This is a genomic window from Syntrophales bacterium (assembly GCA_035363115.1).
GTDB lineage: Bacteria > Desulfobacterota > Syntrophia > Syntrophales > PHBD01 > PHBD01.
Map to the genome: position 1 here is coordinate 515,534 of DAOSEM010000001.1, position 115,343 is coordinate 630,876.

Here is a 115,343-nt window from a genome sequence, read left to right on the forward strand (position 1 = left end):
TCCTGCCGGGGGAAATCGCCTGGCGGCGCAACAAGTTCGGCTTCGAGGCGCCCGCCGATTTGTGGCTGAAACGGCATCAGGCAATCATGCAGGCCGAGATCGATCGCTCAAGCTTGCTCAACAGAGTTTGCAAACAGATTCCCGACCTCGGAACTTTAAATACTGAAATGCAGTGGCGTCTTTATAACATCGCCATCTGGGAGAAGATGTTCGATGTCTTATCGCAGGATTGATCAGAGGCTCTCTCAATTCGCCCGCAGCCCATTCATTATAGGCACCGAACAAATGATCGCATAGATGGAATGAGGATGACCAATTCATTGAAAAGTATGCGTGCCTATACAGCAAAGACGTTCTTTTCCTTTGAATTCGTTTTCCTGTTATTTCTGTTTGCAGGTTGCTACAAGGCCCGTCCCTGGCTGCACTGGGTTCCTGTCGATTTGACGGCGCTTTTCTTTGCCATGAGTGTTGCCGTGGGGATGTTCATCCTGGCGAGGAAAAAGGCTCGTTTTGCCGGGGATGCTTTAATCGTGGTCGGCATTGGCGGTTTCTTGTTTCTCTATGCCACCGTGAGTTTGACCTGGTCTCCAGGTGTGCTCTATGCCGGGAAGAAAGCTCTGTATCTCTGTACTCTTACATTTTGGCCTCTGATTGCCGCAGCTTTGATTGTCGCTGACCGTGCTGAGCGGGTCCGATATTTCCTGGGAGGCCTTTTCTTCTTTGCCCTGTGGTTTGCCGTGGAATCTCTCTTTTCGTTTTTCCAATCCTCAGACCAGAGGCTTTGGGCGATCGGCGTTGCCGTAGACGGCGCCGACTACATTTCAATCGGAAGGATCATCAGTCTGGGTGCAATCTCCATATATGGCTACTATATGCTGAATGCCGAATCGGGTCTATCCATGTTCTTGTCATTGGCTCTTCTATGTTGTTTTGTTTTCGTATTGATGATTCTGGGAGGCCGAGGACCTCTTCTGGGGATGATCGTTTCATTTGCCCTGATCCCGATTGCAGGATGGAAAAAGAGCTCTCCGTTCCATCTATGGAACAGAAAGCATGTCTTCCTGATGTGTATTGCGATTCTGGCTGTCGCTATCCTGGCTGGCTATATGGTGTCACACAGTTCACTCATGCCAACCATCAGAAGGACATATTATCTGTTTGTCGGCATAGGGGAAAGTCCGCTGCTTCGGCTGGATTATTATTGGAGAGCGTTAAGACTTTGGGTGGAGGCACCAATCCTGGGACATGGACTCGGTAGCTGGCCCTTGCTGGTTGGTTTTGGGGACATCAAAGAGTATCCTCACAACGTCATTTTAGAACTGCTGGTTGAACTCGGTCTGGTGGGTTTTCTTCTGTTTCTGGCCATTCCCTTGAGGGCGCTGTATCAAAACAGGTTTTTGAAGGCCACGCAATGCGTCCCGACATTGTTGATTATATTGATGATATTTGTTGATCTGTTTGTGAACGCCCTTTGCTCGGGCGACCTTTCGGATAACAGGCTTCTGTTTGCTGCTGCGGGCATGCTTGTGATGAGAGACGGCAATCACACGGATCCGACCGGTGCTCCAGGATAGAACAAGGAGACGGCGTCACATATGAGATGAGAAAAACAAAATGAAGCTGTCCGATTTTGTCCATCATGTTTTCACGGTTGGTTTGGGAAGTGTCGGTGCCTTTTTATTGAATATTGCGGTGATCCCGCTTATTACACGCCTCTATGCACCAGAGGCTTACGCGGGATGGGCACTGATGATGAGTACCGCAATTCTGTTCAGTTCCATTGCAACGTTGCGCTTTGAACTTGCCCTGGTTCTTCCCAGGTCAGACGAGGAGGCTTCGAATCTTTTCGTTATCTGTCTGGCTGTTTCGTTACTCGTTGCGGTGGCATCCGGTCTGTTGCTGCCGTTGTTCCAGGATGATCTGATTGGCAGAGGGTTCCGCCAGGAACTGAAGCATTGGTTATTGTACATATCCTATCTTGTCGCAGTAACGGGATTTTACCAAGCATGTGTGCACTGGTGTGTGAGAATGAAGGAATTTCAATGGTACGCGATGATGCAGTTACTCTTGCCTCTGATGGTGTGCCTGGTGCAAATCATAATGGCCACAGTTGGCCGGAAAGATTCCTCGGGTCTGATCATCGGGACTTTGGCCGGCCAGTCCATTGTGATTATTCTCATGCTCGCATTGATACTGGCTAAATACGGACGTGCTATTGCCCACGGTGTCTCAATGGAGGAAATTTTACGTTTGTTTTCTCGCTACCGTGTATATCTGACTCACATGACGCCTTACACCCTGATAGGGACTTTTCGCGAGCGGGTTCCGTATTTTTTGCTTGCTGGTTTTGCCAGCAAGGAAAGCCTTGGTTTTTATGGATTGTCTTCACGTGTGATCAATGTGCCAAATAGCCTTCTCAGCAGTGCCATACGGCCTGTCTTTTTCCAGAGCGGAGCAACCGCGGGCTTGGAAGTTCTTGAGGGGAGATTGAAAACACTTCTATATGCAATCTCGATTTGCGCCGTTCCCTTCTGGGTTCTCTTTCTTTTTCACGCCGAGACTCTGTTTGCGTTATTTTTTGGCGAGGCTTGGCGTGAGGCAGGTATCTACGCCGCCGTTCTTTCAGCTCCCATCATTCCAAAACTCCTTAGTAATTGGATGGATCGGTCATTTGACGTTCTTGGCCGTCAGCGCCTCCTGTTCAAGCTGGATTTTGTCTCATCCGTCATTGTCATCGGGTTGTTCACGCTGGTGATGGTTTTACTGGAGAACATACTTCTGGCGATTGTTCTGCAATCGTTAACATTAACAATTTACCATTTCTATCTTCTCCATGTCATTTTCAGCGAGGCTGATTTCAAGAAACTGAAGCTGATGGGCCTGCTGAAGCTCCTTGCCGGTTTGGTTGCTGTTTCAGGAGCACTCAGCTGCATCTGTATGATATTACTTCATCCGTTTGCAGCAATTGTTGTGAACGGTACGGTCATCATTCTTTGTATGGTTGTTCACATATCCTGCTCCGGCTTGTTTGCAGAAGGGGTGTAGCGTGATCATTATCGTCGACTATGGGGTGGGGAATCTCGGATCACTCCGGAACATGCTGAAGAAGATCGGCCGGGAGGCCATGATTTCCCAGGATCCCCAGGTCGTCGGGCAGGCGGACAAAATCATCCTGCCGGGAGTGGGTTCCTTCGATCATGCGATCGAGAACCTCCGCTCGACGGGGCTCATGCCCGTCCTGAATGAGAGCGTCCTGAGCCGGAAAATTCCGGTCCTCGGGGTCTGCCTGGGGATGCAGCTCATGACCGGCCGGAGCGAGGAAGGGGTTCTGCCGGGACTTGGCTGGATCGACGCCGAGACCGTGCGCTTCCGGTTTGACGAGTCCCGTCGGCACCTGAAAGTGCCCCACATGGGGTGGAATACGATCCGGGTGCGGGGCGCGAACCCGCTTTTCGAGGAGATGGCGGAGGGCAGCCGGTTCTATTTCGTCCACTCCTATCACGTGCAATGCCGCGCCGGGGCGGATGTGCTGGCGACGACGGATTACGGAGGAGATTTCGTGTCCGCGTTTGCGAGGGACAACATCATCGGAGTTCAGTTCCATCCGGAGAAAAGCCACCGGTTCGGTATGCGCCTCCTGAAGAACTTCGCGGAAAAATGCTGATTACGAGAGTGATTCCCTGCCTGCTGCTCAAGGGCCGGGGCCTGGTCAAGACCGTCCGGTTCAAGGATCCGACGTACGTCGGAGACCCCATCAACGCCATCAAGATCTTCAACGACAAAGAGGTGGACGAACTCGCCTTTCTCGACATAACGGCGACGATCGAGAAAAGGCCTCCGCCCTATCAGGTGATTTCGGAGATAGCCAGCGAGTGCTTCATGCCGCTGGCATATGGCGGCGGAATCCGGAGCCTCCAGGAGATCGAGAAGATCTTCAGCCTGGGGGTCGAAAAGGTCTGCCTCAACTCCGCGGCGGTTGAAGATCCCGACCTGGTTCGGAATGCGGCGAAGGCCTTCGGGAGCCAGAGCATCGTCGTTTCCGTGGATGTAAAGAAGAGCCTCTTCGGGAAGTATGAGATTTTTACGCACGGAGGGCGCCGGAACGCGCGGAAGGACATCCTGGCCCATGTCCGCCACATGGAGGAGATGGGGGCCGGGGAGCTTCTGCTCACCTCGATCGATCGGGACGGTACGCAGCAGGGTTACGACCTGGAACTGGTCGGACGGGTGGCGGAGGCGGTCGGGATTCCGGTGATCGCCTGCGGAGGCGCCGGCGGCCTTTCGGACATTACAGCGGCGGTGAAGCGCGGGGCCGCCGCAGCCGCTGCGGGCAGCCTGTTCGTGTTTCACGGGCGCCACCGGGCGGTTCTCATCAGCTATCCGTCCAGGGAAGAACTGGACGCGGCCTTTCCGGCCGCTCCGGACAGGGAGACGTAAATGGAAAGACCTTACCGGATCTGCACATACTGCATCATGGACACGTCGGACCCGGACATTTCGTTCGACGGGCAGGGGCGCTGCAACCATTGCCGGAATTACGAGGTCCGGGCGGCCTCGGAGGTGTTCCGGGGAGAAGAAGGAAGGCAAAGGCTCGAGGCCATGGTCGAGCGGATCCGGGAACGGGGCCGGGGGAAGGACTATGACTGCATCATCGGGGTGAGCGGCGGGGTCGACAGCACGATGGTGGCCTACACGGTCCGGAAACTGGGGCTGAGACCCCTGGCCATTCATTTCGACAATGGATGGGACACCGAACTGGCGGTGGACAATATCAAGAAGACGCTCGACCGGCTGGGCATCGATCTGCAGACCCACGTGGTGGACTGGGAGGAATTCAAGGATCTCCAGCTGTCCTTCCTGAAAGCCTCCGTGGCCAACTGCGAGATTCCAACCGATCACGCCATCACGGCCCTCCTGTTCAATGCCGCGGCGAAACACAACATCCATTACATCTTCGGGGGAGGAAACGTCGCCACGGAGGGCATTCTCCCGTTCAGCTGGGGATATTACAACCAGGACCGGAAGCACCTGGAAGCGGTGCACCGGATCTACGGCACGATTCCCCTGAGGACAACGCCCAGGATCAGCCTGACGCGATTCCTGTACCTCGTCTTCGCCCGGGGAATCCGGCTCATACCCATTCTCAACTACGTGGACTACAACAAGGCCCGGGCCATGAAAATTATCCAGGAGGAACTGTGCTGGCGCTACTACGGCGGAAAGCACTACGAATCCATCTACACCCGCTTTTTCCAGGGCTACATCCTTCCCCGCAAGTTCGGGTTCGACAAGCGCCGGGCCCACCTGTCCACGCTCGTCTGTTCCGGTGAAATGAGCCGGGAGGAGGCTCTCAAGGAGATGGAAAAGGATCCGTACGCGAACAACGATCTCCGGGAGGACCGGGAATTCGTCATCAAGAAATTCGGCCTGACCGAGGAGGCTTTCGAGGAACTGATGAACCGGCCCGTCAAGTCCTATCGGGATTATCCCAATCACTCCTTCTTTTTTCATACCATGGGAAACCTGCGGGCCCGCTTCAAGAAGATCGCCACGTCCGCCTGAGACCGCCCGTGTCCCTGAACGTTCATATCTATCCCACCCCGTTCCGGAACGAGAGCCGGATTCTCAAGATCACGAGAAGCCTGAAGGAGGCGAACGTGTTCGACCGGATCCGGATCATGGCCACCTGGGAGGAAGGGCTGGCGGAAGAAGAGGACCTGGACGAGACGCGAAGGGTCGTCCGCATCCGGAGGCGGATCGGGGAAGAAAGGAGCGGTACCTTCTGGAAAGCCGTCCGGGTCGGGGAATGGTCCTGGCGGGTGATGCAGTCTCTCCGGGGAGAGCGCATCGATTGCATAAACGCCCACAGCCTGTCGGTTCTTCCGCTTTGTGTGCTCCTGAAACGGCTCAAGGGATCGAAGCTGATCTACGATACCCACGAACTGGAAACGGAGACCGCCGGTTCCACCGGCATCCGCAGGGTGCTGGCCCGACGGGTCGAACGGATCCTGATCCGCGAGGCGGACGCGGTCATCGCCGTCAACGACTCCATCGCCTCCTGGTACCGGCGGACCTACGGTCTGAAGCGGGTCTGGGTCGTGAAGAACGTTCCCTACCGTCCGGATTCCGTTCCCGCGAAAACCTCCATGCTGCGCGACGCCTGCGGCGTCGGCGGGGAGGAGATCCTTTTCCTGTACCAGGGAGCCATGGCGAAGGATCGGGGCATCCGGCGCCTGCTGGATGTCTTCTCCCGGCTCGATGAAAACCGGCATCTTGTCTGCATGGGATTCGGGGAAGACGTCGATCTGGTGAAGCGCTTCGCCGGTGCGCATCCGAACATCCATTACCATCCCGCCGTTCCGCCGTCCGAGGTCTTCCGCTATACCTCCGGTGCCGACGTGGGTGTTCACCTGATCGAAAACACGTGTCTCAATCACTATTACTGCCTTCCCAACAAGATCTGGGAATACCTGAATGCGGCCCTCCCCGTCGTCGTCAGCGATCTGCCGGAGATGGCGCAGGTGGTTGACCGCTTCGGGTGCGGCTGGAAATGCGATCCGTCCGACGACGGGGCGTTGAGGCTCATCGGGGGGATCTCGATGCCGGATGTGGACGGGAAGAGGGAACGGGCACTGGAGGCCCGGGAAGGATTCGGATGGCACGTGGAGGAAAAAGAAATGCTCGATGCCTATCAGGAAATAGGATTTGTCAGTCGTTAAGAATCCAGACAGGCTCCTCCGGGTGATGGACTGAACCATGCTGAGACTCTTGGACCGGTTTTTCCACCGTATGAGGCGAAAGTCCTTTTTTGCCCATACGGTGACTATGATGGGAGGGACGGCCGTGGCACAGGGGATCGCCCTTCTCGGCACCCTGGTGCTCGCCCGGTTTTATCTCCCCTCTCATTTCGGCGTGTTTTCCATGTTTGCCGGCGTGGTTTCCCTGATCGGTATCCTCTCGGCTTTCCGGTACGAAGTCGCCATACCTCTGCCGGAAGATGAAGAGGACGCAGCGGTACTCGCAAGATTCTCCCTGTTGATTTTAGGGAGTGTCAGCCTGGTGATCCTGGTGCTTGTGTTTTCCACCTATGTGTGGCTGTCTCCATGGTTCCGCGTCCGCGCCACCGAGCTGCGTCCCTGGCTCCCCCTGCTCCCCCTGTGCATTCTGCTGGTCGGAGCTTCCAATACGCTTTACAACTGGTGCTTGAGAGGTCGGCGCTTTCGCGGCATCGTTCTATTCCGGGTGGCGAAGTCCGTTGCCACGGTCCTGGGGCAGTTGATCGCGTATCCGTTTGTCGCATTGCCGGGAGGAGGCCTGATTTTTGGTTATGTAATCGGCCTCGCGGCCGGACTTGTTCCCTTGTTGAGGAGGACCAGAATCATATTCACGGAAGCCGTCGATCGGTCACGCATGGTCGCCGTCGCTTCCCGGTACGCGGACTTTCCCAAGAAGGCAGGCATTGGTGCCTTCCTGGATGCAGCAGCCGTGCAGATTCCGCTGATCGCGCTGCCGGTCCTCTTTTCCCCACATATCGGCGGCTCCTTTGCCGTTGCCGACAGGCTTCTCAGGGGCGCGGTGGACTTTTTCAGCGTGACGCTCGGCCAGGTGTTCTACCAGCGGGTTGCCCGTTTCCGGCGTGATCGGGAAGAGGCGACGTCCCTGCTGATCAGGACGTGGAAACTTCTTTTTGTCTGCTCCGTCGGTCCCATCGTGCTCCTGGTCCTCTTCGGCCAGGAGATTTTCACGTTTCTACTCGGGACCAAATGGGGTGAGGCGGGGGAATACGCTGCAATCCTCGCCGTCGGGTTCCTCTCGCAGCTCGTGGTCTCGCCGACGAGCCTCGGACTCATGGCCTTCGAGAAGCTCAACCTCCTGCTCGGCTGGCAGATCCTTTCGTTCCTGGCGATGGCGACCGCTCTGATCCTGGCCTTTCTGTTCTGGAGAAACGACATCAAGTCTTTTCTGTGGTTCTGGTCCTGCAAGGAGATATTTCTGTATCTGCTGTACGGAGGGATCCTATACCGGATCCACGCGGGCCATGAGAAGTCCCTTTCCGCATAAACAACCCTCGACAAGGAGCATATCATGATTCAAGTCGCCCAGATCGGCGTGGGATACTGGGGTCCCAACCTGCTTCGCAACCTGGTGGCCAACCGGCGCTGCCGGGTGAAGGCCGTGGCGGAGCTGTCGGCGGAGCGCCGGAATTACGTCCAGTCCCTGTACCCTTCCGTTGCAGTGACGGACCGGGTGGAGGACGTTTTCAAAGACCCGGAGGTGGACGCGGTCATCGTCGCCACCCCCGTGGCGAGCCATCACGATCTCTCCATGACTGCCCTGGGTGCGGGAAAGCACATCCTGGTGGAGAAACCCCTGGCCCGGAGCGTGGCGGAGGTGGAGTCCATCGGCCGGCTGGCGGAGGAGCGAAAGAAGGTGGCCATGGTGGGCCACACATTCCTCTACAACGCCGCGGTCCGCTTCGTGAAAAAGCTGATCGATTCCGGAGAGATCGGCGATATCCGCTACATTTACAGCCAGCGGCTCAACCTGGGGCGCATCCGCTCCGACGTCGACGCCCTCTGGAACTTCGCTCCCCACGACGTCAGCATCATCCAGTACTGGCTGGGCGACCCCGAGCCGGTGTCGGTGGTGAAGCGGGGAGTGGACTTCATCCAGCCGGGGATCGCCGACGTGGTCTTCATGAACATCCAGTACCCCGGGAAGATCATGGCCAACATCCACGTGAGCTGGCTGGACCCCGGCAAGATCCGCTGCATGACCGTCGTGGGCTCCCGGAAGATGGTCGTCTACGACGACGTGGCGGACAATAAGATCGCCGTCTACGACAAGGGGATCGACCGCAGGGCCGTCCTGGGGGAGAACATGGACTACGACGGGCCGTCCTATCCGACCTTCAGCCTCCGTTCCGGCGACATACTGATCCCGAAGATCGACTTCCAGGAGCCCCTGAAGGTGGAGATCGACCACTTCTTCGACTGCATCGAAAAGGGGACACCCTGCCTGACGGGCATCGACCATGCCCGGAAGGTCGTGGAGATCCTGGCCTCGTGAACGCTCCCGGAGCGGGCTCATCCGGATCACCCCGGTTCCGGCCCGGAACGCGGGGACGGTGAATCTTGAAGGTCTGGATCGTCTTCATCGGCGAGGAGCTGCCCATCGACGGGGCCGTCCGCCCCTGGCGTTACGGAATCCTCTCGGACATCCTGGCGGACCGGGGACACGAGGTGATCCGATGGCAGCCCAGCTTCTATCTCCACAAGTTTCAGCGCTGCGAGGCCGACACGACGATCCGCTGGCGGGACAACTACACGATCCGCCTGATCCACGTACCGCCGTACCGGCGGCACATCGGCTTCCAGCGGATCCGGCACTATGAGATCCTGGCCCGCCGCTTCGCCGCCCTTGCCCGGGAGGAAGAGCCCCCGGACATTCTCCTCTGCGGCATGCCCTCGCCCAGCATGTGCGCCGCCTCCGCCGACTATGCCGCACAGCGGAGGATTCCCCTGCTCATCGACGTCCGGGACCTCTGGCCGGACATCTTCCTCGACGTCGTCCCGCCGCTCCTCAGGCCCCTCGGACGCCTTGCCCTGTGGTTCGAGTTCCGGCGGAACCGGCGCGTCTTCCGTCAGGCCACTGGGATTCTCGGGATCCGCGACGATTTCGTCCAATGGGGGCGGGATTACGGGAGGCGGGCCCCGGGGGCCTTCGACGGGACCTTTTCCCATGCCTACCGGGAGCGGACGTTGAGCGCCGGGGAGAGGAGCCGGGAGGAAGAACTCCTCCGCCGGGCGGGCGTCCGCTTCGAGCACCCCCTGGCCTGCTTCTTCGGGTCTTTCGAAGAATCCTACGACCTTGAGACGGTCGTGGAAGCGGCCCGGGAACTGGCAGCAGGCCCTCACCGGGACCTCCAGTTCGTTCTCTGCGGCGACGGCAAGAAGCTGCCGGCCCTGCGTACGCGGGCGGAAGGGCTTCCCAACGTCGTCCTACCGGGACGGGTGAGCCCGGAGGCCATCGCCCGACTCATGGAGTCGGCCGACTTCGGCCTTGCCAGCTTCATCCGGGGCGCGACGCACACGGTGTCCAACAAGGTGGTGGAATACTTCTGCGGCGGCCTGGCCGTGGTGGCCAGCGAGAGCGAGGGCATCCGGCGGGTCCTGGAGGCGAACCGCTGCGGCGTGACCTATGATCCCGAAAATGCGGGAGGCCTGGCGGCAGCCCTGGCGGATCTGCTGGAGAATGACGGGAAGCGGGAGGAAATGAAGCGGAATGCCCGGGCGCTCTATGAGCGCTCCTACACCGCCGGAGCCGTCTACGGCGCCATGGCGGACCACCTGGAGAAGACGGCCCGGTCCTTCCGGGCCGGCGGGGAAAGGGCGGCTCCGTGACATTTCAGGTCTACCGTTTTCTCTGTGGCCGGAACGCGGCACCGGAACGCAGTGCGGCCGGCGGCCGGGACTGGATGCTCTGGCGGCCGTCCATCCTGCGGCCGGTTCCGCCGGGCCTGCCGCTCCTGCCGTATGCCGTCTGGTGGCTCTTTCGCTATGCCCGGATCTTCGAAAATCCCGATTACCGGATCCTGCTGCTTTATGATAAAGGGGTTCCCCTGCACCGTTCCGTGGTGACCCCGCCGTTCTTCCGGTTTCCCTTCCTGGGTCGGGGGGACCTCCAGGTCGGCGACACGTGGACGGCGCCGGAGCTCCGGGGCCGCGGCATCGCCTCGGAGGCTCTGGTTCGGATTACGGAGCGCCTGGGGGAGCCGGGGCGGAGTTTCTGGTATGTGGTTGAGGAGGGCAACGAACCCTCGATCTCCGCTGTTCGGAAGGCGGGATTCGAACGACACGGAACGGCGGTCCGGACGAGTCGTTTCGGCCTGCGGCTCCTGGGGGCCTATGAACTGATGAAGGACGCGGCGAAGCAATGAAGCGCCTCTTCGATTTCCTGGTGTCGTTTTGCGGCCTGGTCCTCCTGAGCCCCGTTCTGGCCGGGGTCGCCCTGGCGATCCGGCGGGAGGACGGAGGACCCGTCTTCTACCGGGGCGAGCGGACAGGGAGGAACGGACGTCCCTTCCGCATTTTCAAGTTCCGGACCATGGTCGTCGACGCCGAGAAGATGGGCGCCTCCTCCACCGCCGACGACGATCCCCGGATCACGAGGGTGGGGCGCCGTTTGCGCAAGTTCAAACTGGACGAGCTTCCCCAGTTGATCAATGTCCTGACCGGTGATATGAGCCTGGTGGGTCCCCGGCCGGAAGTCAAGCGCTATACCGACCTGTACACGGAGGAGGAGAAGGCGGTCCTGACCGTCCGTCCCGGCATCACCGACTGGGCGTCCATCTGGAACTCCGACGAGGGGGCTCTCCTGGCCGGGCAGGCGGACCCGGACCGGTACTACGAGGAGCACATCCGCCCGGAGAAGATCCGGCTGCAGTTGAAGTACGTCCGGGAGCGGTCATTCCGGACGGATCTCGCGATCATCCTGGAGACGCTGCGCGTCATCCTGGGCCGGTGAGGCCGGCGGCGGAGAGAGGTGTCCATGACGGAATATCCGAAGGAAGAACTGCTGTCCCTGTATCGGATGATGCTGAGGATCCGCCTCTGCGAGGAGAGCCTCGTCGAGCCGATCCTGAGCGGGGAAGTCCGGTGCCCCTGCCATCTCTATCCGGGGCAGGAGGCCGTCGCGGCCGGCCTCTGCTCGTGTCTGGAGACAGAGGATGCCGTCTTCGGCAACCACCGCTCCCACGGCCATTACCTCGCCAAGGGCGGGTCGATGGACGCCATGGTGGCGGAGATCTACGGCTGTGAAACGGGATGCTGCCGCGGCCGCGGCGGGTCCATGCACCTCATCGACCCGGAGAACGGAGTCCTGGGCGTAGTCCCCGTCGTGGCGGGAACGATGTCGCTGGCCCTGGGGGCGTCCCTGGCCTCGGCGATCCGGGGCGACGGCCGGGTGGTGGTCTCCTTCTTCGGCGACGGCGCCACCGGTGAAGGCGTGCTCTACGAATGCATGAACTTTGCCGCCCTGAAAAAACTTCCCCTGATCTTTGCCTGCGAGAACAACTTCTATGCCACCCACATGCCCGTCCGGGACTGCCGGGCCGACCGCCCCATCTTCCACATCGCCCGGCCCTTCGGAATCGATGCACGGCAGGTGGACGGAAACGACGTTCTGGCGGTCCGCGAGGCGGGCCGGGAGGCCGTGGCGGCCTGCCGGCGCGGGGACGGACCCGTGTTCCTCGAGTTTTTGACCTACCGGTTCCGCGGGCACGTGGGTCCTGACGACAACATCCAGGGAGACCACACGGACATTCGTCCTCCGGAGGAAGTGAAAGCCTGGCTGGAGAAGGATCCCATCGGGCGATTCGAGGCCGTCCTCATGGAACGGTTCGCCGTCGAGAAGGAATCCCTGGAAGAGATCCACCGGAACGCCCTGGACGAGGTCCAACGCGCCCACGAATTCGCCCGGAGGAGCCCCATGCCGGCGGGAAAGGACCTGCAGAAGTATGTCTTCGCCTCGTAGCCTGTCCTACAGCCTGGCCATCAACGAAGCCCTGCACCAGGCGATGGCCGCCGATCCCTCGGTGTTCCTGATCGGGCAGGGAGTGAAGAGTCCCTGGTACGTCGGCAACACCGCCCAGGGTCTTCTCGACCGCTTCGGCCCGTCCCGTGTGATCGACACGCCCGTTTCGGAGAACGCCATGACCGGCGCGGCGGTGGGGGCGGCCCTGGCGGGAATGCGGCCCGTGGTGGTCCATCCGCGGATGGATTTCATGTTCTACGCCTTCGACCCCATCATCAACGAGGCGGCCAACTGGTCGTACATGAACGGCGGGCGAGCCTCCGTCCCGGTCGTCTTCTGGGGGATCATCAACCGGGGAGGGGAGCAGGCGGCCCAGCATTCCCAGGCCCTGCACGCCCTGTTTGCCCATGCGCCGGGGCTGAAGGTCGTCATGCCCGCCTCGCCCACCGACGCCAAGGGGTTGATGATGGCGGCCATCCGGGACCCGAACCCGGTGGTGTTCATTGACGACCGCTGGCTTTATGGACTGGAGGAAGCGGTCCCGGAGGAGCCTTACGAGACTCCCATCGGGAAAGCGGTCCGGCGCCGGGAGGGATCCGACGCCACCGTCGTCGCCCTGTCCTACCTGGTCCCGGAGGCGGAGAAGGCAGCGGACGAGCTTGCCCGCGAGGGGATCCGGGTGGAGATGCTCGACCTGCGGACAGCCAAGCCGCTGGACCGGGAAGCGATCCTGGCCTCCGTCCGGAAGACGGGCCGCCTCGTCGTGGCCGATCCCGGGTGGCTGACCGGAGGCATTTCGTCCGAAGTCGCGGCCATGGCGGCGGGAGAAGGATTCTCTTATCTTAAGGCGCCGGTCCGGCGCGTGGCGCTTCCCGACTGCCCCGCCCCGGCCAGCAGGGACCTGGAGGCTGCCTATTACCCGCGATGGGACAGGATCGCTGCGGCGGTCCGGGAAGTGATTGCATGATGCAGGCGACTTCGAGCGGGAAGGAGCGCGAGTGACATGACGAGGAAGGTACGATTCGTCGAGCCGGCAAAGGTGTACCGGATGATCCGGGACGAGCTCGATGCCGCCTATTTCGAGGTGATGAGCAAGGGAGACCTGATCGACCGGGGCCAGCTCAGGAGCTTCGAGGACAACCTGGCGGCCTTCGTGGGGACGAAGTACGCCGTGGGCCTCAACAGCGGCTACGACGCCCTCCACATGTCGCTGAGAGCCGCGGGAATCGGTCCCGGCGACGAGGTGATCGTCCCGGCTCACACCTTTGTGGCGACCGCGTCCGCCGTGGTGAACGTGGGGGCCCGCCCGGTCCTGGTGGACGTGGGGAAGGACTTCAACATCGACTGCGACCGGATCGAGGAGGCCGTAACGGAGCGGACCCGGGGCATCATCCCGGTCCACCTGAGCGGCTGGATGGCGGACATGCCCCGGGTCATGGAGATCGCGGAGCGCCACCGCCTGGCCGTCGTGGAGGACGCCTGCCAGAGCCTGGGATCGAGCATGCTCGGGAAGCGGGCGGGATCCTGGGGGCTCACGGGCTGCTGGAGCTTCTATCCCTTCAAGATCCTTGGCGGTTACGGAGACGGAGGCGCCATCACCACCGACGATCCCGACATCGCCCTGTTTGCGCGCCGGATGCGCTACAACGGGGAGGACCGGGAAACCGGGGAGTACCACGGCCACGGGTTCACGTGCCTGCTGGACAACCTCCAGGCAGCCTTTCTCGACGTCAAGCTGCGCCACCTGCCGGCATGGATCGTCCGCCGGAAGGAGATCGCCGCCCGATACCGGGAGGCCCTCTCGGACCTGCCGGACCTCCTGCTTCCCCACTATGACGATCCCCGGCGGGACCACGTGTACCAGAACTACACGGTGCGTTCGAAGCAGGGGAACGGGTTTTCCGAGTTTCTCAGGGCCAACGGCATCGAGGTGTTGACCCAGTTCCGCAAGCCCTATTACCGGCACGAGGCGCTGAAGCTGGAGGACCGGGGCTTCCCGGAGACGGAGGCCCTGAGCCGGGAGGTCTGCTCCCTGCCCATGAACGTGGAAATCGAAGACGACGAGATCGCCTGCGTGATCTCCGTGGTCCGGCGATTCTATGGAAAGTAGGAACCTGGCCCCGGAGAGCCGGATCGGCCGTCCGCCGGACGGGAAGGTCTGGATCGTGCTGTACTGGACCGTTCCGGTCCTCCTGGGGATCTACGTTTTTCTGAATCCCTTTCCCCGGAAGACGGCCGTCGAGCTGATCTGCTTCTACGGGGCCACGATCCTTGCCCTGGCTCTGGCCGTGACCCGCCGCGTCCGCTTCTCCTTTCGGACGCCGCTGGCGGTTCCCTTCCTGCTCTTCCTGGCCTGGAGCGTCCTCGGCCTCTTCACGGCGCTGAAGCCGGACAACAGCATTCACGACGTGTACGCCCATCTGGTCCAGTACCTCGTCCTGTTCTATCTCCTCATCCATTTTTTCCGAACGCCCCGCCGGTTCATGATCCTGTGCTGGATCCTCGCCCTGTCCGGTTTTCTGCTGGCCTTCGGAGTCATGAGCTATTTCTACCTGTTCGCAGGGAATCCCGTCAGCGAGCGGATGGGGATCATGCTCCCCTTCATGGAATTCATTCCGGGATACCTGAGCTATACCTCGCTGCTGGCGGTCTTCGTGATGCTCCACCTGATCGGAACGGTCCGGGAAAGGGGATTCCGGATCCTGCTCGGCTTCTGCATCGTCGGGACGGCTCTGGCGACCGCCCTGACCCAGTCCCGGGCCACCTTCCTGGCCGTCCTCGCGTCCGTCTTCGTTTTTACCCTGAAGAGCAGGAGGAACTGGCTCCTCTGGGGGATCATCGCCCTCGTCATTGCCGCCATGATCCCCAGCATGAAAGAGCGCATGAGCGGCTCCGAGCTTCTGAGGGACGGGCGGATCAAGATCGCCATGATCACCCTGGAGGTGATCAAGGATTATCCCCTCCTGGGGATCGGCTACGGCATGCTCACGTATGGCGACCCGGCCTCCCTGGACCTGGCGAAATACAACATCCGGCTCCCGGAGGAGTACCGGCAGCACCATCCAGGAGGCGTGTTCTGGGGATCCCCCCACAATACGTACCTCGATATCGCCGTCCGGACCGGGATCCCGGGCCTTGTCCTGTGGCTTTTGATCCTCTTCACGGCGGGCCGCCTGGCCTGGCAGACCATGAAGAAGGACCCCGGGGGCGGGATTACCGGCGCCGGCACGTGCCTCCTGGCCGCCCTCGTCGGAATCGCCGTTCAGGACGTTTTCATGGACGGCATGCTGGGGCCACAGATTGTATTGCACTACATCCTGTTTGCCCTGATCACCATCCTGTGGCAGATCCGGTTCCGGGGATCAGAGAACGGATCGCCGGCTGCAGGCCGAGGCGGAACAACGGTATGAATCTGAAACTGAGCAGGCGCCACGAATGGGTTCTCCAGTCGGAGATCCGCAACATGTCCATCGAGTGCGACCGGATCGGCGGGATCAACCTGTCCCAGGGGGTCTGCGACATGGAGGTACCGTCCTGCGTTCGCGAGGGGGCCCGCGAGGCCATGGAGGCGGGGCTGAATACGTACACCCGGTACGACGGGATCCCGGAGTTGCGCGTGGCCATCGCCGCCAAGCAGCGGCGTTTCACCGGCATGGACCCGGACCCGGAGAGGGAGATCATTGTCAGCGCCGGCGCGACGGGCGCCCTCTACTGTGCCTGCCTGGCCCTCTTGAATCCGGGGGACGAGGTCATCCTGTTCGAGCCCTACTACGGCTACCACGTCAGCACCCTGGTCGCCACCGAGGCCGTTCCGGTCTACGTGAACCTGAATCCTCCCGACTGGACCTTCCGGCGGGAGGACCTGGAGAAGGCGGTAACGGGCCGGACCCGGGGCATCCTGATCAATACGCCGGCCAATCCTTCCGGGAAGGTCTTTACCCGGGAAGAGCTCCTGATGCTGGCCGATTTCGCCAGCGCCCACGATCTGTTTGTCTTCACCGACGAGATCTACGAGCACTTCATTTATGACGGCTGGAGCCACACGGCACCGGCGACGCTCCCGGGGATGCGGGAGCGGACCGTCACGATTTCCGGGCTTTCGAAGACGTTCAGCATCACCGGGTGGCGCATCGGCTACTGCATCGCCGACGAGCGGTGGAGCCGGGCCATCGGCTACTTCAACGACCTGGTCTACGTCTGCGCCCCGTCCCCGCTCCAGATGGGGGTGGCCCGGGGGCTGATGGAACTGGATGCGGCGTATTATGCAAACCTGTCGGTTGAATTCACGGTCAAAAGGGACCTGATCTGCAATGCCCTGGCCCGGGCCGGGCTCAGGCCCCACGTCCCCCGGGGGGCTTATTACGTATTGGCGGACATCTCGTCCGTGCCCGGGCAAGGCAGCAAGGAGAAGGCGATGAACCTGCTCGGCAAAACCGGCGTCGCCTGCGTGCCCGGGGAGGCCTTCTTTTCCGGAACGGACGGGGAGTCTCTGGCACGCTTCTGCTTCGCCAAGGAAACCCCCGTTCTGGAGGAGGCCTGCAACCGGCTTCTGTCTTTCCGGGAGGGCCGCTGACGGTCGGACCGATGCTCGCGAAACCGCATCAACTCCGGAACCCGAGATTCTACGCCAAGATTCTCATCGATGCGGGCCTGTTCGTTGCGGCCCATGCCCTGGCCTATTGGTTCCGGTTCGAGTTTTCCCCCGACGCCTCCCGGATCGCCCAGTTCGCGGTCGTTCTTCCCTGGCTCGTATCGCTCAAGGTCGCCATTTTCTATACCCTGGGCCTCTACCACGGCATGTGGCGGTACACCAGCGTCCGCGATTTCTGGAGGCTGGCCCTTGCCTGTGTTCTGGGGGTCCTCCTGAGCATGGCCGTCATTTTCCTCTTCTTCCGGGAGGAGAATTTTTCCCGTGCGGTCTTCCTGATGGACGGAGGCCTGACCTTCCTGATGGCGGGTGCCCACCGTCTCGTTGTCCGGTCCTACTACATGTACCAGGCGCGAACTGCGAACGGCCGGGCGGAGGCTGTCCTGGCCGCGAGACCCCCGCGGAGGGTCCTGATCGTCGGGGCCGGCGACGCGGGAGAGAAAATCCTGAGAGAAATCGGCGATAATGAGCAGATTCATTACCAGGTAGTAGGGTTCGTCGACGACCATCCCCACAAACAGGGCCGTTCCATCCATGGGGTCACGATCCTGGGCAAGGTCGGCGAGATCCCCGTCCTGGTGAAGCGCCACGACATCGAGGAGATCCTCATCGCCGTTCCGTCCGCCTCTGGAGAGCAGATGAGGCGGATCGTGGACGTCTGTAAGGAGTGCAGCGTCACCTACAAGACCCTCCCGGGCATCGGGGAGATCATCGATGGGAGGGTCAGCGTCAAGATCCTGCGGGACGTGAGCTACGAGGACCTGCTGGGCCGGCCCCCGGTCCATCTCGATGTGACGGGAATCCGGAATTACCTGGCAGGCCGGACGATCCTCGTCACCGGTTGCGGCGGCTCGATCGGCTCGGAGCTCTGCCGCCAGCTGGTCCGGTTCGAACCGGGACTGATCGTCCTCCTGGACGCCTCGGAGGCGAACCTCTTCCAGATCCAGATGGAGATGGAGAACGAGCTGTCCTTCCGGCGATACGAGCCGGTTCTGGGGCAGGTGCAGGACGAGTCCCTCATGCGCTCCGTCCTGGAAAAGTACCATCCCCAGGTCGTCTTCCACGCCGCCGCCTACAAGCACGTCCCCATGCTGGAGCGGAATCCCTGGGAGGCCGTCTTCAACAACATCCAGGGCAGCCGGACGATCATGGAGACGGCGGCCGCCTTCGGCGTCGAGCGGTTCGTCCTGGTCTCCACGGACAAGGCCGTCCGACCCACGAACGTCATGGGGGCCAGCAAGCGGGTCACAGAACTGATTCTCCAGGCCCACCAGGGAACGGGCACCCGGTTCCTCTCCGTCCGCTTCGGCAACGTCGTGGGATCCTCCGGATCGGTGATTCCGCTTTTCCGGCGCCAGATCGAGCATGGAGGGCCCGTGACGGTGACGGACCCTGACGTAACCCGTTTCTTCATGACGATCCCCGAGGCGGCCCAACTGATCATCCAGGCCGGCGCCATGGGGCAGGGCGGGGAGATCTACATCCTCAAAATGGGCACCCCTGTCCGGATCGTCGAGATGGCCCGGGACCTGATCCGCCTCTCGGGAAAGGAGCCCGATCGGGACGTCAAGATTGTCTTCACGGGCCTCCGGGAGGGCGAAAAGCTGCACGAGGAGCTGATCACCGAGGGAGAAGGCATTGTGCCCACGGGTCACGACAAGATCCTGGTCCTCCGGCCCGACCCGGACCCGGAGCGGGAAGGGGATCCCGAGGCGTTCCGCCGGATGCTCTATGAAGAGATTGAACGGCTATGCGACGCCGCTTCTCGCCACGATGCCCCGGAGATCCGGCGCCTTCTCCGGGAAATCGTTCCCGAATACGTTCCCCAGGACTCAAGGAGCGTTCTTTGAGGGACTGCTTCTCTGTCGCCGTCATCGGTGCCGGAGTCGTCGGCCTCGCCGTGGCGGAGCGGCTGTCCCGGGAATACCGGGACGTCCTGCTTCTGGAGCGTCATGAATCCTGCGGTCGTGAAACCAGCAGCCGCAGCAGCGAGGTCATCCATGCCGGCATCTATTACCCGACGGGTCTCCTGAAAGCGGTTCTCTGCCGCGAAGGGAGCCGTATGCTTTATGAGGCTTGTACCCAGTGGCGGGTGCCGCACCGGCGGCTGGGAAAGATGATCGTGGCCGGCGGGGACGAGGACGGGCAGGAGCTCCATCGGCTTCGCGCACAGGCAGAGCGTAACGGCGTCCGGGATCTGCGTTTTCTCACGCCGCGGGAGATCCGGCGCCTGGAACCGGCCATCCAGGTCCGGGAGGCCCTGTTTTCACCCTCCACGGGAATCATCGATTCCCACCGGTTCATGCAGGCGCTCCTGTACCGCCTGGAGGCGGCGGGGGCCACCACGGCATTCCGGTCGGATGTGACGGCGATACGGCCGGATGGAGACGGTTTCGACGTGGAGATCAACGGCGGCGAATACCGGTTCCGGACGAAGGTTCTGGTCAACTCCGCCGGCCTGGCGTCCGACCGGCTGGCCGCCATGGCCGGCATCGACGTGGACGCCGCGGACTACCGCCTCAAATTCTGCAAGGGGAACTATTTCTCCGCTTCTTCCGCTCCCCGGCTCAAACATCTGGTCTACCCCGCTCCGGAACGCGGGAATGAGGGGCTGGGCATTCATGCCACCGTGGACCTGGCGGGCAGGGTCCGCTTCGGGCCCGACGTCGAATACGTCGACCGGATCGACTATGCGGTCGACGAGGGGCGCCGCGGCCGGTTCCACGATGCCGTCCGGCGCTACCTGCCCGGGATCCCGGCGGAGGCCCTGCAGCCGGACATGTGCGGCATCCGGCCCAAGCTGCAGGGGCCCGGCGAGGCATACCGGGATTTTATCATCAGCGAGGAGAGCGACCGCGGCCTTCCGGGCCTGATCAGCCTGGTGGGCATCGAGTCCCCGGGCCTGACGACCTCCCTGGCCATCGGCCGCCGGGTGGCCGCCCTGGCGGAACCGTTTCTCGACGGGTTCCGATCAAAGTGAAGGACGGGATGGAGGGCCGCGCCCCGCTGCTTTTGTTTCGTCCTTGGCGCGGGGGCTGTCATGGGGATTCCCGCCGTCGCGGAAGCGTTTCCCCGTTTTGGCGTTAGCGAACCGGTACGCCGGGTGTTGGAAACGCTTCCCAATTGCTCCTCTGGGAACCCCCGGCCGCGCCCCCGCGTACGTCGGCGAGAAGTCCATCTCCTGAAGGAAGCGGGGTCCGATTTCCAATCGGTCCCCCTCATGGGTCATGCTGATTCATCCACATCATGAAATTCCTGGCAATCCCCGCCGCATTCTCGTCATCCAGTTGGGTGACATCGGCGACATCGTGTGGACCTGGCCGGCGCTGGCCGCCATCCACGACCGGTTCCCCGAAGCGGCGATCACCCTCCTGGCGAGAAAGGGACGTGGCGGACTCCTGGAGGCGAATCCCTTCCTGCAGGAAATCGTCGAGGTGATTCAGCCTCAGGGGGGCGGTCTTGTATCCTTGTCCGCCCAGGCCGGCTTCCTGGCGGGTCTCCGGCGCCGCCGCTTTGATCTGGCGGTGGACCTGCGGGGGGACGAGCGGGGTGCCTTCCTGGCCTGGAGCACCGGGGCGCCGCTGCGGATCGCCCTCGCTTACGGCCGCAACGACGTGCCTTTCTGGCGAAACCGGCTGTTCACGCATCTGGCGGCGGCGCCTCTCCCCGGGAAAGGACCGTTCCGGGGGCCTGCGGAACAGTCCCTCGCCGTACTCCGGCCTTTCGGCATCGATATCGTGGGGGACTTGCCGCCCTTTCCCGTTCCCCCGGTCATCGCGGAGAGGGTGGACCGCCTCTTCAAGGATGAGGGAATGGACATGGCGATTCCCTGGGTGACCATCAGTCCCTATTCGCGCTGGACCTACAAGGAATGGGGCACGGAAAAGTGGATATCCGTCATGCGGTGGCTCTGGGATTGCCGGGGCGTCGCGTCCGCCGTCGTCGGCTCCATGGATGATCGCAGCAAGGCGGACGAATTCGTCCGGAGTGGAGGCGATCATGTCCACAATCTGGCGGGGAAAACGACGCTGGCCGAGCTGGCGGGAGTCATTGCGCGAAGCGTCCTGCACGTCGGGGTCGACACGGGAGGACCTCACCTGGCCGCGGCCCTGGGCCTGCCGACCGTAACGATATACGGTCCCTCTTTCGGAGAGGCCTGGGCGCATCCGGGACCGCGGCACCGGGTCGTCTTTCCGGACCGGGACTGCGTTCCCTGCCGGAAGCTCGGCTGTGACAACTCGCACCGCAGCGAATGCCTGGAGGAGCTTGAACCGGTGAAGGTAAGGCAGGCCCTGGAGGAATTGCTGAACGGACTTGGATATACGGCCCGCACCTGAGCGGGCACGCGGAAGGAAAGAGGGAAGAAGCCCCTGCCGGGAAACCGGCAGGGGCTTCTTTCATGGTGCCTGTTTTTTCAGGTTGTCGGCAATCCTCTCGTGGATCATCCGGGTTCCCAGGGTGTCGCCGATCAGGCCGACCAGGACCCAGACGGAGGTCCGCTCCCTGGAGACGTAATCGATCATGATCATGACCTCGTCGCCGCCGACCTTGCCCTTGATCGAGCCGGAGGCAATGCCCCGGTCCGGTACGATGTCCGTGGCCCTGATCTGGGCCATGGTCTTCTCCGCGGCTTTCCAGACCTGCTCGTACGGGTACGGGTAGTCGGAGCCGAGCTTTCCGTCGATCACGACAAACCGGCCGGAGCGGACGCCCACGATCCGGTCCTTCACCTCGACGGTGGAGGCCGTATAGCAGCCGCTCACGGTCAGGACGGCCATGACGCTGCACAGGAAGACGAGTGTTCGGCGGTACGGGATCATCGTTTTTCTCCTGTTTTTGCGGCGGAGAGGGAATTCTCTCTACGTCTGCACCGCATCCCCGATGGCAGGGCGGTTCGGTCCAGCTGCGGACATCCGGATGCAATTGCATCTTATCGAAAGGCGGCGGGGCTGTCAATTCAGGGTGCGGGACCGGGCGGGTGCCCTTCATCCCAGGTGCAGGACGGCGGCGGCTGCGCCCAACAAGGCGTAGAGCAGCGTGAGGGCGGTGGCTCCCGCCAGGGTGGCCCCCAGCATGCGATGCGCAGCCGTCTCGGGGCCCCGGTCCCGGTGGCCCGCCAGGAAGGCGGCGCCGATTCCGGCCAGGAGTCCGCCGCCGTGGGCCCAGTTGTTGATGCCCGGCAGGAGGAGGCCGAAGACGGCCAGCCCCACGATCCAGCCCATGGCCTGCCGGGAAATCATGTCGCCCAGGAAGCCGCCCCGGCTCTTTCCGTAGTAGAAGATGGCTCCGATGAGGCCGCAGAGGCCGGCGGAGGCGCCGATGGTAAACGATACGCCCGCCAGGAGGGACAGGAGGAATCCGCCGACACCGCTTGCCAGGTAGATGATCCAGAAGCGCCAGAAGCCGAATTGGCGCCATACAAAGGGACCCAGTTGGGTCAGGGCGGCCATGTTGAAGAAGATGTGGAGGAGCCCGCCGTGCAGGAAGGATGCCGTGAGGAGGGTCCACCAGCGCCCGTACCCCAGGATCGGGACCGTTCCGGTGGCTCCCAGGTAGAACAGGCTGGCGTCGGAGGGGGACAGGAAGGAGAGGGGATTCAGGGAAAATCCGAGGGAGGACGGATTCAGCAGCAGGGACAGCAGAAACAGCGCCACGTTGGAAAACAGGACGATCTGAACGGGATTCAGGGCTCCCGACCCGATCCGGCCCAAGAGGGCGGCTACCCGGCGCGTGCCGGGCCGGGAGAGGCCGCAATGCGGACAAACCGGCTCGTCCCGGCTGATGAGACGCCTGCACTGGGGGCAGAGAATCGCCTTTTTCTCCTCTTCCGTCATCGCTGCATCCTCATAACGGCTGAAAGATGAACTTCATCACCACCGGAATGGCGACAAAGGTCCCGATGGAGGTGGTCAGGTTCACGAACGCCACCAGGATCAAGAGTCGGGTGATCTTGTTGTGGAAAAATCCCCGGAAGGAGGTGATGTCGTCCTTGAGGTCCAGGAAATCCCTCACCTGCGGCTTCCGCAGGGTCGCCTCCACGAGGCCCGCCACCCAGCCCGTGGCGATGAGGGGATGGAGCGTCGCGATCGGGGCGGAAAGGGCGGAGGCCAGGATCGTCAGGGGGTGGGAGAGCATCAGCAGGGCGCCGGCGCTGGCGCACGCAGCGGTGATGCCCGACCACCAGAGGATCATGGCCAGGCTGGTCCGTCCTCCGGACGTGAAAAAACCGCCGACGAACAGGGCCAGGATGGCAAGGGGAAACAGCCAGCCGGCCGAGCGGGCCAGCCATCCCTGCGGGGGAATCGTTTCCAGCTCGGCCCGATCCACCGGCCGGTCGATGTTCTCGATGATTCCCGGGACATGGCCGGCCCCGACGACGGCGACAACGCGCTCTCCCTCGGCTTCTCGGATCCGGGAGGCCAGGTAGCGGTCCCGCTCGTCGATCAGGATGGTCTTTACCTGCGGGAGCTTTTCGCTGATGGCCTGGAGTGCAACCTCCAGCATGTCCCGCTCTTTCAGTTTCTCGATCTCTTCCTCGGTGATCTCTTCCGTATAGAAAAGGGAGGCGAGGACTTCCGACATCAGGCCCGCCTTCTTCCAGAGTCCCATGCTGCGCCAGGTCCGCATCAGGGTGACGCGGACCTCGCGGTCCGCCAGGACGACCCGGGCGCCCGTTTCCTCCGCTTTTGCGACGGCCCGGATCATCTCTTCGCCGGGCTGGATGTTGAAGCGCTGGGCGATCTTTTTCTGGAAGGAGGCCAAAAGGAGCTGCGAGAGGAGGAGCGACGTCCGCTTCTCCCGAATGACCTTGACGATGTCCATTTCCTGCCACTTGTCCCTCTGCTTCAGGGCTTCGAATCGGGGCTGGCAGAGCTCGACGCATACCGTGTCGGGTTTCACCTCGCTTATGACCTGCTCCACCAGGTCGGCGCTTTCCCGCGACACGTGGGCCGTCCCGACGAGGAGGATTTCCCTTCCGTCATGCTGCAGGCGGTGGACATGGGGGTGCTCGAGAAGATTCATGATTTTCTGGTCACTGATTGAGGGAAACCACGAGGGATCCCAAAGGCGACTGTCATTATCAGCAATCGTAAGGGATGTAAAGGGACTTGCATCGGGCTGCAAAAGATGCCGAATCTGTAATTTTTTTGACACGGAGGCCGGGGCGCGGGGGCTGTCACGGGGGCTTCCGTCGTCGCGGAAGCGTATCAGCGGGAAGGCGTTCAGAATCAGGGACGGCGCCGGAGAGGGAAAGCTTCCCGAATGCTCCTCTGGAAACCCCCGGCCGCGTCCCCGTGGCCATTCGGGAGAGGGTTTCCCGAGCAAGGGATTGGATCCATTTCCACCATCGTGAAAAGGGTCGGATCCCTTTCGTGGCGGCCTTGTGTTTCCGTACGAATCCTGACATGAGGAAACGGGAAACGTGAGCGGATAATGGAGAAAGGTGCAAAGATCAAGGAACAAATCCGGATGACCATCGAAGCCGTAGCCTTCGGCGGAGATGGAGTCGGGCGCCCCGGCGGCCTGGTGACATTCGTCCCGTTTACGGTGGACGGCGATGAGGTCGTGGTGGAAATCACGGAACGGAGGAGCCGTTATGCCCGGGCCGTCCTTCGGGAGATCCTTTCCCCGTCGCCCCACCGCATCGAGGCTCCGTGCCCGTATTACGGCCGCTGCGGAGGCTGCTGCCTTCAGCATGTCCGATATGACCACCAGCTGGTCCTCAAGGAAAGCCAGGTGGCGGACTCCTTCACCCGGATCGGCCGTTTTCACACGCCTCCCCTTCGCCCGATGATCCCCTCCCCGCGGATCTTTTCCTGCCGCGGCCGGGCAGAGGTGCACCTGGTTTACGGCGGCGGACGCCGGGCGAAGGCGGGATTCATGGAGAGGGGCAGCCATGTCCTGCTCGACGTGGAGCGGTGCATGCTGATGGCGGATAGCATCAACGACGCGCTGTCGGGACTTCGCCGTTCCCTGGCGGAGAGAAGGGACGGGCCGGTCCGCAGGGAGGAGAGGCTTCTCTGGTCGTCCCTTCCCGATGAGCGGACAACGGGCCTGGAGAAGGCCGCAGCGCCTCCGGAAGGCCGAATTCTCCGCTCGGTCAAGGGATGCATGATGTCCGTTCCGGCCATCGGGTTCTTCCAGGCCAACGAGTACCTTGTGGACACGCTGGTGGACGTGGTTCTGGATCTGGCCTCCCCGTCCCCTGAAGATTCGGTGCTGGATGCCTACTGCGGTTCGGGCCTGTTTTCCCGGTTCCTGGCGGAACGGGCCGGCTCCGTTTCCGGAATCGAGCAGGACCGGGAGGCCGTTGCCTGTGCCCGGGATAACCTCTCGCGGGCCGGCTTTTGCAATGCCTCTTTCCATGGGGGAGACGTGGTTGATGGATTGCGGGATCTTACAAACCGCCGGCTGCGGATCGACGTGGCGGTCCTGGATCCGCCCCGGACCGGCTGCGGAAGCGGGGTCCTGGACGTCCTTGCGGAGCTGGCTCCGCGACGGATCGTCTATGTCTCCTGCGATCCGGCGACCCAGGCCCGGGATGCACGCTGCCTGGCGGACCGGGGCTACTCCCTGACAGCCCTCCAGCCGCTGGACATGTTTCCCCAGACGTCGCATCTTGAGGTGGTGGCGGTCCTCGAAAAGAGCTGACGGAATTTCGCGGTGAAGGTCCGGTTCAGAGGGAGATGCACGTGTCGTCCCGGGCGGCGATGGTCTCCGGGAAAATGAGGCGGGCCGCGGCTTCCGATTCCTCCCGTTCCCGGAAGGTCGGATACGTCCGGGCCTCAAAGTGAACCAGAACCAGCCTGCGAACCCCCGCCTCCAGGGCGATCCGGGCCGCCGTTTCGGGATTCAGGTGGGGCCAGTCCTCGTTTCCCTGACCGCTCCGGTAGGCGCATTCGGCGATGAGGAGGTCGGCACCGCGGGCCAGGGACAGGGCATTTTCGCAGTAGCCGGTATCGGGGCAATAGGCCACGGTCAACCCCTCCGCCTCGATGCGGAACCCCAGGGTGATCCCGGCGTGTCGCAGGGGAAGGGCCAGAAGCGGAAAGGGAATCCTGGCCAGGTCGTCCGGCAGTTCCAGGACATCCACCGGATAGGGAAGCTCCGCCATGGGAATGGTGAACGGTGCATTCACGAGGACGTCCAGGGTTTTCCGGGACCCCTCCGGACCGGCAATGAGCAGGCCCTTGGGAAACCGGAACTTGGCGAGGGTGTGGAGGCCCGCCACGTGGTCAAGATGGAAATGGCTGAGGAGGAGGACCGCAGGACCGGCCGGGTCCGTCGCGAGGTGGCGGTCGGCCTTGGCGATGCCGTATCCCGCATCGAGGAGAATGTCCCACCCATCCGTGCGGATCAGGGTGCAGATCGTATTTCCCGTTTCCGTGTCGTACCAGCCGTTCGTTCCGAGGAAATGAACGTCCATCGGATCTCCGGTCACGAATCTCCCAGGATCGCCTTTCGGGCTTCCTGGAGAACATCGAAGCGGAACGCCGGATAGCCCGGAATCGTCTGGTTCAGATATTTATGAAGGTACTGGGTGTCGAAGAGAATCATCCGCTCGTATTCGGCGACTTTCCCGATCGGTTCGAGCTGGCGGTGGACCGCTTCATGATAGAACGCCTCGATGCGGGCGGCATAATCGTCCACCAGTTTCCGGACCGATGCATCGTCCAGGTCCCGCAGCTTCTTGCGGGCCTTCAGATCTTCAACCCACTGTTCCGCCGTGTCCTTGAACATGCCGCTTCCTTTCCGCTCCCGGGGTTCCGCCGGTCAGGCCGGGCCTGAAGCGTGCCGTGTTCCTTTCTTCCGGTCCGCTTCATGAATGTCTTCGAAGAAGGGAAGCGGCATCTGCCGCCACAGTAGAAGGCAGCGGCGGCAGCGGGGCCTTTTCATCGCCCGGGCCTGGCAGGCCTCGACAGCAATGAAGTACCCGCGGCTCTCGCACCAGCGGCTGGTTTCAGAGGTCTGCAGTTGTTCCATGCACGCTCCGCTCTGTCACTCCGTCCCGATGGAAGTTAATTTCTTTTTCAACAGCCTGTCAGAAATTACCTTCCAAGGCTGTTCAAAAATGTCCGCATGCAAGGCCCCCGAAGTCCCGAGACATGAGGCGTACTCCTGGTACGTCGATTGTCGAGGGGCGAGGGAAACGCAGCAGGCGGGCGTTTTTCAACAGCCTGTCAGAAAAAAAGCCCCGCTTGGTTCATATCCGTTCCAGGCGGGGTCTTTCTTTTGTGATCGCTTCCGAGGTAATGAATGATTACTTCTTGCCCTTGGCGGCTGCTTTCTTGGCCGGTGCCTTCGGCGCTGCTGCCGCTTTTTTTGTGGCAGGCTTTTTTACGGCGGGTTTGGCAGCAGGTTTCGCGGTGGCCTTCTTGGCTGCGGCTTTCTTGGGGGCGGCCTTCTTTGCAGCGGGTGCGGCTTTGGCAGCGGCGGCCTTGGCGGCGGGTTTGGCAGCGGGCTTGGCCGCAACCTTCTTCGCGACCGCCTTTGCCTTGTTCATGGGTTTCCCCTGGCAGCATAGAATTTCCGCTGCTCCAGCCCTGCCGCACTCATCCACCACAACAATCAGGCCGCAAACGTCGCAACGGAATTTATCTCCCTTTTTTGCCTTTGCCATGCGTTTATCCCTCCTTCGTGGATATGGAATTGCCCTTCGTTACAGGGTATCCGCGATCACTGATTTTCTCTATACGGAAAACGACGAGGATTTCAAGATGTTTTCAATCCTAAATGCTCATGAATCATCATTCCGATTTCGTCGGGTCTCTCCATGGGGATCAGATGCCCGGCTCCTTCGACCAGCCGATAGGAGCCGCGGGGGAAATCCCCGGCGGCTTTCTTCAGATCGATAAAGGAGCGATTCTCGCTTCGCTCTCCCTCGATCACAAGCACGGGGCAGGAGACCTTTTCCAGAAACGGCCAGGGATTCAGGCGGTTTCCTCCCATGAACAGCGCCGCTTCCCGCCGGGGGGAGCAGGCCAGCTCGAGGCCGCCCGCATCGCTTTCCAGGAAACCGTACCGGACGTAGAGGTCCAGCATCTCCTCGTCCCATGTCTCGAACATTTTCCTGGAGCGGAGATATGCCTTCACCTCCGCCACGTCATGCCAGCCGTTCCGTCGCTTGATGGACTTGGAGGCCAGCGGGTGGTCTTCCACCCGCATGTTCATCCTGTAGATCTCGTCGGGAAGAAAGATCGGCTCGATCAGGACCAGCCCCCGAGGGGCGAGGTCGAACATGGCGGCGGTGATCGTTATGACCGTGGCGCCCATGGAGTGGCCGATCAGGTAAGGTCTTTCGAGGCCAAGCTGTTTTGAGAATGCGGCCAGATCCTCGGCAAGCGTTTCCCAGGAAAGTCCCCCTTCGTCGGGATCCGCCGGGCGATGGTCGCAGAAATAAGGCGCCAGGACGCGGCAGGCCGGTGCCAGTTTCCTGGCGATGGGGTGCCAGAGCCAGGGAAGGAATCCCGTTGCGTGAAGCAGGACCACGTCGGGCCCGCTCCCTTCATAATAGAGGTAATCAAGCCCCGCGCCTCCGACGGTTTCCCGGCGGACCTCCGGGAAGGGGGCGCGTTCTTCCTGCGTTTTCATGAACCGCTCACCCAGGTGACGATTTCTCCCAGCCCGGCCCGCTCCCGGGGGAACCGGTTCAGCGGCGCATCCTCGTCGGGCCAGCCGAGAGCCACGCCCATCACGATCCGCTGCTCCTCCTGCACGGGGAGGAGCCTGCGGATCAGATCCGGATAACTGACGGAGCAGGCCAGGATGCAGCTGCCCAGGCCGCGGTCCCTGGCGAGCAGGCAGATCGTCTGGAGAAGCAGGCCGCAGTCCAGCATGGAGTATCCCTCGGGCAGGCTGCGGTCGGAACAGAGGACCAGGAGGACCGGGGCGTCGAAGAGGGAAAACATGCGCACGGCGTAGTCGAGCCGCGCCTGCTTGTCCTCCCGGGCGATGGACTGGGCCTCCAGCACGACGCGTCCGGTGCCCGTGTATCGCTTTTTCAGGGCCTCCGGCCATTCCTGGGGCATGGGGGCCTCCGGTGCGGTGGGGATGCCCTGCAGAAGGCTCTCCCGGTTTGCGGTCCGGAAGGCTTCGAGAGCCTTTCCGGTGACCGCGAAGATCTCCCAGGGCTGTGTGTTTCCCCAGGACGGGGCGTAACGGGCGTCCTCAAGGATTTCCTCGATCAGATCCCGCGGAACCGCTTCTCTGCGAAACTGCCGGATGCTCCGTCTTTCCCGGACGGCGGTGCGAAGTTCCATCGCTTCTGTTTTCTCCTCCTATTTTGTTTTCTGATTTTTCAGGGTGACGAAGAAATTGCTGTCTCCGCGACGGAAGAGGAACAAGAGCGAATCTCCCTCCTTCACGCCCGCAGTCGCCTGATCATAATCCTTCATCGACCGGATCTCCGTCCGGTTCACCCGGAGAATAACGTCCTGCGCCTGAATTCCCGCATCCTCGGCAGGACTCCCCTCCGCCACCCGTGTCACCACGACGCCTGCCTTCTCGGCCATTCCGAAGTGGCGTGCCATTTCCGGGGTGATCTCCTGGACGGTCATTCCGAACCGCTCGGCTCCCTTGCCGAGGCGGGCGATTTCCCGGGCATCCTTGCGCTCGCCGACCATCGCTTCGACGGTCCGCTCCCGGCCGTCCCGGACGATCTTGACGGCCACTTTCCGGCCCACCTGGAGGGTCGCCACAATGCGCAGAAGATCGTGGGTGTTCTGGACGGCCTTTCCGCCGATCTCGACGATCAGGTCGCCCGTCTTGATGCCCGCCTTGTCCGCCGGCTCGCCCGGGAAGACGTCTCCCACCAGGGCTCCCTGTTTCCCGGCGATTTTCAGGCTGGCGGCCATTTCCTCCGTCAGATCCTGGACGGAGACACCGAGCCAGCCGCGGGTAACCTTGCCCTTCGTCTTCAGGTCGTTATAGATTTCCTTCGCCATGTTGACAGGGACGGCAAAGCCGATTCCCTGCCCCTGGGCGACGATGGCCGTGTTGATCCCCACGACTTCGCCCTTCAGGTTGAACAGCGGGCCGCCGGAATTGCCCGGATTGATGGAGGCGTCCGTCTGGATGAACTCGTCGTAGGGACCCGCGCCGATGGCGCGTGCCTTGGCGCTGACAATCCCCGCCGTCACGGTCTGTTCGAGTCCGAAGGGATTTCCGATGGCGAGGACCCAGTCACCGACTCTCAGCCTGTCGGAATCGCCCAGGACGGCCGTCGGCAGATCGCCGTTCGGTTTGATCTTGATGAGGGCGATGTCCGTGTTGGCGTCCCGGCCGACGATCTCCGCCGGATACTCCTTCCCGCCGGCCAGCTTCACCAGGATCTTATCCGCTCCGGCGACCACGTGGTTGTTGGTGAAGATATAGCCGTCCCGGGAGATGATGAATCCGGAGCCCAAGCCGCGCTGGCGGAATTCCCGGTTCGGCTGGTCGCCGAAGAAGCGGCGGTAGAAGTCGTCTCCGAAAAAGGGGCTTCGGGGCATGGTGCCGAATGGGCCGGCGCCGCCGCTTTTCACGGTTTTCGTCGTGCTGATGTTGACCACGGCAGGGCTGAGCCGCTCCGCCAGATCGGCAAAGCCTCCGGACACCGCTCCGGCGGGCGCCGAAGCCGCATCGACCGTTACGGCCGGAATGCCGGGTGCGAAGAGAATCGCTCCGGCCAGGAACAGGCAACACAGGAAACTCTTCTTGATGTGCATACCAAGCCTCCCTGGATTGTTTTTTCTTCCGCGACCGGTCCGGCCGCGACGGCTTCATTCCATATCATATTCCGGTCGGGAACCCAAAAAAAACAGCCTCCGCGGGGGATCCAGCCGATCCGATCCCCCGCGGAGGCCCCGTTCCGGGTAGCAGGTTCCTCTATCCTCCCGCGGTCTGCGGGAAGGCCGCGTTGGTGTAAAGGTACTCGACCTTTTCCTTGTGGCGCAACTCCTCTTTGGCCATCCGAATGAGCATGTCCTTCACGGCTCCGCCGGGGTGAATGGCCGCCAGTTCCTGATAGAGGTTGTGGGCCGCCAGCTCTTTCGCCGCCGCCACGAGGTATACGTCGCGCGTCGTCATTCCCTTGCGAATCTCCGGCCGGTCGGCATGCTCAACCACCTTGTAGTCGGCGATCCGGCTCGCATCGGACATGAGCTCATAGAAACCGCCCTCACGGTAGCGCACGAGGTAGGCCTTGTGCGCCTTTTCCTCTTCCGCCAGGAACTTCAGCGTATCGATCGCCTCCGGGTCTTCCACCAGTTCCTGGAGTTGCATATAGAATTGATAAGCCTCCTCCTCGTTTCGGATGGCTCTCTCCAGAACGGCATCCATCGCCCTGTTTGTCATCGCGCTCCGGTTCCTCCTTCATTCCAGCCCTTGCCTGTTTCCGGTCCCGCGCCCGGCGGGACTAGACTCCTCACGATCCTCCGTAGCCGATGTTTACCTTTCCACCCTCCACAATCACGGGCACCTTGCGGGCTCCTCCCGTCAGGGCGAGCATTTCGCGAAGCGCCTGGGGATCGGATTTCACATCCGCATAGACCGCTCGGTTTCCAAAGGCCTCCCTGGCCCGGTCCGTGTACGGTCACCCCGCCTTGCCGAAAATGCGCACGGGTTGCTCGGGCATGGTCCCGCTCCTTTCTTCATCAGTATTCGGAGAGATGGGAAAGCCCCCGCTCGCCGACGAGGATGATCCGTGTGTGGCTGAGACGGGACGACAGGACTTTGGCGATGGATTTCATCACTTTGTAGCCCATCGTGCAATCTTCCTCCATTGCTTCCCGCAGTTTCGGTGCGTCGATGGCGAGAAAGGACGATTCGTCGATGCACAGGGCTCCCAGGGTAAAGACGTACGGTTCCACCACAGCGGACCAGCCCATGGTCTCCCCTTTGGTGATGATGTCCAGCGTCACCTGGAGTGGCGGCTTGTGGGGGCCCATGTAGCTGTCCAAGACCAGGATGATCTTGCCTTTAGTCACAAGGTAGAGATAGGCCGCCGGATCCCCTTTTTTGTACATCTGCGCTCCTGCCTGATAGGTCTGCTCTTCGGCGATCGCCGCTACCTTTTCCAGCTCCGCATCGGTGAACTCCGAGAAGAAGTCGAACTGTTTCAACTGGCCGGCTGAAACCATCGCATGGTCCTCCTTTCCGTGGATTTGCTTCAATCATAGCAATGTTTTTTTTCGATTGCCATTCCTTTCAGAGCCTCACCCGTTGCCGGCTATTGTCGTGCGGTGGCCGATATGTTAAAAGCGTTCACCGTCCTTGGGGCCGAACCCGGGGCCAGGTGAGCCTGCGCGGAGCAGACCATGACCCCGATGAATCTCTGGATAGCCTGGATCTTTCTTCTGTCTTCCCTTTCCGCTCCCGTCGACTCGATCCCGGACATCCGAAATCTGAAGCAGGATCACACGGCCTATCTCCAGGCTGTCCGCGACGACGCGGACCTCGTTCCTCCTGAGGAGCAGCTGCGGCTGGACCGGCATTACAACGAGCGCTTCTTTTCGCCGTGGCACCGTTCGATTCCACGATACTCGCGGGAGGATGTGGAGGAGGAATTCCGAGAGGGATTCGGTAAGGCCGGGTTTGGAGAAAACAGGAGGCCCCACGACGCGGCCTGGGTGCGTCGGGTGTATTCCAATGCGCAGCTGGAGAGCTATCCGAATTTCGGCCGGCGGGCCATCACCATCGTCCACGTCCACATGCGGACCGTTCCCACCCTGAAGCCCCATTTTCGATCCTGCGGTCCCGTTGCCTGCGATTACCCTTTTGACCGGTTCCAGCAGACCCTGGTGGCCGCCAATACGCCCCTGTGGGTATCCCATGTCAGCGCCGACGGCGCCTGGCTCCTGGCAGAAACGGGATATACCTATGGCTGGATTCCCGCCCGGGAAGTCGCCTGGGTGGACGAGGCGTTCGTGAAGCGATGGGAAGCGGGACGCTATGTGACCATGCTGCATGACGAAACCCCGCTCTATGCCGTTGACGGCCGCTTTCTTTTCAAGGCGCACCTGGGCATGATGTTTCCGGAGGAGGGGCCCATCGGCGGTCCGCACCTCGTCCTGGCCGCCGTTGCGGACGAGAATGGACGGGCCGTGATCCGGCAGGCGGTGCTTCCCGAAGCGGAGGCCGCCGTCAAGCCCCTGCCCCTGACCCGCAGGAACATGGCCCGCATGGCCAACGTTCTGACCGGCCAGCCCTACGGCTGGGGTGGAATGTATGAGAATCGGGACTGCTCCGCCATGGTCCGGGACCTTTTTGCCCCTTTCGGGATCTGGCTTCCCCGGAACTCGAAGGACCAGGCCCGGGAAGGGGGGCGTTGGGTCGACCTGTCCATGCTCAGCCCGCCGGAGAAGGAACGGGTGATCCGGAGGGACGGCGTGCCCTACCTGACGCTGCTTTACCTGAAGGGGCACATTATGCTCTATATGGGCGTACATGACGATACGGTACTCGTGTTTCACAACTTCTGGAGCGTGCGGATGAAGGGAAAAGCGGGATTGAAGCGAAAGCGGATCGTCGGCCAGGCGGCGATCACCACGCTCCGGCCCGGTGTAGACCCTCGGGGAAAGGCGAAGGACGGGTACCTGCGGGGTCTCCTGGGCATGACCATCCTGGCCGGGCCGGAATCGGTCCCTGGAGAGGAGGGGAAGCCATGAGCCGGTCCGGGACTATCAAAAAGACCGCTTCGGGTGCGGAATCGCCGGTTGTGGTCCGATACCGCCTTACCATCGAGTATGACGGCACCGGCTACCGGGGCTGGCAGGTTCAGGAAAACGCCCGTACGGTTCAGGGAACCCTGCTTGCAGCGGCCCGGGAACTCTTCGGCGGGCCGGTGGAAATCCAGGGATCCGGACGAACCGATGCGGGGGTGCATGCCCTCGGACAGGCGGCTCACCTCGTCGCTCCCCGGAAGATGCCCCCGGACAGGGTGCGCCAGGGACTCAATGACCTCCTGCCTTCGGGGATCTGCGTTCTCAGGGTGGAGGAGGCGGACTCCCGGTTTCATGCCCGGAGGGACGCCGTATCCCGAACCTATCTCTACATCGTCTCGCGGGAACGCACGGCCTTCGGAAAGCGCTACGTCTGGTGGATCCGGGATCGCCTCGATGTAAAGGCCATGCAGTCCGCCGCCCGCGTTTTCGAGGGATTCCATGACTTCTCATCCTTTGCGGACCACAGGATGGACGGGAAGACGTCGACCCGGGTCAAGATCGAGAGCGTGGAGCTTCGCGACGAGGGGGACCTGATCCGGATCCGGATCAGGGGTTCCCACTTCCTCTGGAAAATGGTGCGTCGCATGGTGGGAACCCTGGTGGAGGTGGGCCGGGGAACCCTGGCCGAGGCGGATCTGAAAGGGATGCTGGACGAACGATCGGATCTCCCGGCGCGACTGACGGCCCCTCCGTCGGGCCTCTTCCTGGAGGAGGTTCTGTATGCCGGGGAGCGTTCGACAAGGGACGGGGAGTCTTCTCCGCCGCTTCCCGTCACACTGGGAACCCGGCCGCGCAAGGAGCGGGAAATCTCCCGCCGCCGGCAGGGGAAGCGCCGTTAGCGCAGGAGAGAAGAGCAGCGGAGGAAGGGATACCGGCCGTCGCCTTCCCCGGCGGTGATTCCGAACGGAGGCATCCCATGGGATCCATCCTGGCGGATGGAGTCGTTCTCCTTCACGGCGCTTTCATCCTGTTCGCCGTTTTCGGCGGCCTTCTTGCTCTCCATCGATCCTGGTGGCGCTGGATTCATCTGCCCGCCGTCGCATGGGCCGCCCTGGTGGAGTGGGCGGGCTGGCCGTGCCCCCTGACCTTCCTGGAGGATAACCTACGCGGGATGGGCGGGCGACCGCTTTCGCAGGATTTCATCGACCGCGTCATCGGCGGACTGATCTATCCGTCGGGACTGACCCGCCGGCACCAGATCCTGCTCGGGTTTGCCGTGGTGGGGTTCAATCTGGCCGTCTATGGATGGGTGGCCTGGAGGAAAAGAAGACGCTGAGTGGCCGCGAAGCCCGGTTTTTTCAACAGATGGTCTAGACTGGACTGCGGTGCTGAAACAGATATTGTGGCGATCCCCGAATACCCTCAGGTTTCCGGGGATCCGCCCGGTCCGTCCGATCCGTTCGTCAGCCCCCTTCCCATCCCTTGAACCCGGTCAGCGTTGCCGATGCCGGCCCCGGATGGTAGTAGACTTCATAGGTCTCCTTTGCGCCCGAGAGGATCTCGATCCGCTGGCGGATCTCCGTTCGGATCGCCGAGTTCACCCAGTTTTCCCAATCCTCCAGGCTCTGCCAGGTGCTGATGACGAGAAATTCGCCCGGTTCATCGATGCGCTGCAGGGTTTCCCCGGTGATGTATCCGGGCTGTCCTGTGGCCCTCGATCGGAGTTCCTTGATCAGGTTGATGATTTCATCCCGCATCACCGGGGGTAATTTCCGCTTGATGAGAACTTTCAGGGACATGGCTGGCCTCCTTTTCCTTCCCCGGTCCCGGGGCGTCCTTCCGGATTCCGGTCCCGAAGCATAACGGGGGTGTCTTGTCCCTGACGTACCGCCGCCCCGATGCGATCCGCCGGGGGCGTACCGGGACGGGGGCCGTCAGCTCTTTCTGCTGGTTTTGGCGGTGAAGAGGGAGATCATCTGCTTGACCTTCCTGCCCTTGCATTTGGGGCAGGCGACCTTGACGTTTCCATGATCCGAGATGCTCATGCTCAGGGTGAACTTCTTCCCGCAGTCCTGACATTGATAATCGTATGCCGGCATGACTCCACCTCCTTTCCGCTGCCATTTCTTCTGCCCGAAGAGGAAAACCGATGCTTGCCGACCCGATTCCCTCCATGGGAACTGCCTTTGGATTGGCATTGATGATACCCCATCGGACGAGTGGAATCAAGAGGAATTCAGGGTTGTTACAGGATTTCACCACAATATGGGGCGGGTTGCGCGAGCCCGGAACATAACTGCTTCCTGGATGCACCATGCTGCAGATTGCCCGGAAGTCATGGATACATGTCTTGTAAAGTTTGGCATCGTCTCTGCTGTTGTGTCAAATATGGCATATCTATCGCATGTTCCATGCATTTCGTCTTTACCGACCATTTCGGCCGTGCTAAATAAACGTTCCTTAACAAACGGGGTCACCAGCAAAAGATGCCCTTTTTCTGTTGCGAAAAGTCCATTTCTTTTTTCTTTTTCAACACATGCACCGGATGAATGTGGTGGCACATGGAGGGCGTTCCTGTGGCTTCTGCGGCAATGCGGTCGCTTGAATTCCGGTGCGGGAGGGTGTCCCGGCCTTTCCGGGAAGAAGATCTCAGCGAGAAAAATAAAAAAGGAGGTTACATGCATATGAGAAGCCATCATATTTTGCCCCGGGCAGCCTTGAGTCTGATGTTGCTGGCGGTCCTGGCACTGGCGGGCGGCTGTGTCTACACGGGCGGATCGGCCATGGACACCCATAAAAAAGGGATGAGCTCGATCACCGAAGAAGAGTATTTTGTCACGAAAAAGCCCGTGGACAAGGCCTTCATCGGGGCGGCCTGGTCCCGTCAATTCGGTCCCATCGAGGACCCTGCGACGGAGAACATCCGCACCAAGAAGGAGCGTTCCCTGAGTGGCATCCAGCAGGACTTTGCCTACAACCTGGGAATCGGTCTGGGCGGGCAGCTCGTGGCCGGACCGCAGGCCGAGGTCGGGGCCGGGGGCGGCAGCGCCGAGCGGGCCAGGTTGTCGGGTCTCGAAATCATCACGCCGGTGACGCTGGCCGACATTCCCTTCGAGCCGAAACTGTCCTACGTGACGGAGGCCCTCCGACTTGCCAACTTCCGGATCAGCGACGAGAAGAGTAACAAGGCGGGGATCAACGTGGGCGCCGGGACAGTGGTCGGCAGCGGCACCGCCACGGCGGAAGTAGGAACGGCGGCCCGTCGGGGCACGGAAGGAGACGGACTTGTCGTGGCCTACAAGCTCCACATGATCGATCCGAAAAGCTATGCAAAGCAGGACTCCGGCAGCGTACCTCTCGTTCTGGACGGCGTGGTGGATTTCCCCAAGGCCGGCATGATTGTCAAGACACGCTTGCAGCGGATCGATCCGGGAGCGGGCCGCTCCCTCCCCCGGAATATCCTGTGGGCCTGTCCCAGGGCCGACGCCAAGAGCCGTGACATGGTCGCCGCCTGGGTCGTGGAGATGCGGTCCACCGACCCGAGGCGCCGGACCATGAACATCGCCTTCCCGGCCTGGCCGGCCATTGAAGAGTGCCAGAACTACACCGGCGTCCTTCACTCTTTCATCGATCCCCTGACGGACAAGATCAACCGGCAGAAAATCAGCATCATGCTGATCGACGCGGAAGTCACGGACAATCTGCAGCCAAAGAAATGGGAAGCCCGCGTTTCTCTAATCGACGAGGCGTTCAATATCAAGATGGTCAGGCCTGCGGATCTGGAGTCGCCGCGGCAGTCTTCCGGGCAGATCAACTAACCCCGATATCCAAGGAGCGAAACCATGAAACGATACTCTGCGTTACGGTTGATCCCGCTGGTACTGGCTCTGCTGGTCCTCACCGGCTTTGATGCCTGGGCCAGGAAGCCGGAGGTGATCCGGCACGACGCCCAGTACCTGGATCGTCAGGTTTCCCTGAATATCGAGTGGCAGTCCACCGATCCGGTTGTCTCCATTCGCGTCGCCGCCGGCAGGGAGGTCAAGGTGATCAAGGTCGACGCTTACGACAACAAGAGGGTTCCGCAGGGCTATTCCGGAGAGGTGAGCGTGGCCCTGCAGGCGGATCCCCTCATCAACCAGGATTCGATTCCCTACACCATCCAACTGACCGATGACGTGGGTCAGAGAAGCACCCTGGTGACGGGCAAGGTGGCCGTTCCCTCCGCTTTTGCGGCTCCCCGCGTGGACGACTGGGGACGGGACCGCGTGGTCGGTGCGGGAATGCCCGCGGCCCAGCAGCCAGACATGATCGACAAGCTGCGGCAGGTTGCGCAGGTGCTCGACGCACCGCCGTTCCTGCACGACATCGTGGTGACCAATCCCAACACGGGGATCGTCACGTTCTCCACAAAGGCAACGGACAACCTGGGACTCAGGGAAATCAACTTCCGCATTTTCGACTCCACAAACAAGCAGGTAGACAGCCAGCAGATCTCTGCGACGGGGAAACTCTGGCAGGGCACGTCCAAAGACTTCAGCCTGCCTCCCGGCAATTACAAGGTGATCGGCCAGGCCATTGACTCCGGCGGCAGCACCTCACCGGAGAAGAGTGCCTGGTTCACTATCGGTACACCCCAGGCCGCAGGACCCCAGCCGCCGCAGCCTCCCGTTGAAGTGCCCACGGTGCTGACGGTGACGATCCTGCCCGCCGACGTCCTGGCGAAGGGCGCCCAGTGGCAGATCCCGGGCGGCGCCTGGCTGAACAGCGCCGACAGCGTCAAGGCAGGCCTCAAAGCGGGCTGGTACGATGTGACGTTCAAGGACGTGGCCGGCTGGAAGAAGCCCGACACGCTCAAGGTGAGCGTCGAGGCGGGAAAGACTGCAACGGCCACGGGCACATATACACTCGATACGAGCTTTTCGAAGACCTGGACCACCAGCACCGACTTCGAGACGGGAACGCTGGTGGGGGTCGAGGACAAGACCGTCCCCGACCAGCTCCAGCTGAGCAAGAGCATCTCCACGCTTCCCTTCATCTGGGTGCCCAACTCCAACGAGGGGACCATTTCCAAAGTGGACTCCAAGACGGGCACGGAGCTGGGCCGCTACCGCACAGGCCCCACCACGGGAGGCAGCCCCTCCCGCACCACCGTGGATCTGAAAGGAAACTGCTGGGTGGGGAACCGCAACACGGGAACGGTCGTCAAGGTCGGCCTCAACGAAAACGGCCAGTGCGTGGACCGCAACAAGAACGGGACGATCGAGACCTCCACGGGGGCAACGCCCCTGGCCTGGGGAGCGGATGAATGCGTGCTCCACGAGGTCGTCCTGATCGCCGGAAGCGAGGGGACGTACAATCCCGGGGAATACAAGGGCAGTTACAGCGGCACACCCGGTCCCCGCGGTATCGGTATCGACGCGAACAACAACCTCTGGGCCGGAACCTACGGTACGCACAAGTACTACCACGTGGACGGCGGAACCGGCAGGATTCTGAAGACGTATGACGTCCCGGGACACAATCCCTACGGTGCCGTCGTCGATCCCCGCGGCATTGTCTGGTCCGCCGACCTGTCAAACAGCTACGTCGGGCGGCTCGATCCCGCCAGCGGCGCGTTCACCACGATCAAGACAGGTCAGACATATGGCATGGGAATGGATAAGAACAACCACCTGTTCATCGCCGGCTGGTGCGCCAACACGCTGACGCGGGTCAACACCACCACCGGTGCCATCGAGTGGCAGAAGCCGACGGGGGACAGCTGCTCCCGCGGTGTCGCCCTGACGAACGATGGAGACGTCTGGGTGGCCAACTCCAGCTCCAACAATGTCTCCCGCTGGTCCAACGACGGGGTCAAGAAAACCACGATCAGCGGTTTCAATCATCCCACGGGCGTGGCGACCGACTCCGACGGCAAGGTCTGGGTGGTCAATTACGGCGATGCATTCATCAAGCGAATCGATCCGGCGACGAACCGGGTGGATCTTGAGAAGCAGGTGGCCGGGCCGCACTATGGCTACAGCGACATGACGGGCATCGTGGCCCGTTCCGTGACCACCATGATCGGCACCTGGACGGCCGGTTACGATGCAAAGTCCGACGCAGCAAAGTGGAAGGCCGTCGCCTGGACGGGCACCGAGCCGGCGGGGACCACCGTCAAGGTGAAAGTTCGGAGTTCCAAGGATGGGAAGACCTGGTCGGCCTGGGAGGATGCGGTGAAGGGAGCGGATCTCAAGGCCACGCCGCAGGGACGTTACGTCCAGGTTGAAGTGACGCTCCAGATCCAGTCGGGGACGACCTCTCCGGTTCTGAGTGACCTGACCGTCCAGGGCCTGTAAGGGAATCAATGGGTTGAGGGGCGAGTCCCGGCGGCCGAAGCCGCCGGGACGGGACCTCTCAGGAATGAGACAATAGGGAGGAGACGCAATGAAACGATTCTTCTATCCGGGACTGGTGATGCTGGTACTCCTGCTGGCCGCCGGGCCGGCCATGGCTCAGGGACTCTCCGCCGGCACGTATGTCATGAGCAGCGGAGGGATGCAGGTAATCATGGAAATCAATGCCCTGCCCGACGGAAAGTACTTCATCAATGCCAATGGAAGCGGAGGAGGGAAGAACTGCCGCATCGGGGACCTGGGAGAGCTGCGAGGCGGAAACCTCGTGCTGGGTGTCTGCGAGATGGGGATCCGTATCTCCGGGGACGGCTTTGATCTGCTGGACTCCAAGGGATGCGCACAGTGTGACGCCGGCGCTTCCGTGTCCGGGCATTACGTAAAGAAGTAACGGAACATACTGAAGAAACGGAGGTGGTCGATTCATGAAAAAAATCCTTTCAACCATCTGTCTGTCTTGCCTGGTTGTCATCTTCCTTTTCCCCGCGGACCTCATTGCCCAGAGTGCCGGAACCGGGGAGATCAACTGGGTGCAGGGATACATCAGTGTGACGGGGCAAGGTGCCGCCGTGCGGGGGAGCCTGGCGCAGGCCCGGCCCCTGGCAAGGAGAGCCGCCGTCAGTGATGCCCAGCGCAACCTCCTGGAAATTATAAAGGGAGTGAAAATCGACTCGACGACGACCGTGGAGAATTTCATCGTCGCCTCCGATGTGATCCGCTCCCACGTGAATGGGGTTGTCAAAGGTGCCCACGTGGTCAAGGGATCGGAAAAGTACGAGCCCCAACCCGACGGGTCCGTTCTGGTGACGCTGGAGATGAGGGTGTGCATCACCGGAAACTGCGGGGCTTCCCGCTCTTCCCTGGTGCAGGCCTTGGGGATCGATCGGATCAAGCCGCCGGCATACGTGCCGCCGCCGGCACCGCCTCTTCCTATCCCGGCACCGCCTGCTGCCGCGCCGCCGGCACCGCCGGCATCGGCTCCCCCGCCGAAACCTGCCTATACCTGTGACCTGACGAAGTCCGTGACGGGTCTGGTCATCAATCTCGAAGGACTCCCCTTCGAACGGGTGCTGCTTCCGGTAATCGTGGTGGAGGAGGGGCAGACCGGCCTGTTCACCGTTTATTCAGCCAAGAACGTGAAACCGGCGGTTGTCCGAACCTTCGGTGTCGTCCGTTATGCCGATTCGGTGGATCATGCCCTGAAGGGTAATCCGCAGATCGGCACCAATGTGCTGGTTGTTCCGGCATCGTCGATCACGAAGGAAAACATGATCGTCATCAAGAGCAATGATCGTCGCGTCATCTTTGAGACGACCTGCCACGGCAACGACTATCTGGCGGATGCCAAGGTCGTGATTGCCAACCAGTGACCGTTTCGGGTTATGGATGGAGGGACTCCCGACCGGAGTCCCTCCATTTTGTCATGCAATCCCGGTTGAAACAGCGGCTTTTCCTCTCCAATCTCCCCTTTTCGACACAATATATAGTGGTATCTCGCCCTGATAACCCTTCTAATAGTATTTTCACTTTACAAGCAGGGTTGCTTTTGTTAGATTCCGCCCACCGGGTATCCTCCCGGAGAGCGTAATGCTATGAGACTTCAACGACTTGAAATAACGGGTTTTAAGTCTTTCCGGGATCGGGTGGTCCTTGACTTCTCGGAGGGCATCAGCGGCGTGGTCGGGCCCAACGGGTGCGGCAAGAGCAACGTTGTCGATGCCGTCCGGTGGGTCATGGGCGAGCAGCGGGTAAAGTCCCTCCGGGGCCGGAAGATGGACGACGTGATCTTCAACGGGAGCGAGGACTCCGCCCCGGTCGGCCTCGCCGAGGTCACCATGGTTCTGGCCGACGACGGCCGCTGCTTTCCCGAGCCTTATGATGCCATGACGGAAGTCAGCATCACCCGGCGGCTCATCCGCGACGGCGACAGCGAGTATCTGATCAACAAGGTGCCCTGCCGTCTTCTGGACGTCCGGGAGTTCTTCCTTGGCACCGGGGTCGGTGTCCGGGGGTATTCCCTGGTGGAGCAGGGTAGCGTTTCCAGCCTTGTCGAGGCCAGGCCGGAAGAGCGGCGCCAGTTCATCGAGGAGGCGGCGGGCATCTCCAAGTTCAAGAGCCGCAAGGAGTCGGCCATCCGGAAGATGGAGACGACGCGGCAGAACCTGACCCGCATGAACGACATTATCCGGGAGGTGAAGACCCAGCTGAACGCCATCTCCCGGCAGGCAAAGCGGGCCGAACAGTACAAGGCCATCCGGAAGGAGGTCCGGGAGGGCGAAATCGTCCAGATGCTGCAGGCTTACGCGGACCTGACCACGCGGAGCGCGACCCTGGAGGCGGCCCGCGATACCGCCCGGGAGAAGGAAGAGGAGATCCGCGCGAAGCTCGGCGTGTCGGAGGCAGGCTGGGAGGCGGCCAAGACGGAGGCGGTCGCCCGGGAGGGAGACCTGAACCGCCTTCAGGAGACCTTGTACGAGCTCCGGAACGTCATCTCGTCGAAGGAACAGTCGGTCGCCTTCCAGCGCCAGCAGGTGGAAGAGCTGACGCGGCAGCGGGAGCGTGAGACGGAGGAGATCGGACAGCTCTCCGGCCGGGCGGAGGAGTTCCGGCGCGAAGCCGCCGCGGCGGAGGCCCTCGAACAGGAGCTGTCGGACGAGATTCTCAAGGCCGAAGCGGACCTGCGGGATCTGCAGGGCGCGCTGGAGGAATACCGGCAGCAGGACCGGTCGGCCCACCGGGAGCTGGAAGAGAAGAAGGTCCAGTTCATCGAACTGATCAAGGAAAAGACAACCGCCCGGAACCGCTTGACGGCCCTGCAGAAGAACCGCGAAGACCTGGAGCGGCGGGAGGCCCGGGACAGCCGGGAGCTGGAGGAGCAGACCCGCCGCCGGGAACAGCTCCGGGAAACCCTGGCGGGGCTTGCCACCGGACTCACCGAGGACGAAGGGAAACTGGACGACCTGATCATCCGGCGGGGGGATGCCTCCGACGAATTGAAGCGCACCCGCCGGGAACTGGAAGAAACGGACGAGCTCATCACGGAACACAAGCAAGAGCTGGGACGGCGGTCGTCCCGGCTCCAGTCGCTCCGGGAATTCTACGAGGGATACGAGTGGTGCGGCGAAGGGACACGGGCCCTGCTGGGAGGCCGGCAGGAGAAGGCGCCGGACGGTCTCCCGCGGGAATCCTTCCTCGGCCTCGTGGCGGATTACATCGATGTCCCCCGGGACTACGAGGCGGCCGTGGAGGCCGTGCTGGGTGAGAAGCTCCAGTATATTCTCGTGAAAAACCAGTTCGACGGCGTCAAGGCCATCGATTACCTCAAGAACGGCGCCTTCGGGCGGTGCAGTTTTGTCCCCGTCGAGGTCCGCAACTATGCCGACGGTGGAAGCGCGACGCCGGTTCACCTACAGGAGACCGTGCGGCTCCTCGACGTCGTCCGGGTCCGTGACGATTTCCAGGACGTAGCCTCCTGCCTGCTGGGAGACGTCCGGGTCATCTCCGACCTGTATCGCGGCGTGAACCTCTGGAGGCAGAACGGATTCCGCGGAACCTTCGTCACCCGGGACGGGGATCTGATCAGCCCGCACGGAGTCCTGACGGGGGGTGCCGCCTCGGGTGGAGAGCGGAGTCCCCTGCGGAACAAGCGGGAGATGACGGAGCTGGAGGCGGAGGTCCGGTCCCTGGAAGACGCGGTATCCGAGGCGATGGACCGGAAGAGGGAAGGCACATCGCTGATCGCCCAGTGGGAGGAGGAGCTTGTCCGGCTGCGGGGCGAGGTCCACCGGATGGAGATCCAGATCAACAGCTGGCGGAAGGACCTGGAGCGGTACGAAGATGAGTCCCGGCGCATCGATCAGCGGCTCCGTGTCCTGGGCTTCGAGCGGGAGCGCCTCCAGGCGGAGGAGCAGGAGCTCGTCCGGCAGATGCAGGAAGTGCAGGCCGAGGTCGTTTCCTGGGAAGCCCGCGAAAAATCCATGAGCGACGAGATGGCGGGCATTCAGGGCCGGTGGGACGGGATCCGGGCCGATCTCGAGGAGCGGGAATCCCTCCTGACGAACCGGAAGGTCGGCATGGCGGCCCTGCAGCAGCGCCGGGAGGCCAACGAGCGGACGCTGGAGAGGCTGAACCGTTCGCTCGACCAGACCGTCCGGGACCTGGAGGCCCGGCAGGCCGGCATCGAGACGGCCGGTCGGAAACTGGCGGAATTAGCAACCCGGATCGAGGAGGACAAAGCTGCCCTGAAGGCATCCTACGGGGAAATGGAGACCCTCGATGCGGACCTCGGAGCACGGAGGGAGATCCACCGGAAACAGGAAGAGGAGCTCAGGACCCTGGAGGAGGGCATGCGGGTCCTCAAGGGGCGGCTCGAGGAGGCGGCGCGGGAGACGGCCAACAGCGATCTGGCGTGCCGCGAGATTGCCTTCCAGGTGGAATCCCTGAAGCAGAACCTGCAGGCCCGCGACCAGGACGAAGTGGCTCGCCTGCTCGAATCGTTCCGGCCGCTGGAAGAGGAGGCTCTCCGCGATCTCCAGGAAAAGATGGAGCGGAACCGCCGGACCCTGGATGGGTTCGGGGAGGTGAACCTGCTGGCCGACGAAGAGTACGCCCAGTTGAAGGAGCGCTTCGACTTCCTGACCGCCCAGGCGGAGGACCTTCAGAAGTCGCTGGATATCCTCCAGCAGACCATCACGCGGATCAACCGTATCTCCCGGCAGCGGTTCGCCGAGACCTTCGAGGCCGTGAACGCCTGTTTCCGGAACGTCTTCTCCCGCCTCTTCCCGGGCGGCCGGGGAGAACTCCGCCTCACCGACGAGACGGACATGCTGGAGACGGGGGTGGACATCGACATCCAGGTCCCGGGGAAGCGGACCCAGAACATCACGCTCCTCTCGGGCGGGGAGAAGTCTCTTGCCGCCATCGGGCTCATCTTCGCCATCATCCTGCACCGGCCGTCCCCCTTTGTGATCCTCGACGAAGTGGACGCCGCCCTCGACGACGCCAACATCTCCCTCTTCAACCGCCTGGTCCAGGAGATCGCCGCATCTTCCCAGATCATCCTGGTGACCCACAACAAGCGGAGCATGGAAATCGCCGGAAGCCTCTACGGCGTGACCATGCAGAAGCAGGGGATATCCACCGTCGTCTCCGTCACCCTCCGGTAGGCTGCTGAAAAGAAGCCGTCTGCTGCGTTCCCCTTGTCCTTCGCCGTTCGACGTACCAAGGGGTACGCCTCACGGCTCATGACTGCGGGAGCCTTGCATCCAACCCCTTTTGAGCAGCCTGAGTAAATAGAACAGGTAGGCTGCTGAAAAGAAGCCGTCTGCTTCGTTTCTCTCATCCTTCACCATTCAGCGTACTTCCCAGTACGCCTCATGGTTCAGGATTTCGAGGGCCTCGCATCAGACATCTTTTGAGCAGCCTGGAAAGCTGTAACCGGTAGGCTGCTGAAACGGGGCCGTCTGCTGCGTTCCCCTTGTCCTTCGCCATCCAGCCATTCCATGCCGACAACCCGCCAAGGCAAACACTCATCAAAACCAGCACATTTTGGTTCTTCCTACCCCTCCGGCACCTAATCCTGCTTAAGCAATAAAACCGTAATTTCGAGGCATTGCATTCCGTCCGGGCATTGTTTATCCCGCCTTCCATCATGCGGGGACCGGTTTCGTTCCGTCGGGTCGGCGCATGAGCAAGTTCCCCACAGCCATTGCATTTTCCTGGATCCATAACGGCCTTTCAGGCCTGTTCCGCAAAATTTCCGAGAGGAGACGATCGCCGGGATGAAGAAAGCTGCTGCGAAGCACTGCCTTTCGCTTATTGCGTGCCTGTTCGCATGGCTGTTCTTTCTTTCCACCGCCTGGGGAGCCTGCAGCGGCGGCGAGCGAATCGGCTACGAGACGCAGCAGATGCAGGTGGGCGGGACGCAGACGCTCACGGTGACCGGTGCCAGGCCGGATGCCTCGTACCGCTGGCGGGTTGCCTCGGGCGGCGGGTCCCTCTCGGCGACGACAGGCGCATCCGTTGTGTACACGGCCCCCTCCTCGAACCCGAACTGCGAGAACAATCCCGTCATCACCCTCTCGTCGGACGGCGCCTCCTGCGACACGCTGCAGATCGCCGTGCACGGGGCCGGCACCAACGACTGGTATTACCCCGTCTCGAAGGTGGGAGCCGTGGAGGTCTGCCGGGAGCATGCGGACCATACGGCCCTGTGCAGGGCCTGGATCGGATGCGACGGCAACCCCAGTGAGAACTGCCGGCCTCTGGGGCCGAACTGCGGGATGACGTCTTTCTTTTGCAACTCCCATGGCTGGTTCCTGACCCGTCCCTGCAACTCCGAGTCGGCACCCTACAATATCCCTCCGGGGACCTACTGCTCCGGCTCCATGGGACCGACCTACAAGGACATCCGGACCCCCATGATGAAGGCCAACGGCTGCTGTCCCGCGGCGCTGCTTCCGGCGGAGCCTCCGCCCCCGGCCTGCGACGTGTCGGTGACGTCCTTCGGCGGGACCTCGACGGCCATCGACGTCCACAACGGGGGGCGGGTGGTCTTCACCGGGACGATCGCCTCCTCGGACCCGGTCTCCTGGAGGGTGACCGTGGCGGGGAAGAAGATCGGCGAGGGGACCGGCCTGGCCGTCTCGGTTCCCTGGGACGGAAGACTGGACGGCCAGGTCGCAGAGATCGGCCGGACCTGGCCGGTGAAGCTGGTCGTGGAGACCACCGACGGCCGGTGCGGCATCGAGGGGGAGACCACGGTCACCGTGACGGCCGCGGAGAAGGACTGCAAGATGCAGGTTCCGGTGGGCTCCTGGGCCCACCTGGCGGCGGGGAGCCTCTCCGAGTCCCTCCTTCTGTTCCGTCTCCCGGGCTCCCGGATGATGCCGGAGTTCGGCCTTACCTACGACAGCAACGACGGGAAGAGGGGCATACTCGGGACGGGCTGGACCCACGACTATATGGAGACCCTGACGGCCATCCCGGAGGAGGACCGGTACGTCTGGCGGGACAGCCGGGGCGGCCGGCTGGTCTTGTACCGGAACGGCGAGGTCCATACCCCGGAGCACTCCTCCTGGCCGGCCCTGGCGAAGAACGCCGACGGGACGTACGATCTCTTCTCCCGGGACCTGACCCACCGCCTCTTCAACGCCTCCGGCAGGCTCACGGCCATCCTGGACCCAAACGGCAACGCCGTCACCCTGACGTACGATGCGGGCAACAACCTGGTGGCCGTCACCGACCCGGCGGGCCGGAAGATCGCCTTTGCCTACGATGCCGCCGGCCTCCTCGGGACGGTCACCGATCCCAACGGCAACACCCACGCCTTCACCTACACGGGGAAGACCGTGGCGGGGGCCGTCCTGGGGCGGGTCGTCTCGCAGACCTCCGCAGGAGTAGAGACGTGGACCTTCACCTATGACGAAGCCTTCCGGATACTTTCGAAGACGGACCCCCGGGGCTACGAGACCCGATACACCTACGACGGGAACCGCCTCGCCGGGACGACGGATCCCGAGGGGAAGACCCGGGAGATCCGGTACGATCCGGAATCCTCTTGGTCCACCCTGACGGAGAAGGACGGGGGGACTTGGACCTTCCGGTACGACCCCGTTCTCGGCGTCCTCCTGGAGAGGACGGACCCCCTGGGCCACACGACCCGTTACGGCTATGACGGGAACCGGAACCTGGTCCGACAGACGGAGCCCGACGGGAGCGAGAGCGCCTACACCTACGACGGCTACGGCAACCTTTCCTCGGTCACGGATCCCCTGGGGAAGACCACGTGCTTCACCTATAACGGCCAAGGCCAGGTCACGTCGGTCACGGACCCCCTGGGACACACCGTCACCTACGGCTACGACGCCCGGGGAAACCTCCTCGCGATCACGGATGCCCAAGGGGCCGTCACCCGGTATGCCCATGACGACCGGGGCAATGTCACCGGCATCACCGACGCGTTGGGGAGGACGATGGTCCTGGCCTACGACGCCTCGGGCAACCTCGTCTCCGTCACGGACCCGGAGAAGAGCACCGCGACCCTGGGCTACGACAGCCTGGGCAACCGGGTCCGGATGAAGGACGCCCTGGGGAACGCCACCACGTTTGACTTCGACAGCCTGAACCGGCTCATCCGGATCACCGATCCCCTGGGTCATGCCACCCGCCTGACGCGGGATCCCGCCGGCAATCCGCTGACGGTGACCGACCCCAACGGCCACGCCACGGGCTACACCTACAACTACCAGGACCAGGTGACCCGGATCGTCGACGCGCTGGAGCATGTCACCACCCTGACCTACGGTGGGTCATCCTGCCCCTCCTGCGGGGCCGGGGCGGACCGGCTGACGGCGGTGACGGACGCGAAGGGACAGACCACGACCTTCGACTACGACTTGGCGGGGAGGATGACGAAAGAGACGGATCCCCTGGGGAACGCCACCTCCTATGGTTACGATGCCCGGGGAAACCTGGCCGCCCTGACCCGGCCCGACGGAAGGACCATTGCCTACCGGTATGACTGGAACGGAAGGCTCCTGGAAAAGGTCTTCTCCGACGGCTCGACCGCCGCCTTCCGGTATGACGATGCGGGGAACCTGGTCTATGCAGGGAATCAACACATCGCCTACCAGTTCACCTACGACGCAAACCGCCGGGTGACGGAGGTCGTCGATTCCGAGGGCCGGCGGATCCGCTACTCCTACGATGCCCTGGGGAACCGGACGGAGATGGTCACGCCGGAGGGGAAGGCCGTTTCCTACACGTACGACCTCAACGGCCGCCTCACCGGGATCGGGACGGCAAACGCAGAAGGGGACAGCCCGGAGAGCGGCAGCGGGAATGCAAGCAGCGGAACCTACAACTTTACCTACGACTCGGCGGGGAGGAGGACCCTGCTGGCCCGGCCGGGCGGGACGACCACAGCCTACAGCTACGATGCCGGGAGCCGTCTGCTGAAGATCCTCCACCGGGACAGGGACGGCCGGACCCTCGACACCGTCGGCTACACCCACGACAACACCGGCAACCGGGTCACCCGGGAGGAGAAGGACAGGACCGTCTCCTACGGCTATGATGCCGTGGACCGCCTGACGGAGGCATCCCCCAAGCCGAAATCCGCAAAGGGGATCCTGGGGAAGCTCCTCGAGGAGATTGCGAAGAAGCTGAAGGAAGGCTATGAGTACGACGCCGTGGGGAACCGGGTCCGGGGCCCCGGAAAGAACGACAGCCAGGCCCATGACGCGGGGAACCGGCTCCTGGAGGACCGGGATCACCGCTACGAGTACGATGCCAACGGCAACCTTGTCCGGAAGACCGGAACAGGCCCCCTTGGCGCCGTCACCACCTACCGCTACGATGACGAGAACAACCTGATCGGGGCGGAGATTGCCCTGGGTCCCCTCACCACGGAGATCGAGTACGCCTACGATCCCTTCGGGAGGCGGATCGCAAAAACAGTCAAACGGGAGATCGAGCTGGGGGACCGGGAGTTCAGCATCCCGGCACCCCGGACGATCCGGTACGTCTACGACAACGAGGACGTGATCCTGGAATACCTGAAGCACGGGGACAGGGAGGCGCGCACGGCCTCCTATCTCCACGGCCCCGGGATCGACGAGCCCCTGGCGGTGGAGAGGCGTCGGCCGCCGCTCTTCGGGAACGGCGGATTCGAGGTATTCGATTACCTGGCCGACGGCCTGGGCTCCGTCACCGGCCTGACCGACTCCAAGGGCCGCCTGGTCCAGCGCTACGAGTACGACTCTTTCGGGAACCCGCTGGCGATCAACCCGCTGATCGTCCAGCCCTATGCCTTCACCGGCCGGGAGTACGACCCCGAGACGGGGCTCTACTATTACCGGGCAAGATATTATGATCCCAAGGCAGGACGGTTCATCACGAAAGACCCCATCGGTTTCGCCGGGGGAGTGAATTCATATTCTTGTGTCCAAAATAATCCGGTGAATAAGATTGACCCACTTGGATTATTTGAATGGGTCAATCCAATTCCGTATTGGCGGGGCGTGTATAGAGGCACGAAAGATTTTCTAAGAAACTACCGTGATATGAGGGACGCCAACACCATCGGTGCAGATAAGTATTTTCATTGTATTGCTAATTGCCAGGCAACAAGAGAGGGTCAGGGTGGCAGAGACATATCAGAGATCATCGGTGAAGGTCGTGAGCTTACTGATGAATACATTAAAGGTGATACTCGCTCTGCGTGTGATGAAGACAGGGCTGCAAACAGACAGGGAAGAAATGGTGATCCTGGTGGCACTTGCAGCCAAGTGTGCAATCCATTACGACCTAAGGGACTTGACCCGAGGTATTGAAAATGAGCAAAAAGAAGAAAATTTTATTAGTTATAATATTGTTTTTACTGATAATTTTTTCCTATTGGTTTAAGGGTCAATTGGCTATAGACAAATGCTTAGATGGTGGCGGCCGCTGGAATTACGAAAAGGGCATATGCGAACATTAGCACCGCGTCGGAGCATTTAAAGATCGAATATCCGGACAAGGGATCCTGTCTACGAGTACGACTCCTTCGGGAACCCGGGGGCGATCCATCCGCTGATCAGCCAGCCCTATGCCTTCACCGGCCGGGAGTACGACCCCGAGACGGGGCTCTACTACTACCGGGCCAGATATTACGACCCCAGGGCCGGGCGCTTCATCACCAGGGATCCCATCGGCTTCGCCGGAGGGATAAACCAATACAATTATGTCCAAAATAACCCTGTGCGATATGTCGACCCACTTGGGCTAACAAAAATAAGAATCTTTATTGAAACAGGAGCCATGTGGATTGATCCTGAACAACCTGGTCGCATTCCATACATAATTCCAATTACTTCTGGCAAGGCTGAAAGTATGAACAGGCCAGAATGCAGTGGTAAAGAAAACGAAGGACCTATTCCAAAAGGTTCATACACCGTGGATGTTACTCAACTTTCAAATCCAAGCAAGATTCGCGATCTTTTTAACATGAGATATGGTGATTGGGGGGATTGGAATGTTCCATTGATTCCAGATCCGGAGACAGACACATACGGAAGAAGAAATTTTTATTTGCATGGCGGTTTATTCCCTGGATCCTCCGGATGTGTTGATTTCGGTGGTGGCATATTTGGCAATTCTATTACCGATCAATTATTAAATGACATGCTTGCCGATACTAGCCGCAAAATCAAAGTTATTGTCCGATAGGATAGATGGTTATGATGAAAGAACGATTGAAGAAAGGGTGCGTTGGTGGATTGATTCATTTTTCATCATTCTTGATAATCGAATTGCTTATAAATGGCTCACGGCAGTTTCCTCCTCAAGCCCATCCCATTGAGTATCTACCATGGTTAGTGGTGCTTTATATAGGCTATGCATTAAAAATAGGATTCGAAGCCCTTGGTCCATTAGCAGCTTACTGTTTTTTGTTTTTTGTGTTTGACAGTTATATGAATTGGAATATTGTGTATCACGACATGCCTCCTGTATTTTCGCCATATTTCATATTGGCTTTTCTCTTCTCATACTTGTTTCTCGTAAGTCCTATCTTTGTTAATTTGTTTGTGCGATGGTTAAAGAAAAGGTACAAAAAACTGTAGATGAAGATGGGTGTCAGAGACGAAGACCTTAACTTTTTTTCTGCCCCAGCCAAATCTTCGGGTTCTTCGCGCCGCCCGTGAACACTGGCGAGTCGGAATGGATCCATCGTTCAAATCTGTCCCCTTTTCCACTTTTGTGTGGTAAGCCACGCCTTACCGGCGGTTGCGCCGGCATCTTCTTTCGGTACAGGTATTCTATGGGATTGTTCGATCGCAAAAAAAACGGATTTTTCGACAAGCTGAAGTCGGGGCTGGAAAAGACAAAGAAGCTCCTCCTTACCGATGTGGACGACCTGATCCTCGGGGCGAAGGTCATCGACCAGAAGCTCTACGACGACATCGAAGAGGCTCTCATCATGGCCGACGTGGGACCCACCTTCGCCCACGAGCTGATCGAGCGGATGCAGGAGCAGGTGAAGCGCAAGCAACTGACCCAGCCGGAACTCCTCAAGAGGGTCCTCCGGGAGTCCATGGAGGAGATCCTCGTGTCCGGTACGGCGCCTCCCGTCTCCGCGCCTGCCGGCGGCTCCCTCGTCATCATGGTCATCGGGGTGAACGGGACCGGGAAGACGACCACCATCGGCAAGCTGGCGAGGGCCTACAAGGGCGAAGGAAAGGACGTGATCCTGGTGGCGGCCGACACGTTCCGGGCCGCCGCTATCGAGCAGCTCGAGGTCTGGGCGAACCGGACGGGATCTCCCCTGGTGAAGCAGCAGGCCGGGGCCGATCCCTCGGCGGTGGTCTTCGACGCCATGAAGGCGGCCTCGTCGGGCAAACAGCAGGTGGTCATCATCGACACGGCGGGACGGCTCCACACGAAGGTCAACCTCATGGAGGAGCTGAAGAAGATGAAGCGGATCATGAGCCGCGAGCTGCCCGGCGCGCCTCAAGAGACCTACCTCGTCCTGGACGCCACGACGGGGCAGAACGCCGTTTCGCAGGCCAAACTCTTTCATGAAGAGATCGGCGTCAGCGGGATCATCCTGACGAAACTCGACGGGACCGCCAAGGGCGGCGTGGTGATTCGCATCGCCCGGGAACTGAAGATTCCCATCCGGTATGTCGGGGTCGGCGAGGGGCTGGACGACCTGCGGCCCTTTGACGCTGCGGAATTCGTGGAGGCGCTGTTCGACTGAGATTCCCGGCCGGACAGGGATCAAGGCCGGGGAGGAACGGAGGCGAAGAGGGTGGAGCGCATCTTTGCCATCGGAGACATCCACGGCTGCCGCTCCCTCCTGGAGGAGCTCCTGGACAGGCTCGAACTGCGACCGGAGACGGACACCGTCGTTTTTATCGGGGATTACATTGACCGGGGGCCGGATTCCCGGGGAGTCGTCGAGACCGTACTGGCGCTCCGGCGGCGGATCCCGAAGGTCGTCTGCCTGATGGGGAACCACGAGCGGATGTTCCTGGACTACCTTGAAGATCCTGCTGCTGCGGCGATGTTCCTGGGAAACGGCGGGGTTGCGACGCTCCGCTCCTACGGGCTCTGGAAGGGGGAACCGGTGGGGATCGGCGATCTTCCGGAGGAGCACCGGCACTTCTTCTCCTCGCTGTCCCTCTGGCATGAGACGGAGCGGTATCTCTTCGTCCACGCGGGCCTGCGGCCGGGGATTCCCCTGGCGGAGCAGGATCCCTGGGATCTCGTCTGGATCCGGCGGGAGTTCATCCATTCGTCGGCGTCCTTCGGCAAGACGGTCGTCTTCGGCCACACCCCGTTGCCGGAACCTTACGTGGACGGGACCAAGATCGGCATCGACACCGGGGCGGTCTACGGCGGCCCGCTGACCTGCGTGGAACTGCCGGCGATGCGGTTCCACACGGCGCGAGGAGCATCGAATTGACCCAGCCATTGATCCTGGAGTGCATTCCCAATTTCAGTGAAGGACGGGACCGGCAGGCCATGGAGGCCGTGGCGGCCGCCCTGGACGACTTCCCGGGAATCCGGCGCCTGGACCTGTGCCTGGACCGGGACCATCACCGCAGCGTCCTCACGTTCCTGGGGGAGCCCGAGGCGATGGTACAGGGCGCCCTGGCTGTCTGCAGGCGTGCCCTGGAGCGGATCGACATGCGGGACCACCGGGGTGGCCACCCCCGGATCGGGGCGGTGGACGTGATTCCCTTTGTGCCCCTGGGTGGGGCCGGGATGGACGTTGCCGTGGAGGCGGCTCGACGTTTCGGGACCGCCTTTGGGGACGAGTGCGGGGTGCCCGTCTTCTTCTACGGCGAGGCGGCCCTCAAGCCGGAGCGGCGTTCGTTGCCGCAGTTGCGGCGGGGAGGCTACGAGGGACTGCGGGAACGGATGAAGGATCCGGCGTGGCGGCCCGATGCGGGGCCTGCGTCTTTCAACGAACGGTCCGGGGCCTCTGCGGTGGGCGCCCGGATGCCGCTGGTGGCCTTCAATGTAAACCTGGATTCGAATGACATGCACCTGGCCCGCCGGATCGCCGGCAGGATCCGGGAGTCCGGGGGCGGCCTGCCCGCCCTGCGGGCCATTGGGGTGTTTCTGGAGAGCCGGGGTATCGCCCAGGTGTCTATGAACCTGACGGACTGGCGGGTAACCCCCGTCCGCGCCGCCTTCGAGGCGGTGAAAGCGGCGGCGGTGGAAGCGGGCGTCGGCGTTCTGGAGTCGGAGCTGATCGGCCTTGCACCCCGGGGCGCCTTCGCGGGCGTTGATCCCGGAGAGATCAAGCTGGTGGAGTTCAGCGAGAAGCGTTTTCTCGAGTCGCACCTGCCCGGGTCCTGAGCCAGTCGATCCAGGCGTCGAGGCCCGCCCCGGTGCGGCAGGAGACCTCCAGGACCGGCGCCTTGGCGTTCAGCCGCGCCACCCGTTCCCGGAATGCCGGGACGTTGAAATCCGACCCTTCCAGATAGTCCGTCTTGTTCAGGATCACCACGTCACAGACGCTGAACATCAGGGGGTATTTCAGGGGCTTGTCGTCGCCCTCGGGGACGCTCAGGATCATGGCGTTCTTTGTGGCCCCGGTGTCCACCTCGGCGGGGCAGACGAGGTTTCCCACGTTCTCGATGACGATCAGGTCCAGGTTTGCCAGGTCCAGCTCATTCAGGGCCAGGCGGATCATGGAGGCGTCAAGATGGCAGAAGCCTCCCGTCCGGAGCTGGACCGCCGGGATTCCCTCCCGGGAGACCGTCTCGGCGTCCACGATGGAGTCGATGTCGCCCTCGATGACGGCGATCCGGAACTCCTCCCGGAGCCGGCGGAGGGTCTGGACGATCAGGCTCGTCTTGCCCGATCCCGGGGAGGACATCAGGTTCAGGAGGAACACCCCCCGCCGCTTCAGGTCCGCCCGGATCTCCTCCGCCAGGGCCGTGTTGTCCGCCAGGATTTCCTCCTTGATTTCGACCAGCCGGATCTCGGCCATCAGATCACCTCCATGTTCTCGATGAAATATTCCCGACCGGCGATGAGGGCGGGCCGGTCGGCGCCGCAGTCGGGGCAGCGGATCTCCGCCTCCTGGCGGATGTCCGCCCCGAATTCCACGCCGCAGCCGGAGCAGCGGAAGCGCACCGGTATCTTTTGAATCTTGAGCACCGCCCCCTCCGCCAGGGTCCCCTTGCTGACGTAGTCGAAGTAGCGCTGCATCCAGTCCTCGATCAGATCGCTCAGTTCCCCTACTTTCAGGTGAATGGCCACGATCTTCCGGACGCGGTTCCTCTCGGCGTGGCCGAGGACGATCTTCAGGACGCTTTCCATGACGGGGAGTTCGTGCATGACGGCCTCAACGGCTGGTGGTGATGGGGGCAGGAGTTCCTTCCGGGGCCTGTTTAGGCCGGGGACTCTGCTTCGCTGCTTCCGGAGCGGTTTCCGTCCCGGGTCTCATCCGGTATCAGAAAGGGTGCCGGAAGGGAAGGATGAAAATGGAGACGCAGGTTTGGCCTGACATTGACACGTAATCAATTAAAAATTCTTATCTTGCTTGACATGAAACATAATATTCGTTAATGTTCTTCCGTCAACAAATGAAGGAGCCCTTCCCATGACCAAAGAAGAACTCGCATCCCGCCTGAAAACAGCCCGTGAAGCGGCAGGCCTGTCGCTCAGCGAGGCCTCCAAACGACTGGGCTTTCCCAGCTATCAGACGTTGAGCAACATCGAAGGCGGACAGCGCGAAGTCAAAGTTTCCGAACTGGCCCGCTTTGCCCGAACGTATTTCTGTAATCTTGGAGATTTCCTCTCGGGTGAGCCGACAACAAAGGATTGCGCAGTTCTGTGGCGAAACCCGCCTGCGACAAGCGACAAGAAAAAGGAAGCGGAGAGGGAGATCTTTCATCTTTGCGAGCAGTACCATACGCTGGAGCGGTTGCTGCGAGTCAGGACTGAAAAGGGATTCGTGGAGGTGACGCGCGAGTCGGTTCGGAACAATGCCACGATCGGCCGTCTGGCCAAAGAAATCAGGGGCATGATGGGTCTCGGCAAGAGGCCGGCCTGTTCGCTCCATAAGGTCCTGGAACAGGAATACGGAGTCAAAATCATCTATTATCCACTTGCCTGCGGTTCCGCTGCATCCATGGTGCATCCGGACATGGGAAAAGCTGTTGTCATCAATGCGAACGAAGCCCCCTGGCGCCGGAATTATGACCTCGCCCATGAACTCTTTCACCTGATCTTGTGGAAGGCTTTCTCACCGGAGGAAATGAACGACGCCCTCTTTTTTGACGATGTAGAGAAAAAAGCGGACAAGTTCGCTTCCATGCTGCTCCTTCCGGAAGACGAGATCCGTCGGGTGATTGAGCAGATCATCGAAAACAACAAACAACTTACGTATTCTGACATCGTCGACGTGGCCGTCGAATTCGGAGTGTCGGCAAAGGCGCTTCTTTACCGCCTTGCTTTCATCAATCTCATCAAATGGGAAACGGCCGATTCCATCGCCAAGAACGAAGAACTGGCAGAGGTGAGCCGGGAAAAGCGCTCAAAGGATGTAAAGCCGATTCAATCCGAACGCTTCACCAATCTCGCCATCCGTTGCCTGCGGAAGGGGCTGATTTCAAGGGGGAAGTTCGCCGAACTGCTGAACATCGACCGCAGCGACATCGATGATTTCATAGAAAAATCGGGCCTGATGGAGTCGGAGGGGAAAACGATTGAAATTATGGCTACTTGATGCCGACATCCTCATTGATTTCCTGTCGCTCGACATTCTCGACAAACTGGTAAAGATACACGAGATTCATGCAGCATCATCGGTCATCGAGGAGGTCAAGTTTTTTAAGCGGGATGGCAAAAAATACGCCGTTTCGTTTCGTGAAACATATGTCAATACCGGTCTGATCAAGGAATTAAGCGCATCAACGGATGATGCAGCCGTTCTTCTGAGTAGGCTTTCCCAAACCAACCCCTTCAATATCCACCCCGGAGAGATCGAATCCCTGGCAATACTGATCAGGGAAGGCAGCCTCACTTTCTGCACCTGTGATGCCGCCGCGATAAGGACGCTGCCTCTCCTGGATCTTGCAGAACGTGGGATTTCTGCCGAAGAATTGCTCAGAAAGTCAGGGTTGTTGAAGCCAGGACTGAAAGAGAGGCATACTGAAAGTTTCTTTATGAACAATATTGCGATTGGGAGGGAACAGAATATATATAACTTTTAGTTTGTAAAATCGGAGCAATGAAGATTTTTATATTGTGTATTGCCGAAGATTGAAATGATATGGCTTAAGGATCGGAAGTAGAAAATGTTTACCGTTTCACATACAAATGTCCTTTCTACATATCTGTCTGATTGGATCATAAAGATCAGACTGTTGCATCAACATAGAAAACCTAAAATGATCGTTTCAAATTACCTTCATGTATTCCGGGCAATTGCTACATGCGAACGAGACATAAACACGCTTCTTCGCCTTATTGATGAAAGACTTTTTATCCTTGAAAAGCGATCCATTCCAACAATCGAAACAATCAATAAAATGAACTTTATTGTTGACGTAGAAACCGTTGTTCTGTTGAAAGCTTTGTATTATGAAATAAGAATTTATCTTGATGCTATTTCAGGGGTGATTAGATGTTTTCACTGTAAACAAAACCTTCCTAAGAGTTTCAGTAACCTTCTTAAAAAGCAAGCGACGCAGAAAATACCAGTTGACTTATCGCGGGTTTTATCTTCTGCGTCCAAGTGGTTCAATGATTTCAAGGAAACCCGTGACAATTTAGTTCACAATTATGAAGATTTCCTACTCTTATTCGAACAGAAGGGTGTCCATCATGCAAGAATATATAAAAATCAAGATAACAAAGCTTTTGATTATGGATTAATAAAACCTTGTATTGGTATATTGCTTAATAATATTCAGGTTATGATAGATAACCTCTTGGATTATTTCGATGGTAAATTTCTCGACTGGTTTGGATTTGTTCTATCACCCAATTCGCGAAATAGGACCATTTCTTCAAATGGATTTATTTTATATTGGGCTAATAAATATGGCGGATACAAGCATGCATCGCTTTATATTGATGGCGAGCACATCAATCAGTAAGGGGAATTAACTAAAAGTCATGATGTATAGTTTGTGTTTTATACATATTATCCTATCTGATATGGGTACAAATATAGATGACAACTTGATGAGTTCGAGGGGTGGAAAATGCATAATTATCAGAAGGATATAGCAGATCAGATCGACTTAATGCCTATTGATCAAGCACGTATGATGATTGCTTCTGGTCGATTTGGAAGTATAGGTAGTCCAGCTCATGCGTTTGCATCTTCATGGCTTTCTGCCAGAGAAGCCAATCTGCGAGATGCCAGAGAGAAAGATCTTGAAATCAAGTATCAAGCGGGAGAGCCGCTATTAACAGTAGATGCATGGAAAGCAATTGAGAAGGAATATGGTATAACAAAAAGGTCCTTTGCAAAGAAGATAAACTTCATTCAAGATCAATTCAAACGAATAGTAATTTTTCGTGATATAGCACAAGCTTATTTATTGGCTAATCATGGATTTAATAAACCTTCAGTTATTTTAGCTGGAGGCGTAATCGAAGAACTACTTAGGCTTTATCTTTCATGTAAGAACGTAAATCCGTCTAAGAACAAATTGGATGCCTACATAAAAGCTTGTGAGGATAATGGACTTCTTAAATCGGCTATTCATAAACTTGCAGATTCAGTAAGACAATTTCGTAATATAGTACATTTAGAAAGAGAATCTTCAGCAAAACACACTATTTCGAAAGCCACAGCAAAAGGAGCTCTTTCGTCGGTGTTTACAATAGCAAACGACTTAACATAGAGGAGCACGATCCTAATTAAATGTATCTAATTTGGAGAATAATTACGACGGGTGTAGACGATGGGTATGGGATATACGGAAGAAAATAATGGGCGAAGAAACAAGATAGAGTGTGATGATGGTTTTTTATGAAGACAATTGCAGAACTTGAACGAGAAATACGCAATTACATCAATAATCCTCGAAAGCAATACGCTTTGATTCAGAACAAGGCAGCATGGAATATGCTGTGCAGCTGTCTTGACCTAATCGATGATACAGAACTTGCTATTGAAGCATATGAATTGGCCCCAGAGCCTGATGATCAAAGAGGGAAATACCTTCTTACTTATGGAATATTACAGAGTTTATTCTTGCAGCAAGATGCAGTCTGTAATCTTTGTGAGGCTTTGAATATTGAATATTCACCAGATATGATCTTAAGGCAAATCAGAGAAATTAGAAATGATAGTATTGGACATCCCACGAAGCGAGGTGGAGGGCAAGGTAAAGCCTTCAATTTCATTTCAAGGACAAGCATGAGTAAGAAAAGTTTCCAATTAATGACAACTTATGCAAATGGTCAATCACCACTATTCCGAACTATTAATATATCATCTCTCATCAGGAAACAGCAAAAAATACTAATGCTGGTGCTGGTCAATGTCCTTAAAATGCTTGATAGAGAGGAGGCTGAGCATAAAGCCATGCTTAGAGAGGATTGTATAATAGATGCTTTCCCTTCTGTCCTGAATTATTATTTTGAAAAGTTATATGAAGCAGCACATGGGAGTATACCTGCAGAATTTGGTTCCATTCACATTAAGCTTATTTCGGAGGTTCTAGAGGAATTCAAAAGAAAGTTGGATAAAAGGGGAATACTCTATGCGTATGACTCAATAAAGTACAATCTAGACTTACTTGTATACCCGATTGCGCAACTAAAGGCATATTTTGCTGAGCCCAGTTCATCTGATCTAAATAATAAGAGCGCCCATATCTTTATATACTTTATAAAGTGTCATGTTGAGGAGATAAAGAAAATGGCAGAAGAATTGGACGGACAATATAACGATGAAGCATGAACAGATATGTATATATTTTATTTGCCAGAGTTTTCTAAAGTGTGTCTTTATTAATGTTATTTGTGATGGGAGTCAACCTTGAATATTATATACTTTTGTTAATAAGGAGTTCTATATGGTTATACGAAAAGAAACCGACTCAGACATCCAGGCCATCTTCGAACACGCGAAGGCAGCCTTCGAGATTCACCTGTACAGCACAGACATGGAACCGTTCATTGCCGGTACGCTGCGGGTTGCTAATGTCTTGACGATATCGCTGGTTGCGGAGGTTGATGGAAAGGTCCCGGGCCATGCGGTGTACTCACCCGTGACCATGTCGGACAGCAGTCCGGACTGGTATGGCTTTGGCCCCATTTCTGCGCTGCCGGGATTCCAGAAGCGCGGGATTGGAAAAGCCCTCATGAACGAGGGCCTGTCCCTGCTGAAAAACTTGGGTGCCGGGGGCTGCGTGCTCGTGGGCGATCCAGGTTACTACACAAGATTCGGCTTCCGAAGCGACCCGGGACTGGGCTGCGAGGGCGTGCCGCCGGAGAATGTCCTCTCCCTGCCCTCAGGGAAAGACGGCGTTCGAGACCACGTGTCGTTTCATCCCGGTTTCTATGGCAAAGGATGAGGATCCGGAGCGCGGCTGGGTTGTGAGATATGTTTAGCAAGGAGGACGGACCATGCCTGACGAGTATGCACGCATCGCAATTGTGACCGGGGCGACGTCCGGAATCGGCGAAGCCACGGCCAGAAAATTCGTCGCCGCCGGCTTCGGCGTGATCGGCAACGGACGCAACGGGAAAAAGCTTGCCGGTCTGGAAAAAGAACTGGGTCCCGCGTTCCACGGTATCGCCGGGGACGCAGCGGACGATGTTGTGCTGGAGAGGCTTTTTGCCGCGGCCGCCGGGCATTTCGGCAGGCCCGCGGACATTGTCGTCGCCAACGCGGGAAGGGGGCTGAGCGGTTCGGTCAAGGACGCGGATCTGTCGCAATTCGAAGACGTCTTCAGGATCAACGTGACGGGTGCCCTCCGGTTGTTGCAAAAAGCCGCGCAGAAGATGGTGGCGGGGCAGGGGGGCGTCTTTCCTAAGGCCGCGCTCGACATCGTTGTCGTCGGGTCCGTGGTGGGACGGCACATATCACCCTTTGGAGCGGTGTACGGAGCGACGAAATTTGCCGTTCATGCCTTGGCCGAGGGGCTCCGGCGTGAATTGGGACCGAAAGGGATTCGCGTATCCCTGGTCGAGCCGGGCGTGGTACTCAGCGGCTTTCAGGCCGTGGCGCGACACAGTGCGGAAACCGTAAAATTTTTCAAGGACACATTCGGTCCGCTCCTGACGGGAAACGACCTGGCCGAGGCGATCCACTTCGTGGTTACACAGCCGCCTCATGTCCACGTCAGCAACATCACGGTTCGGCCTACACGGCAGGATTACCCCTGACGGAGAGCGGGGGGCGCTGCGGCCTGAGGTTCGGGATCGCGGTGTTCCCGCAATGGGAAAGGGAGGAGACGACGATGGCCAGAGTCGAGTTGAACACCCCCGCGCCGGATTTCACGCTGCCTGACCTCAATGGGAAAACCATTTCGCTTTCGGACTATCGGAACCGGAAGAACGTCCTGGTGGTCTTCAACCGCGGATTCATCTGACCGTTCTGCCGCCGGCACATGGCGCAGTTGCGCCGCGACTATCAGCGCTTCGTGGAGCTGGACACGGAAATCCTCGTCGTCGGGCCGGAGGATGCCGGGTCTTTTCAGAAATACTGGGAGAAGGAAACCCTGCCGTTTGTCGGGCTGCCCGATCCCTCTCACACCGTCCTGAAGCTGTACGGCCAGGAGGTGAAGATTTTCAAGCTGGGCCGGATGCCCGCGCAGATGCTGATCGACCGGTCCGGCACGCTGCGGTATGTGCATTACGGCCATTCCATGGCCGATATCCCTCCCAATGAAGAGATCCTCGATCTGATCGGCCGTCAGAATCCGGACGTACTCTGATATTCCAGGGACGGCATTCCTGTGTCTGCCCGTGAGAGCGATTTGCAGCGTCGGGATCCGGGTGTTCAGCTCTTCACCAGGCCGCCGTCAGGCGGCTTTTTCACGGCTGCCCCGCCGGGGCTGCGAGGCTTGATTTTTTCGGGGATTCATGACATGGAAGTCCGCAACTTTCTATCCGAAAAAGGAAATTTGCCAATGCCGGCCGATCCTGTCCGCACCTCCGTCGCCGCCCTCCTCCAGGGAGACCTGCCCCTGACGGAACGGCCCTTCCGGGACGTGGCGAAGGCGGCCGGGACGACGGAAGAGAAGGTCCTGGAGGAACTCCGGGCCATGAAGTCGGAGGGGATTGTCCGGAAGTTCGGGGCGGTTCTGAGGCATCAGCGGGCCGGATATACCCGGAACTCCATGGTCGCCTGGGAAGTACCGGAGGAGCGGTGCGACGAGGCGGGCAAGATCTTCGCGTCCCGCCGGGAAGTGACCCATTGCTACCGCCGGGAGCCCTTGTTTCTCGGCCGCTACAGCCTCTTTACCATGGTTCACTTCCGGGAAGGCGAGGGGGCCGGTTTTCTGGAAGAGCTCGCCGTACAGGCGGGAGCCGCCGCCTACCTGGTTCTCACGAGTGTGGAAGAACTGAAGAAAACAAGCATGGAGTATTTCTGACATGGCGTGGACATCGGAAGACTGGTTTAACCTGGCCTGCGAGCTGATTCCCGGGGGGGTCAACAGCCCCGTCCGGGCTTACCGGTCCGTCGGCGGGATGCCGTTTTTCGTCGAGCAGGCCAAGGGTTCCCGGATCCGGGACGTGGAAGGGAAGGAGTACGTCGATTACGTCGGTTCCTGGGGGCCCATGATTCTGGGACATGCCCACCCGGCCGTCGCCGCCGCCATTGCCGAGGCCGCCGCCCGGGGAACGAGCTACGGAGCCCCGACGCCCGGGGAGGTGGAGATGGCCATGCTCCTGGTGGAGACCTTTCCGTCCATCGAGAAGGTGAGACTGGTTTCCTCCGGGACGGAGGCCGTCATGAGCGCCGTCCGCCTGGCCCGCGGATTCACGGGGAGGGAGAAGATCCTGAAGTTCGAGGGCTGCTACCACGGCCACGCCGATTCGCTTCTCGTCAAGGCGGGATCGGGCGTCGCCACCTTCGGGATTCCCGGAAGCCCCGGAGTGCCGAAGGAACTGGCGGCGCTGACGGTCACCGTGCCCTTCAACAACCCCGCTGCACTGGAGGCTGCGCTGGCCGCCCACGGCGATGAGATGGCCTGCGTGATTGTGGAGCCCGTGCCGGGAAACATGGGGGTTGTACTTCCGAAACCGGGGTTCCTGGAGACGTTGCGGGACCTCACCCGGGAGCGGGGGATTCTGCTCATTTTCGACGAGGTGATCAGCGGATTCCGCGTTGCCTGGGGCGGCTGGCAGACCGTCACCGACATTGCGCCGGACCTGACCTGCCTCGGGAAGATCATCGGAGGCGGCCTGCCCGTGGGCGCCTTCGGGGGCCGGGCCGACATCATGGACCATCTGGCTCCCGCCGGCCCGGTCTACCAGGCGGGCACCCTGTCGGGAAACCCCCTGGCCATGGCGGCGGGACTGGCGACGCTCCGGATTCTGAAAGAGAACGAGGCACATTACGAGTCGCTGGACCGGAAAACCTTCAGCCTCTGCTTCGACCTCCAGGCCCTCTTCGAGGAAAAGGGGATCCCCGTGACCATCAACCGCTCCGGTTCCCTGTTCACCGTCTTTTTCACTCCCGGTCCCGTGACGGATTATGCGACGGCCGCGAAGAGCGACACGGAGACTTTTGCCCGCTGGTTCCGGGGGATGCTGGAACGGGGAATCAGCCTGCCGCCGTCCCAGTTCGAGGCTTGTTTTGTGTCCTTTGCCCACATGGACGAGGACTTCGAGAGAACCCTGAGCGCGTGCCGGGAAACGCTGGCGGCGTGGTAAGAGAACGGATTCGGAAGATGCAGGACCAGACACCCATGATCGTTCCTCCGGCCGGTTCCCGGCCCCTGGCGGAATACGAGGCCGCCTTTGCCCGGCGGGAGGACCCGTTTCTCGTTCATTATACCCTCGGAGAGGGCGGAACCGGAACGTGGTCCTGGACGAGAGGGCAGTTCCGGGACCTCGCGGCCGGAGCTGCCGCGGCCCTGGCCCGGCTCGGGGCGGTCCAGGGATCCCGGGTGCTCCATATTTTCTCCTCCAACAGCCCCCGCGATCTGGCCTTTCGCCTGGCCTCGGTCATGGCGGGGACCGTTCCGGTGACGGTCAACTGGCAGGCCGACGACCTGGAGCGGATCGCCTATAAGGCCCGCGTGTCGGAGGCGCGCATCATCGTCCACGAGGGGCAGGATCCGGAGCGCCTGGCCTCTCTGTCTTCCCTTCTTCCGGACGCGGCCTTCCTCGATGCGGCGGATTTCGGCCGGGAGGATGGGGCGCCCGTATCGGCCGGGCCTTCCTGGGAGGACGAGCGGATCATCATCTTCACCTCCGGGACGACGGGGCTTCCCAAGGGCGTCCGCCTGTCCCACCGGAGCTACCGGACGAACCGCCTCACCTTCGAGGACTATTTCGGCCTGAAGGCGGAAGACCCGCTGGACCTTGTCCTTGTCAACCCACTCCACCACGCCAATTCCTCCGCCCTGTCCGACTGGGGACTCCGGAGGCCCGGGGCAGTCATCCACCTGGTATCGCGGTACGGAACGACCTTCTGGCGGATTCTCACGAAGGCCGCGGAGGCCCGGCGGGGGCTCCTGGTGACGGCCCTGGTGGCCCGGCACATCGATTTTCTGGAGGATATGGAGCGGGAAGGAACGCTTCCCGTGGAGAAGGATCGCCTGGAGAGGGCGCTGCGCAATACGGAGATCCTCATCGGCTCCGCCCCCGTGGGGCCGACGACGGTCCGGCGCATCCTGCGCTGGTGCGGCCGGCCGCCGCGGGTCCGCTTCGGCTCCACCGAGACGTGCCTCCAGGTGGCGGCGATTCCCGGAACGCTGGCTTCGGATTCCGTCGTCAAGGCCTTCGAGCGGGGATGGAACCATGAATATCGGGGAGAGCGGGCCGAGGGATACTACATCGGCCGGGACCATGCCCCTTTCACGGAGATGGATGTCGTCCGGGCGGTCGATCCGGACCGGGATGGATACCTCGTTCCCTGCGCAGCCGGCGAACCCGGATACCTGGTCACCCGCGGCGGAAACCTGATGACCGGATATGTCGGCGACGAGGAGGCGACCCGGGAGGTCTTCCGGGAAGGCTGGTACACGGGACTCCGGGACATCGGGTTCCGGCTGGAGGGAGACGGCGGCGGAAGGGATCTTTACTGGATGGCCCGGGACTCGGCGCTGCTGATCCGTGGCGGAGCCAATTACTCCTACGATCAGGTGGCGGCGGAGCTCTCGGCGGTTCTGACGGACCGGTTCGGACTGCCCGCTGATTCGTTCCGGCTGGCCGTGGTGGGACTCCGTCTCCAGAGCGAGCACGAAGACAACTGCTGCGTTACCATCGAGTTGAAGCCCGAAGCCGAGGGACGACGGGACGAACTGGCCCGGTCCTTCCGGGAGGTGGCGAAGAAGGCCGTGTCCAAGGGAAGCCGTCCGGACTTTGTCCGTTTCGCGCCCATCCCGTTGAACTTCAAGGGGGCGATCCTGGTGCCGGAGCTGAAGAAGGCCTTCTCGGATGCCTGGAAGGCCGGAGAGGTGGTATGAAGAAAATCCTTGTCACCGGCGCCGCCGGCTTCATCGGGTATCACGTGGCATCGCGGCTCCTGGAGCGGGGGGACCATGTCCTGGGCCTGGACAACCTGAACGACTACTACGACGTCTCCCTGAAGGAGGATCGGCTGGCCATGCTGAAGCCGTATCCGCGGTTCTCCTTTAGCCGGCTGGATATCGCCGATCGGACCGCCGTGGAGGAGCTGTTTCGAGCAGAGCGTCCGGAGATCGTGATCCACCTGGCCGCCCAGGCGGGGGTCCGATACTCCCTGGTCAATCCGCACGCCTACATAAGCGGGAACATCGTCGGATTCCTGAATATCCTGGAGGGGTGCCGCCATCACGGGGTGGAACACCTGGTCTTTGCCTCCTCCAGCTCCGTGTACGGGGCCAATACGGCGATGCCGTTTTCGGTCCACCAGAACGTGGACCACCCGGTGAGCCTCTACGCCGCCACGAAAAAGGCCAATGAGGGGATGGCCCACGCCTATGCCACGCTCTACGGGGTCCCCTGCACGGGGCTCCGTTTCTTCACCGTCTATGGTCCCTGGGGGCGGCCCGACATGTCCCTGTTTCTGTTCACCCGGGCGATCCTGGCAGGCGAGCCGATCGACGTGTTCAACCACGGGCGGATGAAGCGGGATTTCACATTCATCGACGACATCGTCGAGGGGGTCGTCCGTGTGGCCGACCGCATTTCCGCCCCCAATCCGAAATGGACGGGGAAGGCTCCCGACCCGGCGTCCAGTTTCGCCCCCTGGCGACTGTACAACATCGGAAACAACAATCCCGTGGAGCTGCTTCATTTCATCGGCGTGATCGAGAAGGCCCTGGGCCGGGAGGCCCGGAAAAACTTCCTGCCCATGCAGCCGGGAGACGTGCCCGAGACCTATGCCGACGTGGACGATCTGACGGCCGACGTCGGTTTTCGGCCCTCAACAACGATTGAGACGGGAGTTGCGCGCTTCATTGCCTGGTATCGGGAATACTACCGGGAGAACAAAAAGATCTAGTGTTGTGAAAAGTGGGTTTTGTAATATCGCCCAGTGATTTGTAAATATTGTAAGGAGATAAAAGAAACATGAAAAAAGCCTTGATTACAGGCATCACGGGTCAGGACGGTTCGTACCTGGCGGAGTTCCTCCTGGCGAAGGGCTATGCCGTCCACGGCCTGATCCGCCGGTCCAGCACCTTCAACACGGATCGGATCGACCATCTTTACAAGGATCTCCACGATCCCGATGCCCGGCTCTTCCTGCATTACGGAGATCTGTCCGTCTCCGGCCAGCTGTTGGACCTGATCCACTCGATCGACCCGGACGAAATCTACCACCTGGGCGCCCAGAGCCACGTCCGGGTGAGCTTCGACATGCCCGAGTACACCGGGGACATCACGGGACTGGGGACGCTCCGGCTTCTGGAGGCGATCCGGAAATCGGGAAACCGGGCGAAATTCTACCAGGCCTCCTCCAGCGAGATGTTCGGTGCCGCACCGCCTCCGCAGAGCGAATCGACGCCCTTCCAGCCGCAGAGTCCTTACGCGGCCGCAAAGGTGTACGCCTATTACCTGGTCCGCAATTACCGCGACGCTTACAAGCTTTTTGCTTCCAACGGGATCCTGTTCAACCACGAGTCTCCGCGGAGGGGGGAAACCTTCGTGACCCGGAAGATCACGCGTGCCGCGACACGGATCAAGCTGGGGCTGCAGGACAAGCTGTACCTGGGCAACCTGGAGGCGAAGCGCGACTGGGGCTATGCGGGAGACTACGTGGAGGCCATGTGGTTGATGATGCAGCAGGAAAAGCCCGGTGATTTTGCCATCGCCACCGGAGAGACCCATTCGGTGCGGGAGTTCGCCGTGAAGGTGTTCGCGAAACTGGACCTGGACTACGGGGAGTACGTTGCCATCGATCCCAGGTATTTTCGGCCCACCGAGGTGGACGTCCTGCTGGGCGACTCGTCGAAGGCCCGGAAGGCCCTGGGCTGGGAGCCGAAGGTGAGCTTCGACCAGCTTGTGGAGATGATGGTCGATGCGGACATGGAACAGGCGAAGCGTGAGAAGACTCTGAGAGACGCAGGATACGACTGCTCAAGCAACGGCCGGATGCTGTAAGAAGGGCCCTGAACGGCAGTTCTCGGTTTCACAGGTCTGGCATTCAGACAAGAGGACACATGGCAGAAAACTTGAAAGACAAGCGCATCACCGTAACCGGTGGAAAGGGATTCCTGGGGTCCCACCTGCTCCGGAATCTGGCCGGCAAAGGGTACGGCCGGGTGTCCGTAGCAGACCTTCCCGAATACAACCTGGTGGACATCGAGGGCGTCCGGCGCCTCTATGACGAACAGCGGCCCGACATCGTCCTTCATCTGGCCGCCCGGGTCGGCGGCATCGGATACAACGCGGAAAACCCCGCCACCCTGTTCTACGACAACATCATGATGGGGGTGCAGCTCCTTCACGAGGGGTATCTCCGGGGAATCAACAAGTTCGTCGGCCTGGGGACGATCTGCGCCTACCCCAAGTTCACCCCCGTTCCCTTCCGGGAGGATGACATCTGGAACGGGTATCCCGAGGAGACCAACGCGCCGTATGGCCTGGCGAAGAAGATGATGCTTGTCCAGGCCCAGGCCTACCGGCAGCAGTACGGCTTCAACGCCGTTTTTATCCTGCCGGTGAATCTCTACGGTCCGGGAGACAACTTCGATCCCCGATCCTCCCACGTCATCCCCGCCCTGATCAAGAAATGCGTGGACGCCGTGGAGAGCGGCGAGGACGAGATCGTCGTCTGGGGAACCGGTGCGGCCACCCGGGAGTTCTTCTTCGTCGAGGACGCTGCCGAAGCGATCGTGGCGGCCATGGAGCGCTACGACAAGAGCGACCCCGTCAACATCGGGGCGGGCTTCGAGATCTCCATCCGGGACCTGGTAGAGTTGATCGTGGAGTTGACGGGCTTCCAGGGCCGGCTCGTCTGGGATACCACCAAACCCGACGGACAGCCGCGACGCATGCTCGACACCACAAGGGCCGCAAAGGAATTCGGCTTCCGGGCCCGGACGGACTTTCGGGAGGGGTTGCGCAAAACCATCGACTGGTATCGGGAATTCCGGCGAATATAGCGGGCTGTGAAGAATCCGCCGGGTTGGTCTGTTTCTGCGGCCCGGGGCACGCGATTCCACCCGGTTTCTATTGCGATGGCCAGCTGAGCGATGCCTCGAACCTTATCCAGGCAAGGCGGGCAGTCTCTGCGGATCCCCCGTTCTCCAGCCGGGATTCGGTAATCCGCAACTGCCCCCGGCCAAAGCGGCCGATTTCTTCAATCTCCTCAGGGGTGGGTGCCCGGCTGGCGCCCGGCCCGTCGATGGTTCTGCCCACGGCCGGGGAGAAGATGAATTCCCTCATCATTCCCGGCGACTGTCCATCCTGTTCGTCCAGCTTCTGCCTGTCCATGAAATGCCTACTTTCGATGATCCTTGGATTGGGAACGAAGTGAAGCGGAGGAGTCAGGCGTGAAAGATCTTCCGTTCCGCCGGGATCATGGACTCGGATGGTCCAGCCGGACGGATCCGGCTCCAGGACAAAGCGGAATCCGGGGCCAAAGGTTCGGAGGTAGGTCTTTCCGGATGCCACCTCACCGGTGAACCGCTCCTCCTTCCGCACGGCACCAGCCGGGATGCGGTGGAGAGCCGCAGCCAGTCTTTCACGGAACTGACCCAGCGGCACGGACTGACCGGCTTCCCGGTCCCGCGCGTTGTCCATGTTTCCATGGATTGCGCCCTTCCTCACCTCCAGCCAGTACGTTCCGCAGACGGAGACGGCCAGGCCATGCCCTTCATAGGCCGGTTTGCTGCCCGGTCCGTTCAGGGCCAGGATCCACTCCGAGCCCGGAGGAAACCGGTCCACTCCGGGTCGGCATAGCATGCCGTTGTCGCCCCAGATCCGCAGGCGCCGGCTGTGGATGGGTCCGCTCAGGACCTCCAGGACCTCCACGTCCATTGCCAGGTCGATTCCTCTTGCCCGTCCGTGATATCCAAGCACCCTTGCCCGGATGATCCCCTCGGCCTGAGGAGCCACCGATAGGAACGGACCGCGCCATACACAGCTGCAGGCGGTGGCGTCATGGATGTCCGACCAGAGCAGGATGGAAAGGATCACCCAGCAGGCCAGGGGGATGCACGTCCTCCACGATACCTTCTTTTCCATGGGATCTCCTTTGCACTTCCGCTATGGCCCCAATCGCTCTGGCAGTATCGTTCCATCCATGTAGACCCGCAGCCCGTATTCGCCGCCTATGGCCGGGGATCTCCAAGCCCATTGAAAGTGCCAGTAGTGGCCGCGCTTCTTGATTCCGCTGTCGTAATGAAGGCTGGCGGATCGGAGGTATTGGCGCGAGAGGTCGATTCTATTTCCGGCAATATACGCCTCTGCGAGGTCCATGGCACGGCGCAGTTCGAGGGATGGAGCCGGAGAAGTCACGCCGGCCGGGGCAGAGTACGCAGTGAATGGAACAGCGGACGCGAGAAAAGCAACACAGACAAGCATCGTTCCGATCATTCGTTTCATGGAAATCCTCCATTCGTGACATGCCGACGACCACCCCTCTTCCCGAAACCCGGACATTCCGCAGGTCGTTGCAATCCATCTTATATTATTAAAGATATGAATACAAACGGGAAGGACAACGGGCGGGACGGGGGGAGCCCACCCTGACAGAATCCGTACCGTCATCCTTCTGTGTCCACAAAACGCATGCCGTTTCCACGGGACGCAGAAATGAGAGGGGAAGCAGAGAGGGGAAACGTTGTGGACTCAAGAAAGGATTTGACGGCTGGCTCATAAAGTTCTATTTGGAACTATCCTAAATCAAATTATTTGTAGTAGGCCTGGAGCATGAAAAGGAATCGACAGGAAAAGAAACCGTTCCCTCGCGAAGGAGGTTTCCTGATTGCCCGGATTTTTCAGGTATCGGGACGCGTCTTTGCCAGGAAGATGCGGGAGAGGGAACTGACCTGCATTACGCCCGAACAGGGGCGGATCCTCTTTGCCCTCTGGAGGAGCGACGGCATTGCCATCCAGGAACTGGCTGGCAGAACGTCCCTCAGCAAATCGACTCTGACGGCCATGCTGGACCGCCTGGAGGAGGGGGGCCACATTGTCCGCGTTCCTTCCCCGGAAGACCGGCGGCGGATTTTGATTCGGTTGACCGAGAAGGACAAGCAGCTCCGGGATACCTATATCCGGATCTCTGACGAGATGAGCGATCTGGTTTATCGTGGATTCAGCGACACGGAAATCGAGACGCTTGAAGGGCAACTCAGGAGAATCCTGCAGAACCTCGAGGATGCCGAGTCATGACAAAGACGGAGGAAACACCGTGAACGAGAGAACCGCGATCGATGTCTGGATGCAGCACCCGACTCTGCGCTTCATCAACCATCCCATGTTCGAGTCCCTCAGACGCTGGACCGGCATGGAGACGCTGACGGAAGAGATTCCACTTGAATTTACCATTGCAGCCATGGACCAGGGCGGGGTGGAAAAGGGGCTCGTATCCGCCTGGTGCGGACCCCGGGGTGAACTGATCTCCAACGACGAAGTGGCGGGATTCGTCCGCCGCTTCCCCGACCGTCTTATCGGCATTGCAACGGCGGATCTCTACCGGCCGATGGCGGCTGTACGGGAACTCCGGCGCTGCGTCCGTGAACTCGGCTTCCGCGGACTCCGCATCGTCCAATGGTTGTGGGATCTGCCGGTTACGGACCGTCGATACTATCCTCTCTTTGCGGAATGCATAGATCTGGGTATTCCCGTCTGCCTGCAGGTCGGACACACGGGGCCCCTGTGCCCCTCCGAGCCTGGGCGGCCCATTCCCTATATCGATGTGGCCGCCATCGAATTTCCCGAGTTAACGATGGTCTGCGGACACATCGGTTATCCCTGGACGCAGGAGATGATTGCCGTGGCCACCAAGCATCCCAACGTCTTCATTGACACCTCGGCCTACACGGCCAGGCGGTATCCGCAGGAACTGGTCGCTTTCATGAAGACGAACGGAAAGAGGAAGGTCCTCTTCGGCACCAATTACCCCATGATCACTCCTCGGAAATGTCTTGCAGAACTTGATTCCCTCGGACTTGACGAGGAAGCGGAAAGCTTGTTTCTTCATGGAAACGCCCGGCGGATCTTTGGATTGTAACCGTCGGAGGCAAAGTCAGGGTGAAGCAATCGGTATTCAAACTGCCCCAGCCGGGTGTTAACAGGCCTGCACGGCGTACCGCCAGCTACTCCCTATTTCTCATTTATTTTATTGCTTGCAGTTTTCTCCCTGCCGGTATATGAGCACACCAGTCTCCCCATTTCCCCGACATTCAACAAACGCAGCCGCTACCTATGAACATGGGTCGTAGCGAGTGCATCTTTCATATCCAACAGACAAATCAGGAACTACCTGCAAGTTCTCCCTTGTATTTCGGTATTCAAGTCTGCTCTCACGGACTCTTCCGGTGTGGGGTTGTTGACATGCAGGATTCTGGCTCTGAATGAACGTGCGGCAGCTCGATCCCAACCAATACAACAGGAGCGAAGGCATGCAAAGGAAGGAAAAAAAGACAGGAACAATCAATAAAGTCAAGGAAGGACGGGACAGGTTCATGGAGCTCATCAACCTCCTCCCCCAGGCGGTGATTGAGATCCAATTTGACGGGACACTTCTGTTTGCCAATTGGCACAGCAGGAAACTCTTCGGGTACAGCCTCGGTGACGACGTGGTCGGCAAAGTCAATGTCTTCCGGCACGTTATCCCGGAGGATCGCGAAAGAATTGCCGGCAGCATAGGAAAAATGGCATCCGGTGAGAAAGTGCGCCCCCCTGAGATTACGGCGGTACGCAAAGACGGATCGACCTTTCCAGCCATTGTGTACGCAAATCTGATCATCAATTCCGGAATTCCTGCCGGTGTCAGGGTGATCGTCGCCGATGTTTCGGACAAGAAGGAAATCGAGGAGGCGTATAAGGCCCTGGTGGACCACTCTCTTCAGGGACTTGTCATTGTTCAGGATGGACGTTTCGTCTTCATCAACGATTTTTTCATCCGGAACTCCGGCTTCACAAGAGAGGAAATCCTTTCTCTTCCCATTGACGACATGTGGCAGATGATCCATCCCGAGGACCGGGAAATGGTCATGGGCATGCACAGGAATCTGCTGACCGGTGTCGTGACACAGGCGCCTGTGATTGAATATCGTGTCTTTGTCAAGGGGCGCGAAGGGCTGGAAATGCGGTGGGTAAGTGACTACGGGACGAGGATCGAATACAGGGGAAGACCCGCCATACAGACCGCGCTCGTGGACATTACCGAACGGAAGCTGTCGGAAATGGCCATTCAAGAAAGCGAGAGGAGATATCGTGACCTTGCGGAGCTTCTCCCCCAGGGTGTGTTCGAGGCCGATACGGAAGGACGAATTCTCTATGCCAACCGCAGTACTCTGGATATGTTCGGAATCGTCTCCGGAGATATCGGACAGAACATAACGATTGCGGATACCCTGGCGGTGAAGGATCGCGACAGGGCAGAGCGGGGGGTTAGAAGAGTTCTGGCCGGCGAGAAGGTGATGGCGGGAGAATACACCTGTATCCGCAAGGACGGTACAACCTTCCCATCCCTGATTCTGGCGAACGCAATCATCAAGGGCGGGAAGCCGGACGGGATCCGCGGTGTCATCGTGGACATCACCGTACGCAAGGAAATGAACCGAAAGCTGGAGGAATCCGAGGCGCGGTATCGGACTTTGTTCAATTCGACCGGGACGGCAACGGTGCTCAGCGATGAAGATATGAGGATCGTCCTGGCCAACCAGAATTTTTACCGCATCAGCGGATATTCGCAGGACACAGAACTGAAATTCACGGATCTGATTCACCCCGATGATCTCGAATTCATGGTGGATTGTCACCGCCGGCGAAGAATCGATCCCGGATCCGTCCCGAGAAGCTATGAATTCAGATTCCGGCGGGCGGATGGTTCGGTTCGCAATGCATTTCTCACCGTCGGGATGATCCCGGGTACGAAAAGAAGCGTCGCCTCCATTATCGATATCACGGAGCTCAAGCAGACACAGGAAGAGCTTCGGAAAAAAACGTTCAGCCTGGAAGAAGCGAACTCCGCCCTGCGCGTCCTTTTAAAACAGCGGGACGAAGACAAAGCCGAGCTTGAAAAGAACATTCTGACCAACCTGAAGGAAGTCGTCCTTCCGTTCCTTGACAAGCTTAAGGTACAGAATCTGAACGCTTCTCAATTGAACATCCTGGCCGTAATCGAAGAGAACCTCAAGGAGATCATGTCTCCTTTCCTGAAGAACATCTCGTACAATTATGCGAGATTGACCCCCCGGGAAATCGAGATCCTGCTCCTTGTCAAGGAAGGTCGTTCGACCAAGGAGATATCGAGGATCATTCATACATCCGAGCGGACGATTGACTTCCAGCGAAACAGCATCAGAAAGAAGCTGGGGATCAGCAACAGCAAGGTCAATCTCAGGACCTTCATCATGAACAAGGAAGGATCGTTGTAGCGAAGAAACCGTTTTCCGTGAACTGACCCATCGCCGGGATTGAACCCTGAACATGATACATCCTGTAGGTCACGGGACATGAGGTCATTGTCAGGCCGTGTCCGTTGCAGGTTATGCAGCCTTGTGCTGTAGTCACTGCGGCAGATTTCCAAGGCCGTTTTTCTTATTGAGGAGCGTTCCTTAGGAAAATCAACGTTTCTATATTGTCAGATCCGGAGCAGCCCCAATCACGCATGGATGGGGCTGCTTTTTTTGTCTCGACGGGGTTTTCTTTTACCCGTGTGTGACTCCCCCCACAAGATCCCCCTTTCGATTTACCCCGGGAAGCCTGCTGATCTCGAAATTTACGGAACAGTACCTCTGCCAGAAATAACACTAACATGACAATGGGTTGGGTTGTTGTGCCTAAGGTGTGTAAGCATTACCTATAAGATTATCCGGGATTGTCTAAACGAATATTGGGTGAAAAATGGGAATCAAAAAGAGCGATCAGAAAACTAAAAAAAACGAAAAAAGGAACAAGCGGTTCATCAAAGAGTGAGTTGGGTTGAGGATCAGTATGATGGTGAGAGCAGTTCCAACACAGGAGCCGGCAGTCATGAAATCAAATCCTTCTGAAGAATTTATTGAAACGCCGATCCGTAATTTCCTCGCGAAATGCAGAATTCGTATATCCGTGAGGAATCTTGTGGAATGTCTCTCTGGTGCATGGATGTCTCTCAGTGTTTCAAATGAATACACTGGAGAGATGTAAGGTCTCGAATATGAGGAGAAATAAAACAATACCATTGGATTCACCAAGGGAAGGAGGTCTAGTCATGATGGATATGGGACAACGTCGAATGATTGAACAGCATGACAATGCGAATGCTGTCGGAATGTCTGATCCTGTGAATCGACCGAGCGAGTTTGAAGCCGATCTGGCAGAGTGTGAAAAAGGAGGAGCGACAATGGAAGATCCTACAAAGGTCGTTGTTTATGTTGTTGACGGTGTCATTAAAAGTGTTCTCGCGACGAAAACCGTTGATGTATATGTCGTCGAACATGACATTCGGCATGATCATGGCCGGCATGGGATAAGCACGGAACTCTATGGTTTGCCCGTTATGTTGAGCAGGCAGAAGAATGTTGTCGCTCCGCGATTGGTCAGAAAGGTTGTCCGGGCCCATCGAGATGCACATTGTTGATGTCTATTTGCCGGAGCAAATGTGTCGATTCTGATCGGCTGACCATCACCCACTCGATCGACTCAGGGCTGGGGGCGAATGAACATTACGGTATCTGGAAGAAGAGCAAACACTTGCCGGATCCTTATCGGTGAAGAGAGGTTGCCAGCTTCTGTTGAGGAGGCATCGATGAGTCGGAATTGTCCTTCTGCCAATATAGCGATGAATAAATCTGATCATCCTTTTGAAAAATGCAGTGTTCATGAACTGGAAGACATTCTCGAAGCTTCGCATGACGGCTTTTTCATAACGGATGGCCAGGGTGATGTTTTAAGGGTGAACAGTGCCTGGGAACGCATCTGTGGTTATTCCCGTACAGACGTCATCGGAAGAAATGCACAGGAACTGGTGAACGAAAAACTGTATTCGGAATCAGCCGTGATGGCTGCCATCCGTACCCGGAAGCCGATAACGATCCTTCTTGAAATGACCAAAGGTGGGAAAACCGGCCAGAAAATCATGGCCACTGCCATTCCAATATTTGGTGAAAACGGTGAAATCAAGCGAGTTGTTGCAAACATCCGGGATATAACAGAGATACTCTATCTGAAGGAACTTCTTGGGAAAACACAGGAACTGAACACGATCTATGCGGCTGAACTGGAGCAGGTGCGTTTCCAGCAGTTGCTTAATCACGGTAAGATTATAGCTCGGAGTCACGCTACAAGGAATATTCTGCAAATGGCTATTCAGGTGGCCAAGGTTGATTCAACCGTGTTGATCACCGGCGAGTCCGGTGTCGGGAAAGAGGTGATCGCGAACACCATTCATCGCCTCAGTCCACGTTCGGAAGGGCCATTAATTAAGATCAACTGCGGCTCCATTCCTGAGAATCTGCTCGAGACGGAACTGTTCGGATATGAATCGGGAGCTTTTACCGGCGCTCGGAAGCAGGGTAAGCCAGGTCTGTTTGAAATGGCTCAGAAAGGCACACTTTTTCTTGATGAGATTGGAGACATCACGTTCAATCTGCAGGCAAAACTCCTGAGAGCCCTTCAAGACCATGAGATCATGAGAGTCGGTGGATTGAAACCAGTACCGGTGGATGTCCGCATTGTTGCCGCAACCAACAAAGACCTGGAAGAAATGGTCAGGCAGGGTTCCTTCCGCAGCGACCTGTTCTATCGACTGAATGTTGTATCCATACGGATTCCACCGCTGCGAGAACGTCGAGAAGACATTCCTCTGCTGGCAATCCATTTTGTTGAAAAAATTAATGAAAGGTATTCGTTCAGCAAGCGTCTTTCTCCCGATGTGATAGACGGATTCCTTATGTATCCATGGCCTGGCAACATCCGGGAGCTGGAAAACGTTACGGAACAGATGATTGTCATGACCGAGGAGGACGAAGTCCGGGTCAGTCAGTTGCCGGCCTGTATAAGGAACTATATCGTTCCCGGCAATGAGGGGCGCAGACGCCTGGATCGGATGCCGTTGAAAGATGCCATTGAACAAACGGAAAGGCAAATTCTGGAACAGGCTCTCAGGAAACACCGGAGCACCAGAAGTGTTGCGCGGGCACTGGCAGTGAATCAGTCGACGATTGTGAGAAAAATTCAAAAATACGGACTCTCATCCCTGTGTAGAGAGATGGTTGATCAGACGAGCAATGCCTAGGATTTGTAGATTTGATCCGGTGGGTCGTAGATGATCTTTTCTCTATTGTGTTTCTCTGGCTATCTACTATTCGACATACCCAGAATCACGATTCATGGCTTATGATTCAGGCGTCCGTGTGTCGGAGCATTAATAGTTCTCCAATACAGAGTAGTAATATCAATTAGTTCCTGGCGTTTCTTCTGTATTATCCCATTCCCATTCCTTCCCATTCAAATATAAACAGATAGCTTGTCAGCCTGAATATAAAGGGCTTTATTGGCAGATGCGTAAATGAATATCCGATGCAATATCGCATCATTTAAAATGTGATAATAAACACAAATAGATAACATTGTATCAATTGTTATTATGTCCTCATGCGATGTCGTATAGCATCATCAGTTGTCTTCCTGCCATTGAAATAAACCACTGTTCTTATTGGCTTAATCAGGGATCCTCCTTCCTCACAGCGGATGATAATTAGTGGCACGGTTCCTGCCTGATAGAGAACAGATTGGCGGTGTCCCTCGAGTAGGCGCGTAAAGTTTTTAAACCATTTAGAAATGAAAGGAGGATGGTGAATGGCTGTAGTTATGTCGGCAGGGGAAGCGGTAAAAAATGAAAGATTCGGGGACACCGCCATTCATTATACAAATTCCACGAGATGAAAGTGAATGAGGAATTCCCTGGAGGATTCTATGGATATGATTCTGAGAATTGATATGGGAGCCGAAGGCGGACCGATGGCCAGGACGGATGAGCCTGGAGAGTATACAGGTTTTGGGGGACGGGCGATGACGTCGGCAATTATCTCGAAGGAGGTGCCCCCCCTGTGCCACCCTCTCGGTGCTGAAAACAAACTGGTCATTGCACCGGGACTTCTTTCCGGAACCGGAGCAGCCATGTCGGGACGGTTGTCCGTCGGCTGCAAGAGCCCGCTTACGGGCGGCATCAAGGAAGCCAATTCGGGAGGGCAGGCGGCTCAGGTTCTCGGAAGGCTTGGGTATGCGGCGATTGTCCTGGAAGGCAAGCCGAAAGGCGATAATCTTTACAAGGTTCTCATCAATAAAGAGGGTGTTCGGATCGAAGAAGACAACAGCCTGCGGATGCTCCCCAACTATGACCTGATCCAGAGAATGAAGGAACAGTATGGAGAGAAGATCGCCTGTATTTCCATCGGGCCCGCTGGAGAAATGAAGCTCTCCGCTGCCTCGGTGGCCTGTACGGATCCCGAACTCAGGCCGACCCGCCATGCCGGGCGCGGAGGCGTTGGCGCGGTCATGGGAGCGAAAGGGGTCAAGGTCATTGTGCTGGATGATTCCGGCCTGAAGAACCGTCAGCCGAAAGACTCCGATAAGTTTAGAGAAGCAAACAAGAAGTTTGTTGCGGGTCTTTCCAGCCACTCCGTAACCGGGCAGGCGCTTCCCGCGTATGGCACCAATGTACTGACCAATATCGTCAATGAGGCAGGGGCCTATCCAGCGTTCAACTTTCAGCATGGCCAATTCCAGGGGGCGTCGAAAATCAGTGGCGAGACCTTCGCCGAACTGGAGACACAGCGCGGCGGAAATCCCACGCACCCCTGTCACCGGGGCTGCGTCATTCGCTGCTCCGGAATTTATAACGACAAAAACGGTAATTATGTCAGCAAGCAGCCGGAATATGAAACTGTATGGGCTCATGGAGGCAACTGCGGCATCGATGATCCCGACACCATCGCCCTCCTTGATTTCCTCGACGACAACTACGGGCTCGACACCATCGAAATGGGAGCGACGATTGGAGTTGCCATGCAGGCCGGGATTGCGCGCTTTGGTGATGCAGAAGCCGCCATTAATTTGCTGAAGGAAGTGGGTGCGGGTACTCCCTTGGGAAAGATTCTGGGAAGCGGCGCGGCCGTCACAGGAAAGGTCTTCGGTGTTGAAAACGTGCCCGTGGTCAAAGGGCAGGCTCTGCCGGCCTATGATCCGAGGGCTGTTCAGGGGATCGGTGTGACGTATGCGACCAGCACCATGGGGGCAGACCACACGGCGGGCTACTGCATTGCAACGAATGTTCTCAAGTGCGGCGGTTTTGTTGATCCATTGCAGGTCGAGGGCCAGGTGGAACTGTCCCGAAACCTGCAGATCGCTACGGCAGCTATCGATTCAACGGGGATGTGCCTGTTTATCGCCTTCGCCGTCCTCGATCAGCCGGAAACGTTTCAGGCCCTGGTCGACCTGCTCAACTCATTCTACGGCCTTAGTCTGACCGGCGATGATGTCTCTGCCCTGGGTCGAAAGATCCTTGATATGGAACGTGATTTCAACCGTCGTGCCGGTTTTGCGAAAGAGCATGATCGCCTGCCACGGTTCTTCACAAGAGAATCCCTCAATCCCCACAACATGACCTTCATGGTGAAAGATGCCGACTTGGACAGAGTGTTTGATTGGTAAAAAGGTCGGCATCGTTGCTTTACTTATTCCGGCAGGGGAGGCTCTCCCTGCCGGAATAAAACCTTACCGGAATTAACACGGGAAGGGGCCATTCCTTATTCATTATGAAAATTCATGTGAAACTGTTTGCCTCCCTACGGAGGGGGCGCTTTGACGCTTGCAGCCTGGAGTGCGGTGAAGGAACCGTTGTGGGGGATGTCTTGTCAGTCCTTGGAATACCTGAACAAGAGACCTCCATCATCTTCATCAACAGCCGCATAGCGGACAAGTGCTCCCTCCTGCGAGGGGAAGACTATCTGGCTATCTTTCCGCCCATTGGAGGGGGGTAAATAAATGGATTCTATTGAGGATTTTCTTGCATCCAATTCCCGGGAAGGGCTGGTTTCCCTCGCGGTCCAGCAGGAGGCAAAGCGCCGGTTTCATCTGACCCATCGGGAATCGGAAGAGTTTATCCTCTCTATGGACCTGTTGCCGATCCGTTATGCCAGAAACCGAAAGACCTTCTCCACGGAACAGCAGTTGAAACTCCTCAACAGCCGGGTTGCTGTTGTCGGCTGCGGAGGATTGGGGGGATACATGGTGGAGGAACTGGCCCGGCTCGGTGTGGGGTCGATCCTGGTCGTGGACCCGGATACTTTCGATGAGCACAACCTGAACCGCCAGCTATTCTCCGTTCCGGGAAACCTGGGAATGCCCAAGGCGGTAGCCGCCGTGCGCAGGGCAAAGGAGATCAATCCCGCCATTCATGCCATCGCGATGGTCACATCCTTTTCGGAAGAGAATGGCGAAGACCTGCTCATGGACATTCAGGTGGCAGCAGATGCACTTGACAATGTTCCCGCCCGCCTGGAACTGGCCGGGATCTGCGACCGGATGGACATCCCCCTCGTCCACGGCAGTGTCGGAGGCTGGTACGGTACGGTGGCCACGCAATATCCAGGTGAGCGGACGATTCAGCGCCTGTTCGCCAATTTCTCGGGTAGCAAGGGCATCGAGGAAGAACTCGGCAACACGTCGTTTACTCCCCCGCTGGTAGCAAGCATCGAGGTGGCGGAAATCATCAAAATCCTCCTTGGCGAGGGGACAACCCTGAGGGGCAAGCTTCTCTCCATCAACCTGATCGACATGGAGATTGTTGACATCAAGCTATGATTTCCGAGCCCTCTCCACACGACGGGGGCTCGTTGCTTTTTAAGGAAAACGCTTCCTTTTCCCCATCTGCAGTCACAACAGGGTTTTGCCCTCGGGAACTCCGTTATCGGAGGACGGGGAGGTGTCTGCCTCCCGATTCTGAGATCCGCCGGTGCTCAATCTAAGAAAAAGGTTTTGATTCTGAGCATTTAACCTCCGAGGCGGCCTGATCGCAAGGCTAGGGCAAGACTCCATTCACACCTCCCGATGTTCCCGTTTTCGATAGGTAGGCGGTCATACGGTGCAACCTGGACGGCAATAAAGAAAACGCCCGGAAGCTCTCCCGGTATTGCGAATTCAGGGGCGGTTTCAACTGGGAGCAATCATTCGAACGATTCAAAAAAACAATAAGAGGGACATATTCGAGGCTGACATGGAAATGAGAAAAAAAATCAATAGAAGAAATTATTTATTCATATTTTCAATTTTGCTCGCATTCCTCCTTTTTGTGCAGCCTGCTTGGTCAAGATGTCCCGGTGTAGGTGAAGTTAGCTCGGTCGTCATTATCGACGGAGACGATGTTTGTTTAAATGGGGTCTCTGCAAATAACCCTCTGCAAGCTGATATATATGGGAAAATCATTACCTCAGAAGGGCAGGCTGTCGTAAATAATAGTCATGATGATTATACAACAGTTACTGTTCGGGAGACTGGCAATCTCTCGACATCTTATGAAAAGTCTTCATGGATATTTGCTACAGTTGAAACACATAATAGTGCTGAAATTATTAATCTTGGATCTATCTCCAGCGATAATAATGCCGGTATCCGTGTGCGCGGTGGTCAAGCACTTGTCACAAACAATGGATACCTATTTGGAGGACAATATGGAATCATGGCAGATGACAAAACAGCCAGTCATAATATTCGAAATGAAGTGTCTTCCGGCACCACAGTAACGAACACGATCAAAGGAGGTGTTGCGGGCATCCTGATTCCGAACGGCGATGTCATAAATGGCAAGGATGCTAAGATTATGGGTGGTGAGTCCGGAATCGAGGTTCAAGGTGGCGGGGAAAAGGTCAAGATCGAAAATACTGGAGGAGATATCACTGGTGGTAAGAACGGAATTAAAGTCAATGAAGGAAGGGGAAACGTCACGGTTGAAAATACTGGAGGCAATATCACTGGTAGTGATTACGGAATCAAGGTTGAAGGAAGTGGGGGAGGCGTCACGGTCGACAATACGGGGACGATTGAAGGTAAAAATGCGGACGGCATCAGGCTTGAAGGGACCGGATCGACCGTCAACAACAAGGCGGGGGGAACGATCAAGGGAGGAGAAGTCGGTATATCGGTAGTTGAAACGGCTACAATTACCAATGAGAGTGGTGCGACGATTCAAGGGACAAAGACGGGTGTTCGATACGAGCAATACAATACGTTCACAAACGATGGCAAGGTAGAAGGTACAGAGGAGGGGGGCATAGCCTTTGGAAAAGGTGGCGAACTCATCAACAATGAAACGGGTGAAGTAACCGGTAACACGTATGCAGTATATACTGGGACCTATAATGATGATCCGACAAGTCAAACCGAAAAACTCATTGTAACCAATTCTGGTACCCTTTCAGCAACCGGTCCGAATGGAATTGGACTGGTGATCGGCAACACCGAGTCAGACATCACCAACAAATCGCGAGGAAAAATAAAGGGCACAAAGTACGGTGTTTATGTCCTGGAGAACGGTAAACTGAAGAACGAAGCAGGTGCGACGATTATCGGTGGCACAGCAGGCATTAAATTTGAGAAAAGCAGCACATTTACGAACAGCGGCAAGATCGGTGTCATTGACGAAAAGACATACGTGGCTTCCGGCACGAACGGCATTGAGTTTGCGAAAGGCGGGTCGTTTACGAATGAAGCCACCGGTTCCGTGGTTGGCATTGAAGACGGGGTGAACTCCATTGGTGACACAACGGTCATCAATAAAGGCACCATAACGGGGCAAACGCAATCAGGCGTTTATATCAAGGGCACCGGGGTGGTGGAAAACCAGGGAAAAATCACGGGCGGGGAATACGGTGTGCTCGTTCGTGGAGATTTGATCTTAACGAATGAAGGGACCATCAGAGGCGGCACAACGGGAGTTGAGGCCAATGGTGGTGATATTACGAACAGCGGGACAATTGATGGCGGGTCTACTGGTATTAATATCCTCAGTTCAAGCACAGGGAACATGGAGATTACCAATTATGGGACAATTACCGGCGAGACGTGGTACGGAATTAATGCCACGCATAACGGATCCACCACAATCACAAATTCTAGGACAATCGAAGGAGCGATTCGAGGCATCAATATAAATAGCGGTAAAGTTATAAACAAAGCAGGTGCCAAGATCAAGGGCGGCGAGAACGGCATTCTTGTTTTTAAGAGTGCGACCATCGAGAACTCCGGGACCATCCGCGGCGAGACGCAGAACGGCATCTATCTTGATAAAAACGGGACCGTCAACAATCGGGCGGGGGGATTGATTTGGGGAGATACATCGAATGGCATATGGGCGAGGGGTGCGAGCACGATCACCAATGCCGCAGGCGCAACGATCCACGGGCAAACCACGGGGGTCCTGTACTCGCAAAACAACACGTTCACAAATGACGGCAAAATTGAGGGCATCACTGGTAACGGTGTTGAATTCCAGGACGGCGGGACATTCACCAACAACACCACCGGTGAAGTGACTGGTGGAAAGTATGGGGTGGCGACGACCGGCGGTACAATCACAAACGACGGGATTATTAAAGGTGGTCAAAACGGTATTTATACAGGCTGGGAAAGCACTGCGAACCTGGAAATCGTCAATCGGGGGACAATTTCGGGTCAGACGTGGTACGGGATTGAGGCCGCGCATAAAGGGGAAGCCCAGATTACAAATTGGAAGGATATATACGGCAAGGTACGGGGCGTCGATATAAATAACGGCAAAGTCATAAACAAGGCAGGTGCCAAGATCACGGGTGACGAGAACGGCATTCGTGTTTATAAGGGAGCCAACATTGAGAACTATGGGACCATCAGCGGTGGGACGCAGAACGGTATCTATCTTGACGAAAACGGGACCGTCATCAATCGGGCGGGGGGATTAATAGAAGGAAAAACATATAACGGCATATGGGCAAGGGGTACGAGCACGATCACCAATGCCGCAGGCGCAACAATCCGCGGGCAAATCACAGGGCTTTTGTATTCGCAATACAATACATTCACAAACGACGGAAAGGTTGAGGGCGTCACAGGAAACGGCATCGAATTCCAGAACGGCGGTGAATTCACCAACAACGCCACCGGTGAAGTAACCGGTGGAAAGTATGGGGTGGCAACGACCGGTGGCAAGATCACGAACTACGGTAACATTGAGGGCGGAGATGCCGGGGTCGCGATGGGCGGCGGCACACTGTTAAACAACAATCTGATTTCCAGCAAGGGCACAGGCGTTCTAGCCGGGGCAGCTACTGTCGATAACAACGGAACCATTACCGGTGATGAGACCGGTGTTTCGATCAGCGGTGGCACACTTACGAATGACAATATAATTTTTGGAGGGATCACGGGTGTTTTAAGCAGCGGTGGTAACGATACAAACAACAGCATGATTTCCGGTGGTGAAACGGGTGTTGTGGTTATCGGGGCTGCTACTTTCGATAATTACGGAACAATTGGAGAAATCGTCCAGGACGGGGAAGTCACACAGACAGCTTTGAATGGTGTTGAGATATATAATGCCAATGCAACCGTAACCAATAAAGGCTGGGTGACGAAAGAAGGGAAAGTAAAAGGCGGCACGATAAAAGGGAAAAAATACGGCGTCCATCTCAAAAATAACAGCACGTTGACCAACGAGAAAGGAGCAACCGTCAGTGGCGGTGTGAATGGGATTGAGATTGAATATGGTAACGTTAAAAACTACGGAGATATCCAGGGAGGTACGGGTTCAGCCATTCATGTGGCCAGCGGCGGCTATGGCAAGCTTTATAATTATACCGGCGGTAAGGTAACAGGGGGGACATCCGGTTCAGCCGTCCAGGTGGACAAGGATGCGTATGTCTATGTTGAGAACCAGGAGGGTGCAGAAATAAAGGCGGAAGGCAAGGCGATTGACCTCCTGGACGGGGGAAAGGGCGACATCAAGAACAGCGGAGAGATCGAGGGGACCGGGACGGAGGGAACCGGGATCCATGTGGGCAAGGCTACGGATGCGGACGGCAATCTGGTACTTTCGGCGGTTGTGACGAATGAGGTCAAGGGGACGATCAGCGGCGGCAAGGACGGTATGCTGATAGACGGCCTGGGTGTAATTTACAACTATGGGGAGATGAACGGTGGTACGGGTTCAACCATTCATGTGGCCGGCGGCGGTCATGGCGAGCTTGTCAATTATGCCGGCGGTAAGGTTACAGGGGGGACGTCCGGTGCAGCCGTCCAGGTAGACAAGGACGCGTATGCCTATATTGAGAATCATGAAAAGGGAGAGATCAAGGGAGAGACGGCGATCGACATCAAGGATGGGGGATCGGGCGATGTTGTGAATATCGGTACGATCGAGGGGACCGGGACAGAGGGAACCGGGATCCATGTAGGGAAGACGACGGATGCGAACGGCAATCTGGTACTATCTGCGACCATAAGGAATGGGACCACGGGTACGATCAATGGCAGCAAGGACGGCATGCTGATAGACGGCCTGGGTTTAATTTTCAACGATGGGGAGATGAACGGTGGTACGGGTTCAGCCATTCATGTGGCCGGCGGCGGTCATGGCGAGCTTGTCAATTATGCCGGCGGCAAAGTTACGGGAGGTACGTCCGGTTCAGCCGTCCAGGTGGACAAGGACGGGTATGCATACATTCTGAACCGGGAGAACGCAGAGATAAAAGGGAGCGAGTCTGTCATCGATGTTAAGGGGGCGAGCGACATTGAAAACAGCGGCACGATTCAGCAGGAGAGCAAATCCGGTGCCGGTGCCCCGAGTTCCATATCGGATAGCCGCATCATTGAAATCGATGGGACCGTCAGAGCCGCCATCGGCGGCAACAATGCAGGTACAGTCACCATCCTCAACAAGACATTGGGCACCATCAAGGGAGAAAGCGGAATCTTCCTGACCGGTACCGGCAACGACACGCTCGACAATTACGGTACGATCATCGGCACCGGCGGCACGGCCGTCAACATGGGGGGCGGCAATGACACGGTCATCATGCGTTCGGGATCCCGGGTCACGGGTAACATGGACGGCGGAGCCGGGACCGATTCCATCCTGTTCGAAGGATCCGGGGAAGTTGTGGGTGGCACGGCCCTCGAATTTGAAAACATCACAAAGACAGGTTCCGGGACGTGGACTGTCAACGACGACCTCCACAGTGGAAAGAACATATCCATCTATGGCGGCCGCACCAGTATCCTGAAGGTCAATGGTGATTATACTCAGGATGCCGATTCGATCTTTATTGTGGAGTTCGTGGACGGGTATACGGGAAAGATCCACGCCACGACGGCACACCTCAATGGCGGCCTGGTCGTGGCCCTCGGGTACATCCGGGAAGGCGTCCATACGATCCTGGAAACGGACAAAGGCGTGACGGGTACGTTTACCGGGCTCGGAGAACCGGGTGTGGAGCATAAACTCGGCCGTTATATTTCGTATGTGCTTCTCTATGACGACAAAAACGCAGCCATTTCCTACTTCTGGCGGTCCAGGCACTTCGCGGAAGACGCCATGACCCGCAATGAGAAGGCCGTCGCCTATTATCTGGACGGCATTTACAACAACCTTACCGGGGATCTGGCCAACAACGTCTTCCGGGAGCTGATCAAGATGGACGATCCCGTGCTCTTCCGCTCCGCCCTCAACCAGATGGGAGGGGCGAGCCATACGGCCTTTGTCACCGTCGATAAGGACCGCCAGAGCCATTATTACCGGAGCCTCCTCCGGCGCGAGGCGGACCTTCCGTTCAAGACGACAGCGGACGAAAAGCTCCAAAGTTTCCTGGGACAGACCGCAACCACGGATGTCGACCAGATTTCCAGTGCCCTCGCTGCCGCCGCCGCTCCCCTGGCTCATATCGCTGGCGGGATGGGGCTTCCATGGAGCGTCTGGGGCAAGAGCTATGCAACGAAAGGTGAACGCCGGGGAGACGACATTGCATCGCGGTACGATTACTGGATGGGGGGCGCTTTGTTCGGGATGGATTATCGGCCGCTGCCGGAGCTTCGGCTTGGCGTCTCCATCGGGTATTCGAAGACGGACATGACGATGAAGGACCTTCAGGACAACGGCCAGGAAGACAGCTTCCAGAGTTCGCTGTATGCGTCTTACACCCAGGACCGCTGGTATGTCGATGTCGCCCTTACCCAGGCCCGCAACAACTACACCATGAGCCGCTCCATTGACTTTGGTGAAATCTCGCGGACGGCCGAGAGCAGTTACGACGGGTACGAGTTTTCGGGTTATGCCGAGGCGGGCTACAGGCTGCAATCACGAGGCTTCCAGATCATGCCGGTTGTATCCTGTCAGGCCCTCCGCCATCACCGGAACGGCTTCCGGGAGAGCGGTGCGGATTCCCTGAATCTGATCTCGGAAGGCGAAGATACGGAATCGTTGCAGACTTCCCTGGGCGTGAAGATCAGCAAGACGTTCAATGCCGGCGATAGGCTGACGTTAACGCCGGAATTCTCCGCCCGCTGGATCTATGAATTCGGCGATCCGGAGGCGCTCCTGAATGCCCGATTTACTGGTGCGTCGGCGGGCTCATTCACCGTGTACTCCGACAATGCCCGCCGGAGCAGCGCCGCCGCCACGTTGGGGGTCACCGGCGACATGGGAAAAAGCCTCGGCTTCTTCCTCCATTACGACGTCGAGCTGAGAGAGCGCCAGGCCAGCCACGCCGCGAGCGGTGGCCTGCGATACAGTTGGTAACTTATGAGAAAGTATTCCTGCTGCAATTTTTCCCATTGAGAAAGGTGGATCATGAAGAGAAACATCGGTCCCTGCGACATGTTTTTTCCCGTTCCCGCGGCCCTGATCGTAAGCGGAGAGGAGGAGCAGGCAAACATCGCCACCGTGGCCTGGATCGGAATCCTAAGTTCCGAGCCTCCCACAATCGGAATCTCCCTCCGAAAGGACCGCTATACCCTGCAATTGATCCGCAAGGGGCATGAGTTCAGCGTCAACATCCCTTCGGAAGACCTGTCGATTCAGGTCGATTACTGCGGAATCATCTCGGGGCGCGATGCCAACAAGTTCGAGGCAACCGGCTTCAAAACGGATGCCTCGCTTTACATCAGGCCGCCGCTGATTCGGGATTGTCCGTACAACCTGGAGTGCGTCGTGGTGGGAGAACAGGAGATCGGGGATTTTGTCCTGGTCATGGGAAAGATCGTTGCCAACCATATCGATGAGAATCTGCTGTCTCCGGAAGGCAAAGTGGAGATGGACGCCGTCAGGCCGCTGGTGTACTGCGCCGGTCCCAGGGAATACTGGAACCTGGGCTGCAAGCTGGACGATGCTTATTCGGTCGGGTTAATGATGGATATGGCTGAATAGAAGAGAGCGGAATAAGCACGATTGATGAGATGCTGTAAGGGGCGGAGAAAAGAATAAGGGCGACGAAAGGGAGGGAATGCATTGAAGACAATCGGTTTGATCGGGGGGATGAGCTGGGAATCGACCATTCCGTACTATCGGATCATCAACGAAACCGTGAGGGAGCGGCTGGGAGGACTGCACTCCGCCAAGGTCCTTCTCTATAGCGTTGATTTTCATGAAATCGAACGGCTGCAGCATGAAGGGAACTGGGACGAGGCCGGCGAAGTGCTGGCCGCAGCGGCACGCTCCCTCCAGAACGCCGGCGCCGGGATGATCGTTCTCTGCACGAACACGATGCATAAAGTGGCCGAGCGGATTCAGGACGCCACGGACATTCCCTTTCTTCACATCGCCGATCCCACGGCCGAGGAGGTCAAGCGCAGCGGATTCTGTACCGTGGGCCTGCTGGGAACCCGCTTCACGATGGAACAGGATTTCTACAAGGGGCGTCTTCTGGAGAGGCATAGCATCGAGGTCATCGTTCCGCATGAAGAGGACCGCGAGCTCGTGCACAGGGTCATCTTCGAGGAACTTTGCCTTGGGCGGATCCTCGAAAGCTCTCATTTGGAGTTTCGGCGCATCATCGGCGATCTCGCCGATCGGGGTGCCCAGGGAATCATTCTCGGCTGCACCGAGATCCAGATGCTTGTCAGCCAGCGAGACTCGGACGTCCGCATCTTCGACACCACTGCCATCCATGCGCGCGGAGCGGTGGAATGGGCGCTGGCGGACTGCTGAACATGCCTGTCTCTGTATATTATACGCCCTTTGGTACGGCGGCCTGCGTCTTGTGATCCGGATTCCGAACAATCCGGCCGCCGGTTGATTTCTACTGCATTCCGGAACGGTTCTTCTTAGGCAACCCACAGTTCTTCTTCCATATCTGGCTGCAAGGATGTATAGTCCGCATCACATTTCATACCTCCGATCCGGAGCGCCCATTCCATGAAAGAGTTTTTTCGATTCGAGGAGCGCGGAACAAACCTGCGGACCGAGCTTTCCGCAGGAGTCACCACGTTTCTGACGATGGCCTACATCATCTTCGTGAATCCCGGCATTCTCTCCGCCGCCGGGGTTCCCTTCGCCGGCGCCGCAACCGCCACAGCCCTGGGCGCGGCCTTGATGTGCATCTGCATGGGCCTGGTGACGAACCGGCCGCTGGCCCTTGCCTCGGGAATGGGGTTGAACGCCGTCATCGCCTTTGGCGTCATCGGTTTCCAGCAGGCCAATGTTCCCTGGCAGGTGGGAATGTCGGTGATCTTCCTGGAAGGCGTCCTGATTCTGATCCTGGTCCTTTCGGGGCTCCGGGAAGCGGTGATGAACGCCATCCCGCTGGATCTCAAGCGGGCCATCGGCGTGGGCATCGGCCTCTTCATCACCATCATCGGGCTGAACGGGGGCGGGATCATCCGCCCGGCACCGGTCACGCTTGTTGCCCTGGGCGACCTTTCCCAGAAGTATGTATGGGTCTCCTTCATCGGCCTCTTCGCCGTCCTGATCTTCAGGACGATCGGGATCAGGAGCTATATCCTGTTCGGAATCCTGGCTGCGACGCTGGCGGCGCTGTTCCTGGGCGTGGCAAAACCTCCGTCCGGAATCGTGGGGCCGCTCGATTTCCAGACGTTCTTTGCGCCCTTTCAGGCGATCGACGGCACGTACGCCGTTATCCGGGTGTTTACTCCCGCCCTCCTGGTTATGGTATTCGCCGTATTGCTGACGGACTTTTTCGACACCATGGGAACCGTCGTTGCGGTGGGAGAGCAGGCGGAATTTGTGGACAGGGAAGGCCGGATTCCCGGAATCCGGGGCATCCTGACCGTGGACTCCGTGGCGGCTCTCACGGGTGGGCTTTTCGGGGCCAGTTCCATCACGACGTATGTCGAGTCTGCGGCCGGTGCCGCCGAGGGAGGGCGGACCGGCCTGACGGCGATCGTGGTCGGCGTCCTTTTCGCGTTCGCGGCCTTCTTTTCGCCGATCATTCAGATGGTCGGCGGCGGCTTTGCGATTCCCAGCGCCCAGCAGTACGGCCTGCTGGTCGGCACCGGCGCCACCGTTCCGGCGGGCGACTATCACCTTTATCCGATCACCGCGGGCGCCCTGATCGTCGTCGGGTTCCTCATGATGGGGATAGTCCGGGAGATTCAATGGGGCAGCTTTGAAGATGCCTTCCCGGCATTTCTCATCATGATTGGAATCCCGTTGACCTATAACATCAGCTATGGAATCGGATTCGGGTTCATCAGCTACACGCTGCTCAAGATCGTCCGCGGCCGGTATCGCGACGTCCCGCCCCTTCTCTATGTCATCAGTGCCGCGTTTGTGATCGCCTTTGCATTGCCGTTTGTTTGATCGGCCTGAAACATCATTTCATTCAAGGAGGTATGGCATGAAACTGCTCAGAATGGTCGTTCTTTTCGTGTCCTTGTTGCTGCTCGTCATGCCGACCGGCGCCGGTGCCGCGGCGGGGAAGATTGTCGTCGCCCAGGGTGTGGACGTATCGAGCCTCGACCCCCAGAAGGCGGGGACGTCCGTCGATCTGAACTACTGCTCCGCCGTATTCGACGGACTCCTGCGGAGAACGGGGAAAGACGGGATGAAACCCAACCTGGCGGAGAGTTATCGGAACGTCGATCCGACGACCTGGGAATTCAAGATCCGCAAGGGCGTCTTCTTCCACAACGGAGATCCGCTGACGGCTGCCGACGTCGCCTTCAGCTTCAGAAGGACGAAGAAGGAGAGCAACCCCTTTAAAATGTTCTTTACGGGCCTGAAGGATGTGATCGCCGTGGATCCCTACACGGTTCGCATCGTCACGGCGAATCCCGATCCGATCCTGCCGAAACGGATGGCCTGTGTCGCGTATGTCGTACCCGAAAAATACATTCGCGAAAAAGGGGAGGCGAATTTTGCACTGCATCCCGTCGGTACGGGCCGCTACAAATTCGTGAAGCGCGTGGTCGGACAATTCGTTGAGCTGGAGGCGAACGATCGCTACTGGGGACCGAAACCGGCAACAGTCAAGACGCTCGTGTTCAAAGCCGTTCCCGATCAGGACAAGCGCGTGGAGGATCTGAAAAAGGGACGGGTGCAGGTCGCGGTCGGCGTTCCGCCCCGCGCTGTTCCCGATCTGCAGAAGAACTCCGAAGTGAAGGTAATCTCCGGTCCGAGCGGCAGGGTGGTGTTTATTGGTTTCAACCTGCTGAAGCCGGACGGCAGCCCGATTTCGGACAAACGGGTCCGCCAGGCCATCAGCCATGCCATCGACAGGGAGTCACTCATCAAGATAACTCTCCATGGCAGCGGCGTACCCCTGGCCACGCCCCTGGTCCCCTCCGTCGACGGGTATGATCCCTCCATCCCGCCGATTCCCTATGATCCGGCAAAGGCCCGGAAACTCCTGGCGGAGGCGGGTTATCCGAACGGATTTGAAATCACGCTGGCCACGCCCTCCGGACGCTACATCCACGACCGGCAGGTTGCCGAAGCGGTTGTCGGGATGCTGGACAGGGTCGGCATCAGCGTAAGCGTCAAGCTGTATGATTGGGCCGCCTATCAGCAGGCTCTGATGAGCCGCAAGCTGGAACCCTTGTATCTGCTTGGGTGGGGCAACCCGCTTTATGACGCCGACGGTGTGCTGATTCCGCTCCTGTCAACCGGCACCCGCGTTTCCCACTATTCCAATCCGGAACTGGACAGGCTGCTGCAGGCGGCGCGCTTCGAGATGGATCCGCAAAAGAGGCAGTCCCTTTACCGCGAGAGCCTTCTTACGATTCGCGACGATGTCCCGGGGATCTATCTTTATGAAGAGGTCGCGCGTTACGGCCTGAGCCGGAACGTGGGCAATTTCCCCGCACCGGAAGGAAGCGAGCGGAAGGACCTCGACATGCTGGAACTGAAGAGCAAGTAAAGATCGGGGCTTGTCCCCGGGTCTTTTGGCGTATGTTCCTTTCTGCCGATTAAGGCGGTGCCGGCCCGACCTCTCCGTCTTGAGGGCGCTCCCGGCCTTCCCATGGTCCCGGCCGCGGGCGCCCTCATCCCGCTTTCCCACCCGTAGCCTTCCCGTCCTCCCGTTACTCCTCCCCCAGGAAATCCTCGAAATGGTACCACTGATCCGGGTGGCTGCGGGCCTCCTCCTCCAGGATCCGTGCGTAGGTCTGGGCGGAGCGGCGGACGACTTCGTCCCTGTCCTTCCTTGAAACGGCTTTCACGGTCCAGGGCGTGCTGACCCGGATGCGGTAGCGGCCTCTGGCCTCGCGATAGACGAAGAAGGGCAGGATCGGCGCCCCTGACAGGAGGGAGAAGAGGTGAGGCGTCTCGGGAAGAAGGGCTTCGTGGCCGGCGAAGGCGACCGCGACGGACCGCTGGCTTTCGTGCCAGAGGCGGTCCCCCGTCATGGAGACCAGTCCGCCCTCCCGGAGGAAACGGATCGCCTCGACGAGGTCGAATGGCGAGGCGGCGTCGGGAGAGGCCGTCACGAGCCGCACGCCCCGCTCCGACAGGCTCTGCTTCTGCATCCGCTCGATCTGCTCCCGGTGCTTCTCCCCCACGTAGAGGAGAAGCTTCATCCCCTTGCCTTTCAGGAGATGGGCCGAGATCTCCCAGTTTCCCAGGTGTGACATGAGCAGAACGCCTCCCCGTCCGGACGCGATGGCCTCTTCCAGGTAATGAAACCCTTCGCTTTCGTAGGGGATATTTCCACGCTCTTGGAACAGGAAGCGATCCAGAAAGACGGACGTGAAGTTCTGGTACTGGCGCCAGGTCAGAAAGATGGCGTGAAGAAGACCCCGCCCCGGAAAGAGGATCCGGTAAAAACGGGCACTCCGGGCGACCCGCCGGGGGAAGAAGAGAAAGTAGCCGGCGGCGATGAACCAGGCGAAAAACCGGAACACCCAGGGGCCGGCGTGGCGCGTGAGGGTTGTAAGGTACCGGTAGGCGGCCGCCTTCATGGTTCGTATTCCCGGGGTTTCCGGGCAATGAACCACCAGACCTCGCGGTCCGGCGACATGGGCTCCGGCGGTTCGAGGCGCAGTCCCGCGTCCTCGACGGCCCTCCGGACCTCTTCCGTGGAACGGAACCATGCCCGGCCGCCCTGCCATTTCAGTCGCCCCTCCTCGAACCGGCGCTCCGGCGAGGGGGTCGGAAAGGCTGGGATGATGGCCCGGAGGACGAGGATGCCCCCCGGCTCCATGACCGCTGAAATCCGGGAAAGGGTCAGGCGGAGTTCCCCGTCGTCCAGCATATGGATCACGTCGAGGAGGAGCGTCGCGTCGACCGGAGCGGGGACAAAGGGCAGGTCCGGGGCCTTTCCCACGGCCATTCTGCCCCGGTCGCCGACAGCCCGGGCGGCGACCCGGACCCGGTCGGGATCGGGATCGATGCCGAACACCCGGGCATCCGGATGGATCTCCAGGAGCCAGGACGACGGGATGCCGTATCCGCAGCCGACGTCCAGGATCGTCCGGGGACCGGGGACGAAGGAAGCCAGGCGCGGGAACATGGGATCCATCCGCAGCTTGAAGAACACGAAAGCCCGCACGTATCCCTCGACCCGGCGATAGCGGGCGAGCACGCGCCGGGCGTGATCTTCCGATCCGGCCTCGACGGCCTCTTCAGGAAGGGCGGCCGGCCGGTAGAGCCGCCGGAGAAGCGGCGGCACGATGGCGGTTGTCCCGAGGAAGGAATAGCCGATACCCAGGGCAAGGGCAATTCCGGCGCTGCTCAGCATCGCGTGGCTTGCCAGGGCCAGGACGCCGAATCCCAGAAACGTGGTGGCGAAGGAAAGCAGGACCGAAAGGCGGACAAGCGCCATCGAGGGATGCTTTCCATCGAGGTATCGTTGCTGGGAGCGGACGATGTACATGGCGTAATCGGTTCCCATCCCGATGATGACGGCGGATACCATGATCGTCGGGATGCCCGGAGGCTTTCCGATCAGGTGGAGGGTTCCCAGGGTACAGACGAGCGAGAAGGCCGTCGGCGCCAGTGTGATGAGGGTCAGCCGGAGGTCCAGGAGATACAGCGCCGCCACCAGGAGGGTCAGAAGGCCGACAATGAGCGCCACCCGGAGAAAGCCGTCCAGGATAACCTCGCCGAGGCGTTCCGTGAAGACGCCCGGGTCAAACAGCCGGGCCAGGCCGGAAGAGTGAAGGCGTTCAAAGAAGTCTCCTCCCCGGTAGGTGGGGCCGGGAAGAACCGTGACGAACTGGCGCCAGGGGCCCGCTCCCGCGGACGGTGCGATTCCCAGGAGACCGTAGAGCGAGGTCGGGATCTCCACGGCACTTCCCGCGGCCGTTTCCAGGCGATGCAGGAATGGATCGAAGGATTGGGGACGAAAGCCCTCCGCTATCGCCGCCTCTGCCAGCCTGCGCTTGCAGGACGACCTTCGCTCCGCCGTCCAGAAGGCCTTCCAGGCCAGCCGGTTCGCCGCGGCCCGTTCCGGCCCGGGGAAGGCCATGGAAGCCACGAACGCCGCCGACAGGACTCCCTTCTCGATGTCCTCGTCCAGCAGGGCCGTCAGGCGGTCACCCTTCTCCCGCAATTCCCCATAGGAATTCCCTTCAGACAGCAGGTAGACCCGGTTCAGGATGTCGCCCCAGGCCTGCTTCACCTCCTCTTCCGCGGCGAGGGTCTCGGGCCGGACGGTGTTGAGGGACTTCAGGTCCACCTGGAAATCGGGTCGGGCAAACGGAAGGAGAGCCAGGCAAAGGACCACGGCCGCCCAGGGCTTCCAGGTGGGATCGGCGGAGAACAGCCTCTCGGAGAGACGCCGGAGCCAGGGGGTTCCATCCCGGCCGGCCGGGGGCACGACGGGGAAGAGGAATGGATAGACCAGGTGGACGAAGGCGAAGGTAAAAACGACGCCCAGGGCGGCGAAGGCACCGAGCTGGGCCAGGGCCGGGAACCCGCTCAGGAACAGGAAGGCGAAGCTCACCGTCGTCGTCAGCATTGCCAGGAGCCCCAGGGACCAGACCTCCCGTGTCGTGTCGAGCCCCCGGGTCTCGCGGGTCCGGTCGAGAAACAGGAGATAGGTGATCCCGTAATCAACGGTAAAGGAGATGATAGCGCCGCCAAAGCCGATGGCGAGGACGGAGATGGAGGACCGGAAGAGGGACAGGACGAAATAGGCCAGGGCCGTTCCCATCAAAGCGGGAAACAGGGCGAGCAGTCCCAGGAGAGGGCGGGGGAATCCGATCAGCAGAAGGACGGCCACTGCCACAGTGGAAAAGACCATGGCCCGGCGGGTGTCCGTTTTGGCGGCGTTTTCATTGTCCAGGGCGGCCCGGTAGGCCCCGACGGGGGTCAGGACGAGCCGGGGCGCTCCCGTCCAGGTCCGGTTCAGTTCCTTCTGGATGTCCGTGAAGAGGCGGTCCACTTGCCTGGCGAAGTCCGTGGCGGTGGCCGATGTCTTTGGCTCCGCGACGATAAGACAGCGGCTGCTGTCGGCGGAGAGCAGGACGTCACCCGCCGGCCGGGCGCCCCTCGCCGGTTCCAGGTGTGCCATCCGGCCGAGAATGAGGAAGCGCAGTCCAAGCGGATCCGAGGCCAGCCAGCGGGCCTGGCCGATGCCCTCCAGGCCCTGGATCAGCAGGGCCTGCCTGTGGACCGCGTCACGGACGGACGGCCCCTCCAGGAGCGGGGCCACGTTCCGTCGGAGATCCCGCTCCGAGAAAAGGAAAGGCAGGTTTTCCACGATCCCGTCCACCAGCTCCGGGAAAGCCCCCACTTCCGCGTCCAGTCCGACCCGGTGAAAGAGCCCGCTGTCCCTCATTTTTTTAACGACGAGAGCTCCCCCCTCCTGGAGCGCCCGGGGATCCACCGGGTCGCAGCGCAGATCCGCAACGATGCGGTCCTGCATGGGATGGCTTTTCAGGACGGCCCCGGCATCCGCCAGGACGGGGTCTCCGGCGGGGAGGGCGTTGAGGATATCCGTGTCCACGCCCATGCGGGTCTTCCCGACCAGGAAGAGGGCCGCCACGACGATCACGACGGCCAGGGCAAGACTCCAGCGCAGAATGGGAGGGGATTTCTTCATGGGCGGACGGCGGAGCGGGGTTTTTTCGGCTCGATTTCCAGGAGGAACCGGTTCTCCTTCCGGTACTGGATCGGCCGGACGATGTAATCCCTGTGCGGCACCAGTTCAACGGCCGCCCTGATGGACCCGGAAGCCGGGTCGTGGCTGATCCGGACCTGGCGGACCAGGGGACCCTTGCCGTCCTGCTGGGCCGGCACGCCCGGGTCGATGGAGGCGTTGGGGACGTCGAAATAGATCCGGGGCTTCTCTCCCGGAATCGTCCTGAGAACGGGCCGGTGGGGACGGCTGAACGTGAAGGAGACCCGTTCCCGCCCCTTTGGGTCCGCCTCGCACCCGACGCTCTTCAGGAGAAGGGGGGCGGCTTTTGGCCTGTCTCCCGGGGGGCCGCCCTTTCCCGGAGTGGATTTCTTCGGTGCCTCTTTCTGCGTGTCTGCCCGGGTGGTCTGCGCCGGCAGTTTCGTATGTCCCGTTTTCATAGACGGCGGACCGTCCTCGGCGGAGACCGGCGCGCTGCCCGGCGGTTTGACCGCCTCCGGGGCGGTTCGTCCGGGTTCGCCGAAGGCCTGGCCGGCCGCGAACAGAAAAAGGATCAGGAAAAGGCTGATGCGGTTCATGGACCGGAAACCCCTTCGGAATGCGGCGGGATCTTTTCCGGAAGCCCGCTCCCGCCGGCCGGCTACCGGGAAGCCCGGGAATCTTTCTCGATCGGGCTTTCCGGTTCCGGGTCGTTCATCAGGAGCCCCCAGTTCCCCCGGATGGTCTCCCGCTCCTGCCCTTTCCGGAGAAGCTCCAGGAAGTGGTTGCGGGGAATGAAGCGGGCTCCGAGGCTTCCCAGGTGGGCCGTATGGACCTGGCAGTCCACGAGAAGAAAACCGAGTTTCCGGAGGCGCCGGACCAGGGTGATGAGGGCGACCTTGGAGGCGTTGCTCATCCCCGAAAACATGGACTCCCCGAAGAAGCACCCCCCGAGGGATACGCCGTAGAGACCTCCCGCCAGTGTGTCCCCATACCAGACCTCCACGGAGTGGGCAAGACCGGATTGGTGAAGCTCCCGGTAGGCATCCCGCATTTCCGGGGTGATCCAGGTTTCCGGACTGCCGGGGCGGGGCTTCCGGCAGGAGTCGATGACGGAGGCGAACGCGGCGTCGAAGGTGACCCGGAAGAGATTCTTCTTGAGGAGCTGACGCATGCTTCGCGACACCTTCAGTTCGTCCGGGAAGAGAACAAACCGGGGGTGCGGGGACCACCAGAGAACCGGCTCGCCGGGACCGTACCAGGGAAAGATCCCGAGCCGGTAGGCCTCGACGAGTCGGGATGCCGAGAGGTCGCCGCCGACGGCCAGGAGACCCGAAGGGTCGGCCAGCTGGACCGGCGGAAAGACGGGCTCCCGGGGAAGCTGGAAGACCGGCATGGGTTATCCCGGGACCTCCTCCAGGACCCGGATCACCACGTCGTCGCCTTCGAGGTCCGCCAGGGCCGACCCGCCCTTCTGCAGGCGGCCGAACAGTACCTCGTCGACGAAGAAATGCTTGATCTTGTCCTGGACGAGCCGGCCGATCTCCCGGGCGCCGAACTCCGGGGAATATCCGCGGCGGGCCAGTTCCTCGTAGCAGCGCTCCGTCACGTCCAGGGTGACGCCCTTTTCCTTGAGCTGGTCGACGAATTCGCCCACGGTCTTCTTGACGATCGAGAGGACGATGTCCGGGGAAAGGCTTTCAAAGTGTACGATTGCGTCCAGGCGGTTCCGGAACTCGGGAGAGAAGGTCTTCTCCACGGCGGCCGACACGGCGTCCTTGTTGACGGACCGGCTTTCGAAACCGATGACGGACCGCCCGATCTGGCGTGCCCCGGCGTTGGAGGTCATGATCAGGATCACGTTCCGGAAGTCCGCCTTCCGGCCGGCGTTGTCCGTCAGGGTGGCGTAGTCCATGACCTGGAGCAGGGTGTTGAAGACGTCCGCGTGGGCCTTTTCGATCTCGTCCAGCAGGAGGACCGCGTGAGGCTCCTTGCGGACCGCCTCCGTCAGGAGACCGCCCTCTTCGTACCCCACGTAGCCGGGGGGGGCGCCGATGAGGCGGGCCACCGTGTGCTTCTCCTGGTACTCGCTCATGTCGTACCGGTGGAGCGGCACGCCGAGAATGGCCGCCAGCTGCCTGGCCAGCTCCGTTTTGCCCACCCCCGTGGGGCCCACGAACAGGAAGGAGGCAACGGGCTTCTGGGGCTCCCGGAATCCCGCCCGGGCGCGCTTGATCGCTTCCGCGACGGCGGTGACGGCGCCGTCCTGGCCGAAGATCTGCTTTTTCAGGTCCGGAATCAGGGCGCGCAGCTTTTCCGCGTCGGAGGAAGAGACGTTCTTTTCGGGAATCCTGGCCATCCGGGCCACGATGCCCTCGACGGCCGGGCGGTCGATGGTGCAGGAGGCCTCTTCCTCGTCCCGGGTCATGGCCGCGCAGGCGCCTGCCTCGTCCAGGACGTCGATGGCCTTGTCCGGAAGGTGCCGGTCGTTGATGTAGCGGGCCGCCAGCTCGGATGCCGCCTGGAGGGCCTCTTCCGTGTAGGACACCTGGTGGTAGAGCTCGTAGCGCTCCCGGAGGCCCTTCAGGATCTCCAGGGTTTCCTGGCTCGTGGGCTCCGGGACGTCGATTTTCTGGAACCGGCGGGACAGCGCACCGTCCTTCTCGAAATGCTTCCGGTACTCGTCATAGGTCGTGGAGCCGATGCAGCGGATCTTGCCCGACACCAGGGCCGGCTTGAGGATGTTTGAGGCGTCCATGGAGCCGCCGGAGACCGCGCCGGCACCCACAATGGTGTGGATCTCGTCGATGAACAGGATGACTTTGTCCACCTTTTCGAGCTCGGCGATGATCTTTTTCATGCGCTCTTCGAAATCGCCCCGGAAACGGGTCCCCGCCAGGATGGCGCCCATGTCGAGCGCGTAGATCTTCGATCCCCTGAGCCGCTTCGGAACCTTCCCCTCGACGATGAGGCGCGCCAGGCCCTCGGTGATGGCCGTCTTGCCGACACCCGGATCGCCGACATGGACGGGATTGTTCTTGAAGCGCCGGCAGAGAACCTGCATCGTCCGGGTGAGGATGTCCTCCCGGCCGATGAGGGGATCGATCTCCCCTGCCTTTGCCTTGGCGGTGAGGTCCGTTGTGAAGGCGCTCAGGACCTTTGTTCCCTCCGCCTCTTTTTCCTTTTCCTTCCCCGGAACGGCCTTCCGGATTTCCTGGTCCCGGGTCCGCCGGCCCAGGGGCTCCTCCTGGCTCACCGTCGGGATGACGCGGATGCCGTGGGAGATGTAATTCAGGAGGCTCAGGCGGGTGATTCCCTCGCGCTGCAGGAAATAGGCGGCGAATGACTCGGGCTCGCTTAGCATGGAGACCAGGACGTCCCCCAGCTCGATCACGTCCTTCTGGGCGGAGAAGGTATGCCGCACCGCCCGCTCCATGAGGCGGTGAAACCCCAGGGACTGGAGGGGATCGGATTCCGTCACCACGGGGTTCGTGTCCCGGAGATGCTTCTCCAGGGCGCCCTTGAGGCGCTCGACGTTGCCGCCGCTCTGCTCGATGATGTCCCGGCCCTCCTCGAAGAAGAGGCAGGCGTACAGGACGTGCTCTGGGGTGAGGAACTCGTGCCCCCTGGTCTTCGCTTCCGTATAGGCCGCCACGATGATGGCGTTCAGGTCTTCACTGATCTGCATAATACCGTCCTTCCGCCGGGGGATCGCCCCGGTCAGGCCTCCTCCATGCTGCAGCGGAGGGGGAATTCCCTCTCCTTGGCCATGGAATGAACGAGGGATACCTTGGAGGAGGCGATGTCATAGGTATACACCCCGCAGATGCCCTTCCCCTTGCGATGGACATCCAGCATGATCCGCGTCGCTTCCGCCGCGGGTTTGTGGAAAACGGAAATCAGGACCTCCACGACAAAGTCCATGGTGGTGTAGTGGTCGTTGTGGAGGATCACCCGGTACATTCGAGGCTCCCGGAGGTCCACCTCGTCTTCCACGTCGATTTCTTCCCCGGGCCGGGGCGGTTCTGCCGGATAATTCGTCATGTGTGTCAGGCCGTTCCCTTTTCCCTGTCATTGACCGTCGCGATGGAATCGCATCCAGGGTGATAATATAAACAACCGGGTGGGAAATTCAAGCTTTCCCGGGGGAGGAATCGCGGCGGTTCAGTTGGACATGCGCGACCGGAGGGAGCGGGGGATCAGGAGCCGCTGAATGATGAGAGAGGAGAATGTTCCGGAATTCCTCATGAAATCGACAAACGGCCGGTAGTGGGAAACCCGCTGGTCTCCCGGCGGATAGGTCACCCGGACAGGAACTTCCAGGATCGGGATGCCCCGCCATCGCGCCCGCACCAGAACCTCCACCTCGAACTGAAAACGCCGGGCCCGCACGCCCAAGGTCAGGGTTTCGGGCAGGGGATAGAGTCGGAAGCCGCTCTGGGTGTCCGCCACGGGAGGCCCCCCGGAGGCCCGCACCCAGAAATTCGAGAATGTCCGGCCGAAACGGCTTGTCCAGGGAACTTCCCGGGCGTCCATGCCATGGCGGTTTCCCACGACGATGGGTCGCTGGCCCGCGGGGACCGCTCCCAGGAGGAGGGGGATGTCCGCCGGATCGTGCTGGCCGTCGGCGTCGATCGTGACCGCCCGATCGGAGAAGCGGGCGGCCTCCTTCAGCCCGGTGAGCATGGCGGCTCCCTTGCCCCGGTTTTCCTGGTGGTGGAGGACGGTGATGTCCGCGATGGAAGACAGGACCTTCCGGGTGTCGTCGGTGGAGCCGTCGTTGACGGCGATCACCGGATATCCCTGGTCCAGAACCCTCCGGGCGACCGAAGCGACGGTCGAGGCGTGGTTGTAGACGGGAATGACGACGGGCGTACGGTTCTTCCCGGGTGTCGGGGCAGGCATGGCGGCCTCCCTTGCGGCTTTACCGCTCGTCATGTCCGGTTGCTTCCTTGCGGAGGAAGGCCACGGCCCAGGTCTCCGGCCCCATGTGGGCGGCGGAGGTTCTTGAGAGGGGCTCGATCATGATTTCCACGGAGGGAAAACGCGAGTGGATCAGGGGCAGGATCTCCGCCTCCAGCCAGGGGCGGTTGTCCGAGTGCTCCAGGAGCACCGTGCCGGCTCCCGACGGGGCGAGCCCAGTCTCCAGTTTTTCCAGGATGTAGCGGACCTGGTCCTTCCGGTTCCGGACCACGCCGACCTTTCTGGCCCCGTCTGGCAGGGGGCTGATAACGGGCTTCATGTTCAGCATGTCCCCGAAAAAGGCGCTTCCTTTCGACAGCCGCCCCCCCGCGGCGAGCCACTTCAGGCGGTCCAGGAAGATGTACTCTTCCGTCCGGACCGCGGCGTCCTGGGCAAAGGCCACCACGGCCTCCGGATCGGCCGCCCGGGAGGCGAACCGGGCCGTCTCGACGGCCATCAGGCCCAATCGTCCCGATGCGGCGCCGGTGTCGATCACGGTGAGGCGGTCGTCCGGGTCGTTTTTACGCTTCCATTCCATGGCCGTTTCATAATTGCCGGTGAAGACGGATCCGACGCAGAGATAAAGAACCCGCCCGAAGCGGCTGACGATGCTCTCGTAGCTCTGCTGCCGCTCGAGAACGGATGCCTGGGAGGTGGAAACTTTTTCGCCCCGCCGCATGGCCTCGAAAAGTTCGTCCGGCGAAATCAGGGTTTCCGGAAGGCAGCGTTCTCCCACGGTGAGGTAGCTGTCCAGGAGCGTGATGCCCAGTTTCCGGGCGAGCTCCCGGGTCAGCGAGCCCGCGGCGTCGGTCATGATGTGAATCAGCGTGTCCGCCGCGGCCACTCCGAAGTCGATCGTCTGCCGGGTCAGGTCGTCGACGGACCATCGGACGACCGGGGCGATGCGCTCGATGTCCCTCCGCAGGGAGACGGCGTCGTCGGTGTGCAGGTGAACCTTCAGGTAGTCCCGCTCGCGGATCATGACCACGCTCCGGCCGGCCGAGGCCAGCCGGTTGTAGGTTTCCTCCGGGTCGTCCGTTCCCTGGAGAACCAGGTCCACGCACCATCCCCCTTCGTCGGGTCCAGACGCGGTCCGGCGGACCCGCAGCTGCTCCCCGAAGGCCTCGGTGACCGGCCGGATGCCCGAGATGGAATTTCCCAGTGCCGGGAAAAAACCTTCAAAAAACAGGTACATGCCGAGTGCACCCGCGTCGACCACACCGGCTTCCCGGAGCTTCGGCTGCTGCTCCACGGTGTTCCGGACGACGTCCTGAAGCCGGTCCATCAGCCTGCGGCACCACCCCGGATCGGTCTCTTTGGAGGCGGCCCGCAGACCCTCCTCCAGGGCCTCGAAAAAGGTCAGCATGGTTCCGGGTTTGGGTTCCCGCACGGCGCCGCGGGCCTGGTCGGTTCCACGGGCGACCGCGGCGGCCAGCGACACCATGTCCTCCGCCGGGAGAAGGCGGCTGAAAAAGCGGGCTGCGATGTTGCCCGAGTTGCCCCGGGCGGAAAGGAGGAGATCGCGGTTGAGGGCGTCCCGCTCCCGCTCCGGAAAGCGCAGTGGCGCCAGGCTGAGGACGAGATTTCGTCCCGTATCTCCGTCCGCCACGGGGAAGACGTTGATGTCGTCCAGGAGGTCGGACCAGGCGGTCACCCGCTCCACACCGGCAGCAAGGGCCTTGTTCAAATCCATGATGCTCCTCAGAAACCCAGGGCCTGGCGGATTTCGTCGGGGATGGAGAAGAGGATTTCCATCTCCGGCGCCTTCACCGCCACCTGCTCCGTCCGGCCGCGGGTGCAGACCTGGCCGTCCGCCGCCAGGCGGATCTCGAAGTCGAAGACGAGCTTGAAGCGGGCCTCTTGGACGGTGGCCCGGCAGACGAATTCATCCTGGTAGCGGAGCGGGAGGATATGTTTCGTGGAAGTCCGGATGATGGGAAAGACGATGCCGGTGCGTTTGTAGATCTCGTAGAGGTCGATACCGCGGGAGCCCAGCAGGGCGACGCGGGCGTCCTCGAAATAGTTCATGTAGTTGCCGTGCCAGACCACCTGGATGGGGTCCAGGTCGTAGAAGGGGACCCGGCGGGTGATCTCGAAGCGGACAGGCTCTTTGCTTTCCATGGGGTTTCCTTGCCCTCCCGGGGGAATTATGCCGGCGGGGCGGAGCGGGCGATGAAGGCGGCTGCGGCCTCGATGTCCCGGTCCATTTCCCGGTCTTCCAGAATGGCCGGGGAGAGGCGGCGGACCGCACGGACCCACCGGGCCAGCCGGGGCCGGATGTTCGTGCCGCCGCGGATCTCGCAGGCCTGGACCGCCGCCAGGAGGTGGATGGCCGCCGCCCGCTCGGCGAGGGTGCAGACCCGCTCGGCGTCGCGGGCCGCGATTGTGCCCATGCTCACCTTGTCCTGGTTGTTCGACTCCGTCGGCCGGGAGAAGGAGCCCGCCGGCATGGTCAGTTTCAGGGCCTCCGCCGCCAGGGCCGAAATGGAGAGGGACAGGGCCTTGAAGCCGTGGCGGAGCAGGCTTTCGCGCCCGTTGGCCCGGACCAGGTCCGCCGGCAGGCCTCGATTGGTATGGGGGTCCACCAGAAGGGCCACTTGCCGGTCCGACAGGTCCGCCACCGAGGCGACAGCCGTCTTGAGGGCGTCCGCGGCGAAGGCGATGTGGCCGCCGTAGAAGTTGCCGCTCATGACGGGGGGACCGCCGGCAGGATCGAAAATCGGGTTGTCGTTGGCGCTGTTGGCCTCGATTTCGATCCAGGGAACGACCCAGGCCAGGGCGTCGGCCAGGACGCCGGCCACCTGCGGGACACAGCGGACCGAGTAGGGGTCCTGGAGGGTCTCCGGTGCGTCCGCTTCCCCGGGCGATGTGCCGGCCTTCGTCTCCAGGAGCTCCCGGAGACGCCGGGCCACCTCGACCTGGCCGGGATGGGGCTTCGCCTCCCCCGCGGCGGGGTGGAAATGGGAGGACTTGCCGCGGATGGCGTGCACCGTGAGTGCCGTCGCCGCGACCACGGCATCGAGGATCCGCCGGGCCCGGTCGGCCGCCAGGACGGCGATGCCCGTCATGGTGGCGGTGCCGTTCATCAGGGACAGGGCCTCCTTGGACTCGAAGGCATACGGAGGGAGCCCGGCTTCCTGGATCGCCCGGGCGGCGGGCATCCGGACGCCGCGGTAAAAAACCTCCCGCTCGCCGATCAGGGCGGCGGCGACGTACGACATGGGCGTGAGGTCTCCCGAGGCCCCGACAGAGCCTTCACAGGGGACGACCGGTGTGATCCCCTCGTTCAGGAAGCGGGCCATCCGCTCCAGGAGCGCCACCGATACCCCCGAGTATCCCCGGGCCAGGCCGATCATGCGGCATAGCATCGCCGCTCGCGTCGCCTCGATCCCGATGGGCTCGCCGGTACCGCAGCCGTGAAAATACAGGGGGCTGCTGCCGCCGTTCTTCAGGACCTCCTGCCGGGAGAGACGCTTTCCGCAGGAGCGGCCGAATCCCGTGGTGACCCCGTAAACCGGGACATTGTCCCGAATCGCGTCCGCCAGCAGGCGGCGGGACCGCTCCATGGTCCGGCGAAAATCCCTCCCCGCTCCGATCCGGACCTCCCGGCCGTCCACGGCGACCGCCACGATGTCTTCCATCGGAACCGGTTGTCCGTCGATGATGAGGGGTTTTTTTAATTTTTTCGAATGGTTTGTCATTGTTTCACAGGCCCGCGTCCAGGCGCGGCGAAGGGGTTTCTTACCGGATGGGGTTTCATCCGTCAACCCTTAGTTGCCCCCTCCTCCCCGGTGACCTCCCCGCGGCGGCCGAACCGGGATTCCATCAGGTCCCGCCTGCGCCGGCGGTATGTGCCGTCCCGGTGCTCCCTTTCGCTCACCTTTTTCAGGAGCTTGAACATCTTGTAGGTCTGGGGCTCGTCCCGGTAGAACGTGTCCCAGGCGAAGTGGAACAATTCCTGGAGCTTCTCCGGGGACATGTTCCGGGGCTGGAAGACGACCTTGTCGGCGGTGTAGTCGTTCCAGTCGTAGGACAGGATTCTCCCCTCCCGATGGAGGTCGTCGAAGGTCCGGGTATGGGGGAACGGCGTCAGGACGGTGAATTCCGCCAGGTCCAGCTCGATCTCCATCAGGAAGTCGATGAGCCGCCGGATGCTGTCTTCCGTGTGGTTGTCCAGGCCCAGGAGAATCGTTCCCTCGACGCCGATTCCGTGGTCATGGTAGCGGCGGATGCGGTTCCGGATCGTGTCCGAGGTGTCGAAGACGGCCTGGTAGACGTACCAGGCCCCCGCCTGGGCGGCCAGATCCAGGATCTCCGGGTCGTCCTCGATGGGGTGGCTGCACCAGTTCTTCTTGAGGGGGATCATGGCCCGGAAGAGGTCCTTTTCCCATTGGCTGTCCTGGGCAAGGGAGTTGTCCACCACGAACAGGCGGTTGTTGTCGATGCCGGCGATCTCCTCAACCACCCGGTCGATGGGCCGGGGCCGAAACTGCCGCCCTCCCAGGAAGGACACGCAGCAGGGGTAGCAGTTGAACCGGCAGCCCCGGGAGGCGTGGACCAGGTCCACCATCTGGACGCCCTTGTAATTGTAAAGGTCCCGTTTGAGGATGTCCCGCCGGGCCGGGCCGATCCACTCCGTCGGGGGTCGGTTGTCAAAGAAGTTATAGACTTTCTTCAGCTTTCCGGATTGGAAGTCCGAAATGACCGCTTCCATCCGGCCCTCCGCCTCGCCGAGGAAGACCGAATCGACATGCTCCGCCGCTTCCTCGGCGTGGAGCATGGTTCCGATCCCGCCGCAGAGGACGGGAATTCCCCGGCGGCGGTATTCGCCGGCGATCTCCCATCCCCGCTTCACCTGGCTGGTGAGCATCATCGAGATGCCGACCAGGTCGGCCCTCTCCTCCAGGTCGAGGGGCTCCACGTTTTCGTCGGTGAAGGAGACCTCGACACCCGGCGGCAGGGCCGCGGCGAAGACCACCGGTCCATGGGGCGGCAGGTGGAATTCCGTCTGTCCTTCCAGTTTTTTCCAGCGGGGGTAGATCAGTTTCAGTTTCATGAAGCGGATTCCTTAAACGGATCGGTTCGTTGCGTCAAGGGGTGTTCCCCTCTTCTTCTTCCGGGGCGGTCTCCGGCCGGCTCTCCAGTCGAACCGGCGTCCCGGTCAGGAGGGTCAGCGTGAGCCGGTAGGAGAAGGGGCCGTGGCCCGCCAGTTCCAGCGTCTTCGGCAGGCCGTGCTCGCTCAGGCCCGCTGCCGTGAGCGTCCGGGTCAGGGCTCCCTCCCTGTACAGGCGGACCTCCCACCGCTCGGGTCCCGCGAGGACCACGTCCGTGGCCGTGTCCGGATCGTTCCGGAAGCGGCAGGCGGGGCGGTTTCCCTCCTCCAGCCCCACGGTTTCCGGGAGGGCTCCCGGCGGGAACAGGCAGAAGGTCACGTCCCGGATCAGGGAGCGGGCGAAATCCCTGTTGGTGAACGGTGCGACGGCCCGCTCGATTTCCATGGTTTCCCCTTCGACCCGGGCGGTGAAGAGGACGAAGCCCTCGAGGGTCATGAGGGTGAGGCGAAGGGTTTTCGCCGCGGGATCCGCCACGGTGATCCCGATGGCGGAGGTCCCGCTCCCGTCTGGCAGAACCGCCTGAAGAGAGTGGATCAGCCGCGTCTCCTCCCGCAGGAACGGAAGCCGGCAATCCTGCCGGGTCCGCTCGATCTGGAGGCCCTCGCCGGGCCGGATGGGCGGGAGGGTGCTGCAGGAGGCCAGAAAGACCACCGCAACCGGGATAAGGACAAGGGGCACGAGCCGCTTCATGGGGCCGCCTCACCGGGATCCGTGAAAAGCCGCTCGGAAAGAGAAAGGTTGTGCTCCGTCCGGGTGAACTCCAGCATGGTCCAGGCGTCCTTTCCCTCGACGATTTTCACGCTCCGGATCGCGCCTTTCCTCTCCGGCGAAAAGGCGATCTCGATCCGGGCGATCAGGTTTACGAGGGTCGGGTCCTTCGGGACCAGGACGACCCGGGCGGGACGTCCCCCCTCGAGGCGGGCGGTGAACCGGGGATCGGTGTCGAAGCGCCCCTGCGTCCAGGCGGCGATCTCGTCCATCACCATCTGCATGCCCTGGAGCCGTTCGCCCGCCTCGGGAACCCAGCCCTTGTCTCCATAAACATAGCGCCTGGCACTGCCCCTGTGAATCAGAAGAACGCTCCGGACCGGTTTGGAGTACTCCCAGCGGACCGAGCCGGGGGCCTGGAAATAGAAGCGGCCCTCCGACACGAACGGCTTTGCCAGGATGGGCAGGTGCTTCTTCTGGACAAACCGGGCGCGGATCGACCGGACCTGTCCCGCTTCCCGGCGGATCGCGTCCCAGGAATCGGCCCAGCCGGCCAGGAGGAGCGCCAGGGCCATTGTGAGCAGCGGCACCGCGACGCGGAAGCGTCTTCCGTACCTTCCGGATTCCCGATATCTCTCGGTATTCACAGGCACCCCAAAATGGAGGGACACCTCCTCCGGCCGGCCGGTGCCGGACATGGAAGAAGTGTCCCGTGGATTAAAACATGCCGCCGTTGACCGAGATCACCTGGCCGGTGATGTACGAAGCGTCCGGGGAGCAGAGGAAGCGGACCACCTTCGCCACCTCCTCGGGGCGGCCGATGCGGTTCATGGGAATGATGTCCTTGATGCGGTCCACCGGGGCGTGGGCGATCATCTCCGTCTCGATCAGGCCGGGGGCGACCACGTTCACCCGGATGCCCAGGCGGGCCACCTCCGCGGACAGGGAGCGGCTGGCGGCAATGAGGCCCGACTTGGCGGCCGAGTAGTTTACCTGCCCGCGGTTGGGGACCAGGGCCGCCACCGAGGAAACGGACACGATGGACCCGGATCGGCTCCGGGCCATCTTCCGGAGGACCGGCTTGGTCATGTTGTAGAAGCCCTTCAGGGTCGTCTGCAGGACCCGGTCCCAGTCGTCCTCGGGCATCATCATGAACAGCCCGTCGGCGGTGACGCCGGCATTGTTCACCAGGACGTCGATCTTCTTGTGGCGGTTCAGGATTTCCTTCATGTGCCGGTCCGTGTCGTTGCTGTCGGCGACGTCGAAGCGAACCGTCTCGCCGTCTCCGCCCGCTTTCCGGATCGACTCCAGGGTTTCCGCCGCCGCCGCGTCGTTGGACCGGTAATTCACGATTATGTAATAGCCCGACCGGGCCAGCTCCATGGATACGGCCCGGCCGATTCCCCGGCTCCCGCCTGTTACGATGGCCACCGCGGCATCGCTCATGATTCCTTCTTTCCCTCCCCGTTTCCTTCTTCGCCGAAGACCTGGATCTGCACGCGGGCGAGGGTTTCCCCGCCGGTCTCCGCGATTCCCTCGAACACGCTGTAGCCTTCGATGCTGTACAGCAGACGGACCCGCGTCTGTACGACCGACCGAAGCGGCACTTTCTCGACCAGGAAGTCGGCGCTCTTGATGCCGACGATCCACCCCAGGGAGGCGCTCTTCTTCCCCTGGCGCTTCCGCCGGGCGCCGATGCAGACCGCCGCCGACTGGGCTGTCAGCTCGATCAGGATGACCGGATCCACCCCGTCGGGACCGGCCGTTGGCCAGGAGGAGGCGGCCAGGGAGCGCGTGACGGCCGTCTGGTCGTCCAGGTCCACGATCTCGTCGATCAGCCGGAGACGGTCCCGGTGCGGAATCAGGTCCTCGATCTTCAGGTTTGTCGTTTTCATGGGTCTTGTTCCGAATGGCCGGGTCGACTGCGGCTCCTGTTAAAGGAGATAATTCCCGGGAAGTCAAGCGGAATCCGTTCCGCCGAGCCCCGCGTGACGGACCGGATCGCTGCGGGCCGGTTCTTGATCTGGAAATTCATTGACTCCCCCCCGCAGTTTTGGGTAAGAGGAGCCGTTTCATGCCAAATCCAACCCGGGAGTCTGGATCATCGCGAATCTTTTCTCAAATAGGCGTTTGGAAAGCCGCCTTCGGCAGCGTTCCGGAGAAGAAGACCTGTTTCTGCCGCAGGGTGAACCGGGAAGCCTGTTCGCCCTGGCCCGGGGAATCAGGAACAGCCTTCCGCCGGGCGCCGGGCCGGGAGATGTCCTCTGCCTCGCCACGGAGAGCCGCCGGCTGACCGCGGCCGCCATCGTGGCCTCCCTGACCGGCGGTCCCCGGCTGATCCTTCCCCACGCCCTCTCCGCGGCGGTGATCCGGGAGATCCATGGATGCCGCCCCCTGCTGGCGGTCCTGGCGGACGAGGTCCTGGACGTCCCAGCGGGAGTGCCCCTCCTGCGCGACGTGAAGGACGCGCCGGCGGAGACCGCCGTCCTGGCTCGGGATGCCGACGAGCCCTTCCTCCATCTTTTTACTGGCGGGTCCACCGGCAGTCCCCGTCTCTGGAGCAAGACACCGTCCAACCTGTTCGGCGAGGCCTTCTATCTGGCGGAGCAGTTCGGCATCGAGGGAACGGACCGGATCCTTGCCACCGTTCCCCCCGTTCACATCTACGGGCTCCTCTTCTCGATCCTGCTTCCCCTGGTGACGGGAGCCCGGGTCGTGGACGCCATGCCGTCTTTCCCCGGCGAGATCGCCGGGGCGCTCCGGGAGTCCGGGGCGACCGTCCTGGTGAGCGTCCCCGTTCACTACCGTGTCCTCCGGACGGCTCCCCTCGACGGCCATACCCTGCGCTGCGCCTTCTCGTCGGCGGGCATGCTCGAGGCATCCGACAGCCTGCAGTTCCACGATGAGTCGGGGGTCGGCATCACGGAGGTCTACGGATCCACGGAGACGGGGGGTATTGCCCTCCGGAACCGCTTCACCGACGGGCCCTGCTGGCATTCCTTCGGGGTTGTGGACTGGAAGATCGAGGGCGAGCTCCTGCATGTCCGTTCCCCTTTCCTGTCTCCGGAAATGGAGCGGGACGCCGACGGTTTCGCCGCCACCGGGGACCGGGTCGAGGCCGCCGGGGTGTCGTCCTTCGACCTGCTGGGACGGATGGACGGGATCGTCAAGGTGGGCGGAAAACGGGTCGATCTGCGGGAAGTCCTGGAAAAGCTCAAGGGCCTGGAGGGGGTCTCCGACGCCTACGTGACGGCCCTCCCCGTCGGAACGGGACGGCAGCAGGAAGTGGCGGCCCTCGTTGTAACGGAGCACGCAGACGACTCCCTGAAGGGCGCCCTGGAGGCGATCCTGGAGCCCCCCGCCAGGCCGAGGCTGCTGCGGACCGTTCGCCGGATCCCCGTCCTGGCCACGGGAAAGCCCGATCGCGCCCGCATCGAGGAAATCCTCCGCCACGGCGAGCCCGATGATCGTCCTTGAGAGCCTTTCGAAATCCTACGGTCCGCAAAAGGCGCTGGACAATCTGAGCCTTACCTTCCACGAAGGGGCCGTAACGGGTCTCCTCGGGCCGAACGGAGCCGGCAAGACGACACTGCTCTCCATCCTGCTGGGGATTCTCGCAAAGGACCGCGGACGGGTCGTCGTGGGCGGGTACGATCTCGACGAGAGGCTGGAGGACGTTCGCCGGATTTCCTGCCTCGTGCCCCAGAACCTGGCCTTCTATTCCGCTCTAACGGCCCGGGAGAACCTCTCCTTTTTCGGATCTCTCTGCGGCCTCTCCGGGAAGGCACTCGCGGAGCGCATGGAGGCCGCCGTCGCCGCCGCGAGCCTGGAGTCCTTTCTCGACAAGCCGGCGGAGACCTATTCCGGAGGAATGAAACGGCGGCTGAATCTGGCCATCGGGCTCCTGGCCCGGCCCCGGGTCCTGTACCTGGACGAGCCGACCGTCGGGGTGGATGCCCAGTCCCGGACCTGGATCCTCGAGACGATCCGGCGGATCAACCGGGAAGAGGGCGTGACGGTGGTCTACGCGTCCCATTACATGGATGAGGTCGAGCAGGTGGCCGACGATCTCGTGATCCTGGACGAGGGGCGGGTCGTCCTGGCGGGTGGCCGCGACAGGGTCCTGGCGGAGGCGGATGCCCTGGTCATGGAGGTGGCGGGGATGGATTCCGTCCTCCTGGAGCGCATCGAAAAGATCGACGGACTCACCGTGAAAGGATCGGCCGTGATCCTGGAAGCCGGCCCGGGGCTGGCCGCCTCCCTGAAACGGGTCCTGATGGCCCTGGAGGGGACGGAGGCCCGGATCGCCGGGATGAAGGGCGGCAGCCGCACCCTGGAAGACCTGTTCCTGAGGCTCACCTCGCGGGCGCTGAGGGACGAATGAACCGGATTGTCGCCATCCTTCGGAAGGAATTCCTCATTCTCGGCCGCGACCGCGTGTCGCTGCTGGTTCTGTTCTTTCTGCCCGCCGTCTTCATCCTCATCATGTCCCTGGCGATGGGGGAGCTCTTTTCCGCCCATTCCCGGGTGCGGATCCCCGTGCTGGTCGTCAACGGGGACGAGGGGACGCGGGGCAGCGCCGTGGTGGAGATCCTGAGGCAGGCCGGGCCCTTCGAGATCCGGACGGGCGCCGTCGGGACGGATCCGGAAGAGGTGAAACGTCTTCTGAAGTCGGGGGACGTCCGGTTTGCCTGCCTCATCCGCAAGGATTTTTCCGCCACCGTCTCCGCCCGGGAAGGGGAGGAGGCGTCCGGCTCGATCCACGTGATCATGGATCCGACGATTCACCGGCAGGCTCAGGAGCTCTTTCGCATGGCCGTGCTGGGGGCCGCCGGCAAGGCCCGCCTTGCCGCGTTCCTGGACGGAATTGGTCCGCTCCTGGACGTGGCCGGGGTGGATGGGGCGGCCCTGGACGCCCGCATGGCGGCGGCCGGGGATCCGGCCGTGGCGATCTCCTATGTCGCCGGGGACGGGACGAAGGGCCAGGTGCCGAACGCCGTCCAGCAGAGCGTGCCCTCCTGGATCGTCTTCGCCGTTTTCTTCATCGTGCTGCCCATCGGGAACGCCTTCATCGGCGAGCGGAACCAGGGCACCTTTTCCCGCCTCGCCGGGATGAACGTTTCGCTCGGGCTGCTCCTCATGGGAAAGACGGTTCCCTATTTCCTGGTGAACCAGATCCAGGTGGCGGCCATGCTGGCCGTCGGGGTCTGGGTCGTTCCCCTCCTGGGCGGTTCCGCCCTGACCCTGGGGAATTCTCCGGCGGGACTGGCCCTGCTGTCGGCAAGCCTCAGCCTGTGTGCCATCGCCATGGCCCTCCTGGTCGCCGCTCTCAGCCGGACCCCGGAGCAGTCCAGCACGGTCGGGGGGATTCTGAACCTGCTCCTGGGGGCCATGGGCGGCGTCATGGTTCCCGTCTTCGTGATGCCCCCCGTTCTTCAGACGCTGTCGAGCCTGTCCCCCATGTCCTGGGGCCTCCAGGGCTACCTGGACCTCTTCCTCCGCGACGGGGGGGTACGGGACGTGCTGCCCGAGGCGGCGCTCCTTATGACCGGCGCGGCGATGCTCCTGGGGGCGGCCTTTGCCGTTCTCCGGAGTCAGGCCCGGCAGGGCGGGGTCGCGTGAACAGGGATGCGGCGGGATCGGCATGCTCCGGCCGCGGCATGGTAACGGCAACCAAATACTATGGATACAGAAGGAATGTGTGAATGAAAGGATCCCTGGACGAGACCTTCAAGCGGGAACTCAAGGAACTGATCATCGAGGAGTGCGACCTGGCGGACCGCTTCCGACCCGGGGACATCCGGGACGACGAGCCCCTCTTCGGGCGGGATTCCCGCATCGGCCTGGATTCCATCGACGCCCTGCAGATCTCCATCGCCGTACAGCGGTACAACGTCAACATCACCGACAGCAAGGTCATGCGGCGCGTCATGACCTCCATCAACGCCTTTGCCGATTACCTCCGGCCGGAGTAGATCCGTGGAAAAAAGGGCTTGCATCCGGGGAGGCGCCCTGTCGTGCCCCCTTGGGACCGAGATGGACACCGTCATCGGTGCCGTTCGCGGCAGGCGTACGCCCCTGGAGACGCTGCCCCTGGACCTGGCGGGCCTCCCCTATGGACGCCCCTACTACCGGCTTCCCTTCCGGGACGGACGGCGCGACGCCGATGTGGAGCGCTTCTTCTATGACGTTCTCTTCGATACGGTCGCCCGGGCCGTTGCCGGCGCCGGCTGGACGGCCCGGGATCTGGAGGGGGCGGCGTTCCTCTTCGGGTCCACCTCCATCGACATCCCCATCTACGAGGCCGCCTATGCCCGCTCGGAGGAGAACGGGATCCATTTCTTCGTCCACGCGTCCCTCGGCTACGGTTCCATCGCCCGCGCCGCCGCGGACCGGTTCGGCATCGGCGGACCCTGCACGACCTTCACCACGGCCTGCACCTCCTCGGCCAATGCCGTCCTGTACGGGGCCGGCCTGATCGAGACGGGCGTCGTCGACCGGGCCGTGGCGGTCGGGTACGACCTCTACAACGCCACGGGCTTTTACGGCTTCGAGTCGCTTCGCCTCATGGCGCCGGAGCGCTACCGGCCCTTCGATGTGGACCGGGACGGGATCATCATGGGGGAGGGGTGCGGCGTCGTTCTCCTGGAGCGGGGCGGACCGGGGGACGACGGGTTCGTTTTCCGCGGCGGCGCCAACCGGTGCGATCCCTTCAACGTGACGACCCACGAGGAGAACGGGGCGGTGATCGCCGCCACCATGAGGCAGGCCCTCGCCGACGCAGGCGTGGGGGCGGATGGAATCGACGCCGTCAAGGCCCACGCCACGGGAAGCGACCTCAACGACCGGACGGAGTGCGCGGGCATGCGGGCCGTCTTCGGCGACCGCCTGCCCCCCGTAACGGCCGTGAAGCCCTACGTGGGCCATACCGTCGGCGCCTCCGGGGCGATCGAGCTCCTGCTGGTCACCGAGTCCCTGCGGCGGGGCTTTCTGCCCGCCGTGCCGGGATTCGAAAAGGAGGACCCGGATCTGGGCGTCAGCCCCCTGCGGGAGCCCCTGCCGATGGGAAAAGGGACGGTCATGCTCAACTTTTTCGGGTTCGGCGGCAACTGCACGTCCCTGATCGTTTCGTCGGGAGGGTGATCATGTACATCCATGGCGCCTCGGCCTTCATCACAGAACCGGGAACCCCGCCGCAGGTCCTCAAGGAGGAGCTGGCCCGGGTATCCAAGGCATATTTCCGCCGGGTCAACCGCTACATCCTCCTGTCCCTCATCGGGGCCCACCGCTGCGTCGCGGGCCGGGCCGTACCGGCGGACACGGCGGTATACCTGACGACAGAGCGGGGAAACCTGGGCGAGACGGAGTCGGTGCTGCGGCAGATCTTCCGCCAGCACTCCCTGCCCATGCCCTACAACTTCATCAACACCATGTCGAACACGGCGTCTTTCTATATCGCCCAGGGGCTGGGCGCCGCGGGCCCGAACCTCTCGATCTCGGACCGCCTCCTGTCTTTCGAGCGGGGAATCTCCCTGATGACGGTGGATTTCCTCCGGGGCAGGGTCCGGAGCGCCCTCCTCGGCGGGGTGGACGAGGCCAATCCCTCGACGGTCCACTTCGAGCGGACTTACGGGATCCCCGCCGGGTCGGTCCGGGGCGTCGAGGGGAGCGCCTGGCTCTGGGTGACCGACGAGCCGGAAGGAGCCCTGGGCCGGATCCTGGGGACCGGATCAGTCCGGGACGCCGGAGCAGGCGCGGCCTGGCTGAAGGAGAGGACCGGCAGGTCTCCCGTCATCGGCTATGGCCTCTCCGTGCCCGCGGCGGACCGGGAGGCCTGGATCCGTGCCGTCGGGGCGGTGGACGAGTTCGACTATCTTTCCGCGCACGGCTGGTTCGATTCCGCCACGGCCCTGGGGATCAGCCGGTTCGTCCAGGAGTGTCCGGGCCGCCTCCTCCTTCACGTGACCTGCGACCGCCCGGGCCGCTACACCCTGGCGGCCGTGGAGACCGCCGGGAGATAGACCCGGGCGGTGGCCCCTGCCGCTTGCGAAAGGCCGGCCGCATTT

Annotated in this window: 100 protein-coding genes (1 of these 100 cut by a window edge); 66 read left to right on the top strand and 34 right to left on the bottom strand. The window is 60.4% G+C overall.

Annotated elements, in window-relative coordinates:
* From asnB to PLO63_02375, 20 genes are all read left to right on the top strand, one after another.
* Positions 1–233, top strand: partial view of an asparagine synthase (glutamine-hydrolyzing) gene (gene asnB, locus PLO63_02280; protein HOI72951.1) — the 3' end only. 1,579 nt of this gene lie to the left of the window's left edge; only the last 233 of its 1,812 coding nucleotides appear in the window; its start codon lies beyond the left edge, outside the window; its stop codon occupies positions 231–233.
* 75 nt (positions 234–308) lie between these two features.
* The gene (locus PLO63_02285; GenBank protein ID HOI72952.1) at positions 309–1,574 is read left to right on the top strand and encodes an O-antigen ligase family protein; all 1,266 of its coding nucleotides are present in this window, start codon (positions 309–311) and stop codon (positions 1,572–1,574) included.
* 40 nt (positions 1,575–1,614) lie between these two features.
* A complete protein-coding gene (locus tag PLO63_02290) occupies positions 1,615–3,045 on the top strand; it encodes an oligosaccharide flippase family protein (GenBank protein HOI72953.1) in 1,431 nt (476 codons plus the stop codon).
* Between the two features lies 1 nt (position 3,046).
* Entirely contained in the window at positions 3,047–3,664 is a 618-nt protein-coding gene (gene hisH, locus PLO63_02295) for an imidazole glycerol phosphate synthase subunit HisH (GenBank protein HOI72954.1), read from the top strand.
* The gene (locus PLO63_02300; protein HOI72955.1) at positions 3,658–4,437 is read left to right on the top strand and encodes an AglZ/HisF2 family acetamidino modification protein; all 780 of its coding nucleotides are present in this window, start codon (positions 3,658–3,660) and stop codon (positions 4,435–4,437) included. Before hisH ends, PLO63_02300 begins: the two co-directional genes overlap by 7 nt.
* Positions 4,438–5,562, top strand: coding sequence for an N-acetyl sugar amidotransferase (locus tag PLO63_02305; GenBank protein ID HOI72956.1), 1,125 nt, complete (start codon positions 4,438–4,440; stop codon positions 5,560–5,562). It begins immediately after the preceding gene.
* 8 nt (positions 5,563–5,570) lie between these two features.
* The gene (locus PLO63_02310; GenBank protein HOI72957.1) at positions 5,571–6,719 is read left to right on the top strand and encodes a glycosyltransferase; all 1,149 of its coding nucleotides are present in this window, start codon (positions 5,571–5,573) and stop codon (positions 6,717–6,719) included.
* 124 nt (positions 6,720–6,843) lie between these two features.
* Positions 6,844–8,061 (top strand): oligosaccharide flippase family protein, encoded by a 1,218-nt coding sequence (locus tag PLO63_02315; protein HOI72958.1) that lies wholly within the window; start codon positions 6,844–6,846, stop codon positions 8,059–8,061.
* Positions 8,062–8,085: 24 nt separating this feature from the next.
* The gene (locus PLO63_02320) at positions 8,086–9,069 is read left to right on the top strand and encodes a Gfo/Idh/MocA family oxidoreductase (GenBank protein HOI72959.1); all 984 of its coding nucleotides are present in this window, start codon (positions 8,086–8,088) and stop codon (positions 9,067–9,069) included.
* A gap of 65 nt (positions 9,070–9,134) precedes the next feature.
* The gene (locus PLO63_02325; GenBank protein ID HOI72960.1) at positions 9,135–10,403 is read left to right on the top strand and encodes a glycosyltransferase family 4 protein; all 1,269 of its coding nucleotides are present in this window, start codon (positions 9,135–9,137) and stop codon (positions 10,401–10,403) included.
* Positions 10,400–10,939 carry a GNAT family N-acetyltransferase gene (locus PLO63_02330; GenBank protein ID HOI72961.1) on the top strand — a complete coding sequence of 180 codons (540 nt, stop codon included), beginning with the start codon at positions 10,400–10,402 and terminating at the stop codon, positions 10,937–10,939. Before PLO63_02325 ends, PLO63_02330 begins: the two co-directional genes overlap by 4 nt.
* Positions 10,936–11,526, top strand: coding sequence for a sugar transferase (locus tag PLO63_02335; GenBank protein ID HOI72962.1), 591 nt, complete (start codon positions 10,936–10,938; stop codon positions 11,524–11,526). Before PLO63_02330 ends, PLO63_02335 begins: the two co-directional genes overlap by 4 nt.
* Before the next feature lie 24 nt (positions 11,527–11,550).
* A complete protein-coding gene (locus PLO63_02340; GenBank protein ID HOI72963.1) occupies positions 11,551–12,534 on the top strand; it encodes a thiamine pyrophosphate-dependent dehydrogenase E1 component subunit alpha in 984 nt (327 codons plus the stop codon).
* Positions 12,518–13,501: a pyruvate dehydrogenase complex E1 component subunit beta gene (locus tag PLO63_02345; protein HOI72964.1), complete on the top strand. Its 984-nt coding sequence runs from the start codon at positions 12,518–12,520 to the stop codon at positions 13,499–13,501. Before PLO63_02340 ends, PLO63_02345 begins: the two co-directional genes overlap by 17 nt.
* 36 nt (positions 13,502–13,537) lie before the next feature.
* Positions 13,538–14,644, top strand: coding sequence for a DegT/DnrJ/EryC1/StrS family aminotransferase (locus PLO63_02350; GenBank protein ID HOI72965.1), 1,107 nt, complete (start codon positions 13,538–13,540; stop codon positions 14,642–14,644).
* Complete coding sequence (locus PLO63_02355; protein ID HOI72966.1) at positions 14,634–15,944, top strand: O-antigen ligase family protein; 1,311 nt, start codon at positions 14,634–14,636, stop codon at positions 15,942–15,944. Before PLO63_02350 ends, PLO63_02355 begins: the two co-directional genes overlap by 11 nt.
* Positions 15,941–17,107 (top strand): pyridoxal phosphate-dependent aminotransferase, encoded by a 1,167-nt coding sequence (locus PLO63_02360; protein ID HOI72967.1) that lies wholly within the window; start codon positions 15,941–15,943, stop codon positions 17,105–17,107. Before PLO63_02355 ends, PLO63_02360 begins: the two co-directional genes overlap by 4 nt.
* 11 nt (positions 17,108–17,118) lie before the next feature.
* Positions 17,119–19,032, top strand: a complete 1,914-nt coding sequence (locus PLO63_02365; protein HOI72968.1) for a nucleoside-diphosphate sugar epimerase/dehydratase — start codon at positions 17,119–17,121, stop codon at positions 19,030–19,032.
* The gene (locus tag PLO63_02370) at positions 19,029–20,162 is read left to right on the top strand and encodes an NAD(P)/FAD-dependent oxidoreductase (GenBank protein ID HOI72969.1); all 1,134 of its coding nucleotides are present in this window, start codon (positions 19,029–19,031) and stop codon (positions 20,160–20,162) included. The genes PLO63_02365 and PLO63_02370 overlap by 4 nt, the downstream gene beginning before the upstream one ends.
* A 247-nt stretch (positions 20,163–20,409) precedes the next feature.
* Positions 20,410–21,519 (top strand): glycosyltransferase family 9 protein, encoded by a 1,110-nt coding sequence (locus PLO63_02375; GenBank protein ID HOI72970.1) that lies wholly within the window; start codon positions 20,410–20,412, stop codon positions 21,517–21,519.
* Positions 21,520–21,579: 60 nt separating this feature from the next.
* Here the strand turns inward: PLO63_02375 and PLO63_02380 are convergent, their stop codons facing one another.
* The 3 genes from PLO63_02380 to PLO63_02390 form a co-directional block, all read right to left on the bottom strand.
* Positions 21,580–22,002: a DUF3568 family protein gene (locus tag PLO63_02380; GenBank protein HOI72971.1), complete on the bottom strand. Its 423-nt coding sequence runs from the start codon at positions 22,000–22,002 to the stop codon at positions 21,580–21,582.
* A gap of 165 nt (positions 22,003–22,167) precedes the next feature.
* On the bottom strand, positions 22,168–23,016 hold the full coding sequence (locus PLO63_02385; protein ID HOI72972.1) for a rhomboid family intramembrane serine protease: 849 nt from the start codon (positions 23,014–23,016) through the stop codon (positions 22,168–22,170).
* Positions 23,017–23,026: 10 nt separating this feature from the next.
* Positions 23,027–24,205 carry a TraB/GumN family protein gene (locus tag PLO63_02390; GenBank protein HOI72973.1) on the bottom strand — a complete coding sequence of 393 codons (1,179 nt, stop codon included), beginning with the start codon at positions 24,203–24,205 and terminating at the stop codon, positions 23,027–23,029.
* A 447-nt stretch (positions 24,206–24,652) separates the two neighbouring features.
* On the opposite strand from PLO63_02390, the gene PLO63_02395 reads away from it, so the two are divergent.
* Positions 24,653–25,834 carry a class I SAM-dependent RNA methyltransferase gene (locus PLO63_02395; protein HOI72974.1) on the top strand — a complete coding sequence of 394 codons (1,182 nt, stop codon included), beginning with the start codon at positions 24,653–24,655 and terminating at the stop codon, positions 25,832–25,834.
* Between the two features lie 25 nt (positions 25,835–25,859).
* Here PLO63_02395 and PLO63_02400 read toward each other — a convergent pair whose 3' ends face one another.
* The 10 genes from PLO63_02400 to PLO63_02445 all read right to left on the bottom strand — a co-directional run bounded on the left by PLO63_02400 (position 25,860) and on the right by PLO63_02445 (position 32,301).
* Complete coding sequence (locus tag PLO63_02400) at positions 25,860–26,609, bottom strand: MBL fold metallo-hydrolase (GenBank protein HOI72975.1); 750 nt, start codon at positions 26,607–26,609, stop codon at positions 25,860–25,862.
* Between the two features lie 11 nt (positions 26,610–26,620).
* Positions 26,621–26,923, bottom strand: coding sequence for a hypothetical protein (locus PLO63_02405; protein HOI72976.1), 303 nt, complete (start codon positions 26,921–26,923; stop codon positions 26,621–26,623).
* 33 nt (positions 26,924–26,956) lie between these two features.
* Positions 26,957–27,166, bottom strand: a complete 210-nt coding sequence (locus PLO63_02410) for a hypothetical protein (GenBank protein ID HOI72977.1) — start codon at positions 27,164–27,166, stop codon at positions 26,957–26,959.
* Between the two features lie 277 nt (positions 27,167–27,443).
* Complete coding sequence (locus PLO63_02415) at positions 27,444–27,803, bottom strand: hypothetical protein (protein HOI72978.1); 360 nt, start codon at positions 27,801–27,803, stop codon at positions 27,444–27,446.
* 92 nt (positions 27,804–27,895) lie between these two features.
* Positions 27,896–28,774 (bottom strand): alpha/beta hydrolase, encoded by an 879-nt coding sequence (locus PLO63_02420; protein HOI72979.1) that lies wholly within the window; start codon positions 28,772–28,774, stop codon positions 27,896–27,898.
* Positions 28,771–29,442 carry a nitroreductase gene (locus tag PLO63_02425; GenBank protein HOI72980.1) on the bottom strand — a complete coding sequence of 224 codons (672 nt, stop codon included), beginning with the start codon at positions 29,440–29,442 and terminating at the stop codon, positions 28,771–28,773. The genes PLO63_02420 and PLO63_02425 overlap by 4 nt, the downstream gene beginning before the upstream one ends.
* Before the next feature lie 18 nt (positions 29,443–29,460).
* Positions 29,461–30,888, bottom strand: a complete 1,428-nt coding sequence (locus tag PLO63_02430) for a DegQ family serine endoprotease (GenBank protein ID HOI72981.1) — start codon at positions 30,886–30,888, stop codon at positions 29,461–29,463.
* 160 nt (positions 30,889–31,048) lie between these two features.
* Positions 31,049–31,516 (bottom strand): ferritin family protein, encoded by a 468-nt coding sequence (locus PLO63_02435; GenBank protein HOI72982.1) that lies wholly within the window; start codon positions 31,514–31,516, stop codon positions 31,049–31,051.
* Positions 31,517–31,586: 70 nt separating this feature from the next.
* A complete protein-coding gene (locus PLO63_02440; protein ID HOI72983.1) occupies positions 31,587–31,796 on the bottom strand; it encodes a UXX-star (seleno)protein family 1 in 210 nt (69 codons plus the stop codon).
* A gap of 19 nt (positions 31,797–31,815) precedes the next feature.
* Positions 31,816–32,301 (bottom strand): cyclic nucleotide-binding domain-containing protein, encoded by a 486-nt coding sequence (locus PLO63_02445; GenBank protein ID HOI72984.1) that lies wholly within the window; start codon positions 32,299–32,301, stop codon positions 31,816–31,818.
* A gap of 177 nt (positions 32,302–32,478) precedes the next feature.
* On the opposite strand from PLO63_02445, the gene PLO63_02450 reads away from it, so the two are divergent.
* From PLO63_02450 to PLO63_02460, 3 genes are all read left to right on the top strand, one after another.
* Positions 32,479–33,828, top strand: a complete 1,350-nt coding sequence (locus tag PLO63_02450; GenBank protein ID HOI72985.1) for an NlpC/P60 family N-terminal domain-containing protein — start codon at positions 32,479–32,481, stop codon at positions 33,826–33,828.
* On the top strand, positions 33,825–34,724 hold the full coding sequence (gene truA / locus PLO63_02455) for a tRNA pseudouridine(38-40) synthase TruA (protein ID HOI72986.1): 900 nt from the start codon (positions 33,825–33,827) through the stop codon (positions 34,722–34,724). Before PLO63_02450 ends, truA begins: the two co-directional genes overlap by 4 nt.
* Before the next feature lie 77 nt (positions 34,725–34,801).
* Complete coding sequence (locus tag PLO63_02460) at positions 34,802–35,161, top strand: DUF2784 domain-containing protein (GenBank protein ID HOI72987.1); 360 nt, start codon at positions 34,802–34,804, stop codon at positions 35,159–35,161.
* A gap of 127 nt (positions 35,162–35,288) precedes the next feature.
* Here the strand turns inward: PLO63_02460 and PLO63_02465 are convergent, their stop codons facing one another.
* Positions 35,289–35,624 carry an antibiotic biosynthesis monooxygenase gene (locus PLO63_02465; protein HOI72988.1) on the bottom strand — a complete coding sequence of 112 codons (336 nt, stop codon included), beginning with the start codon at positions 35,622–35,624 and terminating at the stop codon, positions 35,289–35,291.
* Between the two features lie 135 nt (positions 35,625–35,759).
* Positions 35,760–35,924 carry a zinc ribbon domain-containing protein gene (locus PLO63_02470; GenBank protein HOI72989.1) on the bottom strand — a complete coding sequence of 55 codons (165 nt, stop codon included), beginning with the start codon at positions 35,922–35,924 and terminating at the stop codon, positions 35,760–35,762.
* Between the two features lie 585 nt (positions 35,925–36,509).
* Here PLO63_02470 and PLO63_02475 point away from each other — a divergent pair.
* From PLO63_02475 to ftcD, 10 genes are all read left to right on the top strand, one after another.
* Positions 36,510–37,643: a hypothetical protein gene (locus PLO63_02475; GenBank protein ID HOI72990.1), complete on the top strand. Its 1,134-nt coding sequence runs from the start codon at positions 36,510–36,512 to the stop codon at positions 37,641–37,643.
* A 24-nt stretch (positions 37,644–37,667) separates the two neighbouring features.
* The gene (locus PLO63_02480; GenBank protein HOI72991.1) at positions 37,668–40,163 is read left to right on the top strand and encodes a hypothetical protein; all 2,496 of its coding nucleotides are present in this window, start codon (positions 37,668–37,670) and stop codon (positions 40,161–40,163) included.
* A gap of 88 nt (positions 40,164–40,251) precedes the next feature.
* The gene (locus tag PLO63_02485; protein HOI72992.1) at positions 40,252–40,608 is read left to right on the top strand and encodes a hypothetical protein; all 357 of its coding nucleotides are present in this window, start codon (positions 40,252–40,254) and stop codon (positions 40,606–40,608) included.
* Positions 40,609–40,642: 34 nt separating this feature from the next.
* The gene (locus PLO63_02490; protein ID HOI72993.1) at positions 40,643–41,587 is read left to right on the top strand and encodes a hypothetical protein; all 945 of its coding nucleotides are present in this window, start codon (positions 40,643–40,645) and stop codon (positions 41,585–41,587) included.
* Positions 41,588–41,809: 222 nt separating this feature from the next.
* The gene (smc, locus tag PLO63_02495; GenBank protein HOI72994.1) at positions 41,810–45,382 is read left to right on the top strand and encodes a chromosome segregation protein SMC; all 3,573 of its coding nucleotides are present in this window, start codon (positions 41,810–41,812) and stop codon (positions 45,380–45,382) included.
* 615 nt (positions 45,383–45,997) lie between these two features.
* Entirely contained in the window at positions 45,998–50,551 is a 4,554-nt protein-coding gene (locus PLO63_02500) for an RHS repeat-associated core domain-containing protein (GenBank protein ID HOI72995.1), read from the top strand.
* A gap of 469 nt (positions 50,552–51,020) precedes the next feature.
* A complete protein-coding gene (locus PLO63_02505; protein ID HOI72996.1) occupies positions 51,021–51,428 on the top strand; it encodes a DUF2778 domain-containing protein in 408 nt (135 codons plus the stop codon).
* Between the two features lie 598 nt (positions 51,429–52,026).
* Positions 52,027–52,959: a signal recognition particle-docking protein FtsY gene (gene ftsY, locus PLO63_02510; protein ID HOI72997.1), complete on the top strand. Its 933-nt coding sequence runs from the start codon at positions 52,027–52,029 to the stop codon at positions 52,957–52,959.
* Positions 52,960–53,010: 51 nt separating this feature from the next.
* Positions 53,011–53,667, top strand: a complete 657-nt coding sequence (locus tag PLO63_02515; GenBank protein HOI72998.1) for a metallophosphoesterase family protein — start codon at positions 53,011–53,013, stop codon at positions 53,665–53,667.
* Positions 53,664–54,569 (top strand): glutamate formimidoyltransferase, encoded by a 906-nt coding sequence (gene ftcD / locus PLO63_02520; protein ID HOI72999.1) that lies wholly within the window; start codon positions 53,664–53,666, stop codon positions 54,567–54,569. The genes PLO63_02515 and ftcD overlap by 4 nt, the downstream gene beginning before the upstream one ends.
* Here the strand turns inward: ftcD and hypB are convergent.
* Both hypB and PLO63_02530 read right to left on the bottom strand, forming a co-directional pair.
* A complete protein-coding gene (hypB, locus tag PLO63_02525; protein ID HOI73000.1) occupies positions 54,526–55,206 on the bottom strand; it encodes a hydrogenase nickel incorporation protein HypB in 681 nt (226 codons plus the stop codon). The genes ftcD and hypB overlap by 44 nt on opposite strands.
* Positions 55,206–55,556 (bottom strand): hydrogenase maturation nickel metallochaperone HypA, encoded by a 351-nt coding sequence (locus tag PLO63_02530; protein HOI73001.1) that lies wholly within the window; start codon positions 55,554–55,556, stop codon positions 55,206–55,208. The genes hypB and PLO63_02530 overlap by 1 nt, the downstream gene beginning before the upstream one ends.
* Positions 55,557–55,821: 265 nt before the next feature.
* Between PLO63_02530 and PLO63_02535 the strand changes: the two genes are divergently transcribed.
* From PLO63_02535 to PLO63_02600, 14 genes are all read left to right on the top strand, one after another.
* On the top strand, positions 55,822–56,949 hold the full coding sequence (locus PLO63_02535) for an XRE family transcriptional regulator (GenBank protein HOI73002.1): 1,128 nt from the start codon (positions 55,822–55,824) through the stop codon (positions 56,947–56,949).
* Positions 56,930–57,436 (top strand): hypothetical protein, encoded by a 507-nt coding sequence (locus tag PLO63_02540; protein ID HOI73003.1) that lies wholly within the window; start codon positions 56,930–56,932, stop codon positions 57,434–57,436. Before PLO63_02535 ends, PLO63_02540 begins: the two co-directional genes overlap by 20 nt.
* A gap of 177 nt (positions 57,437–57,613) precedes the next feature.
* Complete coding sequence (locus PLO63_02545) at positions 57,614–58,324, top strand: hypothetical protein (protein HOI73004.1); 711 nt, start codon at positions 57,614–57,616, stop codon at positions 58,322–58,324.
* Positions 58,325–58,432: 108 nt separating this feature from the next.
* Positions 58,433–59,080 (top strand): hypothetical protein, encoded by a 648-nt coding sequence (locus tag PLO63_02550; GenBank protein ID HOI73005.1) that lies wholly within the window; start codon positions 58,433–58,435, stop codon positions 59,078–59,080.
* A gap of 128 nt (positions 59,081–59,208) precedes the next feature.
* Positions 59,209–60,144, top strand: a complete 936-nt coding sequence (locus PLO63_02555) for a hypothetical protein (protein ID HOI73006.1) — start codon at positions 59,209–59,211, stop codon at positions 60,142–60,144.
* Between the two features lie 115 nt (positions 60,145–60,259).
* Positions 60,260–60,760, top strand: a complete 501-nt coding sequence (locus tag PLO63_02560) for an N-acetyltransferase (GenBank protein HOI73007.1) — start codon at positions 60,260–60,262, stop codon at positions 60,758–60,760.
* Positions 60,761–60,812: 52 nt separating this feature from the next.
* Positions 60,813–61,574, top strand: a complete 762-nt coding sequence (locus tag PLO63_02565; protein ID HOI73008.1) for an SDR family oxidoreductase — start codon at positions 60,813–60,815, stop codon at positions 61,572–61,574.
* Between the two features lie 74 nt (positions 61,575–61,648).
* On the top strand, positions 61,649–62,125 hold the full coding sequence (locus tag PLO63_02570; GenBank protein HOI73009.1) for a redoxin domain-containing protein: 477 nt from the start codon (positions 61,649–61,651) through the stop codon (positions 62,123–62,125).
* 195 nt (positions 62,126–62,320) lie between these two features.
* Complete coding sequence (locus tag PLO63_02575; GenBank protein HOI73010.1) at positions 62,321–62,785, top strand: hypothetical protein; 465 nt, start codon at positions 62,321–62,323, stop codon at positions 62,783–62,785.
* A 1-nt stretch (position 62,786) separates the two neighbouring features.
* Positions 62,787–64,070, top strand: a complete 1,284-nt coding sequence (gene hemL, locus PLO63_02580; GenBank protein ID HOI73011.1) for a glutamate-1-semialdehyde 2,1-aminomutase — start codon at positions 62,787–62,789, stop codon at positions 64,068–64,070.
* A 17-nt stretch (positions 64,071–64,087) separates the two neighbouring features.
* Entirely contained in the window at positions 64,088–65,830 is a 1,743-nt protein-coding gene (locus tag PLO63_02585; protein HOI73012.1) for a class I adenylate-forming enzyme family protein, read from the top strand.
* The gene (locus PLO63_02590; GenBank protein ID HOI73013.1) at positions 65,827–66,849 is read left to right on the top strand and encodes an NAD-dependent epimerase; all 1,023 of its coding nucleotides are present in this window, start codon (positions 65,827–65,829) and stop codon (positions 66,847–66,849) included. The genes PLO63_02585 and PLO63_02590 overlap by 4 nt, the downstream gene beginning before the upstream one ends.
* A 68-nt stretch (positions 66,850–66,917) precedes the next feature.
* A complete protein-coding gene (gene gmd, locus PLO63_02595) occupies positions 66,918–67,949 on the top strand; it encodes a GDP-mannose 4,6-dehydratase (protein HOI73014.1) in 1,032 nt (343 codons plus the stop codon).
* Positions 67,950–68,008: 59 nt separating this feature from the next.
* On the top strand, positions 68,009–68,953 hold the full coding sequence (locus PLO63_02600) for a GDP-L-fucose synthase (GenBank protein ID HOI73015.1): 945 nt from the start codon (positions 68,009–68,011) through the stop codon (positions 68,951–68,953).
* Between the two features lie 67 nt (positions 68,954–69,020).
* Here PLO63_02600 and PLO63_02605 read toward each other — a convergent pair whose 3' ends face one another.
* On the bottom strand, positions 69,021–70,037 hold the full coding sequence (locus PLO63_02605; GenBank protein ID HOI73016.1) for a hypothetical protein: 1,017 nt from the start codon (positions 70,035–70,037) through the stop codon (positions 69,021–69,023).
* Between the two features lie 21 nt (positions 70,038–70,058).
* Positions 70,059–70,397, bottom strand: a complete 339-nt coding sequence (locus PLO63_02610; protein ID HOI73017.1) for a hypothetical protein — start codon at positions 70,395–70,397, stop codon at positions 70,059–70,061.
* 327 nt (positions 70,398–70,724) lie between these two features.
* Between PLO63_02610 and PLO63_02615 the strand changes: the two genes are divergently transcribed.
* From PLO63_02615 to PLO63_02670, 12 genes are all read left to right on the top strand, one after another.
* The gene (locus tag PLO63_02615) at positions 70,725–71,189 is read left to right on the top strand and encodes a MarR family transcriptional regulator (GenBank protein HOI73018.1); all 465 of its coding nucleotides are present in this window, start codon (positions 70,725–70,727) and stop codon (positions 71,187–71,189) included.
* A 19-nt stretch (positions 71,190–71,208) separates the two neighbouring features.
* Positions 71,209–72,030, top strand: coding sequence for an amidohydrolase family protein (locus PLO63_02620; GenBank protein ID HOI73019.1), 822 nt, complete (start codon positions 71,209–71,211; stop codon positions 72,028–72,030).
* Positions 72,031–72,421: 391 nt separating this feature from the next.
* Positions 72,422–74,404: a PAS domain S-box protein gene (locus PLO63_02625; protein ID HOI73020.1), complete on the top strand. Its 1,983-nt coding sequence runs from the start codon at positions 72,422–72,424 to the stop codon at positions 74,402–74,404.
* An 818-nt stretch (positions 74,405–75,222) separates the two neighbouring features.
* Positions 75,223–75,591, top strand: coding sequence for a hypothetical protein (locus tag PLO63_02630; GenBank protein ID HOI73021.1), 369 nt, complete (start codon positions 75,223–75,225; stop codon positions 75,589–75,591).
* 78 nt (positions 75,592–75,669) lie between these two features.
* Positions 75,670–77,247 (top strand): sigma 54-interacting transcriptional regulator, encoded by a 1,578-nt coding sequence (locus PLO63_02635; GenBank protein HOI73022.1) that lies wholly within the window; start codon positions 75,670–75,672, stop codon positions 77,245–77,247.
* 680 nt (positions 77,248–77,927) lie between these two features.
* The gene (locus PLO63_02640; GenBank protein HOI73023.1) at positions 77,928–79,664 is read left to right on the top strand and encodes an aldehyde ferredoxin oxidoreductase C-terminal domain-containing protein; all 1,737 of its coding nucleotides are present in this window, start codon (positions 77,928–77,930) and stop codon (positions 79,662–79,664) included.
* Positions 79,665–79,997: 333 nt separating this feature from the next.
* Positions 79,998–80,816: a HesA/MoeB/ThiF family protein gene (locus tag PLO63_02645; GenBank protein ID HOI73024.1), complete on the top strand. Its 819-nt coding sequence runs from the start codon at positions 79,998–80,000 to the stop codon at positions 80,814–80,816.
* 412 nt (positions 80,817–81,228) lie between these two features.
* Complete coding sequence (locus PLO63_02650) at positions 81,229–87,777, top strand: autotransporter domain-containing protein (protein ID HOI73025.1); 6,549 nt, start codon at positions 81,229–81,231, stop codon at positions 87,775–87,777.
* Between the two features lie 51 nt (positions 87,778–87,828).
* On the top strand, positions 87,829–88,404 hold the full coding sequence (locus tag PLO63_02655) for a flavin reductase family protein (protein ID HOI73026.1): 576 nt from the start codon (positions 87,829–87,831) through the stop codon (positions 88,402–88,404).
* 81 nt (positions 88,405–88,485) lie between these two features.
* The gene (locus PLO63_02660) at positions 88,486–89,184 is read left to right on the top strand and encodes an aspartate/glutamate racemase family protein (GenBank protein HOI73027.1); all 699 of its coding nucleotides are present in this window, start codon (positions 88,486–88,488) and stop codon (positions 89,182–89,184) included.
* A 207-nt stretch (positions 89,185–89,391) separates the two neighbouring features.
* Positions 89,392–90,795 (top strand): NCS2 family permease, encoded by a 1,404-nt coding sequence (locus PLO63_02665; protein HOI73028.1) that lies wholly within the window; start codon positions 89,392–89,394, stop codon positions 90,793–90,795.
* Between the two features lie 37 nt (positions 90,796–90,832).
* Positions 90,833–92,353, top strand: coding sequence for an ABC transporter substrate-binding protein (locus PLO63_02670; GenBank protein HOI73029.1), 1,521 nt, complete (start codon positions 90,833–90,835; stop codon positions 92,351–92,353).
* A 163-nt stretch (positions 92,354–92,516) separates the two neighbouring features.
* Here the strand turns inward: PLO63_02670 and PLO63_02675 are convergent, their stop codons facing one another.
* The 15 genes from PLO63_02675 to PLO63_02745 all read right to left on the bottom strand — a co-directional run bounded on the left by PLO63_02675 (position 92,517) and on the right by PLO63_02745 (position 109,172).
* Positions 92,517–93,392 carry a lysophospholipid acyltransferase family protein gene (locus tag PLO63_02675; GenBank protein HOI73030.1) on the bottom strand — a complete coding sequence of 292 codons (876 nt, stop codon included), beginning with the start codon at positions 93,390–93,392 and terminating at the stop codon, positions 92,517–92,519.
* Positions 93,389–96,478 carry a methyltransferase domain-containing protein gene (locus PLO63_02680; protein ID HOI73031.1) on the bottom strand — a complete coding sequence of 1,030 codons (3,090 nt, stop codon included), beginning with the start codon at positions 96,476–96,478 and terminating at the stop codon, positions 93,389–93,391. Before PLO63_02680 ends, PLO63_02675 begins: the two co-directional genes overlap by 4 nt.
* A complete protein-coding gene (locus PLO63_02685) occupies positions 96,475–97,092 on the bottom strand; it encodes an AMIN domain-containing protein (protein ID HOI73032.1) in 618 nt (205 codons plus the stop codon). Before PLO63_02685 ends, PLO63_02680 begins: the two co-directional genes overlap by 4 nt.
* Positions 97,093–97,154: 62 nt before the next feature.
* Positions 97,155–97,889: a leucyl/phenylalanyl-tRNA--protein transferase gene (aat, locus tag PLO63_02690; GenBank protein ID HOI73033.1), complete on the bottom strand. Its 735-nt coding sequence runs from the start codon at positions 97,887–97,889 to the stop codon at positions 97,155–97,157.
* A gap of 3 nt (positions 97,890–97,892) precedes the next feature.
* Positions 97,893–100,181 (bottom strand): ATP-dependent Clp protease ATP-binding subunit ClpA, encoded by a 2,289-nt coding sequence (clpA, locus tag PLO63_02695; protein HOI73034.1) that lies wholly within the window; start codon positions 100,179–100,181, stop codon positions 97,893–97,895.
* 32 nt (positions 100,182–100,213) lie between these two features.
* Complete coding sequence (gene clpS / locus PLO63_02700) at positions 100,214–100,537, bottom strand: ATP-dependent Clp protease adapter ClpS (protein HOI73035.1); 324 nt, start codon at positions 100,535–100,537, stop codon at positions 100,214–100,216.
* A 120-nt stretch (positions 100,538–100,657) separates the two neighbouring features.
* A complete protein-coding gene (locus tag PLO63_02705) occupies positions 100,658–101,431 on the bottom strand; it encodes a glycosyltransferase family 2 protein (protein ID HOI73036.1) in 774 nt (257 codons plus the stop codon).
* Positions 101,418–103,148, bottom strand: coding sequence for a DegV family protein (locus tag PLO63_02710; protein HOI73037.1), 1,731 nt, complete (start codon positions 103,146–103,148; stop codon positions 101,418–101,420). The genes PLO63_02705 and PLO63_02710 overlap by 14 nt, the downstream gene beginning before the upstream one ends.
* Positions 103,149–103,156: 8 nt before the next feature.
* On the bottom strand, positions 103,157–103,576 hold the full coding sequence (locus PLO63_02715) for a thioesterase family protein (GenBank protein ID HOI73038.1): 420 nt from the start codon (positions 103,574–103,576) through the stop codon (positions 103,157–103,159).
* 26 nt (positions 103,577–103,602) lie between these two features.
* Positions 103,603–105,096 (bottom strand): aromatic amino acid ammonia-lyase, encoded by a 1,494-nt coding sequence (locus PLO63_02720; GenBank protein HOI73039.1) that lies wholly within the window; start codon positions 105,094–105,096, stop codon positions 103,603–103,605.
* Between the two features lie 122 nt (positions 105,097–105,218).
* Positions 105,219–106,511 (bottom strand): cobalamin-dependent protein, encoded by a 1,293-nt coding sequence (locus PLO63_02725; protein ID HOI73040.1) that lies wholly within the window; start codon positions 106,509–106,511, stop codon positions 105,219–105,221.
* 34 nt (positions 106,512–106,545) lie between these two features.
* Complete coding sequence (locus tag PLO63_02730; protein ID HOI73041.1) at positions 106,546–107,259, bottom strand: DUF3261 domain-containing protein; 714 nt, start codon at positions 107,257–107,259, stop codon at positions 106,546–106,548.
* Positions 107,256–107,924 (bottom strand): outer membrane lipoprotein carrier protein LolA, encoded by a 669-nt coding sequence (locus PLO63_02735; protein ID HOI73042.1) that lies wholly within the window; start codon positions 107,922–107,924, stop codon positions 107,256–107,258. Before PLO63_02735 ends, PLO63_02730 begins: the two co-directional genes overlap by 4 nt.
* Positions 107,925–107,994: 70 nt before the next feature.
* Positions 107,995–108,723 carry a 3-oxoacyl-ACP reductase FabG gene (gene fabG, locus PLO63_02740; protein ID HOI73043.1) on the bottom strand — a complete coding sequence of 243 codons (729 nt, stop codon included), beginning with the start codon at positions 108,721–108,723 and terminating at the stop codon, positions 107,995–107,997.
* Positions 108,720–109,172, bottom strand: coding sequence for a hypothetical protein (locus PLO63_02745; GenBank protein HOI73044.1), 453 nt, complete (start codon positions 109,170–109,172; stop codon positions 108,720–108,722). Before PLO63_02745 ends, fabG begins: the two co-directional genes overlap by 4 nt.
* A 235-nt stretch (positions 109,173–109,407) precedes the next feature.
* On the opposite strand from PLO63_02745, the gene PLO63_02750 reads away from it, so the two are divergent.
* The 6 genes from PLO63_02750 (at position 109,408) to PLO63_02775 (ending at position 115,298) form a co-directional block, all read left to right on the top strand.
* A complete protein-coding gene (locus PLO63_02750; protein ID HOI73045.1) occupies positions 109,408–110,754 on the top strand; it encodes an AMP-binding protein in 1,347 nt (448 codons plus the stop codon).
* Complete coding sequence (locus PLO63_02755; GenBank protein ID HOI73046.1) at positions 110,741–111,661, top strand: ABC transporter ATP-binding protein; 921 nt, start codon at positions 110,741–110,743, stop codon at positions 111,659–111,661. The genes PLO63_02750 and PLO63_02755 overlap by 14 nt, the downstream gene beginning before the upstream one ends.
* Positions 111,658–112,899: an ABC transporter permease gene (locus PLO63_02760; protein ID HOI73047.1), complete on the top strand. Its 1,242-nt coding sequence runs from the start codon at positions 111,658–111,660 to the stop codon at positions 112,897–112,899. Before PLO63_02755 ends, PLO63_02760 begins: the two co-directional genes overlap by 4 nt.
* An 83-nt stretch (positions 112,900–112,982) precedes the next feature.
* A complete protein-coding gene (locus tag PLO63_02765; GenBank protein ID HOI73048.1) occupies positions 112,983–113,252 on the top strand; it encodes a phosphopantetheine-binding protein in 270 nt (89 codons plus the stop codon).
* A gap of 4 nt (positions 113,253–113,256) precedes the next feature.
* The gene (locus PLO63_02770; protein HOI73049.1) at positions 113,257–114,420 is read left to right on the top strand and encodes a beta-ketoacyl synthase N-terminal-like domain-containing protein; all 1,164 of its coding nucleotides are present in this window, start codon (positions 113,257–113,259) and stop codon (positions 114,418–114,420) included.
* Positions 114,421–114,422: 2 nt separating this feature from the next.
* Positions 114,423–115,298, top strand: coding sequence for a hypothetical protein (locus PLO63_02775; protein HOI73050.1), 876 nt, complete (start codon positions 114,423–114,425; stop codon positions 115,296–115,298).
* Positions 115,299–115,343 lie beyond the last annotated feature (45 nt).

Coding starts and splice junctions, on each gene's coding strand:
- PLO63_02475 (HOI72990.1), top strand. CDS start 36,510: ATGAGAAGCCATCATATTTTGCCCCGGGCAGCCTTGAGTCTGATGTTG.
- PLO63_02410 (HOI72977.1), bottom strand. CDS start 27,166: ATGGAACAACTGCAGACCTCTGAAACCAGCCGCTGGTGCGAGAGCCGC.
- PLO63_02745 (HOI73044.1), bottom strand. CDS start 109,172: ATGAAAACGACAAACCTGAAGATCGAGGACCTGATTCCGCACCGGGAC.
- clpS (HOI73035.1), bottom strand. CDS start 100,537: ATGACGAATTATCCGGCAGAACCGCCCCGGCCCGGGGAAGAAATCGAC.
- PLO63_02555 (HOI73006.1), top strand. CDS start 59,209: ATGAAGACAATTGCAGAACTTGAACGAGAAATACGCAATTACATCAAT.
- PLO63_02345 (HOI72964.1), top strand. CDS start 12,518: ATGTCTTCGCCTCGTAGCCTGTCCTACAGCCTGGCCATCAACGAAGCC.
- clpA (HOI73034.1), bottom strand. CDS start 100,181: ATGCAGATCAGTGAAGACCTGAACGCCATCATCGTGGCGGCCTATACG.
- PLO63_02615 (HOI73018.1), top strand. CDS start 70,725: ATGAAAAGGAATCGACAGGAAAAGAAACCGTTCCCTCGCGAAGGAGGT.
- gmd (HOI73014.1), top strand. CDS start 66,918: ATGAAAAAAGCCTTGATTACAGGCATCACGGGTCAGGACGGTTCGTAC.
- PLO63_02625 (HOI73020.1), top strand. CDS start 72,422: ATGCAAAGGAAGGAAAAAAAGACAGGAACAATCAATAAAGTCAAGGAA.
- PLO63_02505 (HOI72996.1), top strand. CDS start 51,021: ATGTGGATTGATCCTGAACAACCTGGTCGCATTCCATACATAATTCCA.
- PLO63_02490 (HOI72993.1), top strand. CDS start 40,643: ATGAAAAAAATCCTTTCAACCATCTGTCTGTCTTGCCTGGTTGTCATC.
- PLO63_02730 (HOI73041.1), bottom strand. CDS start 107,259: ATGAAGCGGCTCGTGCCCCTTGTCCTTATCCCGGTTGCGGTGGTCTTT.
- PLO63_02605 (HOI73016.1), bottom strand. CDS start 70,037: ATGGAAAAGAAGGTATCGTGGAGGACGTGCATCCCCCTGGCCTGCTGG.
- PLO63_02355 (HOI72966.1), top strand. CDS start 14,634: ATGGAAAGTAGGAACCTGGCCCCGGAGAGCCGGATCGGCCGTCCGCCG.
- PLO63_02665 (HOI73028.1), top strand. CDS start 89,392: ATGAAAGAGTTTTTTCGATTCGAGGAGCGCGGAACAAACCTGCGGACC.
- fabG (HOI73043.1), bottom strand. CDS start 108,723: ATGAGCGATGCCGCGGTGGCCATCGTAACAGGCGGGAGCCGGGGAATC.
- PLO63_02335 (HOI72962.1), top strand. CDS start 10,936: ATGAAGCGCCTCTTCGATTTCCTGGTGTCGTTTTGCGGCCTGGTCCTC.
- PLO63_02365 (HOI72968.1), top strand. CDS start 17,119: ATGCTCGCGAAACCGCATCAACTCCGGAACCCGAGATTCTACGCCAAG.
- PLO63_02430 (HOI72981.1), bottom strand. CDS start 30,888: ATGCACATCAAGAAGAGTTTCCTGTGTTGCCTGTTCCTGGCCGGAGCG.
- PLO63_02765 (HOI73048.1), top strand. CDS start 112,983: ATGAAAGGATCCCTGGACGAGACCTTCAAGCGGGAACTCAAGGAACTG.
- aat (HOI73033.1), bottom strand. CDS start 97,889: ATGCCGGTCTTCCAGCTTCCCCGGGAGCCCGTCTTTCCGCCGGTCCAG.
- PLO63_02675 (HOI73030.1), bottom strand. CDS start 93,392: ATGAAGGCGGCCGCCTACCGGTACCTTACAACCCTCACGCGCCACGCC.
- PLO63_02600 (HOI73015.1), top strand. CDS start 68,009: ATGGCAGAAAACTTGAAAGACAAGCGCATCACCGTAACCGGTGGAAAG.
- PLO63_02755 (HOI73046.1), top strand. CDS start 110,741: ATGATCGTCCTTGAGAGCCTTTCGAAATCCTACGGTCCGCAAAAGGCG.
- PLO63_02400 (HOI72975.1), bottom strand. CDS start 26,609: ATGGACGTTCATTTCCTCGGAACGAACGGCTGGTACGACACGGAAACG.
- PLO63_02775 (HOI73050.1), top strand. CDS start 114,423: ATGTACATCCATGGCGCCTCGGCCTTCATCACAGAACCGGGAACCCCG.
- PLO63_02720 (HOI73039.1), bottom strand. CDS start 105,096: ATGGAAGACATCGTGGCGGTCGCCGTGGACGGCCGGGAGGTCCGGATC.
- PLO63_02465 (HOI72988.1), bottom strand. CDS start 35,624: ATGTCCCTGAAAGTTCTCATCAAGCGGAAATTACCCCCGGTGATGCGG.
- PLO63_02685 (HOI73032.1), bottom strand. CDS start 97,092: ATGAACCGCATCAGCCTTTTCCTGATCCTTTTTCTGTTCGCGGCCGGC.
- PLO63_02470 (HOI72989.1), bottom strand. CDS start 35,924: ATGCCGGCATACGATTATCAATGTCAGGACTGCGGGAAGAAGTTCACC.
- PLO63_02360 (HOI72967.1), top strand. CDS start 15,941: ATGAATCTGAAACTGAGCAGGCGCCACGAATGGGTTCTCCAGTCGGAG.
- smc (HOI72994.1), top strand. CDS start 41,810: ATGAGACTTCAACGACTTGAAATAACGGGTTTTAAGTCTTTCCGGGAT.
- PLO63_02480 (HOI72991.1), top strand. CDS start 37,668: ATGAAACGATACTCTGCGTTACGGTTGATCCCGCTGGTACTGGCTCTG.
- PLO63_02385 (HOI72972.1), bottom strand. CDS start 23,016: ATGACGGAAGAGGAGAAAAAGGCGATTCTCTGCCCCCAGTGCAGGCGT.
- PLO63_02645 (HOI73024.1), top strand. CDS start 79,998: ATGGATTCTATTGAGGATTTTCTTGCATCCAATTCCCGGGAAGGGCTG.
- PLO63_02320 (HOI72959.1), top strand. CDS start 8,086: ATGATTCAAGTCGCCCAGATCGGCGTGGGATACTGGGGTCCCAACCTG.
- hemL (HOI73011.1), top strand. CDS start 62,787: ATGGCGTGGACATCGGAAGACTGGTTTAACCTGGCCTGCGAGCTGATT.
- PLO63_02290 (HOI72953.1), top strand. CDS start 1,615: ATGAAGCTGTCCGATTTTGTCCATCATGTTTTCACGGTTGGTTTGGGA.
- PLO63_02725 (HOI73040.1), bottom strand. CDS start 106,511: ATGAAACTGAAACTGATCTACCCCCGCTGGAAAAAACTGGAAGGACAG.
- PLO63_02655 (HOI73026.1), top strand. CDS start 87,829: ATGAAGAGAAACATCGGTCCCTGCGACATGTTTTTTCCCGTTCCCGCG.
- PLO63_02635 (HOI73022.1), top strand. CDS start 75,670: ATGAACATTACGGTATCTGGAAGAAGAGCAAACACTTGCCGGATCCTT.
- PLO63_02450 (HOI72985.1), top strand. CDS start 32,479: ATGACCCCGATGAATCTCTGGATAGCCTGGATCTTTCTTCTGTCTTCC.
- PLO63_02445 (HOI72984.1), bottom strand. CDS start 32,301: ATGGTTTCAGCCGGCCAGTTGAAACAGTTCGACTTCTTCTCGGAGTTC.
- PLO63_02760 (HOI73047.1), top strand. CDS start 111,658: ATGAACCGGATTGTCGCCATCCTTCGGAAGGAATTCCTCATTCTCGGC.
- PLO63_02650 (HOI73025.1), top strand. CDS start 81,229: ATGGAAATGAGAAAAAAAATCAATAGAAGAAATTATTTATTCATATTT.
- PLO63_02670 (HOI73029.1), top strand. CDS start 90,833: ATGAAACTGCTCAGAATGGTCGTTCTTTTCGTGTCCTTGTTGCTGCTC.
- PLO63_02530 (HOI73001.1), bottom strand. CDS start 55,556: ATGCACGAACTCCCCGTCATGGAAAGCGTCCTGAAGATCGTCCTCGGC.
- PLO63_02300 (HOI72955.1), top strand. CDS start 3,658: ATGCTGATTACGAGAGTGATTCCCTGCCTGCTGCTCAAGGGCCGGGGC.
- PLO63_02425 (HOI72980.1), bottom strand. CDS start 29,442: ATGGAACTTCGCACCGCCGTCCGGGAAAGACGGAGCATCCGGCAGTTT.
- PLO63_02285 (HOI72952.1), top strand. CDS start 309: ATGACCAATTCATTGAAAAGTATGCGTGCCTATACAGCAAAGACGTTC.
- PLO63_02640 (HOI73023.1), top strand. CDS start 77,928: ATGGATATGATTCTGAGAATTGATATGGGAGCCGAAGGCGGACCGATG.
- PLO63_02415 (HOI72978.1), bottom strand. CDS start 27,803: ATGGCAAAGGCAAAAAAGGGAGATAAATTCCGTTGCGACGTTTGCGGC.
- hypB (HOI73000.1), bottom strand. CDS start 55,206: ATGGCCGAGATCCGGCTGGTCGAAATCAAGGAGGAAATCCTGGCGGAC.
- PLO63_02420 (HOI72979.1), bottom strand. CDS start 28,774: ATGAAAACGCAGGAAGAACGCGCCCCCTTCCCGGAGGTCCGCCGGGAA.
- PLO63_02705 (HOI73036.1), bottom strand. CDS start 101,431: ATGACGAGCGGTAAAGCCGCAAGGGAGGCCGCCATGCCTGCCCCGACA.
- PLO63_02350 (HOI72965.1), top strand. CDS start 13,538: ATGACGAGGAAGGTACGATTCGTCGAGCCGGCAAAGGTGTACCGGATG.
- PLO63_02585 (HOI73012.1), top strand. CDS start 64,088: ATGCAGGACCAGACACCCATGATCGTTCCTCCGGCCGGTTCCCGGCCC.
- PLO63_02340 (HOI72963.1), top strand. CDS start 11,551: ATGACGGAATATCCGAAGGAAGAACTGCTGTCCCTGTATCGGATGATG.
- PLO63_02535 (HOI73002.1), top strand. CDS start 55,822: ATGACCAAAGAAGAACTCGCATCCCGCCTGAAAACAGCCCGTGAAGCG.
- PLO63_02550 (HOI73005.1), top strand. CDS start 58,433: ATGCATAATTATCAGAAGGATATAGCAGATCAGATCGACTTAATGCCT.
- PLO63_02680 (HOI73031.1), bottom strand. CDS start 96,478: ATGAAGAAATCCCCTCCCATTCTGCGCTGGAGTCTTGCCCTGGCCGTC.
- PLO63_02715 (HOI73038.1), bottom strand. CDS start 103,576: ATGGAAAGCAAAGAGCCTGTCCGCTTCGAGATCACCCGCCGGGTCCCC.
- PLO63_02460 (HOI72987.1), top strand. CDS start 34,802: ATGGGATCCATCCTGGCGGATGGAGTCGTTCTCCTTCACGGCGCTTTC.
- truA (HOI72986.1), top strand. CDS start 33,825: ATGAGCCGGTCCGGGACTATCAAAAAGACCGCTTCGGGTGCGGAATCG.
- PLO63_02395 (HOI72974.1), top strand. CDS start 24,653: ATGACCATCGAAGCCGTAGCCTTCGGCGGAGATGGAGTCGGGCGCCCC.
- PLO63_02575 (HOI73010.1), top strand. CDS start 62,321: ATGCCGGCCGATCCTGTCCGCACCTCCGTCGCCGCCCTCCTCCAGGGA.
- PLO63_02305 (HOI72956.1), top strand. CDS start 4,438: ATGGAAAGACCTTACCGGATCTGCACATACTGCATCATGGACACGTCG.
- PLO63_02610 (HOI73017.1), bottom strand. CDS start 70,397: ATGAAACGAATGATCGGAACGATGCTTGTCTGTGTTGCTTTTCTCGCG.
- PLO63_02630 (HOI73021.1), top strand. CDS start 75,223: ATGATGGATATGGGACAACGTCGAATGATTGAACAGCATGACAATGCG.
- PLO63_02380 (HOI72971.1), bottom strand. CDS start 22,002: ATGATCCCGTACCGCCGAACACTCGTCTTCCTGTGCAGCGTCATGGCC.
- PLO63_02485 (HOI72992.1), top strand. CDS start 40,252: ATGAAACGATTCTTCTATCCGGGACTGGTGATGCTGGTACTCCTGCTG.
- PLO63_02545 (HOI73004.1), top strand. CDS start 57,614: ATGATCGTTTCAAATTACCTTCATGTATTCCGGGCAATTGCTACATGC.
- PLO63_02590 (HOI73013.1), top strand. CDS start 65,827: ATGAAGAAAATCCTTGTCACCGGCGCCGCCGGCTTCATCGGGTATCAC.
- PLO63_02560 (HOI73007.1), top strand. CDS start 60,260: ATGGTTATACGAAAAGAAACCGACTCAGACATCCAGGCCATCTTCGAA.
- PLO63_02565 (HOI73008.1), top strand. CDS start 60,813: ATGCCTGACGAGTATGCACGCATCGCAATTGTGACCGGGGCGACGTCC.
- PLO63_02390 (HOI72973.1), bottom strand. CDS start 24,205: ATGAATCTTCTCGAGCACCCCCATGTCCACCGCCTGCAGCATGACGGA.
- PLO63_02710 (HOI73037.1), bottom strand. CDS start 103,148: ATGGATTTGAACAAGGCCCTTGCTGCCGGTGTGGAGCGGGTGACCGCC.
- PLO63_02375 (HOI72970.1), top strand. CDS start 20,410: ATGCTGATTCATCCACATCATGAAATTCCTGGCAATCCCCGCCGCATT.
- PLO63_02405 (HOI72976.1), bottom strand. CDS start 26,923: ATGTTCAAGGACACGGCGGAACAGTGGGTTGAAGATCTGAAGGCCCGC.
- PLO63_02435 (HOI72982.1), bottom strand. CDS start 31,516: ATGACAAACAGGGCGATGGATGCCGTTCTGGAGAGAGCCATCCGAAAC.
- PLO63_02500 (HOI72995.1), top strand. CDS start 45,998: ATGAAGAAAGCTGCTGCGAAGCACTGCCTTTCGCTTATTGCGTGCCTG.